The organism is Streptomyces sp. NPDC060184 (genome assembly GCF_042728795.1).
GTDB lineage: Bacteria > Actinomycetota > Actinomycetes > Streptomycetales > Streptomycetaceae > Streptomyces.
The window spans coordinates 1-113070 of record NZ_JBHWYX010000021.1 but is presented as its reverse complement, the minus strand read 5'-3'; the positions used below and the strand labels follow the sequence as shown (position 1 = coordinate 113070).

Here is a 113070-nt window from a genome sequence, read left to right as displayed (position 1 = left end):
CGGACCGGGGCGTTCCGGTCTCCTCCGGGGCGGCCGGTTGTTCACCGACCGGACGCCCGGAGGCCCGTTCCCGCGCCTTCTGCTGCGCTGGGTGCGGCGTCCGCTGCTGCCCGCCGTGCGGGTGTGGCGCCGCAATCTCCAGCTGCGCGTCGTCGCCGGCACCCTGCTGATGTCGCTCGGCGTCGTACTGCTGCTCGGCTTCGTCGTCATCGGGCAGGTGCGCAACGGTCTGCTCGACGCCAAGGGCAAGGCCGCCCAGACCCAGGCCGCCGGCGGGTTCGCCGCGGCCCAGGCGAAGGCGAACGAGCCCCTCACCCCCGGCCGGGAGGAGGGCACCGACGGCATGTCGGCCAACACCTCCTGGCGGACCGACCTCGTCGACCAGCTCGCCAGCGGCGGCGCCAACGCCTTCAACGTGGTGGCGCTCAGTCCGGACTCCGTGAGCCGGGGGACCGCCAGCCGGGCACCACGCGGTTCGGGGAGCGTGGAGGCGTCCAGCGTCCCGGACCGCCTGCGCGAGTCGGTCGACAAGGGCCCGGGCGCGTTCCAGACGTACTCGCTGATCCGGTACTCCTACGGAAAGTCGCAGCCCGGGCTCGTGGTGGGCAAGCGGCTCTACGACATCGACCACAACCCCTACGAGCTGTACTACCTCTTCCCGCTCACGCAGGAGGAGAAGTCCCTGGCGCTCGTCAAGACGACGCTCGCCACCGCCGGGCTCTTCGTCGTGGTCCTGCTCTGCGCCATCGCCTGGTTCGTGGTGCGCCAGGTCGTCACCCCCGTACGGATGGCGGCCGGGATCGCCGAGCGGCTTTCGGCGGGGCGGCTCCAGGAGCGGATGAAGGTCACCGGCGAGGACGACATCGCCCGGCTCGGCGAGGCCTTCAACAAGATGGCCCAGAACCTCCAGCTGAAGATCCAGCAGCTGGAGGAGTTGTCCCGGATGCAGCGCCGCTTCGTCTCCGACGTCTCGCACGAGCTGCGCACTCCGCTCACCACCGTGCGGATGGCGGCCGACGTCATCCACGAGGCGCGGGTGGACTTCGACCCCATAACCGGCCGCGCCGCCGAACTGCTCGGCGATCAGCTCGACCGGTTCGAGTCCCTCCTCTCCGACCTGCTGGAGATCAGCCGGTTCGACGCGGGGGCGGCGGCGCTGGACGCCGAGCCGATCGACCTGCGGTCCGTCGTCCGCCGGGTGATCGGCGGTGCCGAACCCCTCGCGGAGCGGAAGGGCACCCGCATCCGGGTGGTCGGGGACGAACTGCCGGTCGTGGCGGAGGCGGACCCCCGGCGGGTCGAGCGCGTCCTGCGCAACCTCGTCGTCAACGCCGTCGAGCACGGCGAGGGCCGGGACGTCGTGGTGCGGATGGGCGCGGCCCAGGGCGCCGTCGCCGTCGCGGTGCGCGACTACGGCGTCGGACTGAAGCCCGGTGAGGCGACGCGCGTCTTCAACCGCTTCTGGCGTGCCGACCCGGCCCGCGCCCGTACGACCGGGGGCACCGGGCTCGGACTGTCCATCGCCGTGGAGGACGCCCGGCTGCACGGCGGCTGGCTCCAGGCGTGGGGCGAGCCCGGCGGCGGCTCGCAGTTCCGGCTCACCCTCCCCCGCACGGCGGACGAGCCGCTGCGCGGGTCCCCGATACCCCTGGAGCCCGAGGACTCGCGGCGCAACGTCGCGGACCGCGAGCGCTCCGGTGCGGGAGACACCGGTACCGCCGCCGACGGCCGGAACCGGGTGATGGCCGTACCCCACCAGCCCAGCTCCTCCGACCGGGGCGCGCTGCCCGCCTCCGCCCGGCCCGGTGCCGCCCGGCAGGCCCCCGCCTCGGTCCACCCCGCGGCGCTGCCCGGCAGCGGGGCGCGCGTGGTCGCCCGACCGGGTTCCGCTCCCGCGGCCCCCGCACCGCAGATCCCGGAGCAGCCCCGGGAGCACATCCCCGGGCAGCCCCGGGAGCAGATCCCCGAGCAGGCCGGGGAGCAGATCCCGGACAGGTTCCCGGACCAGGAGGACACCCGACGTGGGTTCTGACCGTCGTAGGGACGGCCGCCGCCGCAGAGCCGGGCGGGCGACCGCGGTGCTCGGCCTCGGCGTCCTGCTGCTGGCCGGCTGCGGGTCGATGCCCGTCGTCGGGGACGTCAAGCCCGTCGACGCCTCCCAGGCCGGTGACGCCCAGGTGCAGGTCTACGCCGTTCCGCCCCGTGACGGCGCTGAGCCGGGCGAGGTGGTCGACGGTTTCCTGGAGTCGATGACGAGTGACGACCCCTCGTTCCGGACGACCCGCACCTATCTGACGCAGGACGCGGCCCGCGCCTGGCGCCCCGCCGCCGGCACCACCGTGCTCGCCAAGGCCCCGAACCGCAACGCCCCCGCCCCGCTGGGCCCGGAGCCCGAGGCGACGGACACCACCTACACCCTCAGTGGCCAGAAGGTGGCGGAGGTCGACGCGCAGAGCTCGTACCAGCCGATCGCGCCCGCCGACTACGTGCAGAGCCTGCACCTGGTGCGGGAGAAGAGCGCCGACGGCAAAAAGGAGTGGCGGATCAGTTCCGTGCCGGACGGGCTCGTGCTCGGCCAGTCCGACTTCAAGCGGCTCTACCGTTCCGTCAACACCTACTACTTCGCGTCCGGTTCGGCGGACGGTCCCGCCGCGCTGGTCGCCGACCCCGTCTACGTACGCAACCGGACCGACCCGGTGACACGGATGGACGCCACCACGCAGACCATCCGGACCCTCCTCGACGGGCCGACCGACTGGCTGCGGCCCGTCGTCGATTCCAGCTTCCCCACCGGTACGACGCTGCAGAAGGGCGTCACGTCGCTGGCGCCGGACGACCAGAACGTCCTCAAGGTGCCGCTCAACAAGGAGGCGGCCCGCGCCACCCGGAGCGCCTGCCGGAGGATGGCGGCCCAGGTGCTCTTCACCCTGCGGGACCTGACGTCCGCCCGGGTCGAGCAGGTGGAGCTGGAGAACGGGCGGAAGGTGCTCTGCTCGCTGGGGGCCGAGGAGACGAGCGGGTTCGCCCCCGACCGCGGCTCCGGGGCACCCGTCGGCCAGTACTTCGTCGACGAGGGGAAGGTGCTGCGGATTCCCGGTTCGACCAAGGGCAGCGGCGAGCCCGTTCCGGTGACCGGCCCGCTCGGCGAGGGCACCCGGCCGATGAGCGCGGTCGGCGTCTCCCGCGACGAGGAGAAGGCGGCCGGGGTGACGGCCGACCGGACGCGGCTGTACGTGGCGTCCATCGTCGAGGAGGGCGAACTGCCCGCCGAAGCTCCGGTCGTCAGCCACGCGGCGTTGGCCGACGACCGTCTGTCGGCTCCGAGCTGGGACGGCCGGGGCGACCTCTGGGTCGCCGACCGCGACCCGCGCGAACCCCGGCTGCTCAGGCTGGCCGGCGGTGAGGGCACCCCGCAGGAGGTCGCCGTACCGGGTCTCGGCGGGGAGCGGATCGAGGCGCTCCGGATGTCCGCCGACGGGGTGCGGATCGCGCTGCTCGTGGGGGAGAAGGGCCACCGGACGCTGAAGATCGGCCGGGTCGAGAGGGTCGGCTCCGGTGCCACGCAGCAGGTGTCCGTCCAGGACCTGCGCCAGGCCGCGCCGCAGCTCACCGACGTCACCGCGGTCTCCTGGTCCGGACGCGGCCGGCTGGTCGTGGTCGGCAAGGAGGAGGGCGGGGTCCAGCAGGTGCGCTACGTGCAGGCGGACGGGTCCACCTCGTCCTTGGAGGTGCTGCCCGGCGTCAACCAGGTCGAGTCGATCGCCGCGGCCGACGACGAGCTCCTGCCGCTGATGGCGGACACCATGAGCGACGGCATCGTGAAACTGTCGCCCGGCGACAACTGGCAGACCGTGCTGAAGAAGGGCACCTCGCTGGTCTACCCGGGCTGAGGCCCCGGACCCGCGGGTCTCCCAGGGCTGAGGCCCCGGCCTCGCGGGTCTCCTGAAACCGGGCCCGGCCCGTGTCCGGCGGTGTTGTCCACAGGGGTGGCGTTGCCGTGGGGCGGCGGGCAGTGTGGTGGTGTGCGGGAATGGTGGCGGGAGTTCGCCGGACTGGTCCTGCCGGTGTCCTGCGGGGGCTGCGGCAGGCCGCGTACGGAGCTGTGCGCCGCGTGCGGCTCGGCGCTCGGCGGCCGGTCACCGCGCCGGGTGCGGCCCTCGCCCGAGCCGCCCGGCCTTCCGGTGGTGCATGCCGCCGCCCCGTACGAGAACGCCGTGCGCGCCCTTCTGCTGAGCCACAAGGAGCGCGGCGCCCTGGCGCTCGCGGGGCCGCTCGGTGACGCCCTCGCGGCGGCCGTACGGGCCGGGCCCGCGTGGTCCGGACGGGGCGGGCCCCTGCTGCTCGTGCCCGTACCCTCCGCCCGTCGTTCCACAGCCGCGCGGGGGCATGATCCGGTACGGCGCCTCGCCCGCGCGTCGGCCGCCGCGCTGCGGCGCTCGGGCACCCCTGCGCGGGTCCTCCCCGTACTGCGGCAGCGGCGCCGGGTCGCCGACCAGGCGGGGCTCCGGGCGGCCGAGCGGCGGGCCAATCTCGCGGGCGCGCTCGAGGCCGTCCCCGGTGCGGAACGGCTCCTCGCGTCCGGCCCGGTGGTGCTGGTGGACGACCTGCTGACGACCGGGTCGACGCTGGCGGAGGCGGCCCGCGCGGTCGGTCCGGCACTGCCCCGGACGGGCGGGTTCCCGCCGCCCCGAGCAGTTGTGGTCGCAGCTTCTCCGTCTGCCTTCGGAATAAACCGGAACTGACAGAAATGTTTCATCTCTGCAGGTGGTGGAAGGGCAAAGGGGCCTGAACGGAGGTACGCGTGAGTAGCGGGTGCCGAGAAGGCGGTCGGCACGCTATGTTCGGTGGTGAGGAATGGTGAACCCCAGGCCTCGACGAATGCACCACCAGGTTTCGGGCAGGCCGACAACCGGAGTTCAGCTGTCGGAAGATCGGTGGGATGGTGAACCCGCCGGTGGGCAGGAGGAGGTGGAAGGTCACCGAGTCCGAGGCTCCGGAACGCCACTGGAGCCTGGTGCAAAAGGGAGGCGCTCCGCCACCGTTGCGGAGCGATCCGGGAACGGAGTTCTGCGTGGACATCGTCGTCAAGGGCCGCAAGACCGAGGTGCCCGAGCGGTTCCGCAAGCACGTGGCCGAGAAGCTGAAGCTGGACAAGATCCAGAAGTTCGACGGCAAGGTGATCAGCCTCGACGTCGAGGTGTCCAAGGAGCCGAACCCCCGTCAGGCCGACCGTTCCGACCGGGTGGAGATCACGCTCCGCTCGCGCGGTCCGGTGATCCGGGCGGAAGCGGCTGCGGGCGACGCGTACGCGGCGCTGGACCTGGCCACGGGCAAGCTGGAGGCGCGGCTGCGCAAGCAGCACGACAAGCGCTACAGCCGCCGCGGCAACGGCCGTCTGTCGGCCGCCGAGGTCGGTGACGTGGTGCCGGGCACGGCAGCGTTCGACGAGGACGGCGAACTGGTCAACGACCAGGCGGCCCAGGAGGTACCCACCACGAAGTTCGGTTCGCTGGAGGTACAGGGCGAAGGCCCGCTGGTGATGCGCGAGAAGACGCACGTGGCGGCCCCGATGCTGCTCGACCAGGCGCTCTACGAGATGGAACTGGTCGGCCACGACTTCTACTTGTTCGTCGACGCGGAGACCAAGGAGCCCAGCGTCGTCTACCGGCGGCACGCGTACGACTACGGTGTCATCCACCTGAGGACCGATCCGCTCGCCGCCGACGAGGCCGGTGGCGCGGGCGGTGCGCTCGGCGGCTGACGGACCGTTGCGCGGTGCCCCTGGAGAGCGTGCGCGCCCCCGGGGGCACCGGCGTGCGACCACGGGACCTCCGTTCCGGCGGCCGGGCATGAAAGCATGGCCCCCCGAGCCAATCGGTATGCGGTGCAGTGCCGTTGGCGACCGTGTGTGATTGCAGGCCGTGGCCTTCAGGGGGAGGAACGATGGCGGACACCTTCGGGCCCGTGCGCGACACGAATGTTTCCGGAGACGCTGCCCGTACCCGAGCCGGCGCGGACGAGGACACCTCGCCACGCAATGAGCCCATCCGGGTCCTGGTGGTGGACGACCACGCTCTCTTCCGCAGAGGACTGGAGATCGTTCTCCAGCAGGAGGAGGACATCCAGGTCGTCGGTGAGGCGGGCGACGGCGCGGAGGCCGTGGACAAGGCGGCGGACCTGCTGCCCGACATCGTGCTGATGGACGTACGGATGCCCAAGCGCGGGGGCATCGAGGCGTGCACCGCCATCAAGGAAGTGGCCCCCAGCGCGAAGATCATCATGCTGACGATCAGCGACGAGGAGGCCGACCTCTACGACGCGATCAAAGCCGGTGCCACCGGATACCTGCTCAAGGAGATCTCCACCGACGAGGTCTCCACGGCGATCAGGGCCGTCGCCGACGGGCAGTCCCAGATCAGCCCGTCCATGGCGTCGAAACTCCTCACCGAGTTCAAATCGATGATCCAGCGCACCGACGACCGGCGCCTTCTTCCCGCTCCCCGGCTCACCGACCGTGAACTCGAAGTCCTGAAACTCGTGGCCACCGGCAAGAACAACCGCGACATCGCCAAGCAGTTGTTCATTTCCGAGAACACCGTCAAGAATCACGTCCGCAATATCCTGGAGAAACTCCAGCTCCACTCCCGGATGGAAGCCGTGGTCTATGCCATGCGGGAGAAGATCCTGGAGATCAGGTGAACAGCCCTTCCGCGTGAGCGCCGGCTCACCGGCGCGCGGCGAAGAACGCCGCCCCGAGCGCCCCGGTCAGTGGCTCCCGCAGCTCCGGGGTGTCCACCCGCTCCAGCCGTACCTCCGTGCAGCCGACCCAGGAGGCCGCCTCCACGAGCGCCGCGGCCATCGGCGCCACCGCCTTGGGGCTCGCCAGGGACACCTGACGGGCGACCAGTGTGGTGCCCTCGCGCGCCGGGTCGACGCGGCCCTGGAGCCGTCCGCCGGCCAGCAGGGGCATGGCGAAATACCCGTGCACCCGCTTGGGCTTCGGGGTGTACGCCTCCAGGCGGTGGGTGAACCCGAAGATCCGCTCGGTGCGCGCGCGTTCCCAGATCAGGGAGTCGAACGGTGACAGCAGCGTCGTGCGGTGGCGCCCGCGCGGCTCGGCGGCCAGCGCCTCCGGATCGGCCCAGGCGGGCTTCCCCCAGCCCTCCACCGACACGGGGACGAGCCCGGAATTGGCCACCACGGCGTCGAAGTCCTCGGCCTTCAGACGGTGGTAGTCCGCGAGATCGGAGCGGGTGCCGACCCCCAGCGAGCGGCCGGCGAGCGCGACGAGCCGTCGGCGGCACTCCTCGTCGCTCAGGTCGTCGTGGAGGAAGCGGTCGGGGATCGCCCGCTCGGCGAGGTCGTAGACCCGCTTCCACCCCCGGCGCTCGGTGCAGACCACCTCGCCGTACATCAGGGCGCGCTCGACGGCGACCTTCGTCGCGGACCAGTCCCACCACTCGCCGCCGTTCTTCGCTCCGCCGAGCTGGGTCGCGGTGAGCGGCCCCTCGGCGCGCAGCTGCGCGATCACGGTGTCGTACGTGCCGGTGGGCAGCTCGTGGTGCCACTGCGGGCGGTCGCGGTAGGCGCGGCGGCGGAACGCGAAGTGCGGCCACTCCTCGACGGGCAGCACGCACGCCGCGTGCGACCAGTACTCGAAGGCGCGGCCCCCCGACCAGTACGCCTCCTCCACCGCCTGGCGGCCGATCCCGCCGAGCCGGGCGTACGGAACCAGCTCGTGGGACCGGGCCAGCACCGAGATGGTGTCGAGCTGCACCGCCCCGAGATGTCGCAGCACCCCCGGCACCCCGGCACGCCGGTCCGGTGCCCCCAGGAACCCCTGGGCGCGCAGCGCGATCCGGCGGGCCTGATCGGCGGAGAGTTCGACCACGGGGGGCTGCACGGGCGGCTCGGACGTCATGGAGGCACCTTAGAGGGCGCCACCGACAGCGGTCGGGGGGACGGACGAGGGCCCCCGACCGGTCACGGCCGTTTCCGAACCGCCCCGGCCGGTCTCGACCGGATCCGACTGCTCTCGACTGAATCCGCGCACTCCGGATCGGTCCCGACCGGTGCTGGCGGATCCCAGATAGTTCTGACTGTTCTTGACCGGTCTGGACTGGGTCCGACTGGTTCTGGCCTGTCCCGACCGGGACACGGATCAGCCCGGCGGGGGCAGGTACGCGGCGGACCCCGGCGGACGCGCCCCCGCCTCCGGCAGCCCGGAGCCGGTGAGCCGGAGGCCGAGGCGGGAGGGGATCCGCCCGGGGCCGGACGCCGGAAGTCCCAGGTCCACCGGGAAGAGCGAGGCGCTCCAGAGGTTCCGGCGCACACCCCCGGCCGTCGCCCCTCCGGTCCCGTCGGCCGCCTCCCCGGCCGCCTCGGGCCGCTGCCCGTCGTCCAGCCGGAAACCGGCGCGCAGGGCGACCGCGCGGGACGCCACGTTGCCCGCCTCGGCCCACCACTCCAGCCGGACCGCCCCCAGCACGGAGAACGCCCAGCGCGCCGAGCGGACCACCGCCTCCGTCCCGTACCCCTGTCCGCGGTGCTCCCGGGCGAGCCAGTAGCCGACCTCGTACGTGCGGGGCCCCGGCCGCCGGACGAGGCCGAGGGCGCCCGCCAGCGCGCCGTACCGCTCGACCAGCGCGAAGTGGTAGCCGGAGTCGTCCCGCCAGCCCGCCGGGGCGAGGGTGCTCGTGAAGAGTTCCGCGTCGGAGCGCAGGTAGGGCGACGGGATCTCCGTCCAGCGGAGGATCTCCGGGTCCTGGCAGGCGAGGTGCACCGCGTCCGTGTCCCCGGGGGTGAAGGGGCGGAGCAACAGGCGTCGGGAGGTGAGGGTGATCGGCTCCATGGGCGCATTCTGGTGACCGCGGGGACCGGGCGTGAGCACTTTCCGGGCTTCCCGGCACCTTCCAGGCTCTTCGGCCGTTGTCCTGGAAGGCGCGGTGAGGTCCACCCAGGGGCAGCCCTCCCGGCGCGGCGGTCTCCTCGCTTACGATGGCCGTTGCGGTGGGGCCCACCTGCCGTGCCCGCGCCAGAGTCCGTCAAACGACCCGGTGCCAGGCCCGACCGGCAAGGAGACCAGCCTCAGTGTCCGTCTTCAACAAGCTCATGCGTGCAGGCGAAGGCAAGATCCTGCGCAAACTGCACCGCATCGCGGACCAGGTCAGCTCCATCGAAGAGGACTTCGTCAACCTCTCCGACGCCGAGCTGCGGGCGCTCACCGACGAGTACAAGGAACGGTACGCGGCCGGCGAGAGCCTGGACGACCTGCTTCCCGAGGCGTTCGCCACCGTCCGTGAGGCCGCGAAGCGCGTCCTCGGCCAGCGCCACTACGACGTCCAGATGATGGGCGGCGCCGCCCTGCACCTGGGGTACGTCGCCGAGATGAAGACCGGTGAGGGCAAGACCCTCGTCGGCACCCTGCCCGCGTACCTCAACGCGATCTCCGGCAAGGGCGTCCACCTGATCACGGTCAACGACTACCTCGCCGAGCGCGACTCCGAGCTCACGGGCCGGGTCCACAAGTTCCTCGGCCTGACCGTCGGCTGCATCGTCGCCAACATGACCCCGGCGCAGCGTCGCGAGCAGTACGCCTGCGACATCACGTACGGCACGAACAACGAGTTCGGATTCGACTACCTCCGCGACAACATGGCGTGGTCCAGGGACGAACTCGTCCAGCGCGGCCACAACTTCGCCGTGGTCGACGAGGTCGACTCGATCCTCGTCGACGAGGCGCGTACCCCGCTGATCATCTCCGGCCCGGCCGACCAGGCCACCAAGTGGTACGGCGACTTCGCCAAGCTGGTCACCCGGCTGGTCAAGGGCGAGGCCGGCAACCAGCTCAAGGGCATCGAGGAGACCGGCGACTACGAGGTCGACGAGAAGAAGCGGACCGTGGCCATCCACGAGTCCGGCGTCGCCAAGGTCGAGGACTGGCTCGGGATCGACAACCTCTACGAGTCGGTCAACACGCCTCTCGTCGGGTACCTCAACAACGCCATCAAGGCGAAGGAACTCTTCAAGAAGGACAAGGACTACGTCGTCATCGACGGCGAAGTCATGATCGTCGACGAGCACACCGGCCGTATCCTCGCCGGCCGCCGCTACAACGAGGGCATGCACCAGGCGATCGAGGCGAAGGAAGGGGTGGACATCAAGGACGAGAACCAGACCCTCGCCACGATCACCCTGCAGAACTTCTTCCGCCTGTACGACAAGCTCTCCGGCATGACCGGTACGGCGATGACCGAGGCCGCCGAGTTCCACCAGATCTACAAGCTGGGCGTCGTGCCGATCCCGACGAACCGGCCGATGGTCCGCCTGGACCAGTCCGACCTGATCTACCGCACCGAGGTCGCCAAGTTCGCCGCCGTCGTCGACGACATCGCGGAGAAGCACGAGAAGGGGCAGCCGATCCTGGTCGGCACCACCTCGGTCGAGAAGTCCGAGTACCTCTCGCAGCAGCTCTCCAAGCGCGGCGTCCAGCACGAGGTGCTCAACGCCAAGCAGCACGACCGTGAGGCGACCATCGTCGCCCAGGCCGGCCGCAAGGGCGCCGTCACCGTCGCGACGAACATGGCCGGCCGCGGCACCGACATCAAGCTCGGCGGCAACCCCGACGACCTCGCCGAGGCGGAGCTGCGCCAGCGCGGCCTCGACCCGGTCGAGCACGTCGAGGAGTGGGCGGCAGCGCTGCCCGCCGCGCTGGAGAAGGCCGAGCTGGCCGTGAAGGCGGAGTTCGAGGAGGTCAAGGACCTCGGCGGGCTGTACGTCCTGGGCACCGAGCGCCACGAGTCGCGTCGTATCGACAACCAGCTGCGCGGTCGTTCCGGCCGTCAGGGCGACCCGGGCGAGTCCCGCTTCTACCTCTCGCTGGGCGACGACCTGATGCGCCTGTTCAAGGCGCAGATGGTGGAGCGCGTGATGTCGATGGCGAACGTCCCCGACGACGTGCCGATCGAGAACAAGATGGTCACCCGCGCCATCGCCTCCGCCCAGTCCCAGGTCGAGCAGCAGAACTTCGAGACGCGCAAGAACGTCCTGAAGTACGACGAGGTGCTCAACCGCCAGCGCGAGGTCATCTACGGCGAGCGTCGTCGCGTCCTGGAGGGCGAGGACCTCCAGGACCAGATCCGTCACTTCATGGACGACACGATCGACGACTACATCCGCCAGGAGACCGCCGAGGGCTTCGCGGAGGAGTGGGACCTCGACCGGCTGTGGGGCGCCTTCCGGCAGCTCTACCCGGTGAAGGTCACCGTGGAGGAGCTGGAGGAGGCCGCCGGCGACCTCGCCGGTGTCACCGCGGACTTCATCGCCGAGTCCGTCAAGGACGACATCCACGAGCAGTACGAGGAGCGCGAGAAGTCCCTCGGCTCCGAGATCATGCGTGAGCTGGAGCGCCGCGTGGTCCTCTCGGTCCTCGACCGCAAGTGGCGCGAGCACCTCTACGAGATGGACTACCTCCAGGAGGGCATCGGCCTCCGTGCCATGGCGCAGAAGGACCCGCTGGTCGAGTACCAGCGCGAAGGGTTCGACATGTTCAACGCCATGATGGAGGGCATCAAGGAGGAGTCGGTCGGCTACCTCTTCAACCTTGAGGTCCAGGTCGAGCAGCAGGTCGAGGAAGTCCCCGTCAAGGAGGACGCCGAGCAGCCCTCGCTCGCCAAGGAGGGCGCCGGTGTCGCGGCGGCCCCCCGGCCGGAGATCCGCGCCAAGGGTCTCGAAGCCCCGCAGCGCCCGGACCGCCTGCACTTCTCCGCCCCGACGGTGGACGGCGAAGGCGGCGTCGTGGAGGGCGAGTTCGCCGACAGCACCCCCGAGGGCGACGGCCTGACCCGTGCCGAGCGCCGCAAGGCGCAGAAGAGCGCGGGCGGCGGCGGGCGTCGCCGCAAGAAGTAGTCCGCGGCGGTCGACGACCGCAGGACGGTACGCACCGGCGGGGCCGGGATCTCCACGGAGGTCCCGGCCCCGCCGGTTTTTCCGTACCCGAACGTACTCGAACGTACCCGGACACAGCCGGACGCGACCGAACGTACCCGGACGTAACCGGACGCAGCCGGGCGGACCGGGTGCCGGGCTCACACCGGGAGGCGTTCGCCGCCCAGCTCCACCGCGGCGCACCGCCAGCGCAGATCGGAGCCCTGCTCCAGCCGGAACGCCATGGCGTGCACCCGGCCGCCGCCCGAGATGGACGCGAACGCCTCCACCACGCCGGTGGCGGGCTGCGCGCCGTAGCACCCGCGCAGTACGGGGCTGCTGCCCCAGGCGGCGCGCAGCGGGGCGCCCGGGGCGAGTTCGGCGAGCTGGTCGTAGGCCTCGCCCACGGTGTGGCCGAGCATCCAGTGGACCGGGCGGCGCCCGCTGAGCACGGCGAGCAGCCGTTCGGCGAACCAGTGGTGCGGGCGCACCGGGCCCCGCGCGGCGAGCGGACTCCGGCGCTCCGTGGCGGTGCCGGGACGGCGGGGATCGCGGCGGCCCGCGGGCCTGCCGCCTCCTGGACGGGTGGTCCCGCGCTGTTCCGCGCGGGTGCGCCGATCCGCGCCCGAGGTCCTGGTCCGGTCCGTGCTCATGTTGTCGCCCCCGTGTCGGACCGCCCGGTCGTGCCGCGCGGCAGCGTTGCGTTGCGCCTCTTCTACGGGGAGTCGCGAAGGGGCCGCAAGGGCCGCCGGGGCCCTGCCGGGCCAACGGGGCGGATCACCTATCCGGGTGAGGCGGCGGGCATCCGGCCGAGGCGCCGGGCGGACGGCCGCGCCCCCGGGGCCGTACGCCCGTGGGTGCCCGCCCCACCCCGATGGGGGACCGCCGACGTATCCTGAGGGCGTCTGTCGACTACGAAAGCGGCCAAGCCATGCGCGTGTACGTCCCCCTGACCCTCTCCGGTCTCGCCGCGGCGCACGGGGCGGGCGAACTGGGCCCCGGACCGCTGACCGCCTACGCCGTCACCCCGGGGCTGCGCGAATGGTACGTCTCCGACGACATCGAGGAGCTGGAGTACGCGGCGCTCAACCGGGCCGCCGCCGCCTCGCTCCGCCTGATCGCCGCCCTGCCCGGGGAGCCGCGCCGCCGGGTCGTCGTCGCGTTCGACGTACCGGACGGTGACGCCCTCGGCGACCCCGGCCAGGGGCCGGACGCCGCCTCCGTCGGCGAGGTCCGGATCGGCTCGGCCGTGCCGCTCGCCAAGGCGGCGGCCGTGCACGTGGACGCCGACGACGCCGAGAAGGACGTGACGGCCGCCGCCGCGGCCCTGGGCGCCGCCGACCTCGGCGACGACGACGCGCAGTTCACCGTGGACGGGGCCGAGGACCACGAGCTGCTCTGGTTCGGCGTGCAGGAGATCCCGCAGCTGCTCGGCTGAGGGGCGCTCGGCCGAGGGGCGCGCGCAGGGCCCGGAAGGGCTGGTCGGGGGCGGCCCCGGCCGGTTGTCGGACCCGCCGGGTACGGTCTTTCCCATGGCGAAGCACGGCGAGAAGCGCACCCATCTGGTCTGGGACTGGAACGGCACCCTGCTGGACGACATCCACGCGGTCCTCGGGGCCACCAACACGGCCTTCGCCGAGGTGGGGCTCGCGCCGATCACGCTGGAGCAGTACCGCGCGACGTACTGCGTCCCCGTCCCGCTCTTCTACGAGCGGCTGCTCGGCCGGATACCGAACGACGCCGAATGGCAGCGGATGGACGTCCTCTTCCACGACGCCTACACCGAGCTCCGCGCGGCCTGCCGCCTCACCGACGGGGCCGCCGAGCTGCTCGCGGGCTGGCGGCGGGACGGCCGCAGCCAGTCCCTGCTGAGCATGCACGGCCACGAGCAGCTGATACCCACCGTGCGGGCGTACGGCATCGAGCCGCACTTCGTACGCGTCGACGGGCGCACCGGGCCTTCCGGCGGCAGCAAGAAGCTCCACATGGAGCGTCACTTCGCCGCGCTCGGCACGGTCGCCCCGGAGCACGCGGTGATCATCGGGGACGCGGTCGACGACGCGGTGGCCGCCGCGCACGTCGGCGCCCGGGCGGTGCTGTACACCGGGGGCTCGCACGACCGGGCCAGCCTGGAGGAGGCGGGGGTGCCGGTGGTGGACAGCCTCGCCGAAGCGGTCGCGCTGGCGGAGTCCATGGAGGTCTGAGACGAGCGCGACCCCGGGGCGGTCCCGCCCCGGGGTGAGCCCGCACCTCAGGCCACCGGGGCCTTGGCGCGCAGCACCTTGAGGAACTCGCGCATCCACGCCGAGTGGTCGGGCCAGGCGCGCGAGGAGACCAGGGTGCCGTCGACCACCGCCTCACTGTCCTGGAAGGCGGCGCCCGCCGTCCGCATGTCCGGCTCCAGCGCCGGATAGGCGGTCACCTCGCGTCCCCCGAGGCTCCCCGTCGCGGCGGTGATCAGCGGGCCGTGGCAGATCTGCGCGACCGGCCGGGCGTCCTCGAAGAAGGCGGCGACGATCCTCTTCAGGTCGGCGTTGTTGCGGAGGTACTCCGGTGCCCGGCCGCCGGGGATCACCAGGGCGGCGTAATCGCCGGGCACGACGTCGGAGAACGCCAGGTCGGCCGGCCAGGTGTAGCCGGGCTTCTCGGTGTACGTGTCGAAGCCGGGCTCGAAGTCGTGCACCACGAAGCGCAGCGTCTTGCGCTCGGGGGCGGCCACGAAGACCTCGTACCCCTCCTCGCGCAGCCGCTGGTACGGGTAGAGGACTTCCAGCGACTCGGCCGCGTCGCCGGTGACGAGCAGGATCTTCGGTGCCATGGCGGGCCCCCAGGGTGGGTGGGTCGGCCGGGTGCGGGCGTGCGGCCCGGCCTCGTACGGCGGGGACCAGCCTGCCCCGGACGGACGGGTTCGCCAAGAGGGCGCGCCTTCGCCCGGGGAGGGCGCGTGCTCGTCGGCTCGGGGTGCGGTGAGCAGGACGAAGTGTCCAAAACGAGGGCCTTCGTTTGTACACATACGGTTCATGACGGCCACCCGTTCCGGCGAGATAGCCTTGTGCCCGTGATCAGCGCGATACGCCGCGGGGGCACGGACGCCCCCGCCCCGGTCCCGGAGTGCACCCGCACCCGGGCGATCAGTGATCGCCATCACCCCGACCCACGGCTGAATATCGCCGATTTGGTCCCGGGTATCTCTCATCGCGGCATAGCGTCGACTACGACCGGATACCCCGCGTCGTGGCGTTGTGCCGCTTTTCTCACCTACGTCACGCAATGGCGCGCGACAGGAGCCAGAGGACATGCAGACCAAGCTGGACGAAGCCAAGGCCGAGCTGCTCGCACGGGCCGCCGAGGTAGCTGACAACAGCCCGGGCGGTGGTGCCGGCGGCCCGGGGGGTACCCCCCGGGTGCGCGTCGCCGCGGCCGGCACGGACGGGGACGAGCGGTCCGGCCGGGACATGCTCCTCTCCTACCTCCAGCGCTACTACTTGCACACCGCCCCGGAGGACCTGAGCGGCCGGGACCCGGTGGACGTCTTCGGTGCCGCGTCCTCGCACTACCGGCTGGCCGAGAACCGCCCCCAGGGCACGGCCAACGTCCGGGTGCACACCCCGACCGTGGAGGAGAACGGCTGGACCTCCAGCCACTCCGTCGTCGAGGTCGTCACCGACGACATGCCGTTCCTCGTCGACTCCGTCACCAACGAGCTGTCCCGCCAGAACCGCAGCATCCACCTGGTCATCCACCCCCAGGTCCTGGTGCGCCGCGACCTCACCGGCAAGCTGCTGGAAGTCCTGACCGACGGCCCCGGCGTCCCCCGGGCCCCGCAGGGCAAGGGCCGCGAGGACTCCGGCACCGCCGGGGCGGCACTCCCGCACGACGTGCTCGTCGAGTCCTGGATCCACGTGGAGATCGACCGCGAGACGGACCGCGAGGACCTCAAGGAGATCACCGCCGACCTGCTGCGCGTCCTGTCCGACGTGCGGGAGACCGTCGAGGACTGGGACAAGATGCGCGCCGCCGCGCTGCGCATCGCGGACGGCCTCACGAGCGAGCCGACCGACGACCTCCCGGCCGAGGAGATCGAGGAGGCCGGCGAGCTGCTGCGCTGGCTCGCCGCCGACCACTTCACCTTCCTCGGCTACCGCGAGTACGAGCTGAAGAACGGCGACTCGCTCGCCGCCGTGCCCGGCACCGGCCTCGGCATCCTGCGCTCCGACCCGAAGCACCACGAGGACGAGGCGCACCCCGTCAGCCCGTCCTTCGACCGGCTCCCCGCCGACGCCCGCGCCAAGGCCCGTGAGCACAAGCTGCTCATCCTGACCAAGGCGAACAGCCGCTCCACGGTCCACCGCCCGAGCTACCTCGACTACGTCGGCGTGAAGAAGTTCGACGCCGACGGCAACGTCGTCGGCGAGCGCCGCTTCCTCGGCCTGTTCTCGTCCGCCGCCTACACCGAATCGGTGCGCCGGGTCCCGGTCGTCCGCCGCAAGGTCGCCGAGGTGCTGGAGGGCGCCGGCTTCTCGGACAACAGCCACGACGGCCGCGACCTGCTCCAGATCCTGGAGACCTACCCGCGCGACGACATGTTCCAGACGCCGACCGATCAGCTGCGCTCGATCGTCACCTCGGTGCTCTACCTCCAGGAACGCCGCCGGCTCCGCCTCTACCTGCGCCAGGACGAGTACGGCCGCTACTACTCCGCCCTCGTCTACCTGCCGCGCGACCGCTACACCACCGGCGTGCGCCTGCGGCTGATCGACATCCTGAAGGAAGAACTCGGCGGCACCAGCGTCGACTTCACCGCCTGGAACACCGAGTCGATCCTGTCCCGGCTGCACTTCGTCGTCCGGGTCGCCCCCGGCACCGAACTGCCGCACCTCACGGACGCCGACACCGAGCACATCGAGGCCCGGCTCGTCGAGGCCGCCCGCTCCTGGGCGGACGGCTTCCAGGAGGCCCTGAACGCCGAGTGCGGCGAGGAGCGCGCCGCCGAACTGCTGCGCCGCTACGCCCGCTCCTTCCCCGAGGGCTACAAGGCCGACCACTCGCCGCGCGCCGCCGTGGCCGACCTGGTCCACCTCGAACGCCTCAAGGCGGGCGAGAAGGACTTCGCGCTCAGCCTCTACGAGCCGGTCGGCGCGCTGCCCGGCGAGCGCCGCTTCAAGATCTACCGGACCGGCGAGCCCGTCTCGCTCTCCGCCGTCCTCCCGGTGCTCCAGCGCCTGGGCGTGGAGGTCGTCGACGAGCGCCCGTACGAACTGCGCTGCGCGGACCGGACGACCGGCTGGATCTACGACTTCGGGCTGCGGCTGCCCGCGGGCAACGGCGACCACCTCGCCGACGACGCCCGCGACCGCTTCCAGAACGCCTTCGCCGCCGTCTGGACCGGGGCGGCCGAGAACGACGGCTTCAACTCCCTCGTGCTCCGTGCCGGACTCGACTGGCGGCAGGCGATGGTGCTCCGCGCCTACGCGAAGTACCTGCGCCAGGCGGGCTCCACCTTCAGCCAGGACTACATGGAGGACACCCTCCGCGACAACGTCCACACCACCCGGCTGCTGGTCTCCCTCTTCGAGGCCCGGATGTCGCCCGCCCGCCAGAGCGCCGGCCGGGAACTGACCGACGGACTGCTCGAGGAGCTCGACGGCGCGCTGGACCAGGTGGCCTCGCTCGACGAGGACCGCATCCTGCGCTCCTTCCTCACCGTCATCAAGGCGACCCTGCGGACCAACTTCTTCCAGCGCGCCGAGGACGGCGAGCCGCACGCCTACGTCTCGATGAAGTTCGACCCGCAGGCCATCCCCGACCTGCCCGCCCCGCGCCCCGCCTTCGAGATCTGGGTGTACTCGCCCCGCGTCGAAGGCGTCCACCTGCGCTTCGGCAAGGTCGCCCGCGGCGGGCTGCGCTGGTCGGACCGGCGCGAGGACTTCCGCACCGAGGTCCTCGGCCTGGTCAAGGCGCAGATGGTGAAGAACACGGTCATCGTGCCGGTGGGCGCCAAGGGCGGCTTCGTCGCCAAGCAGCTCCCGGACCCGGCGCTCGACCGCGACGCCTGGCTCGCCGAGGGCATCGCCGCCTACCGCGTCTTCGTCTCGGCGCTGCTCGACATCACCGACAACCTGGTGGCCGGCGAGACCGTGCCCCCCGTCGGCGTGGTCCGCCACGACGAGGACGACACCTACCTCGTCGTCGCCGCCGACAAGGGCACCGCGAGCTTCTCCGACATCGCCAACGAGGTCGCCGTCGCGTACAACTTCTGGCTCGGCGACGCGTTCGCCTCCGGCGGCTCCGCCGGGTACGACCACAAGGGCATGGGCATCACCGCCCGCGGCGCCTGGGAGTCCGTCAAGCGGCACTTCCGCGCGCTGGGCCACGACACGCAGACCGAGGACTTCACCGTCGTCGGCGTCGGCGACATGTCCGGCGACGTGTTCGGCAACGGCATGCTGCTCTCCGAGCACATCCGCCTGGTCGCCGCCTTCGACCACCGGCACATCTTCCTCGACCCGACCCCGGACGCCGCCGTCTCCTTCGCCGAGCGGCGCCGGATCTTCGAACTGCCCCGCAGCTCCTGGGCCGACTACGACACCAAGCTGCTCTCGGCGGGCGGTGGCGTCCACCCCCGCACCGCGAAGTCGATCCCGGTCAACGCGCACGTCCGCGAGGCCCTCGGCATCGAGGCGGGCGTCACCAAGATGACCCCCGCCGACCTGATGAAGGCCATCCTGCGGGCGCCGGTCGACCTCCTGTGGAACGGCGGCATCGGCACCTACATCAAGTCCTCCGCCGAGACCGACGCCGACGTCGGCGACAAGGCCAACGACGCGATCCGGGTCAACGGCCAGGACCTGCGGGCCAAGGTCGTCGGCGAGGGCGGCAACCTCGGCGCCACCCAGCTCGGCCGCATCGAGTTCGCCCGGGCCGGCGGCGAGATCAACACCGACGCGATCGACAACAGCGCCGGTGTGGACACCTCCGACCACGAGGTGAACATCAAGATCCTGCTCAACGGGCTGGTCCGGGACGGCGACATGACCGTCAAGCAGCGCAACCAGCTGCTCGCGGAGATGACCGACGAGGTCGGCGCGCTCGTGCTGCGCAACAACTACGCGCAGAACGTCGCGCTCACCAACGCCACCGCCCAGGCCGCCGACCTGCTCCACGCCCACCAGCGCTCGATGCGCCGGCTGGAGTCCTCGGGCGGGCTCGACCGCGGGCTGGAGTTCCTCCCCGCCGACCGGCAGATCCGCGAACTCCTCGCCGCGGGCAAGGGCCTGAGCCAGCCGGAACTCGCCGTGCTGCTCGCCTACACCAAGATCACCGCCGCCGACGAGCTGATCCGCACCAGCCTCCCCGACGACCCGCACCTCCAGCGCCTGGCGCACGCCTACTTCCCGAAGCAGCTGCGCGAACGCTTCCCCGAGGCGATCGACGGCCACGCGCTGCGCCGCGAGATCATCACCACGGTGCTGGTCAACGACACGGTCAACACCGGCGGTTCGACGTTCCTGCACCGGTTCCGCGAGGAGACCGGGGCCTCGGTGGAGGAGATCGTGCGGGCGCAGGCCGCGGCCCGCGAGATCTTCGGCCTGAACCAGGTCTGGGACGCCGTGGAGGCGCTCGACAACCAGGTCGGTGCCGGGGTGCAGACGCGCATCCGGTTGCACTCCCGCCGCCTGGTGGAGCGCGGCACCCGCTGGCTGCTGGGCAACCGCCCGCAGCCGGTGGACATCGAGGCCACCGTCGCCTTCTTCAAGGAGCGGGTCGCCGAGGTCTGGGCCGCGATGCCCGAGCTGCTGCGGGGCACCGACCAGGAGTGGTACCGGCAGATCCTGGACGAGCTGACCTCGGCGGACGTGCCCGAGCAGCTGGCGCAGCGCGTCGCCGGGTTCTCCTCGGCGTTCCCCGCGCTCGACATCGTGGCCATCGCGGACCGTACGGGCAAGGACCCGCTGGCCGTCGCCGAGGTCTACTACGACCTCGCGGACCGGCTGCGGATCACCGCGCTGATGGACCGGATCATCGAGCTGCCGCGTGCCGACCGCTGGCAGTCCATGGCCCGCGCCTCCATCCGTGAGGACCTGTACGCGGCCCACGCGGCGCTCACCGCCGACGTGCTGGCCGTGGGGGCACAGGGCGCGTCGCCGGAGGAGCGGTTCAAGGCGTGGGAGGAGAAGAACGCGGCGATCCTCTCCCGGTCGCGTTCCACCCTGGAGGAGATCCAGAGCTCCGACGCCTTCGACCTGGCGAACCTGTCGGTCGCGATGCGGACCATGCGGACGCTGCTGCGGACGCACGGCTGACCGCGGTGACGCGGTGACGCGGTGACATGAGAGAAGGGGGCTCCGGGCCGTCAAGCCCGGAGCCCCCTTCCTTCCGTCCGCCAGCCCGCGGGACGGCTCTACTTCTTCGTGAACCGCTCGTACGCGGCGACGACGTCCTTCGCCGGGCCGTCCATCCGCAGGACGCCCGCTTCCAGCCAGATCGCCCGGTCGCAGGTCTCCAGGATCGACCTGTTGCTGTGGCTGACCAGGAAGACCGTGCCGGCCTCCTGGCGGAGCTCCTTGATCCGGTCCTTGCTCCGGTTCTGGAACTTGGCGTCGCCGGTGGAGAGCGCCTCGTCGATCAGGAGCACGTCGTGGCTCTTGGCCGCCGCGATGGAGAACCGCAGCCGGGCGCCCATGCCGGAGGAGTACGTCCGCATCGGCAGCGTGATGAAGTCGCCCTTCTCGTTGATGCCGGAGAAGGAGACGATGTCGTCGTACCGCTCGCGGATCTCCTGGCGGGACATGCCCATCGCCAGCCCGCCCAGCACGACGTTCCGCTCACCGGTCAGGTCGCTCATCAGCGCCGCGTTCACCCCGAGCAGCGAGGGCTGGCCCTGGGTGTGGACCTTGCCCTTCGTCGCCGGGAGCAGTCCGGCGATGGCCTTGAGCAGGGTGGACTTGCCGGAGCCGTTCGAGCCGATGAGGCCGATCGCCTCGCCCTTGTAGGCGGCGAAGCTGACGCCCTTCACGGCGTGCACCTCGCGCACGCCCGGGCTCTCGCGGCGGGTGACGATCCGGCTGAGCGCGGAGGTCGCGCTGCCCCGGCCGCCCTTGGTGCCGTTGACCTTGTAGGTGATGTGCACGTCGTCGACGACGACGGTGGGCTCCCGCTCCTCGGTCGTGTCAGCCACGTCCGTACCTCTCTTCGGCCTTCCAGAAGAACACGAAGCCGCCGAGGCCGCAGACGAGTGCCCACGCGGCGGCCACCGCCCACACGTGCGGGGGCAGTTGGTCGGCGGTGAAGCTCTCGATCAGGGCGAACCGCATCAGGTCGATGTAGACGGCGGCCGGGTTGCAGTCGAGCGCGACGATGACCCAGTGCGGGACGCGGTCCTCGGTGAGCAGGGAGTCCAGGCTCCACATCACGCCGGACGCGTACATCCAGGTGCGCAGCAGGAACGGCATCAGCTGGGCGATGTCCGGGGTCTTCGCGGTGAGCCGCGCCACGAACATCGAGACGCCGGTGTTGAAGAGCGCCTGGAGGACGAGCGCGGGGATCGCGAGCAGCCAGCTGGGGCTGGGGAACTCCCCGAAGACCAGCAGGATCAGGACGAGCGCACCGAGCGAGAACAGCAGTTGCTGGAGCTGCTGGAGGGCGAGCGCGATCGGCAGTGAGGCGCGCGGGAAGTGCAGGGCCCGCACCAGCCCGATGTTGCCGCTGATCGCGCGGGTGCCGGCGGTGATCGAGCTGGAGGTGAACGTCCAGATGAAGACACCCGTGACGAGGAACGGCACGAAGTCGGCGACCCCGCGCTTGGTGTTCATCAGGATGCCGAAGATGAAGTAGTACACCGTCGCGTTGAGCAGCGGCGTCATGATCTGCCAGATCTGCCCGAGCTTCGCCTGGCTGTACTGCGCGGTCAGCTTGGCGGTGGCGAACGCCACGATGAAGTGCCTGCGCCCCCAGAGCTGGGCGACGTACGACGCGAGGGAGGGGCGGGCGCCGCTGACGGTGAGGCCGTGGCGGGCGGCGAGCGCCGCCAGCTCGCCCGGGGCGTAGACCGGGGCGAGTGCGGCGGGATCGGTTTCGGCCGGCCCTGGGGTCGGCGGAGCTGCTGTCTGGCTCACCACGATCGCTTTCGACGGAGGCTGGGAACAGCGCGGAAGGCTGGAGTAGAGCAGGCGCTGAGGCGGGGGAAACAGGCGTTGAACTGCGGGGGAATCGCGAGCGAACGACGGGACGGGACCGTTTCGTCGCCACGCTGAGCGTAAATCGTATGGGCGTCGGGACGCAACCGTTTCGTCGTTACGGATATCCTTTGGAGCATGAGCACCGAACCCGGACCCCGGCGCCGCACCCCGGCGGGCGCCGCCGTGCTGCGCGAGGACGTGACCGACGCGATCCGCGGGGCCGTCTTCGAGGAGCTGGCCGCGGTGGGCTTCGCCCGGATGTCGATGGAGGGCATCGCGCGCCGCGCGGGCGTCGGCAAGACCGCCGTCTACCGGCGCTGGAAGTCCAAACTGCAGCTGGTGCTCGACCTGGTGTCGGCCGTCGCCGAACAAGGCATGCCGATCCCCGACACCGGCTCGCTCCACGGGGACGTACGGGCGGTCCTCCAGCTCGCCTCGTACGCGCTCCGCCACCCCGTCGCCTCCCAGGTGATCCCGGACCTGCTCGTCGAGGCGGCCCGGAACCCGGAGATCGCCGACACGATCAAGGCGGCCCTCCTCGACCCGCAGCAGGGCGTCGCGGCCGTCGTCGTCCGGGCGGCGGTGGCCCGGGGCGAGCTGCCGGAGGGCAGCGACCCCGACCGCGCGCTGGACCTGATCGTCGGGCCCCTGTACTGGCGGCTCGTGGTGGTCCGGGGCGGCCTGCCCAAGGGGTACCTGGACGACCTCGCCGCCTCCACGGTCGCCGCCCTCAAGCACCCGGGGGCGTAGGTACGAGGACCCGGGCGCGCGGAGGTGCGCCCGGGTCCTCGTCCAGTCGTGTCAGAGGGGGAACCACTCCGACAGGCGTTCGGCGACGACCGGTACGTCGAGGTGGTCCCGCGCGGGACGGGCCACCGCGCAGGGGAGGCCGCTCACTTCACCGCCCCCGCCATCACCCCCGAGACGAACTGCCGCTGGAAGGCGAAGAACACCGCCAGCGGGATCACCATCGAGACGAACGCCCCCGGTGCCAGTACGTCGATGTTGTTGCCGAACTGGCGTACCTGCTGCTGGAGCGCCACGGTGATCGGCGGGGAGCCGGAGTCCGCGAAGATCAACGCGACCAGCATGTCGTTCCAGACCCAGAGGAACTGGAAGATGCCGAGCGAGGCGATGGCGGGTCCGCCGAGCGGCATCACGACCCGGGTGAAGAGCCGGATCTCACCCGCCCCGTCGAGCCGGGCGGCCTCCAGGAGCTCGCGGGGGATCTCCGCGAAGAAGTTCCGCAGCAGGAAGATCGCGAACGGCAGGCCGAAGGCCGTGTGGAAGAGGACCACGCCGAGGGTGGTCTCGAAGATCCCGAGGGTGCCGAAGAGCTTGGAGACCGGGATCAGGGCGACCTGGACCGGCACCACCAGCAGCCCCACGACCAGCAGGAACCACCAGTCGCGGCCGGGGAAGTCCATCCAGGCGAAGGCGTAGCCGGCGAACGAGCCGATCACCACCACCAGGACCGTGGACGGCACGGTGATCATCACGGTGGAGAGCAGCGAGCCGGTGATCGCCGAGTCGGAGAGCAGGTGCTGGTAGTTGTCGAGGGTCAGTTGGGAGGGGGCGGTGAAGACCTGCCACCAGCCGCTCGCCGCGATGTCCTTGCCGTCCCGCAGCGAGGAGAGCAGCAGCCCGATCGTCGGCATCAGCCAGAACAGGGCGACCAGGACGAGGAAGACCCGCATCACCCCGCCGCCGGCCCGTGCGGCGATCCGCGCCCCGAGCGACGGGGCGGCCTTCGCCGGTCCGGCCGGCGTCCGCGCCGCGCTGGTCGGTGCCGTGGTCGTCATCGGCGCCCCTCCTTGCGTATCCGCCGGATGTTGAAGGCCATCACCGGGATCACCAGCAGCAGCAGGAGGACGGCGATGGCGCTGCCGACGCCCAGGTCCGCGTCCGTCCCGAAGGAGGAGCGGTACAGCTGGAGGGCGAGGACGTTCGCGTCGTCCTGGGAGGAGCCCGGCGCGATGATGAAGATCAGGTCGAAGACCTTCAGTACGTTGATCATGAGCGTGACCAGCACCACCGCGAGGACCGGTGCCAGCATCGGCACGGTGATCCGGCGGAAGACCTGCCACTCGTTCGCCCCGTCGACCCGCGCCGCCTCCAGGAGCTCGCGGGGGAGTCCGGCGAGGCCCGCCGCGATCAGCACCATCGCGAAGCCCGCCCACATCCAGACGTAACTGCCGATGATCCCGGGGGTGACCAGGTCCGGGCCGAGCCAGGAGACCCCGTTGTACGGCTCGCGGAAGTTGTCGGCCGGCAGCCGGAGCACCGCGCCGTCGGCGGCGGCGGGCAGCGAGAAGGTCCCGTCGGCCCCGGCCGTGGCGGTGGCCACGACCTTGCCGTCCTTCACCGCCTCCACCTCGATGCCCTTGAGGCCGAGTTCCTTCGCGTCGACCGTGTTGGGCTTCCCGCCGCCGCCCTTGGTGAAGTCCAGCCAGGCGGTGCCGGTGATCCGGTCGCCGTCCGGCGCCGGGGTGCGCGCGGGCTGCGCGTCGCGCGGCATCTTCTCCGGTACGACCCCGACCAGCGGCAGCAGCACCGGGACGCCCGCGCGTACCGTCGCCTTCGTGACGAACGACCCGCCGCCGCCCGCCTTCAGCGGGTGCACCGGCAGCGGATGGGCCTTCGGGAACCCGGCGGACTTCGCGAAGGTGTCGTGCACGCCCACCCAGACGGCGTTGGCGACCCCGCGCTCCGGCGCCTCGTCGTAGACCAGCCGGAAGATGATCCCGGCGGCCAGCATGGAGATCGCCATCGGCATGAAGACGACCAGCTTGAACGCCGTGCCCCAGCGGACGCGTTCGGTCAGCACCGCGAAGATCAGGCCGAGCGCGGTGGAGACGGTGGGTGCGAGGACCACCCAGATCAGGTTGTTCTTGACCGCCGTACGGATCGAGTCGTCCGTGAACAGCGTCCGGTAGTTGTCGAACCCGGCGAAGCCGGTGCCCGGCTGGTCGAGGAACGAGCGGTACACGGAGTAGGCGATGGGATAGACCACCAGCGCACCCAGCAGCACCAGCGCGGGCAGCAGGAACGCCACCGCGACGGCGCCGCGGGTGCCGGTGACGCCTCGGCCGGACCGCCGGGAGGGGCGGCCGGTACGGGTGGGGACGGGGGGACCCGGGTGGGCGGGGGGCACCGCACCGGCGCCCCCCGTCGTCGCTGTCGTCACCGCGTCAGCTCGTGTACGCCTCGGCGGCGGCGGACTCCAGCGCCCGCTGGGTCCCCGCGATGTCCTTCGGGTTCTTCAGGAAGTCCTGGAGGATCTTCCACTCGCCCTTGCCGGGCGTACCGCCGAAGGACTGCGGCGCCTGGTCCGACATGTCGAACCGGACGTCGTCCCCGGCCGCGATCAGCGCCTTCGCCATGGTGCGCTGCACCTCGTTCGGGTACACGGCCGGGTCCAGGGACTTGTTGGGCGAGAGGAACCCGCCCGCCCCGGCCGAGATCCTCGCCGCGTCCGTGGACGCCAGGAAGGTCAGCAGCGCCTGGGCCCCCTTGGAGTCCTTCAGCGCCACCGCCGCGTCCCCGCCGGTCACCACCGGGGAGTTCGCGCCGACCGCCGGGAACGGGAAGACCTTGGCGTCCGTACCGATCTTCGCGTCGGTCTCCGCGATGTTCACGGCGACGAAGTCGCCCTCGTAGACCATCGCGGCCTTCGGCTGGTCCCCGCCGGTGAAGGTCTGCGTCACCGACGCCGGGAACTCGGTCTGCAGCGCCCCGGACGCGCCGCCCGCGATCAGCTCCGGCTTGCCGAAGAGCTGGGCGAGGGTGGTGAGCGCGTCCTTCACGGACGGGTCCGTCCACTTGATCCCGTGCTTCGCCAGCTGGTCGTACTTCTCCGGGCCCGCCTGGGAGAGGTAGACGTTCTCGAACCAGTCGGTGAGGGTCCACCCGTCGGCGCCTCCCACCGACACCGGGGTGATCCCGGAGGCCGACACCGTCTCGGCGGTGGTGAGGAAGTCCTTCCAGGTCTTCGGCTCGGCCGCGCCCGCGTTCTCGAACGCCTTGGCGTTGTACCAGACCAGCGACTTGTTGGCGGCCTTGTAGTAGACGCCGTACTGGGTGCCGTCCACGGCGCCGAGGTCCTGCCAGACCTGCGCGTAGTTCTGGCCGAGCTGGGCCCGTGCCTCGTTGCCGACGGGCTTGGCCCACTTCTTCGCCACGGCCTGCCGGATCGCACCCACCTGCGGGATCATCGCCACGTCCGGCGGCTGACCGCCCGCGATCTTCGTACCGAGGAAGTTGACGATCGGGTCCTGCGCGGGGACGAAGGTGACCTTCGCTCCCGTCCGCTTCTCGAACTCTTCGAGGACCTTGAGGAAGTTCTGCTGCTCCGGGCCCGTCCACACGGCGGCCACGGAGAGCTGCTCACCGTCCAGACGGGGTAACGAGACGGTCGTCGTGGGCGATTCGCTCGCGCCCGCCGTGGCGCCCCCGGTGTCCTTGCCGTCCTTGCCGTCGTCCGAACCGCCCGAGCAGCCGGTCAGCGCCAGCGCGCCCACCGCGGCGAACACCGCTGCCGCCCGGCCCACTTGTCGGGTTCTGTGCATGACCTCCCCGTTTCCCGGCGACGCGCGTCCGCTCGCCGCTGTGCGAGCACCGCGCCGTCCGTGGGCACAGTCCTACGCCGGGGCGCGGAGGGCCCGCAATACCGCCGTGGGGGCCGGGCGGACGATCGTGACCCGCTCGTGACGTCGTTTCAGGAGGAAACGCGCACCCGGCGGACAGAGGTCAGGAGGACAGCTCCGTCCGCCGGAGGACACCCGAAAAGGAGAGCGCCGGGGATCACGAGGAGACGGGCGGCAGCGGAGGCAGCCGCTCGGCGTTCACCGAGCGCGCCGCGCGCTCCAGCGCGCTGGCGAGGAGCGCCAGGTCGGTCGGCCCGTTGCCCAGCTCGCGGACCGGACGCCGGGTCGGCGGATCGCCCATCCGCTCCCACTCCAGCGGCACCACCGTCGGACGCAGGGTCGCCGTGCGCGGGATGCGCCCCGTCACCCGGCCGCCCTGGAACGGGGTGACCCGCCCGTCCGGATGCCCCAGCCGCCCGCGCCCCGGCGCCGGTTCGTCCGGCGACGGCGGCAGCACCGGCGGGTCCAGCACGATCCGCAGCCGGGCACCCCGCGCCAGCTCGGTGTCCTCGGTGCGGTCCGGGCGCCCCGAGGACGCCACCAGGTGCACCCCGAGCCGCTCGCCGTCCCGGGCCACCGCCTCCAGGGCCCGCACCACCGACCCCGCGGCCGGCCGCCCCGGGCTGCCGAGCGCCGGGGCGACCAGGGCGTCGAAGTCGTCGGCGAGCACCACGAGCCGGGGCAGCGGCGACGGACCGGGGTCGACCGCCCGCGCGGTCGCCCGCAGCCGCAGCGTGCCCGTGGTCGAGGAGGCGGCGTCGGGGTCTCCGCGCTGCTCCGAGGGGCTCGGCGGGCGCTGGCCGACGAGCCGCTGCGCGACCTCGTGCCGGGTGTGCCACTCGGCGAAGTCCAGCCCGCCGAGGAGTTCGGCGCGGCGCTTCAGCTCACCGCCGAGCGCCCGCGCGAACTCCCGCATCCGGACCGGGTCGGAGGCCGACAGGTACGAGAAGACGTGCGGCAGCTCGGTGCAGGGGCGCAAGCCCTCGCCGGGCTCGCCGTTCTCCCCGCCCGCCCCGGCGCCGTCCACCAGCAGGATGCCGAGCCGGTCGGGACGGGCGGCCGAGGCGAGCGAGGCGGCGATCGCCCGCAGCAGTTCGGTACGCCCGCTGCCCGCCGGGCCCTCGACGAGCAGGTGCGGCCCCTCGTCGGCGAGATCCACGCTCACCGGCCCCCGGGGCCCGGCCCCCAGCACCACCACCGGCCGCCCGGCCATCCCGCCGGCTCCTTCGCCGCCCGCGGCCGGTGCGGCGGACGCCGGATACGGGGTGCGCTCTGAGCCGGTACGCGGCGCGGGCGCCGGGTACGGCGTGTCGCCCGTACCCCGCGCCGTGGCGCCGGGGTAGGGGGTACGGCCGGAGTCGGTCCGGGCGTCGGGGGTGCCGGGGGTGCCGGGGTAGGGCGTGCGGCCGGAGTCCGTGCGGGAGGGGTAGGGCGTGCGGTCCGAGTCGGTACGGGCGTCCGCGGCACCCGGGTACGGCGTGCGCCCGGAGTCCGTGCGGGACGGGTACGGGGTGCGGGCCGAGTCGGGTGATTCGGTGCGCTGGCCGCCGACCAGCGGGCCGGTGCGGAGCGGGCCGGTGCTGAGGGTGCGGCCGGGGCCCGGGGTGTCCTGGGGGTCGCCGAGCCGCCCCGACGACGGGGTGGGGGTCGGCCGGGCCGAGGCGCCGGGCTGGCGTTCGGCGGTCGACGCCCAGCGGGCCATCAGCGAGGCCGGGGTGGCCCGGGCCAGGCCCAGCTCGTCGAGGAGCCGGGAGGTGGGCGGCAGCGCGGCGGTCTTCGCGAGCTCAGCCGCCCCTGCCGGGCCCTCGTCCCGCAGCGGGGCCAGCGCCCGGCCGAAGCGTTCCGCCCAGGCGGGCGACACCGCGTCCACGGTCGCCACCGTGCCGTGCCCCGCGACCTGGCCGCCCGCCGTGCGCAGCAGCCGGAGCGCGGTCGCGACGTCCCCGCTCAGCAGGGCGACCGCCCCGCACTCGCGGAAGGCGAGGGAGGCGTGGCAGGCGGCCTCGTAGGTCGCGGCGACCGGGGAGGTCGGCGAGGCCGGCGGGGTCTCCGCCAGGCAGACCAGATGGATTCCGGCCGCCGCCCCGGCGCCCGCCAGCCGCGCTGTGGTCTCCCGCAGCGCGGCCGTCCCGGGGTCGCCGTCGACGACCACCACGGTGTACGGGCCGGTCCACGCCGCCGCGGCCTCGGCCACCGCCTCGCGCCCGGCGTGCGGCCAGCCGGGGCCGAGCGGGCCCTCGTCCAGGCGGCGGACCAGCTCGTCCGTACGGGCCGCCGCCTGCTCCCGGTCGTACGCGAGGAGCAGCCGGCAGTCCTGGCCGCGCATCGGCCGCAGATGCGGCAGCCACCCCAGCCAGGACCAGGCGCCGCGCCGCTCGTCCGCGGTGCGGTTGCGGTCCGTGCTGATGAGCACGATCTCCAGGTCGGTGGGGGAGTGCAGGGCGGCGAGCTGGGCGACCACCGAGCGGGCCAGCCCGGTGAGGCGGTCCCACGGCCCGGCCAGCCCGAGCGAACCGGCCTCGCGCAGCCCGACCGTCACCGGCACCGAGGGCAGCTCGGCCCGGTCGGTCGTGCCGAGCCGGACGGCCAGCGCCTCCGGATGGCCGGGGTCCCGCTCCCAGAGCCGGGGTCCCGGGCCGAGCGCGGTCAGCAGGACCGCCGCCGGGTCCGGCCACGTGCCGGCCGGGGCGGAGGGGGCGAGGAACCCGGTGTGCCCCGGGGCGGACCGGGGGGCGTCCGAGGCGTCCGCGGCCTCGTGGTCGGCGCGCCCGCCGGCCAGCCTGCGGGCCCAGGCCCCTATGCCGCCGCGGCGGGGCTGCTCGGCGCCGGGCCGGGAGGACGCGTCCGGCCGGGGGGCGGGGCCGGGGGTCTCCTGGCGGTAGGGCGAGTCGTGGCCGGAGGGCCGGGTCTCCTCCGCGTACGCACCGTGCCCGTGGGCCGGGTCCGGGCCGCCGTTCCCGGGCGTACCGGGCTCCGGCCGGGCCACCCGCAGATGGCCCTCGCCGTCGGGGGCGGTGACCAGCGCCGGAGGGCGAGGACCGGTGGCGAGGCGGAGGGTGGACTCGCCGAGCCGCAGCAGGGCGCCCGCCGACAGCGGGACCGGCCGGGTGCCGATCTCGGCGCCGTCCAGCGAGGTGCCGTTGGTGGAGCCGAGGTCGGCCACGGTGACCCGGCCGTCGCCGGAGACGGTGACCGCGCAGTGCAGCCGGGAGACGTCGGGGTCGTCGAGCGGCACGTCCGCGTCGGCGGAGCGGCCGACGCGGATCTGCCCGCCGTGCAGCAGGTGGACACCGCCCGCGTCGGGGCCGGCGACCACGTGCAGCCGGGCCGGGACGGAGTCGTCGGTGGACGGTTCGTCCTCACCGGGGCAGTGGAGGGAGAGCACCGCGCCGTCGACCAGCGGCGGCTCGCCCAGGGAGAGGCGCTGGGCGTCCAGCCGCTCCCGCCCGGCGAAGAGGATCACCGCGCCACCGCCCAGGGACCCCTCGGGGCCCTGGACCGCCGAGGCGAGGGCCGAGGCGACGGCGGCGAGCGCGGTGCCCGCCGGGGCCGTGAGCAGGACGTCGCACGCGCGCGCCGGTGCGTGGCCGGTGCGCGGCGCGAGGACAGTCAGCCGGATCTGCATCGCCGTCAGCGGTCCCTTCTGCGGGTTGCCCGGCAGGGGACCTCCCTGTGATGCCCCCCACCCGGCGCGGACGCGTCGTCCGGTACGGGTCGTCACGTACCGCAGGGCTCCCGCTCCCGCAGTTCCGTGCTGGAGGCATCCTCGCACCTGCCACTGGCAACACGCCCACGGGTCAGCCATAAGTGATCTTGATTGGTCGGGTGTGGGCGCAAAAGCGCCTGCTTGGGCCGGGTTCTGACACTCCGCTTACCGGAGGGAGGAAAACCGAACTCACCGGAGGGCGGGAGCGGGGCTCGCCCGGGGATAAGCGGTGCTCGCCCGAGAGGGGAGGACGGGCTTACCGGGGTGGGGGAGCGGGCAGGGGTACGCGCACACGGAGGGCAACCGGTCCTCTCCCGCGGGCGTCCTCCCCGGTACAGGAGGTGCGACGGTTCCGGCAGCCGCCGGAGCCCATCGGGAAATGGCCGGAAACCGACAGGTCACGGCGCGAACACAGCCCGTTCGCGACCCGTCGGCGGCCGGTTCGGCACCATTACAGTGGGCCGGAACATCCGGGGCGGCCCGGCGGTCCCGGTAGCGCGGGCCCTCACCTTCCACCATCACCACGACCAGCAGGGAGCGCATGACGTGCGGCCCGTAGGCAGCAATTATCACGCTGCTAGCGCTGTACTACAGAGCGTTTGACCTGCTCGGCTCTGAGCCTGTTTTGCGAAGTTATCTGCCCCATGATGTGACGCGATTCCGCCTTGGGCGTGGGAGTTGCGCAGGTGGATAGTTGTCGAGTCGTAACAAGCAGAACGGCCCCGGATTCCTCCCGGGGCCGTTCTGTGCGTGCGGCTCCATCATCTGGATGGACGGACCTCGTGCGAGCGACCGCCGCAGCGCAACCCGATCGAGCGATCGGGGGGCGAGGGTGTGGGTGGGATACCCACGCAATTCAAGATCAACCATTTTAGGGTTGACCATAAAGACATTCGATCTTGATGCGGCGACCGTGGGCAGGTGCACCACCAGCCGCTGCCCGACGACCGCGTCCTCGCGCGCCGTCGAGCCGTCGGCGACCGGATACGAGCTGCGCGGCTGCACGCTGGCCTCACACAGGAAGCGGTGAGCCTCCGCGCGGGCATCGGGCTCGACTCGTATAACCGCATCGAGAAGGGGCACGCGTCCCCGCGGCTCGACAGCCTGATTCGCATTGCCGACGCCATCGGCGTGCCGCTCGCCGAGGTGGTCCGCGACGTCGCGTGATGACCCGACTCAGCGTCGTCCCGGTGGCGGCATTTCGTCGAGCTGCCGGTGGAGGATGCTCGGGGCGGCCCGCCGGCCGGTGCACTCGGGGTCGGTGACCTGGTGGGCGTACGAGTCCGGCCGGGCGCCGGAGGCGGAGTGCCCCTCGGCGACGACGATGGCCTCGCCGAGGATGGCCCGGTCGCAGTAGACGCAGATCATCGTGCTGCCCTCCATGCCCGGCCGAGCCGCACCGACGTGGGGCAGGCGGCCGAGGCCCGGCAGGTGGCGCACGTCGCGGTGTGCGACAGCCACCGGCGGTACGCAACCTCCCCGGCGGTGAGCGGCGTCTCCGTGGTCGTCACCCGGTTACCTCCGAGGTCTCGGGCAGAACCCGGTACAGCACACGCACGCCTCGCTGCTCGGCGCACTCAGCGTGCGCGAACACGCTGAGGCCCGCCCCGGACGACGCGACGTGCATGCGCACGCACACGTCAGCCCCGGGCTCCGGGCAGTACGTACATTCTCGATGACTCATCCGCGCACCCCTGTGTGATCGTGCGGTCAGGTCACACAAGGGTGAGGGGCACTGCGCGGAACCAGGGGCGCACATTGCGCCCCCTCGTGGTGGCTGTTACGCGGCGAGGAGACCGAGCTGCACCGCCAGGGCGGACGCACGGCGCCGGCGGGCCGGGCTCTTCGCCTGGGTCTCTTCGAGGACGATCCGGCGCGCGTACCCGTTGTACCGGATGGTTTCCGGGGCGGCCTCGTGCGCCTGCGCCAGCGTGGCAAGCGCAACGTCGGGCTGCCCGTCGAGCTGGTAGCCGCGCGCCTGCTCGATCCGATGCCGGGCCCGTCGCGGCCTCGACGGAATCGTGGTCGCGTCGGCTGCTGCGGCCTGCCTCACCGACTCACCACCCGCGTGCAGCTCGACCGCTACGGTTACCGCGTGCGCGCCCATGATGGCCTGGCCGAAGCTGGTCACCGGGTGGAAGTAGTCGCCGGGCAGCCTGCGGGCTGTCTGCCGCGCTTCGTCCCAGTGCCGCCACGCCGTGCCCGTCTCGCCCCGGCGAGCCGCCGTGTACGCCGCTTCGAACTGGAGCGCCCCGGTGATCGCCTGGACCGGCTCGGCGCCATCGAGGAGGAGCGGCTTCAGGTAGCGGAGCGCCTCGCCGACGACGTGCTCGGCCGCATCGTAGTGGGCACGGTCGCGGTGCGCCTGCGCGGCCAGCCAGGCGGCGACGCCGATGGCGTGCCCGTCCTCGGACTGCTGGGCGGCGATCATCCCGCGCTCGGAAACCCGCCACACCAGAGCCGGATCCGGCTGGTACGAGAGGAAGAACTGCGCGAGCGCGTACACCTCGGCGAGCACCGCCTGCGCCGCACGCCAGGCCGCGCCGGTGTCCGCCTGCCGCACAGCCGCCTGCGCGTCCCGGATCAACTCAGGGAGGAGCGCACCGACGGTGTCACGGTGGAGAGGCGACGTGTGCCGGGCTGCCCACGCACGGGCGAGACGGGCGGAGAGGTGCGCGGCCGTCTGTGCCGCCTCGGTCCCGCCCACGGGGAAGGCGTCGATCGCGGCGCGCACCGCGGGAAGCCGGGGGTGTCCCGGCCCAGTGAAGAGCGGCATCGGTGTGGTCTCTCCGGTCAGGTCGGACAGGGCCTGGACCCGGAGAACCTCCGCCAGCCGGAGGATGACCTCCAGGCGCGGCACGCCGCGGCGCCCGGTCTCGATCCCCTTCACCCAGGAAGCGGACCGGCCCATCAGCCCGCCCAGCTGCTCGCGGGTCACGCCCCGACGGGTGCGAAGGATTTGGAGCCGCTGACCGAAAGCGATCGGGTCTGTGTGCGGGTCCGGGGTAGCATCGAATGACATGGCCTTGCCCCTCTCTGAACAGCTCGTCACTGCCAGGGTATGGGGCAAGGTCCTTTCCGTGTGCCCGACTTGCGACGTCTGCCAGCCGGATCGGGTCCTGGTTCTGGTGAGGCGTGACGCCGGGCTCCGCCGGTCGTTGGTGAGGCGTGACCGCACCCCACGACGACCGGATCGCCGAGCTGGAAGCCGCTCTCCGAGACGCTGTGCGCTGGCTGGCCTTCGCCGCTGGCCACGCTGCCGCCGCCGATCCGGCGCAAGCGGCGGAGCTGATGGCCGTCACCGAGACGCTGAAAGCAACCCTCGCCCGCACATGACGAAACGCCCCCGCCCGGCGCGAGGCCAGGACGGGGGCGGTGTGGTGGTCAGTGCCAGGGTGTGAGGTCGAGGTCGACGGGGGGGTCGGGTGCCGGGCCGGCCGGGGTGTCCGGGCCGACGCGGCGTGCCCAGCCCCAGAGGTCGAGGTAGGCCCGGGTCAGCAGGCGTCGCTGCACCCGCTCCTCCTGGACCTCCTTGTCGAGTCGGTCGGTGATCGCGGCGAAGTCGGAGCGCCGGTTCGTCGCCCGGCTCTGCGTCCAGCCGAGGAGCCCGACGATCAGCGCCACCCCGGCGGCGGCGAGCCCGCTGAAGTCCATGTCAGCGCCACCTCTTTCGTATCGCTCTCGGCAGCGGGTCGTCCATGCCCGACACCACGACCACCGCGAGCGCGATGGCCACCCAGATTGATGCTGAGCCGGACGCGGTTGGCGCCCGTGGGACGGCGAGGACGAAGCCCGCCGCCCAGAGCCCGGCGACGGCTGCGAGCGCCGCGTACCCGGCGGCTTGGACGCGCGGGCAGTTCGTCACCAGCCCGGCTCCGATGGCGACTGTCCCGGCCGTGACCCACAGCCACCCGAGAACGGGCATGGGCACCCACCGGGTGATCTCTGCGAGCAGGTCGCTCGTGCCCGCGCGCGGGCTGGCCAGGATGCCCAGTGCCCCGTACCCGGCCCACCCGGCGCCAAGGACAACCAGGACGGCGCGGCGCCGGGACACCGTGCCGCGCGGCGCCGCGCCGAGCATCAGACGCCTCGGGCGAGGGAGGCCGAGTTCCGCACGTCGCGGAGTCGGGCGGCCAGGCCCTTGAGGACCGCAAACCCGGCGGCGGCCCCGGCGGTCGCGGCGTTCTGCCACATGGACAGGTCGAACGGCGCGGTGACGACCAGGGCGCCGACGAACGCCTCCAGCCCGGTGGACACGACGCGCTCGCCGAGGTCGCGGGCGTAGGTCCCGGCGGTCTTCAGGACGGTCTCGGTGCTGGGCAGCGGGAACGGGGTCTCGGCCATGGTCAGGCCTCCAGCTTCTTGGTGAGCGCGGTCAGGGTCTTGTCGATGCGGCGGACTCGGGTGACGAGGTCGCTGAAGACGCTCCGCCCGGACCAGTAGTGCTTGTCCGACTTCTTGTCCGCGCTGTAGTCGGCGGCGTCCGCCGGGGCGTCGAAGGTGTCCTTCGCGAGCAGCCGGTCGACCACGAGGTCGGCCAGCTGCGCCATGTCGGCAGGGGTCATCTCGTCCTCCTCGGACGTGGTGTTGGTGGGTGCAGGGGCGCCAGTGGCGCGGGCGACGATGCCCGGGAACACGGCCGTCTTGAACTGGGCGATGCGGGCCTTGCCGGGGCACGCGGTGCCCGAGGTCGACCACTGCGGGAACATCGAGTGGTAGCCGAACCCCGGGTCGTCGTGGGTGCGGCAGATCCGCAGAGGGATGCCGTGCGTCGCGTGCAGCCACACACCGAGGTCGATCAGCTCCTCGATCTGGGCGGCGGTCCACGGGTCGGTGCCCTCGGTGTTCGACGCGGTCTCCGCCGACACGGCCCCGGTCCCGTCGGCCCGCCGGTTCGCGCCAGCGTTCGCGTCGGCCCGGGTCTGCGTGCCGATGAACTGGCCGACGTCCCCCTCCTCGTAGCCGATGCCGAAGTGGGACTCCAGGTTGGTGCTGTCACGCCAGTACTCGAAGACGCGCTTCGCGGTCCACGGGGCGATGATCGAGTGGACGATGAACTGCGTCGGCCGGATCGCGGGCTGGGCGTCCGACTCGGGTTGCAGCTCGTACTTCGTGGCTCCCGGATACCAGGCCACGGGGTCCTCCAGACGTAGAGACGCCCCGGCCGGACGGCGCGGGGCGGGCGGGGGTTCGTGGTGTCAGGAGGCCTTCACGGTCTCGACCTCGTGGAGGACCGGCGTCCGTGCGTCCCGGGTCCAGAAGATGTTGGTCTGGAGGTCGACGCCGGCCGGGAGCAGGGCGCGCACGGCGTCCTTCAAGACGGCGACCTTGGAGTGCAGCTCGTCGTCGGTCCACGCCTCGATCTGGTCGGGGCGGACGGTGTAGGCGACCTGTATGTCCGCGTCGAGGCTGGAGACCTGGAGGCGCAGGACGTCGTTGGCCGACGGGTACTCGGGCGGGGGTATCGGCATGAGCCCTCCTGGGCATGAAGGAGCCCCGGGCCGGGCGGCGCGGGGCGAGAGGGGTGTGGGTCAGGTCAGGGCGACGGATCCGGAGAAGTCGGCGGCCGGGCCCATGTCCTCGAAGTGCAGGTACGCGGGCGAGGTCACGGTCGCCGCGATGAGGACGTTCCCCGCGCCGGACGCGCGCTGGATCGTCCCGACGACGGCCGTGGTGATGTTGGCCGCGGTCGAGTTGGCGAAGATGCCGGACAGTTCCATGCCATAGTTGCTCTGCCCCGGGGACGCGATCCGCCACGAGTCGTAGAGGATCGACCCGCCAAGGGCGCCCTTGCGCACCCGGACCTGCGCTTCGGTCGTCGCCGCGCTGAGCTGGATCAACCCCTTCACGGTGACCCGGTAGGCGCGGCCGGCCTTGAAGACCAGGGACGGCGTGGTCACCCAGACGGTCTCCGTGGTGTTGATGCCACCGGACGGGGTGTCGTTGTTGATCGCGGTGAAGTTCAACGTGAACGGGGCGCGCGCGTTCTCGACGCTGGCGATGATCCGCTCTCCGGCGAACCTGGTGTCCGGCATCGGGCGGCCTCCTCAGAGTGCGTAGTAGCTGGGGTCGGCGAGGCGGACGTCGGTGCCGACCGTCTGCGCCTTGACGATGCCGTTGACGGAGCGGACGACGGTCCAGCTCTGGGGGCTGGCGGTGCCGGTGATCCCGGTGACCGTGACCCGCTCGCCGCCGACGACCGCGTCGAACGGGAAGCTGCCCGGGTGGCTGGCCGTGGTGACCCACCGGGTGCCGTCCGTGTACGCCACGGACAGGGCCGTCGCGGTCGCGGTGGCCGCCGTGGCGAGCTGCGACCCGCCGGTGTCGTACCGGCCGCGTACCGCGTCGTCGTACACGCCGACGGTCCACACCCGCCCCGGGCCGCCGTTGTAGGTGACGTCCCACGTGGTCTGGTCGAGGACTTCAGTCGACCCGCGGACCATCAGGAGCGCGGGCTCCGGCGGCAACCAGGCGGGGAGGTTGTCGATGCGCAGGAGGTCGCCGAGCTCCAGGTCGAGCACGGCCGGGATGAGCGCGATGGCGGTGTGCAGCTGCACGTGGATGGACGGGTAGCGTGCCTCGTCGGCGGTGCCGAGGTGGGCGAGCCACCCGGCGATCTGCGGGGCCTGGTCGTCGCTGCCCAGCGACAGGGTGACCGCGTCGTCGTACACGCCCACCCCGCCCTGTTCCGGGGGCAGGGTCGACAGAGGCCCGGACGTGATCTCGACCCGGCCGGAGGAGCCGCCGTCGCGGGTCACGGTGACGTCGTTGCGCAGCTTCTGGTCGTCCTCGTCCGGCTCCAGCGGCGGGGCGACCTCCCCGGCGCCGGCGTAGTTGAGGACCAGGCCGGGCGTCTGGTTGTAGAGCGAGGTCCGGTCCCGGTAGTGGAGGCCGAGCCGATCGCGCCGCTCCAGCAGCAGACCGCCGTCCGTGGCCGCGCAGTCCTCCAGGAGGACGAGGAGTTCGGCCGGCCGCTGCGGGCCCATGGCCTCGGAGTTGACGGTGGTGTCACCGTCCGTCCACGTCAGGGGCAGCAGCGGCTCCTCCTGGGCGAGGCGCCCCATCCGGTTGATGGCGGACTCCCCGTCGTAGGCGGTGAGCGCCCCGTTGAACGCGGTGGTCGTCGAGGCGGAGAACACCGAGATGTGCCCGATGGCCATGCCGTCGAGCGCCGCTGCGTACCCGCCGGCGGGGCTGCCCACGGTGCGGACGCGGCCGATGGTCCCGGCGTAGCTGTTGCCGTAGTGGCCGGGCGCCCCGCCGAGGTCGGTCCAGTAGATGTCGATGTCGACGTTGCTGCCGTTCTGCTGGAGCTGGACGGAGACGGTGTTCCACCGGTTGTACAGGTCGGTCCCGGTGCTGACGTTGTAGGTCAGGACGTCAGTGCCGCTGGCGTCCCGGCCGAGGATGCGGGACCCGGTGGCCGACTGCTGGACGTACCACTCGGCGATCGTGCCGCCGGAGCACGCGATCCGCATGAACGTGTACATGGGCGTGTTGGGGGTGTCGAGGCGGTACAGCCACTGCACCCGCCACCCGGTCGGCGATCCGGTCGGTGCGGGCACGGCCCCGGTCATCTGCGCCAGGTCCCCGCTGCCCGCAGCCAGGACGGGCAGCGCGTCCGAAGAGGCGAGCGTGGAGTTGCTGGCCCATGTCGCCCGGGTGAGCTGGAGTGGCGTCACGCCGACGACCGGGCTGGACGCGGCCGTGGCGAACTCGCCTTCCTCCATGGGCCAGTACGCCAGCAGCGACGCGGCCCGGGGGATACTGCGGCGCAGCGTCGAGGCGAGCGGCTTCCGCCCCTGGCCGAGGCGTCGCAGGATGCCGGCCGCCTCGACCGACACCCAGACGTCCTTGCCGCTGACGTCCCACCGGACCGGCCACGCGCTGATCTCTCCGAAGAACCGGTAGTTCCGGTTGGAGACTGCGGTCCCCGTGAGGGTCCAGGCCCGGGTGGCGGGGTCCGAGAACGATGTCGTCCCCGGGGCCAGGGCCCGGAAATCCGGGCTGGCGACGACGGTGCCGCCGATCCCGGCCCGGAGCTCGGCGCGGTACACCTGCCCCTCCAGCGGGAGCATGCTGGTGGCGGGGTCGGGCATGATCGTGCGGAGCGGCGCCGAGCTGTTGAAGAGGGTCAGAGGCGATCCGCCGGAGAACGACGCAATGGACGTCCAGGGGCCCGCCAGGGACGGCGCCCAGTAGAACGCGGCGGTGAGCCCGCCCACCCCGTTGTTGACGTCCAGGGTGGCGCGCAGGGCGGCCCTTCGCGGCAGCGGAGGCAGCGCGGCCTGCGCGCCGAGGGTCGTGATCCCGTCGGCGGAGAAGCTCAGCCGGATCAAGCCGTTCGTGATGAGGAACGCCCACGACCGCTGGTTGCCGGTGGCGTCCCACTTGCTGAGGATGACCTGCGGGCGGATCGCGGTCCAGTCGGCGGTGAGCTCCGCGCGGACGTCGAGGTCGCCGGTCAGGTCGAGGGCGGTGGCGTCCGGGGTCGAGGCGTAGACGGAGTTTGTCCCGTCGAGCGGGAGGTACGACTCGGTCTGCGGGACGGATACCCGGACCGGGGTGTTGCGGCCGATGAGCCCGTAGTACGGCGACAGCGGGTTCTTCGGGCTGTACTTCCCGCCCCGGTTGTTCAGCACGAGGCTGCACTTCGACGGGTCCACGGTGGTGCCCTCGTCGGGCACACCGCGGGTGATGGTGATCGGGGCCCGGGTGTAGGTGTCGGCGGAGACGTCCGTCCAGGTGGTGCCGATCCGGAACTCCGTCCGCACGTCCAGCGGTGTCTGGGGAAAGGCCATGACGTCGTCTCCCTACTGCCCGAAGGCGATCTGCACGTTGCCGCGTCCGTCCTTGCGGACGATGGAGCGGATCAGCTTCTTGACCTCTTCGGGCCCGGACAGTTCGAGGCGCACGACGGTGGTTCCGCCGCCGGTCATGATCGGGGCGGTGCCGCCCATGGCCCGGCCGGCGCCCATCACGGCGGCCTGCGACGGCGGTTGAACGAGCGTCGACATCTTGGCGCTGAGCACCCCCTCGGAGTCCTCGATGCCGTCGACGATGCCCGGCGGGATCCACCGGCCTACGACGTCAGCCATGACGCGCGACGGTGAGTGGATGCCGAGGGCCTTGGCGATCGGCCCGGGGATGATGCTCTTCGCAAAGCCGGTGAGTTGTCCGGCGAGCCAGCCGCCCATGGACTGGATGCCGTGCCAGAGGCCGGTGACGACGGCCTGGCCCTTGGAGTAGAGCAGCGTCCCGAGGCCCATGATCGCCCGGTTGATCCGGCCAGGCAGGCCCGCCATGAAGGACACGAGCCCGAGGGCGATCGCCGTCGCCCCGGACTTGATGCGGGTCCAGTGCCGCAGGAAGATCCCGACGAGGGACCACTTGATGAAGAAGTTCAGGATGGCCGTGCCGACGGACACGAGCTTGGACCACACCCAGTTCCAGGCGGCCATCGTCCACGCCTTGATGCGGTCCCAGTTCGCGTAGATCAGAAGCGCGAGGCCGATGACCGCGGCGATGATCCAGCCGATGGGGCCCATGGCGATCAGCCACTGTGCGGCCATGACCGCCGCCCAGACGACAGCGCGGCCGGCCATCATCAGGAACTGGGCGGCTGCGGTGACACCGGCCCGGACCACTGCGGCGATCCACGTGCCGATGGACACGAGCGCGGAGCCGACCCAGGCGCCCGCGGTGGTGGTCGCCGAGATGACGGCGGCGCCCGCGATCCTCGCGTAGGTCATCAGGCCGAGCGCCATCATCCGGGTCCAGTTCCCGATGACGCCCCAGCACGACGCGGTGATGATGGCGTGCGCCCCGGACACCACGGTGGAGACCGCCGAGTAGGCGATCATCCCCGCCTTCACGGTGACGACGAGCGCGGCCAGCGCGGCGAAGCCGAGCATCAACGGCTTCAGCGTGGCCTTGTGCTCCGAGGCGAAGTTCAGCACCACGACCGCCGCCTGGCCGAGCTCCACCATGATGCTGCGCTTGAACGCCTCCAGCTGCTTCTTCGCGGTGCCGCCCATGGTCTCGGTGAGCCGGTCCGCGGCGCCCTCGGCCTTGCCCATCCCGGCCGCTGCTGCGGCGGTCGCCGGGTCCATGGCGTACAGGGCGTCGCCCATGATGTTCGCCGGATCGCCGAACAGGGCGGCGGCAGCGTTGAGGCGGACCTGCTGGTCGGCCGTCCCCCGCAGGGCGTCGAGCGTCATGCTCAGCGCCTTCTCGGCCTGGTCCCCGCCGGCGCCCATCATCTTCGCGACGTTCTTCGAGGACAGGCCGATGGACTTGTACGCGGCGTCGACGGCCGCGCCGCCGGCGGTGGCCCGCTCGCCGAACTGGCCGATGGCGTCGGACACCTGGTCGGCGTCGCGGGCGCCCTTGCTGACGGCCTGGTTGATCAGGCCGATGGACGTCTCGCCGTCGAGGCCGACGCGCTTCCACTGGACGCTGTACTCGTTGAGGGATTCGAGGAGGTCGCCGCTCTTGTCGGCTGCCGTACCGAGGCCGACCGCGATGATGTCGAGGGCTTCGTCGGCGTTGTCCGCCAGGCCGGTCCGCACCATCTGGCCGGCCGCAGCGGTGGCGATCGTGAGGTCCTGGTCGAACGCCTCGGCCAGCGCCATGACCTTGGTGGTGACGCCCTCCAACCCGCCCTCGGCCTGGCTCGTGTCGCCGATGTTCTGGTAGACGCCCTTCACCGCGAGGTTGACCTCGTCGATGGACTCGCCCCAGGCGTGCGCGTACACGGACGCTGCGGCGTCACCGGCCGCCTGCGCCTCGGCGGGCCCGAGGCCGAGCTGGGCGGTGAGCTTCGCCTCGGCGGACTGGAGGTCGAGGGCTTCGACGAGGGACGCGCCGAGGGTCGCGGCGAACCCGGCGCCGATGGTGGCCGCCGCGGTGTTGAACCGCTCGCCCATCTTGCCGACCGTCTCGGACGCCCGGTCCCTGGCGACCAGGTTGAACACCAGCGACGTGTCAGCCACGGGACCACCTCACCTGTTCAGTTGTTGGCCGCCTCGTCGACGGCCTGCTTGTACGAGTCGAGCCAGGCCAGGAGCGCGTCCGTCTCCTCGACGGTGAGCTCGTCCCAGTCGCGGGGGTGGATGCCCAGCAGGTGGGCAGCGTTGCCGAGCTGACTCAGTCGGCGATCGGCAGCTGGGCTTTTCCCTCGGTCTCCGTGTCGTCGAACGCCGTCTCGATCGCAGCGTCGATCGTGACCAGGGCCGCGGCGAGCTGGTCGCCGTGCTGGGTGGAGACGACGTCCTCGCGGATGCGCTCCCACTCCTGCCGGGAGTACTCCAGCTTCAGCTCGTCCCACGCGAAGTCGACGTCCTCGAACCGCACCTTGGCGTGGTCGCGGCGGAGGAACGTGAACAGCAGCGCGCGGCGGCACAGGCTGTTGCCCTGGAGGACGGCCGCGGTGAAGTCGGAGAAGTTCCGCCCGGTCCGCCGCTCGATGTCCTCGCGCTCCACGGACATGAGCTTCTTCGGGTTGTACCGCCAGCGGGTCGGCTCCACCTCGCCCTCGCGGTGCAGGATCAGGAACACGGGTCCTCCTATCCGGCCCGTGCCGCGAGGCGGCGGGCCATGTCCTCCATCGCCTCGTGCACCGCGGCCCGGTAGGCGGCGGCGTCGTTGGTGAAGGAGTCGTCGAACCAGCCCGGCTTTCCAGGCTGGGTACGCCACGGTTCGTGGCCGTAGGTGAGCGTGCGCCACCCGCCGTTGCGGCGGTTGATCCTTTTCGGGGCGTTCGGGAAGCGGCGGACGCCGGGCGTCTTGAACGCCTTCACGCGGGCGCCGGACCACCGGCCTCCGAGCTTGACCTCGGGGCGGATCTTCTTCGCGATCTGCGAGCGGAGCGACGGGCCAGTGCCGAGACCTGCCGAGGCCATGCCCATGATCTGCGACTTCGCGGCGGCGGCGCCCGGCTTCAGGGCCTCGCGCATGTTCTTCGCCAGCTCCTTGCGGAGCTCCTTGCCGTCCGCCTGCCGCCGGATCTCGCGCACCAGCGCGTCCAGGCCCTCGTGCGTGCAGCGCAGCTCGAACGGCGGGCCGCTGCTGGGCATCAGGCGGTCGCGCGGGTCACGGCCCCCGAGGTCGGGTAGCTGACCGAGACGGACGCCTCGTCGCCGACGCTGCCCTCGATCGGGTTCCACCCCTTGATGAGGCAGTTGCCGGACCACTGCGGGTTGTTCGTGCTCACCGCGGCGGAGTCGAGCCGGACCGCGAACGGCACCACGGTGCCCAGCAGCGGCCACATGATCGAGTCCAGCTTGGTGGCGGCCACGTCCTGGAGCAGCTCCAGCGCGAGCTCACCGGACTTGAGCCCGCCGAGGACTTCCTTCCACCCGAGCGACGCGTAGGTGGTGACGTCCTTGTCCTCGACCTCCACTGTCACCTCCGCCTTGCGGGCGTAGGCGGAGAGGTCGTTACCGCCGACGCTGACGTAGGCCGCCAGCAGAACCATCTTGGCCATGGGGGATCACCTGATTCCGAGAGAGGCGCAGAGCATGAAGGAAGGCGTCGTCCCGGTGATGGTCCAGGCGAGCCGGTAGTACGTGTCGGTGACGGCGGTGCCGTCACCCCGGAGGATCTGCCCGCCGGGCGCAGTGGCCGCGGCGAACGTAAGGCGGGTAGTCGGGCTGGTGAACCCGGCGTCGGCAGCCGACTCGACCCGGGCCGTGATGGACGGGGTGGTGCCAGCCGCCGAGAGAACGTGGAGCGCGGCGTACAGGCGGCGTCCAGCGGTGATCGCGCCAAGCTGCACCCCGGTGCCCACGCCGGTCGCGGTGCGGGCCAGGCCGGGCGGGTGGGCGATCTGCCCGCGCACCAGCGGCCAGCTGCTCTTGACCGTGCCGGACCACGGGGCGATCTCGCCGACCGCGTCGCCGACCTTGTAGTCCGCGCGCATCCCGGCGGTGACGTAGGCCAGGGCGCCCACCACGGAGTCGGTCGGGCAGACCGTGTACGGGCCGACGCCGCCGAGCGTGGACCAGGACGCGTTGTCGACGAGGGACGGATCTCCCGCCTCCCACAGTCCCTCGGCCGCGATCTCCGCCGAGCCGAGCCCGGCCATCACCTCCTTCCAGCCGCCGGAGCGGTAGTTGGTGGCGTCCTTCTCTTCCAGCTCCGAGGACAACTCGATCTTGTTGGAGGCGCCGGACAGGTCCGCGCCCGGCGCGAACAACCTGGTGTCGAGCAGGATGAACTTCCCCACGGCGGCTACCCCTCTCCGATGATCTTGATGATGAACTCGGCGCCCACGTACTGGGTGCCCGCGTGCTCGTACCAGCGGTAGCCCTGGATGCGGGTCACGTGCAGGTCGTGGGCGAGGCCCCCGAGGGCGTACCCGCCGGGCGCCCCACGCGCCGCCTCGATCGCGGCCTTGAGGGACGTGGGCCCGGACCCGGCGAGCAGCCTGTCCAGGACGTCCTGTGCGGACCGGTCATCGGCGCGGCCGACCAGCACACGGCACGTCAGTTCCACTTCGTCGAGGCCCCGGTTCATCGCCCGGTCGAAGTCGACGGAGTACTCGCCGCAGAAGAAGTGCGGGGCGACAACCGCGTCCGGCACGTAACCGGTTGCGGTGAGTTTGCCGACTCCCTCCGGCAGAACCACGGCCCGCGCGGCGTCAGCGATGGCGCTACGAATCGCTGACGGCTGCACGCCGGCCTCCCTTCCGGGTTGGAGCCGGAGAGGGCTCGGTGATCTGCTCGGCTACGCCGGCCGCGACGAGGTGCGCGGCAGCTGCGGTAGGGAGATCGGCCTCTTCGCCCTTCGCGGGCCAGGGTTCGCCGTCGCGGGTGCCGACCATGTCGATGGTCATGCGGATTCGCATGGTGTCCCTCTCATCCGATTCCGGGGAGGACGTACTGCTCGATGAGGTTCCAGACGTCGGGGTCCCGGCGGGACAGGCGTACGACGCCCCACTCCGCAGACCCGGTCACGCCCTCTGGGCTGTCCTTGCGCTTGTACAGGCGAGCGGCCAGGAGGTGCGCGGCCATGTCGATGTCCGCGGGGACCTCGGGCCACCCGAAACGGGTCGTGACCTGGACGCGCCCACTCTCCAGCCCCCAGCCCCCGGTGAGGAGCAGCGAGGTGATGGGGCGCCCGTCGGCGATCGCGTTGTCCGGGAGGGCGTCGTACGTGGTGACGGTCGACCAGCTGCCCGTGGTGCCGGTGGCGACGACGATGTCGGCGCCACCGATGTCGTCGACCAGGAGCGCGTCGCCGTCCTGCTCGCGCACGATCCGCCCAGCGAGCCGGTACGTCCGGGTGACGGGGACCGGGTCGAGCCAGAAGCGGCGCCCGGTGCTCTTGTCGATGGAGCGGGACGCCGTGGTCAGGGCCAGGGAGAGGAGCCCGTCACGCGATGTGTCGGACTCCTGGATCCCGAGCATCTCCCGCAGCGTGGCCAGCTCTCCGTAGTCGGCGGCGGCCACGCCCGGTCACTTCCCCTTCGCGGTCGTCTGCCGGGTTGCCGGCGCCGTACGGCCCTGCGGCGGGGCGTCCTGCGCGTGCTTCTCCTTGGACGGCTCGTGCCCGTAGTGCGCCAGCTGCTCGTCGACCTGGGCGACCCGGTCGTCCATGCCGCGCGCCTCGTAGGAGGCTCGTTCCCGCTTGAGTGCAGCGACCATCCGGTCGTCTCGTGTGGCCATGCCTGGTGTCCTCTCAGAAGATCGTCACGTCTGCGGTGTTGGTGACCGCCGTGTTCGCGCTGTACGTCAGGCGCAGGTAGCGCCACGGGTGGCCCGGACGCAACAGCCGGTGGACGGTGCCCGCGGCGGTCACGTCGAACGTGGCGACCGACACCGTTTCCGGGGTTGCCGGGTCGGAGTACGCGGCGGGGAACCACTGCGTGCCGTTCGCGCTGCCCTCGATCAGGTACGTGCACGTCGGGGAGGCGCCCACGGTGGTGGTGAGGGTGAGCAGGGCCGGCCGCTCCGTGGCCGCGCCTCGGTCGACGATGTTGGTGGAGGCGCCGTTGCCGGACTGCGCAGCGGACAGGCGGGCGGAGTTCGGGTACCGGTCTCCGCCAAGTGCGCCGATGGTGGCCATGATCGCGTCCTTCCTAGGCTGGCCGTACCGGCGCGGGCACGGCATCCGGGGGGATGGTGCCGTGCCCGCGCCGGTACGGGGATCAGAAGGCCGGGGTGGACAGGCCGGTGCCGCTGATCTTCTGGATCGCGTTGGTGTACCGGCCGAAGGTGTAGGCGTAGTACGAGTACGCGACGAGGAGCACACCAAGGTTGGCGGCCTTGGCCTGTTCGGCGCGGATGAACATCGGCGCGTTGGTGTCCTCCCAGAGGTGGCACTCGGTGGACGGGACGACGAACAGTTCGTCCTCGTTGGTGCCGGTCCCAAGGTTCGTGGCGATGTTGTTGTCGACGACGACCTCCAGGCCGCACGGCAGAACGCCGCGCGGGCCGGACGCGTACGAGGACTGCGGGTTCGCCGTACCGGCCGCCTGCACCGGAAGGTTCGTCCAGTTGATCATCGGCCAGGTGGACGACATCTGCGAGGACAGCCAGTACCAGCGGCGCGAGGACATCACCGCGTGCGAGGGTCGGCCCATCGCGAGGAGCGCGGCCTCGACCCCGGACGCGGCACCAAGGATCTTCGGGTAGAGCTCGGCGCCGGTCGGGGTGGCGTCGGTGTACGCGGTCGCCTGCGCGACGGCGGACAGACCGGTCGTCGCCTCGTTGATGAGGGTGTAGTCGAGCACGGTGGCGACCCGGTTGAAGAGGTCCTGCATCGTGACGTCCTCGATGCCGGTGCCGCGGTCGATGGCCTGCCGGGAGACGGTCTGCTGGCCGGCCGCCGTCTTCACGGGGACGGTCAGCAGCGTGTCGTCCATGTTCGTCTCGGAGACCGCGTCGTTCTCGTTGGCCTGGTTCGCGGCGCTGGACGCGGTGGTAATCCGGGAGATGTTCACCGACATGCCGGAGTCCGGCAGCGGGTGGCGGTTGCAGACGTCCGCGAAGGGGCGGAGGTTCGCGGTCGCCGGGGCGTACATGTCGGTGAGGAACTGCGGCACCGTCAGCCCGGAGAACGCGGACGTGCCGACCGCGCGCTGGAGGTACTCGGCGCGCTCCACCCGCTCCTCGGCCATGTGCCGGGAGAGGCGGGACGACGCCTCGACGTCCTGGTACAGGAACTGCCGGGACACGTCCATGAGGAAGGACTTGCCGTGCGGGTCCTGGTCCTTGCGGTAGGTCCGTTCCTCCTGGCCGACGCGGGCGACCTGGTCGTAGGAGGGGCGCCGGGCCTGCGTCGGGGTCTGCTCCTTCGCCTTGGCCTGCCGTTCCATTTCCTCGGTCTTGATCTTGTTCGCGTTGGCGAGCTTGTTCTCGATGCCGGTCACGTCGTTGCGGGACTGGTCGCGGGCGGCGAACAGCTCGGCGACCCGCTCGTCTTCCTCCGTGGTGAGCGAGGAGCGGCCGTCCTGCTGGGCCTTGTCCAGGATGAGCTGGATCTCCGCCCCGCACTTCTTGCCGCGCTTGTGCGCGGCCTCCAGCTCGACCTCGATGGAGGCGATCAGGTCGTCGATGGTTCCAGGCATGGTGATGCCCCTTCGGTAGATCGGTGGTGGGTGATGGTCGGCGCGACCGGCGGCCCGGGCGATCTGCCGGGCGGCGGCCGGTCCCGCCTCCGGGCGATCTGCCGGAGAGCGTGCCGGGGTGAGGTAAGGGAGGGTCAGCGGTCGTCGTCTGCGGAGACGAGAAGCTGGGTGCGCAGCATGGCGATGGAGCGGCCCTGCGCGGGTGAGGCCGGTGCGGTGCGCGCCGTCGCGGGCGCCACCGGCGGGGGGGTGTGGAGCGGGGGCGGCACGGCCAGGTCGGTGCGTTGCGCGAGGCGCTGGTAGGCCTCGCGCGCCATCAGCGGCGGCAGGTTGGGGATCGAGGCGAGGAAGTCTCCGGCGCGGGCGGACACGCTGGTGTGCGGGTTCGCGCCGTACGTCACGGGCCCGACGTCGCCGCGGTCCAGGTCGAAGGAGTTGATCCGGTACTCGGTGTAGTCCGGGGACCACTGGCCGGACGTGATGCGGAACATGAACGACTGCTCGCGGACGTCGTCGTCCTCCAGTGCCTGGATGAGCAGCTGCACGTCCGCGCGCTTCGGGTTCAGCCACGCCCGCTGGCCGAGGCCCGCGTCGTCCGCCCAGAGCTGGAGCCGCTGGTTGCGGGTGCCGGCCATCGGGGTCCCGCCGTGGTTGAAGCGGAACACCACCTCGGGGTCGGCGGCCAGCGTCGCGTCCGCCGCACCGTGGGACACGATCTCGGTGTACGGCCCGTAGAAGTCGTACATCTCGTAGCCCTGCTCGAACGCCGAGGCGTAGCCGGTCACCTCGTACCACTCCTGTTCGTCGCGCAGCACCTTCTTCGCGCGGAGCTGGGAGCGGAAGCGGACCTCGGGGGATTCGGGGCGGTCGCGCGGCAGGACGGTTCCGGGGCTGGTCGTGCTGGCGGAGCCTGCGGCGGCGGACCGCGCGGCGGCGGCCTGCGCGCGCAGGGCGGTCATCGTGCTCATGGGGTCGCTCCTGGGGTCGCGGGGGCAGGGGTGGCGGGCAGGGGCGTAGGGCTGGTGCCCTTGCCGAACAGCCGGTCGAACTCGGCGAGCTGGTCCTCGGTGAACGGCTGCCGGTTCTCAATCGCCCGGGCCTCGGACGGGGCGAGCTGCCGGGAGGTGATCTGCCCGGCGAGCATCTGCGCCCGGGCGAGCGGGTCCATGCGGAGCAGCGCGTCGGTGTTGAGCTTCACGAAGCGGGGCCGGGACGTGAGCCGGGACAGCGCGTTCTCCCGGCGGATGATCGCCGGGCCGAGGGACATGATGAGGAACTGGAGGTTGCGCTGCGTCATGTTGGCGTAGGTGACGGAGCTGCCCGAGACTGCTGCGTCGATGAGGTCGCCGGGGCAGTCGAAGAACCGGGCGATGTCCCCGATCCCGAACCGCTTCGCCTCGATCCAGTCGGAGCCGGCCGCCTCGGCCTGGATCATGTTGTAGTCCCAGTCCTGGCCCGTGACGAACAGGTCCTGGTTCGCGACCGCGGCCTTGAAGCGCCGCTTCGTCTCCTCGGCCGCGTCGGGGTTGATGATCTTCGCGTTGTTCTTCAGGTGGGCGGAGGGGACTGCCCCGTTGGAGAACCAGTCGAGAGCGAACTGCTGGATGGACAGGTACTCGCCGATGGCCCACGCGGCGAACGCCACTGGGGACAAGCCCACGTGCAAGCCCGACATCGTGTACTGCTTCTCGTGCCACACGTTGACCGGGTCGAACGACTCCCCGCCGATCAGGTAGGAGTCGAGCTGACCCTTGCGCACGCGGACCGTGACGTCGGCGACGGGCACCAGCTCGATGCGCGCGGGGAACCCGAGCCCGTCCAGGGCGGTGATGATCCCGAAGGAGTTGCCCGACCGGTCCAGGTCCCACTGGGTGGAGAACAGCCACTGCGTCATGTCGACCTGGTCACCGCCCGGGTTGAGCAGCACCGGCGGCTTCGGCACCTCAACCTGAATCCCGCCGACCTTGCGGTACAGGTCCACCGGCATGGTCGACACGAGGTTGGCGCGGAGCCGGAGGCACGCCCACACAGCGCTGTTGCGCAGCGCCGTATCCGGGGTGACGGTCACCCCACCGGCGCGCTGCACCGGGCGGGACGGAATCACCTGATCGGCGGACTGCGCAGCCCCTCGGCGGTGGAACAGGCTCACCCGTCATCGCCCCGCTTCGCCGCGGTCTGCCGCGAGGCGTACGTCGACCCGGTCAGCACGACAGCCCCAGCTGCCGCCACCGACACCCAGCCGATCAGCGGGTAGAGGCCAGCGGCCGTACCGGCGGCGATAAGCACCAGTCCGAGGAAGTCCAGCCAGGTCGTCATCTGCTCGCGCACAGCGCCCCCTCTCAGTAGATCGAATCCATGACGTCGTAGTCGTCGAGCACGGAAGGCCCCCGGGTCAGCAGCGCCCACCTGGCGATCGTCACCGCGAAGAACGGCGAGACGTCCGTCAGGGATTTGGTGCGGTCGAGGGTCCAGGCGTCACCGACCCGGCGGGTCCTCGCCCCATTCACCGCAGCGGTCAGCGGCGCCTGGTCGCGGTGGCGTACCGCGTCCTGCGTCATCGCGTCGGCCATCTGCCCGCACGCTTCGACGATGTCGTTCGTCCGCAGCACGGCCAGGTGCCCACGGTGCGGAGCGTCCTTGTCGGTCGGGGCGGTGATGCCCGCCTTCACCAGGTCGTCGATCAGCGACCCGGCCGGGGCGCCGCTGCTCGCGATGGCCACCAGCAGCGGGTCGCGCGCCGCCTTCAGCCGGACCAGCGCGGGCACCACCCACGCCGTCCCGGCCCGGCGGTCCACCAGCTCGATATGAACCTGGCCGTCCGGCCGCCGCGACGCAACACCGATCGAGGCGTGCGACCGGTCCGCCGACACATCGACCGCCAGCGCCACATCACCACTCGGCGTGGAGTCCGGATCGGCGAGGCCCGGCCACGCCGCCTTCGGCACGTTCGGGTCGGACGGGGGCGTGGGCTTCCTGGTCCGGTTCAGGTAGGCCCGGTCGAACTCCGCCGGGTCGAGCTTCTCCAGCTCGGCCGCGATGATGGCCTCGGTCACCGTGTACCCCAGCGCGGGCAGCGTCGCCCGCCACGTCGCCGGGTCCGCCCGGTCCATGTCCTCCGGGGCGAACCACTCGAAGTACGCGGCGCGCGGACGGGCCGCCGCCGGGTCCTCGGCAAGCGCGGCCCACATCTCTTCGATGAGCGCCCGCCCGTTCGCGCGCTTCTTGTTCAGCCACACCGACTTGGTCGTGCCGCCGGCCGACGCCCACCACAGCTGGGCCATGGCCCGGGTCAGCATGGCCGGGCTGAACGCCTGCTCCAGCCGGTCGTCCTCATGGGCGAACGCCTCGTCGATGAACCCGGTGTCGAGCGGCGGACCGTGCCCCGCCTTCTCCGTGTTCGCCGTGATGCCCATGCGCGACCGAGTCGCCGGCCACAGGATCGCCTCGTTGCCGTTGCTCTTCCGGATCCGGGCCCGCTTCGCCAGCGGGGACCCGGCGATCTTCTCCCAGAACTCGTCCTCCCAGCGCTGCCGGGCCATGCCCCGGGTCTGCGCCGCGTAGATGATGTTCTGCCTCGGCCAGGCCAGCGCCCGGTGAACCTGCACACCGAGGCACAGCTCGGTCTTGCCCTGCTGCCGGGACACCGACAGCCCGACCTCACGGTGAGCGAACAGCCCGGTCGCCGGGTCCAGCTCCAGAGCCACGTCCGTCACGTACTTCTGCCACGGCATCGGCGGGGCGCCGAGCAGCTCCATCACCCGCCACAGCTTCGGGCCGAGCGACGGCCGGTCCGGGTGACGCGGCGTCCCCCAGCGCGGCGGGCACGTCAGCCCGTACCGCTCCTCCAGGTCGGCGGCGAACTCAGTCGGGGGAGCCCAGGTCTCCGAGGTCGTCGTCGTCATCCGTCGCCCGCCCCTCCAACAGCTGCGCGAGCGTCTGCCGCAGCTCGCGGTTCAGCTGCGGCAGGAGCTTGCCGTCCTCCCCACCGCCGGCGTCGATCTCGCGGGCCAGGGTGTACGCCATCTCAGACAGGGACGGCTCGATGCGGACCAGGTCGCCGAGCTGCTCCACGTCGGAGCGCACGGCCCGTTCGACCGGCCCGGCCGGCGGTGTCGCCATCACGCCTCCAGGGGCATCGGTGCAGGTCAGCAGCCCGCGACCATGATCACCTCGTGGCCATCGGCCCGGGGAGAGAAAAATAAAAGCTGGGCGCGGGGCTGGGGAGCCTGGCTCCCTAAAGATCAAGCTCGGATCTGAGCCGGACCAATCAAGATCCGTACCAATCTCGGGACGTATTCAGGCCCTTGACCTGCACGTTTGCGCCCTTGCTGCCGTTGCAGTTCCGCCCGCAGGTGGGGCAGCGGTGCACGCCGTGCGCGGGCGCCCAGTTGTCCTGGTCCCCCGGGTCGGCGCCGCGAGCGACCGGGTGGACGTGGTCGACGACGTCGGCTCCGGCGTGGCCGCAGAGGTGGCACACGTCGTTCGCGGCGAGGAAGAGCGCGCGGGCCTTGCGGTAGTCGTAGCTGGTGAGGTCGGCGCGGCCGGCCACGGCCACCACCTCCAGAGCGCGCAAAGGCCCGGCCGCAACGGGGGGTGCGGCCGGGCCGGTTGGTGGGCGCGGGTGCTACTGGTTGCGCCGACGGAACATGCAGATGAGGGCGACGCGCTCGCCGGTGAGTGCCTTCCCCTCGGCGGCGGCCATGTGCTGAAGGACCCACCCGGCAGACTCGACGGCCTGGATCTGGTCGGCGATGCCGGTCATGGGTGCGGTGGCCTTGCTGTTGGTGTTCGCCTCGATGAACTTGTAGACGAGGATGTAGTCGCCGTTGGCGTATGCCTTGCGCGCGTGGTCGCCCGCGACCTGCGCCTTGGCGTCGTTGATGAAGCCCATGGTTCCCCCCACGGTTAGTCCTGTCCGGGGATCGTGCCACGGGGCGCCCCGGTCGCGCGGGGGAACGCGAAAGGCCCACCAGCGAGGGCGGGCCGTGGGGTTCTTGCGTCCGGACATGCCGGTCGTGCCCCGAGTGTTACACCCGGTGTGACTGCTGGTCAAGCCGCCATCGGCGCGGGCACGGTGGCCTTCTGCTCGACGAGGGCCACGACCTCGTCCAGGTCGACAACGACGCGTCCCTTGTCGTCGTACCCGTGGTGGGTGAGGCGGCCTCGGTGGACCCAGATGCGGAGGGTTCCCGGGCGGGCGCCGGTACGGACGGCTGCGGCGTACAGGTCGACGAGGAGGGGCTGCATGCTGCCCAGTCTCGCGCATACCACCGCCCCACCGCCGGGGGATTGTGGCGGTGGAACGGTGGGCTTCAGCGCTCGGTCGTCGTCGAAGAGCTGGGCGGTCCAGGGCACTCGGCTGCCCAGTGCAGGTACTGGGTCTGGGCGTCGTCGCCGTGCTCGGGGCAGTCGCCGTGTTCGCTGCCGATCACGATGCCGCCGCACGGCGCCTTGGGGCACGTTGTGCACGAGGACCGGGACAGGCCGCGCGAGGTGATGCCGCCGTGCCGCACGTACCCGCTGGCCTCCATGACGGCCTGGATGTCCCGCTCGGTGGTGTCCATGTCGTCCATTCTGCGGCTTACCGCTCCTCGCCGTCGGCGAGCCCGTCGAACGGTTCGTCGTCCTCGTCGTCGTCCTCGGCGGCGGCCTCCTCGGCGGCCCACCGCTCTTCGTCCTGCGCGTCGAGCATCGCCTCGCCCGCCTCCTCGTACTCGCGCATCTCCTCGGCGCTCATCACGTCCTCGTTGGTCATCTCGTCGTAGGGGTCCATGTGGTCCTCCTGGTGGTGCGGGCCGGGCTGTCCGGCTCCCCTCACCGCCCGTGCGGGACGGGCGGATCGGGCAGCCGTCAGGCGACGTGCCGGACGTGGTGCCGGACGGGGTTGGCCGGGTCCTGCTCGACCCAGAACCCCCGCTCGGCGCGCACGCCCTCGTTGTTGTTGTCGTTGTTGTTGGCGGGCTGACCTGCGGCAACAACGTCCGTCAGGGTCCCCTTCTGGGCGGGGAGGGGGGTGGGGATGCTGCCGCCGCGGACGCCGGTGGACGACCCGCGCCCGCGCATCCGCACCGCCTCGACCGCGACGCCCGCCTTCCCGAGGGCGTCGCGGACGAGCTCGGGGGTGGTGCCGAGCGCCTCGGCGAGGGCGGTGATGTGGGCGTGCGGGGTGCCGATGCGGGCGAGGGCGTCGTGGAGGTCGCGGAGTGTCGGTCCGGCGGGCACCGGGGGCGCAGCGGGAACGGTCGGCTCGTCCGGCTCGACGGTGGCGTCCTCGACCGGGTCGCCCGCCGGTTCGTCCGTGGTGGAGGTCTGGTCCGCCGTCTCCTTCGGCGCCCACTCGGGGTGGCCGATCCGGTACGCGGCGACGATCCACACTGCGGCGGCCGGCCAGAGGAGCCAGCGGGCGGACGGCGACTGGACGGTGTGCCCGAGGGCGACGACGAGTCCGCCGCCGACCTTCCGGAGGATCAGGGCGCCGCCGATGAGGATGGCGATCCGGAATGCCTTGTTGAGCCCTTCGGCCTCGCCGACCCAGCCGGTGACGACCTCCTTCCATGCCCGGCCCTTGCCGATGAGCCGCTGGGCGAGCTGGCGGGCGCAGACGAGGCAGATCCTGCTGGAGCCGGTGGCGACTCGCTCGACGGCGGCTCGGAGCCACTGGGCGGTGGTCTGGTCCTCGCTCACAGCATGCTCCCGAGGTTCCCGTGGATCAGGCCGTCGAGAGCCCACGCGCCGATCTCGTTCGCCCCGGGGACGACGAGGTTGCCGACCATGGCGAAAATCCCGGTTCCGATGGCGATCAGGACGCCGACGAACACCCCCTTCTTCCACTTGCCCTTGGTGGCCTTGCCGAACTTCGCACGGAGCAGCCACAGGACGATGACGAGCGCGGTGACGACGAGGGCGCCGTACCCGTCAAGGCTGGGGGCGCTGCCGGTGGCGACGGTGGGAGCACTCTGGCCGGTCATCCAGGACATGACGGTGCCGCCGATTCCGTTGCCGCCCCACCGCAGGACACCGGCGCCGGCGCCGAGGAGACCAGCGGGACAGGCGACCGCAAGCGTTCCGAACGCCACGCCGAACCAGAACGGAATGAGCGCCTGGGGGTCGCGGGCCTTGGCGCCGCCCTCGGCCGGGGCACCCTTCTTGCCCCCTCCCCCGGAGGCGGTGGCGCCGCGCCACCAGGTGACGTGCTCGGCTGCGAGGAGGGCCAGGCCGACGGCAAGGCCGGCGGAGGTGATGGTGGCCGAGGACATGCCGCCGAGTCCGGCGGCGAGGGTGGCGCTCATGGGCGTACTCCGGTGATGAGGTAGGTGATCGTGGTGACGGGGAGCGCGATGGCGGGGCCGAGGATCGTGGTCCAGAGAGCGGTCCGGGCGAGGAAGGCCCGGATCTTCGGGTGCCAGAGGTCTGGGTCCGCTCCGGCGGCGGCGATGCGGTAGATGTTGTCGGCGAAGGCGGCGACTCCGAACGGAACGGCGGCGATCGTCCAACTGCCCGCGAGGGACTCGCTGTCGCGGACGAGTCGGAGAATGTCGCTCCAGACGCCGACGGCGGGGAGTGAGCAGATGATGCAGGCGAGGTTGTAGCCGGGGCGGAAGCGAATCCACCACCCGGGGCCGACCCCCGGCTCTGGCTCCGCGGGGAGCCAGGCGGCCGGGTCGATGTGGATGGTGATGTCGATCGGCGGTGGCACGGCCACGGGCGCCGGCGGCGGGGGCCGACGCCACCACTCGCCTCCGGGGGTCGGAATCGGCGGGAAGAGCGGCGGCGCCGGGGGCAGGGGCGGCGGCGGGATGCTGCCTCCGGGGAGCGGGGCCCCGGCCGGGATGATCCGGCTCGGGGTGATGGGCTCGGGCATGTGGGTCCTCAGTGGATGAGGGCGGCGCCGAGGGCCGCGAGGGTGAGCACGAGGGCGAGGGTGGTGAGGATGCGGGGCATCTCGTGGGCGACGAGCGCGGCGAGGATGCCCCCGGAGCCGATGGCGGCCCCCGCGAAGAAGAGGAGGGCAGTCATGCCGGGCGCCGGGCTTCGCGGAGGTACCGCTTCGCGGTGGCGGGGCTGACGCCGAGCCGTTCGGTGATCTGCTTGCTGGTGAGTCCGGGGTGCTGAGCCAGGAGCTCAGCGACCCGCTCAACGGCCTGAGCCCGCTGAGCCGACTGGGCCGTGGGGGCGGTCAGCGGCGCGGTGAAGCCGAAGGGCTGGGCCGTGGGCTGAGCCGGACGGTGAGCCGTGGGCTCAGGGGTGTTGATCTGCGTGAACGAGTGCAGCAGGTGTTCCCGCTCGCCCTCGGGCTCAGCGGGCTCGGCCAGGACGTGAGCCCTGGGCTCAGCCGGGCTCAGCGCGGCGAGCTCCAGCGGGCGGCGGCGGGCGAGTTCGCGGCGCTTGTCGAGGCGGCTGAGCTCGATGCCGAAATCTTGATCGACCTCGGCGAGCTGCCTCTCGGCGAGCATCTCGCGGCGGCGGAGCTCCACACGGTGCCGGGCCTCCTCGAACAGGAGGCTGCGCTCCATCTTCGCGAGGAGCGCGTTCTCGTCGTCGGTGAGGGCGGCCGGGTCGCGCAGGTCGGTGAGCGCGAGCATCCACACGACCTTCGCCCCGAGAGGGAGGAGCGGCCCGGCGACGGCCATGGCGAGCGAGTGCGCGTCGAGTCCGTGCCAGACGAGGAGCCCGGCGACCGCGGCAAGCGCGGCCCAGCCGATCGCGGGGACGGACCAGCCACGCCCGGCGACGCGGAGCCCGCGGGCCTCGGCGGCGATGACGGACGCCCAGACGATGTCGGCGCCAGCGGCGACGGTGAGGCCGATGGCCCCGGTGCCGAGGAGGTCGACGAGCGACCACGTGGTCCAGGCGAGCGATGCGGCGGAGAGGACGACCGCCGGGATGACGAGAGGCGACTTCATCGACCGGCCTCCCGTCCGGTGGACGGGGCGACGAACCGCTTGGCGTTCTCGTCGAACCGGGCGCGGAAGGTGGCGGCGGCGGCGTAGTCGGCGCGGCAGGCGTCGACGGTCGCGGGCTCGGAGAGGGGAACCCGGGTCAGGGGGGCGCGCACGGGGGCGGGCATGAAATGATCGGCCATGGCCGATGCCTCCTGCTCTGATCAGGATGGTGGTCGGTCTGGGCCGGGCGACGCGCGCGCCCTCAGGTGTTCCACCACCTGGGGAGCTGTCGTCCGGCCCGCTTCTATGTGGTTGTCGGGCCAGGCCCGTTCTTCTTGATCGCCTTGTCGATGGCGTTCCAGCTCTTCCCCAGGTCCCTGGCCACGTCGGCCACGGTCCCGAGTTCGGCTACGCCGTCGAGCAGGGCGAGCGCTCTTCGTTTGGCGGAGTCGGAGACGAGGCGTTGCAGCTGTTCCACCAGCTGGTCCTCCCCGCGGACCCGTTCCCGCCATGGGATCGCGTTCACAGGAGACATTGTATCCAACCCAGGGTTAGATGGTCAAGGCTTACGCCACCTTCGCGTCCTCGTCGATGAGCACCTTCAGCCCGACCCACGTGGCTGGCGGGTAGGTGCAGCCGCACCACGAGCACGTCACCACCCGCTCGCCGTGGCCGAGCCGGAGGGCCGCACCGCAGACCGTCCCGTCCTCGTGGACCGCCGGGCAGGCACCGATCCGCGTCCCGCGCTCGCTGGCCGAGCTCGGGCTGATGACCGACCTGACGTCGCGGGCCAGATCACGGATCTCCCCAGCGAACACCCCAGCCTGCGGCCAGGACACCGCGATCCACGGCATGTGCCCGATCAGCTCGGCGGTGGCCCGCTGCACCCGCCCGGTGGCGGACCCGTCACGGCCCCGGGGCGGCCGGGCACGCTCCTCGCGGACCGCGTCGACCCAGGACTCCAGCGGGGCGAGCATCCCGTCGGCGAGACGGAGGTCGAGAACGTCCTCGCGGACCGGCAGCGGCGGCCAGGTCGGCTTCGGCCCGCGGACACCGAGCGCGCTCCCCCCGGACGGGGCGAGGACGTCCTCCAGCGCCGTGTACAGCTCGGGCAGGCACTGGAGCCGCACCAGGGTCGCGCGGGCGCACACGGGGCAGAGCTGGCCGCCCTGGGCGTCGCGGTCGGTGCAGTGGAGGCAGAGGGTGACGGTCACAGCGGGCTCCAGGATCGTGCGGTGGGACGGGGTGGTGGTGCCGGCCGGGACGAAGGCGGTGGTCGTCCCGGCTGGCGGGTGGGTCAGGCGCGGGGCGGGGTCAGGGCGGCCCGGAGGAGGTAGTCGCAGCAGGTGCCGATCGGCCCGCGGTCGAGGAGTCGGCGCACCCGGGTGACCGTGACCTCGGCGTCGGACAGCAGGTTCGGCAGCCCCTCGGTGAGGTCGCGGAGCCTTGCGTACTTCTCGTCCGTGGTGTGCCCGTCCCACACGGGGTCGGTGTCGGCCGTGGCCCGGACGTGCGCGAAGAGGTCCATGTCCCTCTCGGCGATGTGCCACGTCATCTGCCCTGCGGGCGTCTCGACGGTGAGCACCGCGTACTCGGGCGCCGCCGGGTCGGTGTGGCCGATGTGCGATGGGTGGAGTGCGGCGAGGTGTGCGACGAGGTGCGCGCGCTCGCGGTAGACGGCGTCTGTCGCAGCCTCCACCTCGTTGGCGTGTTCGAGGGCGCCGACGTAGGCGCGCTTGTTGCTCTGGCAGACCGCGGTGAGGGTGTCGATCCGGTCGTACAGCGCGTCGAGTTGGTCGCTGGTGAGGTCGTCGAGCTTGATTCGCTCGGGCGTGGTGGTCATCGGGAATCCCTTCGGTCTGGCACGGTCTGTCCGCCGTGCCCGCCGCTCCTCCCCGGCCAGCAGGGTTACGAGGACCGTCAGGCCGGCGAGGAGGGCGAGCACCGGGGCGAGGCGGAGCAGGGTCACGCGGGGTCGTGGGACTCGTCGGTCATGCAGGCGATGCACGGGGCCGGGGAGCGGTCGGGGGCCAGGGGCGGCTCCTCGGCGGTGGCGTCCGGCACGGTGGGCTCAACGGTGGTCGTGACGACCTGGCGCACGACTCGGATCGCCGCCGCAGGCCGGGTCTTTCGGAACTTGGCCGCCAGCTTGTGCGCGGCTTCGCTCGTGTTGTGGTGGCCCCACTCGACCCAGCCGGTATCGCCGTCGCACTGCGCCTCAACGGTCCAGATCAGTGAGGTCGGGTACGGCACGGCCACGGGCTGCGCGGCCACCACCGCCTCGTCCTCGCCGAGGACCCGCTGGGCCACCGCGAGTGCGCGCACCACGTGCGTCGGGTGCGTGGGCCCTGGCGTGCAGTAATCGGCACTGGTCTCCAGCCAGTCGGCGAGGGCGAGACCGACCGTCGGGTCCATGGTCGCGGCGTACTCGGCGTGCTGGGTGCGCATGCGGACGGGGCGTCGCATGTCGCCGCCGTGCAGCAGGCGCGGCGAGGCGACGACCCGCCCGTCGTCCAGGGTCTGGACGTCCCCGTGCAGCGAGCTGTACCCGCTGTGCAGGGGCGTGGTGCTCCACCGGGTGGTCGGCGTGCCGTCGGTGTCGGTGGACGCGGCGGTGGCGAGGCCGCGCAGCTTCGTGGCGGCGGCGCGCAGGGTGTCAGAGGGTGTGCTGGTCATGTGGTCCTCCGGGTGGTGTGGTGGGATGTGGGTGGGCGGCCGGCCCGCGCGTCGTAAGCGCGCGGGGCGGCCGTGCTTCGTGTCACGGGGTGGTGGTCAGTGCGGCCGTGGGCATGGGCACCCCCCGGTCGCGGCGGACAGGATGCGCGCGGCGAGCAACGGCGGGACGGCGTTGCCGATCTGCTCGAACTGCTTGGTCTTCGTGCCCTGCCACGGGTAGTCCGCGGGGAAGGACTGGAGCACGGCGGCTTCGGCCTGGGTGATGCGGACGGTCTCCGGGCTGCCGTACTGCGCCTCGACGCCCGGGACCCAAGCGCACAGGTCGGCGCGGCTGGTCATCGTGACCGCAGGTTCGTCAGCCCGACGTTCGGCCCGACCCTCGCCACCAACGGACTGGCCGGAGCGCAACACCCACTCGACGCGGGCCGAGTTGTTCCCGAACGCCATGGTGGGCGCGGGCTCGCTGCTGCTGCGGACGGCGGCGTTCGGCTGGTTCCCGTTGCGGAGCACCCACGACCGGGTGGACTTGACGAGGGTCTGCGACGGCCCGTCAGCCGAGAACTCGTTGCCGCCGGGCGTCTGCCTGTCGCCGCGGGTGTTGACCGTCTGGCCGGCCGTCCACCCGAGCGCCTCGGCCATGGACACCCAGCCGGGCAGGCTGTCTCCGAAGAGGTCTTCGCCGCCCGGGTGCTGGGTGTGCGTCGGCGCCGGTGCGGTGACCTCCCGGATCCGGGACGCGATGAGGATGGCCCGGCGCCGGGTCTGCGGCACCCCGTAGTCGGCGGCGTTGAGGATGCCGACCCACACGCTGTAGCCCCAGGCGCGGAGGATCTGCGCGTACTGCCGCCACAGCGGCAGGACGTCGGGCACTTCCTCCATGCAGATGGTCTCGGGCCGCAGGTCGTGGTGCCAGCGCATCGGCTCGGCGGCGAGCAGCGACCGCGGGTCCCGGCACGCGGTGAGGAGCGCGGCCCGGGTGTCCCGTCCGCGGGCGAGGTCTTCGACGGCCTGGTGGACGAGCGGCTGGTCGACGAGACCCAGCCCCTTGCCGGCGCGCGACCACGCCTGGCACGGCGGGCTGTCGACCTTCACCTTGACGCGGCCGACGAGCGGGGCGGTGGGCATCGTGGCGACGTCGCACCGGACCACGGTGTGCCCGGCCGCCTTCGCGGTGGCGCAGGCGGCGGCGTCCCACTCCATGCCGACCGCCCGGGTGGTGAGGCCGAGCAGTCTCCGGCCTTCGGCCCAGCCGCCGGGGCCGTGGAAGCCCTCGACGACCAGGTCGGCGGTCACGGGCGCGGTGAGCTGCCCGGGGATCGTGGGCACCGGCGGTCGGTCGAGGAGCTGCCGGGCCCGGTCGAGTGCAGTCGTCACGCGGCCGTCCTCCAGCCACGCGCGATCCGGGCCCGCTCGCGGGGCGTGCACCCGCCGACGACGCCGTGGCGGTTGTCGGCGCAGGCGTTGCCCTCGGTGGCGAGTGCCTCGGCGAGGCAGGCCCGGCGCACCGGGCAGCCGAGGCAGATCTGCTTCGCGGCACGGACCTTGTCGCCCTCGCCCCGCTCGGGGAAGAAGATCTCCGGGTCGGTCTGGGCGCAGATCGCCTGCGCGTCGATGTCGGGGCTCATGACGCGATCACCCGGTCCGCCCACTGGAACGCGGCGTGACGCTCGGGCGTCAACTCCTCGATGTGAAGGACAATCTGCCCCCCGCGCACTACCGGGCCGAGGCGCATGTCCGGGCCGACGAGGTGAAGGTGGTCGTCGTCCTCCAGCACCCCAGCGTCAACGAGCCCGTCGACCGCGGCCTTGAACGACGGGTACCAGTTCGCCGGGTCGGCGCGCCGGCGGGTCGCCGGGTGGATGATCCCGAGGATGTACGCGTGGTCCAGTACGGGCCCCGGGTTGGCTGCGGCGAGCGCGGCTCGCATCGCGGGGTTCTCGCTGCACTGGAGCATGGCGGCGCCCCGCAGCGCCTTGACGTACTCGGCCTTGGGCCGGTGGTGGAGCTTCTCGTTGACGTTGAGGAGCCGCATCCCCGTGGGGAGGGCGATGGTGAAGCGGCGAGGAATCACAGGAGCCTCTCTTGCACTGGTTGTGGTGGGCACGTGTGGTCGGCGAGGACGGGGCACTTTGGTGGTCCGGCGCGGATCGCGGTGGCTCCGCGCCAGGTGATGCGCTGGGCGCCCAGGCCCGTGGTGATCAGGTGCCAGGTGAGCCCGCCGGCGGCCCGGACGGCCTGCTCGGTGGCTGCGGTGACCGGGTTCGGATCCGCCACCACGTCGAGCGCGGCAACCCGGCCGGCCCGCGCGGTGAGCACGTTGGCGCCGCAGACGCGGCAGGTGCCCGGTTTCGCGTGGTCGGCGGACGCGGCGAGGCGCGCGGCGACGGCCGGGTGGAGGTGGCGGTCGGTCATCGCGCACCGCCATGGGGCAGTTCCGTTGCAGTGCCGTTGATGGAACTGCCGTTTCCGCAGGTCACCTTGGGTGGCAGTTCCATCAGTGCCGTTAGGGCCGGTTTCTCGGCATTGTGCTTCTTGCGTGCGCACGGAGCTGGATAGCCCGTTTCAACGGCACTGATGGAACTGACCGCCTGTGAGCTGCGGTGATGCTGGTTTTCAACGGCACTTTCAACGGCACTGCAACGGAACTCCAACGGAACTTTGATCATGCTCATTCGTCGTCCCACCGATCGTCAGCCGCCGGGATGAGGGCGACGTTGGCGTACGAGTAGGTGCCGTTGGAGCCCTTGCGAACAATGCCGAAGCGGTCCTTCAGCTCGCGGCCAAGCTGCCGTGCCACGAGAGGTTCCTCGCCCTCGTTGCGGCACCACTTCTCGTACGCACCGCGGAACACCTCGGTGACGGTGCGGACCTGGAGGCCGCCGCCAACGTGGCACGCCTCCTCCAGGAAGCGGGCCAGCGCGTCTTCCTCGGCCGCGTACTGGGCGGTTGCGGCCTTCACGGACTCCGGGTCGTTGAGGCCGTCGCGGAACACGGCGACCGCCCCGGCGACGACCCAGGCGAGGATGCCGGGCCCCTCTTCGGAGATGAGAAGGAGGTCGAGGTCCTCGATGACCTTCTCCGGGGTGCGGACGAACGGCATGAGGCGAAGGCGCCGCCAGAAGCTCTTCCCGCCGGCGGAGACGCGCGGCTGGTGGTTGCCCATCAGCCAGAGCTTGTGCGTCGGTTCGAACGTGAAGTGGTCCTGGCGCATGAACCGTGCGGTGAGCCCGTCGCCGCCGGTGAGCTCCTTCACCTTCGCCTCGTCGAACTTCGCCTCCTGGTTGACCTCGGACGCGATGACGAGGCGGAGCCCGTGGAGTCGGGCGATCTCGGTCTCGTGGCGCTGTGCCCCGGCCATGAGGAACGCGTTCGGTGCGGTGGCCGCGTAGTCGCCGAGGAGCGACCGGAGGACGTTGAGGAAGACGCCCTTGCCGTTGCCGCCGCCGCCGTGGAGGAAGGGGAGGACGTGCCACTTCACGCTGCCCGAGGCGGAGTATCCGGCCATGCGCTGGACGTACTTCAGCAGCTCGGTGTCGCCGCCGAAGGTCTGGGCGAGGAAGGCGTCCCACTTCGGGGTGGGCAGTTCCTTGTCCGGGGCGACGGCGGTGGAGCGGGTGTGCATCTGCGTCGGGTCGGGCGCGACCATGTCCCCAGTGGCCAGGTCGACGGCGCCGCTCGGGGTGTTAAGGAGCATGCGGTGCGCGTCGAGGTCGGCCGCGTGCGCGACGATCCGCGGGTCGGTCTGGGCCATGGACACCATGGCGGAGATCCCGGCGGTGGACAGCGACCGTGCCCGGTGCTTCGCTTCGCCTTCCCCGTTGGGCAGGGCGCGGGCGATGGCCCGGGACATCTCGCGTACGGTCCCCGCGTCGTCCCATGCCCAGCGGTGCCCGTCCCAGCGGAGCCACTTCCCGCGCTGCGGGACGTAGCGGATCTCGTGCTCGTGGGTATCAACGAGGCGGAGAGCGTTCCCGTCATCGGTCCGGGTGTACGTGTCGGGGCCGGGCTGCCCGGTCGCGGTCGGGTGCTCCAGCACGGCGAGTGCCGCGGTGCCGTCGGTGGCCGGCGGGCGCGGGGCAGGCACTGCGGCGAGGTGGCGCACAGGTTCCGGGGCGCGTTCGCCGTAGCCGCGGTGGCGGAGTTCGCGCGCGGCGGCCGAGTGGTCGCCACTGTGGTTGAGGAGGGTGTAGGCGCCGAACTTGGTGTAGGGCTTCTCGGCGACGAACTCGGTGCTCGTGGTGAAGACGTACAGCCGGTCGCGGTCCATGGCCCGGCCCGTGGTGGCGGAGGGTTCCCGGCCGTCCTTCCCGGGGCGCTGCCAGTAGGACGTTTGCCCGGAGACGAACATGCGCTTCCATCCGTGCGGGGTGAGGATGTCGGCCCAGCTGGTGCGCTGCTCGAAGTCGTCCCCCGGGGTGAGCCCGCCTGCGGGGCGGTCGCCACTGGAGAAGAGGAACGCGGTCGCCGCGTCGGTGTCCGGGTGCTGCGGCGCGGGCGGCGCCATCGGCTCGTCCACGGGGATCTGGTCGAGCATGCGGCACACCGTGTGGAGTGCCCGGTGCTCGTCCAGGGTGATCGTGGGGATGGTTGCGGGTCCCCCGGTGAGGAGTTCGTACGGGCGCCCGGTCGGGTGGACCGGCCCGTGCGACGGCGAGGTGACGACGAAGCCGCCTTCGCCTCGGGTCTCGATCAACGGGAGCGGGAACTTCTTGTCCGGGTGCTGGGCGATGACGGTGCGCTGGTCGTCCCGCAGCTCGTCCTCGCGGGTCAGCCGCGAGGCCAGCTTCGTGTTCCCCGGGACGACGCCACTCTCGACGCGGTAGTGCAGGTGGAGGCCGCCGCTCGGGGACCGGTCCATCCACCCGGTGGAGATGCGCTGCCACAGGTTGCCGAGCCCGGACCCGGTGAGGATCTCGACCAGCTCGTCGAGGACGCCCTCGTCGACGGCGCGGCCTTCGAGCTCCAGCATTTCGAGTCCGCCGGAGATGGCACCGCAGATGATCCCCACCCCGGGGGGCTGGTGAGCGAAGGTCGCGCGGAGCTGGGCCTCGGTGGCGCGCTGGGCCTGGAACTGCTTCCAGTCGCCCACCGGGCGCTTGCTGCCGTCCGCCCGCACGCCGACGACGGAGCAGCCAGCAGCGCCAAGGGCGAGGGCCGTGTCCAGCGTGTTCAATGTCGCTCCTTGCAGAGGGCTTGGGAGGTTGGTTCTGAGTGCCCGCCAGCGGGGTTGCACCGCTGGCCCCGGCGTGGTCACCGGTCGGGCAGGGTGGGTCAGCGCTTGGCAAGGCCAGCTCTGACGGCGGCCTGGATTTGCTCGCTGACGATGGTGCCGATCTGGCCACTGACGAGGTCGCGAGCGGTCTTGACGGCGTCGACGATCTGCGTGTCGAAGGCGTTCTTCACTTCGGCCCGGACGGTCTGCTGGAGAACGGTGCCCTGCTCGCTCCGGTACCTGTCGGCGGGCTGGGTCATGATCTTGCGTGCCTCTTCGACGATCACCTCGGAGAGCGTTGTCTCCTGGCCGGTGGCCTCGCCGTAGTGGTTCGTCTTCTTGATGGGCCGGTTGATTGCCTCGTCGATGGCGGGGCGGACCGCAGCCCGGATTTCCTCGTCTCGAATCTGCGTGATGCGGTCACGGAGGCTGGGCCACCGCTCGTCTTGAACCAGCTTGGTGACGATGCGTTCGGCAACCAGGTCTGCCACGGTCTTTCCGCCGCCGTCGGAGTACGGTTCGCCGTCCTCGTCGAAGCTGACGATCTCGCCAACGATGGTCGAGAGGGTGATCTCGTCGACCTGGACCTCGATGTTCACTGAAGCTCCTGAGTGGGTGTGGCTTGGGCCGCCTGCCGCCGCGGGCGAGGGGTGTCTCGCGGCGGCAGGCGGGGATGGTGGGGAGGCGGGGCGACGGTCAGAACGGCGGGGCCTCGACCGGGGCGGCGGTGGCGCTCGCGGCGCTTGCCGCGGCCTGCTGCTGGAGGAGCGCCTGCTGCGCCGGGGTGGGCTGCGGGGTCGGTGCGGCGGTGGGCGCCGCCTGCGTGGCCCACGGGTCGGGCACCGAGGGGGCGCTGCCCGCCGGGCTGCCGAGAAAGGCGTTCGCCGGGCTGGCCGCGGTGTACCGCGCGCTGTACTGCTTGGGCGCGTTGAATCCGCGCTGGGTGACCTGCCCGTCGTGGGTGTAGGCGACTTCGAGGACGCCGCCGACCTGGAGTCCCGGGGCGCCGGCGGCGCGGACCGCGTCGGCGATGGCGTTCTTCATCTGCCCCTTGACGAAGAGGCGCCGCTTCCCGTCGTCGTCCGGGTTGCCCGGGTCGCGCTGCTCGGTCTGGACGGTGACGACCATCTGCATCATCGGGTTGCCGTCGGACCAGAACTTGGGCGACCCGTCCTTGAGGTCGCGCTGCTGCTGGACCACCGGGGTCTCGGTGATGGTGCCGCCGACGATGGTCCCGGGCGTGGGGAACGCGGCGGACGGGGCGCCGCCTCCGCCCATGAGGAAGTCGTTGGCGCTGGGCGGGGTGGGGCTGGTCATGGTGTCTCCTGGTTCAGGCGATGAGGGAGTGGAGTGAGGCGCCCGCGTTGGGCGAGACCGCCCCGGGGCAGCCGATGGACAGGTCGGTGGAGCCGGGTGCCAGCCACGGGCAGAAGCGGCAGTTCGGCCGGTCGGGAATCGGGATCTCGTCCCAGGTCTCGGGGTGCATCTCCGGGTCGAGGTCGAGCACGCGGTCGCGGATGCGGTCGAGCCGGGTGAGCGCGGTCTCGGCGATGGTCCGGTCGTACGGCTCGGACCAGACGTGGACGCGGAGTTCGTGGTGTCGGGCGATGAAGACGACGACGACGCGGTGGACTTCCTCGCCTGCGTTTTCCTGGCCCATGCCGTACAGGTGGGCCTGGACGCGGTACTTCTCGCCGGGGCCCTGCGTGCGGTACTTGTCGTGGGAGGAGATCCCGACGAGCTTCCAGTCGAGGTTGTCGTGACGCAGCCGGTCGAACAGGTCGGAACTCCCGGCCAGGCGCGCCGCGTCGTACGGGCTGTCGCGCACGGTGACGCGTTCCTCGATGCGGTAGCGCGGGGTGCCGTCCGGTGTCGGCGCCTGCCGCGCTTCGAACTTCTCGGCCATCCACAGGTGGAAACCCGTGCCGATGATCGCCGCGATCGGGTCGCGGTTGGTGTTCGTCTCGGGCCAGTCGAGGATCTTGTAGCTGAGCTGCCGTTCGCACGGCTCGCCAACCTCGCTGGGCCCGATCGCCTTCTGCTGCGACCGCCCGGCGTTCTTGTCCGCGTCGATGATGAACTGGCCGAGCTGCTCGGCCATCCGCTGGGAGTACTCGTCGTTCCCGGTGGCGATCACGCGACGTACTCCTTGCGCGTGTCGGCGCGCCGGGACTGCCAGTTCGCGCCCTCGTCGAGCGCGGGGACGTCGAGCCCGACCGCGTTGTCGTACGCCGCCTGAAGCGTGGCGAGCTGGGCCCGGAGCCCCGCGTTCTCGGCGCGCTCCCGGGCGCAGGCCCGGATCATGCGGTGGAGGCGGACGGAGACCCGGCCCAGGGCGAGGACGGTGTGCGCGTGGGCGCCGGTCGTCATCAGGGCGCGCTGTCCGAGCCGGTCGGCCAACTCCGCGTGGTGGCGGCTGCTGTACCGCAGGCCCCGGGCGTCGTCCTCCAGCTCGGTGATCCGCTCGGCGCGCTTCGCGGCGAGCGCCTCCAGTTCGGTGATGCGCTGGCTCTTCTGTCCGAACATCAGATGGCTCCGATCGTGTGCGCGGCGGCGGTGAGGATCCCCGCCCACATGGCGAGGCTGATGGGGAGGGCGATGAGGCATCCGACTCCGGCCGGCGGCGCCTGGTCGAAGGACGACCGGTCCTGGAGTTCGCGCTGGCTGTGGCCGATCCCGTCGGCCCGCGGGCGGCGGTGCTCGCCGCCGAAGACGCTGCGGTCAGCCACGGTGGGCACCGCCGATCAGCTGGGCGAGCTGGATGATCCGGGCCACCGGGTGGTGGTCGTCGAGGACGGCGACGACCAGCGCGGCGCAGCAGCCGTACGCGGTGAGCGAGGCACCCGTGATGAAGAGGACCGTGTTCACGAGGTCACCTCGGTGTCCATCTCGCCGGAGCACGAACCCTGGTGGGCGATGCGCCGGTTGCAGGTGAACGGGGACTCGTCGCGGCCGAGGTCGGCGCCGCAGAACCGGTACTCGGGCTGCGCGCTGGGCGCACTGCCCTGCGTCGGGTTGGCGGCGACGGTGCGGAGGGCGGTACACACCTGGTCGACCGGGAGGTACGCGCCGCCCAGCGACCTGGCCTTCGCGGTCAGCCGCTCGGCGAAGTCGACGAGTGCGGCCGACGCGGCGCCGGCCTGCGCCGCCTCCAGCTTGTCGACCTTGGCGCGCAGCGCCTGCACCTCGGCGACGAGTGCCGGCACATCGCTCCGGGCCGCGGCGACGAACTCGGCGTCGGCCCGGTCCTGGTCCATCTCCCCGGCGGAGCACGTCTCGCCGATCCAGACGGAGATCCCCGGCTCGTATTCGGCCCCCTGGTAGATCTCCCACGAGTCGGTGCACCACGGGCCCGGGGTCGCCGCGTTGGCGCGGTCGAGGATCTCGTCGAGGCGCTGGTCGTCCATCGGGTGGGTGGTGGGCGCGGTGAGTTCGGCGAGCAGATGCTCGGTCTCGCCCGGGGTGCGGCCCGTGGCGAGGAGCGCGCGGCGCACGGTGTCGGTGGCGCTCATGCGGCACCGCCCTCGGCGACCTGAAGCGCCTCCAGCGTGAAGGACCCGGCGTTCCGGAACCCGGCGTAGATGGAGCCGGTCATGGTCTCCAGGTCGATGACGACCTCGACATCGTCGGACAGCAGGTACGAGCGGATGTCCTTCGCGATGTACGTGAGGAGACTGTCGGCGGTGACCGTCCACAGCGTGAGCGGGGCCGGGGCCGGGCTGCCGTCTCGTCCGCCGTGGTGGCCGACGCGGATGTAGGTGACGCGGTACTTCGTCTGCGTGGCTCCGGGCGCGGCGGCCATCTCGTCGAGAGTCGGCGTGATGATCTCCGCCTCCGCGTCGCGGGGCTCGTGGCGGCCGGCCTGCCAGTCCGGGCCGAGTGCGCGCTGGATGCTGCGCCTGGATTCGGCGAACACCTCGTCGTGGGTGGTGGGGGTAGGGTCGTTGGACACGGTGGTCCTCATTTCGTTCGTGTTGGGGTACTGCCGGCAGGGGCTGCATCGGACCTGGCCGTCCGGGCGGCCCCGTTTTTCGTGGAGTCGGTCAGGCGAGGGCGACGCGACCGGCGGTCCGGGCCTTCGCGGCGCGGGACTTGGCCGAGGCGAGCGCCATCCGCGAGAAGTGGGCCGACTTCAGGTGCTTCGCGACCCGGGCGATCTGCTCGTCCGTGGCGCCCGGGTGCAGCTCGCGGGCCTGCTGCTCAAACCGGGTGTCCGCCGCGGCTCGCGCCTTCGCCGTCCGCGACGCCGGGTCGAGCGTGTTCGCCCAGCTCGTCTGGACCGCGAGGCGTGCGCGGAGCGACCGCTGCTCCGGGGTGAGGGGGTCCATCGGTGCCGTCCTTTCGTGTGAGGGGATCGGAGTCCATGTCCATGGACATGGACGCAGGGTGTACGAGTGCGCGGGGCGCAAGCCCGTACGCCCTGGCGAGGGTTCGTGCTTCGTCTGCGGTGACGGTTGGCCGGTCCTCGTCTACGAGGGCCTGGATCTTGCTTTTGCTGAGCCCGGTTCGGTCGGCCAGCTCCCGTACGCTCCTCGGTTCCCCGTCGCGTGGGCTGTCGAGCAGCCGTCTGAGCAGGGCTCCGTTGTGCACTCGGTAGCGTCTGGCCACGATCCTCCGTCCGGTGTCCACGTTTCTGGACGGGTTCAGCATGGCACTTAGAACAGCGCTTGTCCACTTTCCTGGACGAGCATCCAGGGGAAAGTTGCGCCAAAGAGTTCGCGCCCGGTAGCGAGGCGTGTCCATGGTCGTGGACAATGCTGTCCACGGGGGAGGGTTGCCTTACCCGTGCCTGACTTGGCTTTTCCATCAGGCAGAGCGGGCGCAACGTGGACACGTGGATGCGAAAGGGCTCAAAAATGCCGGATCAGACTGAAGCGCTCACGCGCCTCGTGCAGGAGCACGTGGGCGAGGGGCGCGACCTCACGATCCGCGCCTTCGCCCAGCAAGCCGTGGACCCCGAGACCGGGACGACGGTGTCGAAGAGCACCGCAGGGAACCTGGTGACGGGGCACCGCATCAAGATCACGCCAGAGGTTCTGCGCGCCATCGCCGCCGGCCTCGGCGTGCCCGTCGCCGACGTGCAGGCGGCGGCGATGGCTCAGTACGTCGGAGTCGTCGTTGACGACCCGTTCGGCGTGCCGCCAGGTGACGACGACGCGGTGGTCCGGGTCGCGCACAGCAGTAGACGCCAGGGCGAGGACATGCCTACAGTCCGGGCGTTCGTTGAGCGTTCTCATACCTCTCAGTAACATTCGCACGCGTTTTCGCCACCGTGGCGGGTTTCGGATGCACTCGTTTAGGTGACGCCAATAGAGCAGGTATGAGCGTAGAGTGACACGACCTCGTGCGATTCGAACGTGCGTGCGGCATATGCATGCATGGGAATGGGGGTCGGATGACAAGGGGACCGCGCGTGCACGTGAGCGCCATGGACCTACGCGGCGAGGCACCCGTCGCCCTTCGAGACAGCCTCACCTCCTACGACCTGGCCATCGACTTCTCGTGGCCACCTGAGCGCATCGCCGAGGCGCTGACCGAGCTCTTCCAAGAGGGCGTCGACTCGAACCGGTGGAGCCGCGCGCGTCCGGGCGAGCACATGCGGCCCGACGACGAACCGCCCTCTGCTGCCGCCGCACCTCACCCGGACGGCGAGCACCGCCTTACAGGCGGTCTCCCGGGCTGAGTTTCCGGTGCTGTTCCCGGGCCCGCTCCGCACCGGCGGAGCGGGCGTACCGGTCGACCATGGACCGCGACTTCCACCCGGTGATCCGCATCAGGTCGGTCTCCGTCCCGCCGGCCGCGAGCCACATGTGCGCGAACGTGTGCCGGAACTGGTGCGGGTGGATGCGCCCCAGCCCGCAGGCTTCCGAGCGGCGGGCGAGTAGCTTCCCTGCGCCGGACACGGTGAGCGGCTTCTTCGTTTTCTGCCCGATCCACAGGTGGTCCACGGTCTTGCCGTACGGGTGCCGGGCGCGGGTCCGGAGGTACCGGTCGACGGCCTGCGCGGTCTTCGTGCCGAAGGGCACTGCGCGCCCGCGACGCCCCTTGCCCATGACGTGCATCACCTGCATGTCCAGGTCGACGTCGTCGAGGACGCGCTCGACAACCTCGGAGAGCCGGACGCCTGAGTCGAGCCACAGCATGATCATCGCCCGGTCGCGCACCTCAGCGAACTCCCGGCCGGTCACGCTCTTCAGCAATAGCTGGAGCTGGTCCGTGGTGAGAATCGGCACCTCGGGCACCTCGACCTGGGGCGCCTTGACGCCCTCGGCGGGGGACCGCTCCAGCTCCCCCTCGGCGATCAGCCACTTCAGCCACGCCTGGATCCCGAGGAACCGGGAGCGTGCGGAGGAGGCTGAGGTCCGGGCGATCTCGTGAACGATGAACGCTTGGACGTGCGCGCGCGTGATGTCGAGGACATCGTCGACCGCAACCGGGGGCGGTGCGTCGGAGTCTTTCGCGGGGGGCGGGGGATCAGTGAGATAGTCGGCGAACAGATTCGCGGAGAAGAGGTAGGCGCGGATGGTCTCGGGCGATTTGTTGTCGGAGCGGAGTGATAGCTCCCACGACCGGAGGAGGAGGGTGAATGGCCCCCGTGCGGTGTCCATGCCTCCAAGAATTTATCCGCCCTATGAGCGCTGTACAACCGCTTTGAAGAAGTCTGTAGGGTCGAAACACCAGGTCACCGACTTGATTGAGGTGCAGCCGTGCGGCCGGTAGGCAGCAAGTACCTGCTCGAAGAGCCCCTCGGACGCGGCGCCACGGGCACCGTCTGGCGAGCCCGCCAGCGGGAGACCGCGGGGGCCGAGGCGGCCGTCGCGGGGCAGCCCGGGGAGACCGTGGCGATCAAGGTCCTCAAGGAGGAGCTCGCCAACGACGCCGATGTGGTGATGCGGTTCCTGCGGGAGCGCTCCGTGCTGCTCCGGCTCACCCACGAGAACATCGTGCGCACCCGCGACCTGGTGGTCGAAGGGGATCTCCTCGCCCTGGTCATGGACCTCATCGACGGCCCCGACCTGCACCGCTACCTCCGGGAGAACGGCCCGCTGACCCCGGTCGCCGCCGCCCTGCTCACCGCGCAGATCGCCGACGCGCTCGCCGCCAGCCACGCCGACGGGGTCGTCCACCGCGACCTGAAGCCCGCCAACGTCCTGCTCGACGAACGCGACGGCACCATGCGCCCGATGCTCACCGACTTCGGCATCGCCCGGCTCGCCGACTCCCCGGGGCTGACCCGCACCCACGAGTTCGTCGGCACACCCGCGTACGTGGCCCCCGAGTCCGCCGAGGGCCGCCCGCAGACCTCCGCCGTCGACATCTACGGCGCCGGAATCCTGCTGTACGAGCTGGTCACCGGCCGCCCGCCGTTCGCCGGAGGCACCGCGCTCGAAGTGCTCCACCGCCACCTCAGCGAGGAGCCCCGCCGCCCCTCCACCGTCCCCGAACCCCTGTGGACGGTCATCGAGCGCTGCCTGAGCAAGGACCCCGACCGGCGGCCCAGCGCCGAGAACCTGGCCCGGGCGCTCCGTACCGTCGCCGCCGGTATCGGCGTGCACGCCAACTCCGCCCAGATCGCGGCAGCCGACGGTGTCGGCGCGCTGCTCGCCCCGGACCCGGCGCCCGCGCCCGTACCGGAGACGCCCGGCGCGGCCGACCCGACGCAGGTGCTGCCGAACTCCTCCGGCGGCCCCTTCGGCGCCGACGGGTACGACCCGAACGCCGCCACCAGCGTCCTGCAGCACGGGCAGTTCCCCGGCGGCCCGGGTGGCGCGGCCGACCCCACCGCCGTGCTGCCGCCCGTTCCGCAGCGCCCGGACGGGCCCCCGCAGCCGGACCCCGCGCACCCCTGGCAGTCCCAGCTCCAGGCCGCGCGCGACCGCAACGAACAGACCCAGGTCCAGTACCTCGACCCGGCCGATGACCCGCTCCGCCGCCGCCCCCAGCGCCAGCAGCCGCCGCAGCAGCCCCCGCAGCGGCAGCAGCCCCAGCAGCGCCCCCAGCACCAGCAGTACCCGCCGCAGCAGCAACAGCCGCAGCGCTACCAGCAGCAGCCCCAGCGGCAGGACTACCCGCAGCAGCAGGGATACCCGCCCCAGCAGTACGCCCCGCAGCAGCAGCCCCAGCGCCAGGCGTACGCGCCCCCGCAGCAGCCGCAGGCCCCCGCCCCGCGCGAACCGCGTCCGCCCCGGCAGCGCAGCGCCAACCCGATGAAGATCCCCGGGCTCGGCTGCCTCAAGGGCTGCCTGTTCACCGTGGTGCTGCTCATCGTCGCGGGCTGGCTCATCTGGGAGTTGACGCCGCTTCAGGACTGGGTCGACCAAGGCAAGGGGTACTGGGAGGCGATCGGCGACGCGATCGGCTCGGTGACCGACTGGGTCTCCGGCCTCGGCGGCGGCAGCGCCTGATCCGGCGCGCCCGAAACCGCCGGACCGGCGGGTCCGCGACGCCCGCGCGAGGCGTCCCCGACCCGCCGGACCGGGGCCGGTACCTTCTCCGTACCGTCCCCGCAGGTCCCCGTACCCTTCCCGCAGGTCTCCGCGTCGTCTCGGCCGCGTCTCCGCACCGCATCAACTCTGTACCTTTGTCGACTCCTTCGGGGCCCTAACCGCCGCATTTCGCCCCCGGAGGGGAGGGTTGGCGCCGTCCGGGGCACGCAACCCCCCGGTCGCCGCGTAACTTTGTCGACCGGGGTTCACCGCCAGCCGCTGAGGGAGCAGTCTTGGCACGGAATATCGGCAGCCGGTACACCGCCCACCAGATCCTGGGGCGCGGCAGCGCCGGAACGGTGTGGCTCGGCGAAGGGCCCGAGGGGCCCGTCGCCATCAAACTCCTCCGCGAGGACCTCGCGTCCGACCAGGAGCTCGTGGGCCGCTTCGTGCGGGAACGCACCGCGCTGCTCGGACTCGACCATCCGCACGTGGTGGCCGTCCACGACCTGGTCGTCGACGGCAACGACCTCGCCCTGGTCATGCGCCTGGTGCGCGGCACCGACCTGCGCACCCGGCTGGACCGCGAGCGCCGCCTCGCCCCCGAGGCCGCCGTCGCGATCGTCGCGGACGTCGCCGACGGCCTCGCCGCCGCGCACGCCGCCGGAGTGGTCCACCGGGACGTCAAGCCGGAGAACATCCTGCTCGACATGGAGGGCCCGCTCGGCCCCGGCGGCTCGCACCCCGCACTCCTCACCGACTTCGGTGTCGCCAAGCTCATCGACACCCCGCTGCGCACCCGCACCACCCGGATCATCGGCACGCCGGACTACCTGGCCCCCGAGATCGTCGAAGGGCTACCGCCGCGCGCCGCCGTCGACATCTACGCCCTCGCGACCGTCCTGTACGAGCTGCTCGCCGGGTTCACACCGTTCGGCGGCGGCCACCCGGGCGCGGTGCTGCGCCGGCACGTGACGGAGACCGTCGTCCCGCTCCCCGGCATCCCCGAGGAGCTGTGGCAGCTGCTCGTCCAGTGCCTGGCCAAGGCCCCCGCCTCCCGGCTGCGGGCGGGCGAGCTGGGCGGCCGGCTGCGGGAGCTGCTGCCGATGCTGGCGGGCATCGGCCCGCTGGAGGTGGACGAGCCCGGCGAAGAAGAAACGGAACTTCGTCCGGCCTACGACGAGCAGCAGTACACCCCCGCCGACGAGGAGCCGCGCCGCCGGGGCGCCGTACCGCTGGTCCCCGGCGCGACGCCCGACTCCAACCGGGACACCCACACCAGCATGCGGGTGCCCGCCCCGGACGAACTGGCCGGCGGCCCCCTCGGCACCGCCCGCGCCCCCAGGGCCCCCGGCCCGCGCCCCGGCTCGGCCCGGAACAAGTCCGCCGCCGTCCGCAAGCGCCGCCTCACCCTGGGCGCGGCCACCGTGGTGCTCGTCGCGGCGGTCGCGGTGGGCGGCTGGCTGGCCACCGGCGGCGACGACGCGGGCGCCACCCCGCAGGACAGCGGCAGCTCCGCCCCCGACACGCCCTGAGGCCGGCCGCCGGTCGGAGGGCCCCCGCACCGCCGGGCGGCCCTCCGACCGGCCGGACCGGGCTCCCCTGGGCAGGGTCCGGACCAGGGGATACGGCCCCGGAAGCCGGGGGAGGGCGAGCTTCACCCGTCCAGCCGTTACGCTGGACCCGTGGCAGTCGTCGATATTTCCGAAGAGCTGAAGTCCCTCTCGTCCACCATGGGGTCGATCGAGGCCGTCCTGGACCTGGACTCCCTGAGGGCGGACATCGCCGTGCTCGAGGAGCAGGCGGCGGCGCCGTCCCTCTGGGACGACCCGGAGGCGGCCCAGAAGATCACCAGCAAGCTTTCCCACCTCCAGGCCGAGGTCCGCAAGACCGAGACGCTGCGCGGTCGCATCGACGACCTCGCGGTGCTCTTCGAGCTCGCCCAGGACGAGGGCGACGCGGACACCCTCGCCGAGGCCGAGACCGAGCTGGAATCGGTCCGCAAGGCGCTCGACGAGATGGAGGTCCGCACCCTCCTGTCCGGCGAGTACGACGCCCGTGAGGCCCTGGTCACCATCCGCGCCGAGGCCGGTGGCGTCGACGCCGCCGACTTCGCCGAGAAGCTGCAGCGCATGTACCTGCGCTGGGCCGAGCGGCACAACTACAAGACCGAGGTCTACGAGACGGCGTACGCCGAAGAGGCCGGCATCAAGTCGACCACCTTCGCGATCGAGGTCCCGTACGCCTACGGCACGCTCTCCGTCGAGCAGGGCACCCACCGGCTCGTCCGGATCTCGCCCTTCGACAACCAGGGCCGCCGCCAGACGTCCTTCGCGGGCGTCGAGGTGCTGCCCGTGGTCGAGCAGACCGACCACATCGAGATCGACGAGTCCGAGCTGCGCGTGGACGTGTACCGCTCCTCCGGCCCCGGCGGCCAGGGCGTCAACACCACCGACTCCGCGGTGCGGCTGACCCACCTGCCGACCGGCATCGTCGTCTCCTGCCAGAACGAGCGCTCGCAGATCCAGAACAAGGCGTCCGCGATGAACGTCCTCCAGGCGAAGCTCCTCGAGCGCCGCCGCCAGGAGGAGCAGGCGCGGATGAACGCGCTCAAGGGCGACGGCGGCAACTCCTGGGGCAACCAGATGCGTTCGTACGTCCTGCACCCGTACCAGATGGTCAAGGACCTGCGTACGGAGTTCGAGATGGGCAACCCCGAAGCGGTCTTCAACGGTGAGATCGACGGCTTCATCGAGGCGGGCATCCGCTGGCGGAAGCAGGGCGAGAAGTAACCGTACGCGTACGGCAGTTGGGCCCGGGCAGGGATACTCCGCCCGGGCCCTTCGCGTACCCGGGAGCGGGCGCGGGCGGGCGGTCGGCGAGGCGCGTGGCGGTTGGTGCGGGGCGGCGGCGTACTGATTGCGTCACAGTCGTGGGAGTGAATAACCGTCAGAAGCCCCACGGGGTCATCAATCGCCCGGAACGCTCTTGACGTAATCCTTAACTCTGGTCAGGGTGCTGGAGCAGCATGCGTTGACTGGGACAGGTGGGAGTGGGGGCGGACCGGACGACCGCGCAGTACGCGGCCCGGTTCGGAGCGAACCTCGCAGAGCCGGGTCCCGCACCGTGCTGCTCCATCGACGAGATCGGCTACTGGGGGTAGCAGCAGATGACGAAGAAGACGCGCGTACGTATCGCGCGCATAGCGGCCGGCGCCATCATCGCCGCCGGCGCTTCCCTGACCGCCGCGGGTGCGGCGCAGGCCATCGCGCCCGAGCAGGTGCCCTCCATCGGCGTTGAGGGTCAGGAGGAGGGCGACGACGCGGGTGCCGTGGACCAGGGCGCGGACGGTGCCACGGACCAGGGCGCGGACGGCGCGACGGACCAGGGTGCGGACGGTGCCACGGACCAGGGTGCCGATGGCGCGACGGACCAGGGCGCGGACGGTGCCACGGACCAGGGCGCGGACGGCGCGACGGACCAGGGCGCGGACGGCGCGACGGACCAGGGTGCCGACGGCGCGACGGACCAGGGCGCGGACGGTGCCACGGACCAGGGCGCGGACGGTGCCACGGACCAGGGCGCGGACGGTGCCACGGACCAGGGTGCCGACGGTGCCACGGACCAGGGCGCGGACGGCGCGACGGACCAGGGCGCGGACGGTGCCACGGACCAGGGCGGCAACGGTTCGGCGGGTACCACCGGCACGACCGGCACCGGCACGACCGGCACCACGGGCTCGTCCACCGACGGCGGCTCGTCGGCCTCGGGCGGCTCCGGCTCCACCGGCGGCTCGTCCACCGGCGGCGACGAGACCTGCACCGTCACCCTCGACGGTGCCGAGTGCGTCGAGTCGAACAACACCGACACTGACAGCGTCGGCAACCAGCCGGTCGAGCAGGGCAAGGGCAAGGACGAGCTCGCCGAGACCGGTGCGGCCGAGACCACCTTCCTGCTGCTCGGCGCCGCGACGATGATCGCCGGCGGCATCGGCTTCCGCTTCCTGCCGCGTCTGGCGGCCGGTCGCACCGCCGTCTGAGCCACCGGCTCATAGGCAGCGCCAGGAAACACCGCTGAGGGCCCGGGGAGAGCTTCACCGCTCCCCGGGCCCTCACGCGTGGCCTGGAGGAGTGCGACGCCCCTCGGAGTCGTACAGGAGCCCGCACGAGCGCCCCGTGGGCGCTTCCCGGCCGGGGGTGCCGGGCGGCATGGCCAAGGGCGGCACGCCGGGGTGACGGTCCGGGGCGACGGGCGGGGCTGCTGGAGCTACGCCATCTGCTGGGCCAGCAGCGCGACCGCGCACACCAGCACCACGAGCAGGGCGATCAGCACCATCGGGTTCATCCCGCCGAACGGGCCCTGGTCCTGTTGGCGCAGGCGCTCGCGGCTCGCGCGGCAGACGGGGCAGCGGCCCTCGTTCACGGGCGCCGCACAGTTCGCGCACACCAGTCTGTCGTAGGTCATGCGCACTCCTCCTCCCGCGCGCGGCGGAATCGTCCTGGGCCGTCCCGGCCGGCCGTGCTGCGCACACTGTTCTGCGCACACTGTTCTGCGCACGGGCGGCCGATCCGGCGCAACGGGGCGGCTTTTCGTCCGGGTGTCCGTCCGCACAACGCTCCGGGGAGCGTGACCGTTCCCCCTACCACTGTGCCAGCTCCGGCGTCTTTCGGCGCGGCCCGTCGGGGAGTGCCGTACGGGACACCGGAAGGGACCACCGCGCGGTCGGTCACGCACGGTCGTGACGGGGGTGCGGAGGGCGTCCACGCGTTCCGGTGCGCGGGCCCGGGGCGACGTGTCCCCGCTCATGTTCCGGCATAAATCACCCATCCGTAGACGCCGCCTGCGCGGCCGGGATCCATTCGCGTAGGGTCACGCACACATACTCCCGGCCGACCATGGTGCCTCCGTGATCCGATTCGACAACGTCTCGAAGACCTACCCGAAGCAGAGTCGCCCCGCGCTGCGCGATATCTCCCTGGAGATCGAGAAGGGCGAGTTCGTCTTCCTGGTGGGCTCCTCGGGCTCCGGCAAGTCCACCTTCATGCGCCTGATCCTCCGTGAGGAGCGCGCGAGTCAGGGCACGGTCCATGTGCTCGGCAAGGACCTGTCGCGCCTGTCCAACTGGAAGGTGCCCCAGATGCGCCGCCAACTGGGCAACGTCTTCCAGGACTTCCGCCTCCTCCCCAACAAGACCGTCGCCGAGAACGTGGCCTTCGCGCAGGAGGTCATCGGCAAGCCGCGCGGTGAGATCCGCAAGGCCGTGCCGCAGGTGCTCGATCTCGTGGGCCTCGGCGGCAAGGAGGACCGCATGCCCGGCGAGCTCTCCGGCGGTGAGCAGCAGCGCGTCGCCATCGCGCGGGCGTTCGTCAACCGGCCGATGCTGCTGATCGCGGACGAGCCGACCGGCAACCTCGACCCGCAGACCTCCGTGGGCATCATGAAGCTGCTGGACCGGATCAACCGGACCGGCACCACCGTGATCATGGCGACCCACGACCAGAACATCGTCGACCAGATGCGCAAGCGCGTCATCGAGCTGGAGCAGGGACGCCTCGTGCGTGACCAGACGCGCGGCGTCTACGGCTACCAGCACTGAGCGGCCCCCGCACCGAGCATCTGAGCATCGAGTACTGAAAGGACGCCATGCGCGCCCAGTTCGTCCTGTCGGAGATCGGCGTCGGTCTTCGGCGCAACCTCACGATGACCTTCGCCGTGGTGGTCTCCGTCGCCCTCTCGCTCGCCCTGTTCGGCGGCGCGCTGCTGCTCCGCGAGCAGGTCAGCACGATGAAGGACTACTGGTACGACAAGGTCAACGTCTCCATCTTCCTGTGCAACAAGGACGAGGCCCTGGACACGCCGAAGTGTTCCAGCGGCGCCGTGACCGACGCGCAGAAGAAGGAGATCGAGCAGGACCTCAAGAAGATGGCGGCCGTCGACACCGTCACCTTCGAGACGGTCGACCAGGCGTACAAGCACTACCAGGACCAGTTCGGCGACACGCAGATGGCGGGCAACATCACGCCCGACCAGATGCAGGAGTCCTTCCGCGTCAAGCTCAAGGACCCGAAGAAGTACAAGGTCGTCGCCACCGCCTTCGCCGGCCGTGACGGGGTGCAGTCCGTCCAGGACCAGAGATCGATCCTGGACAACCTCTTCGAGTTGATGAACGGCATGAACGTCGCCGCCCTGTTCGTCATGGCGTTGATGCTGATCATCGCGTTGATGCTGATCGTCAACACCGTGCGGGTGTCGGCGTTCAGCCGCAGACGCGAGACCGGCATCATGCGGCTCGTCGGCGCCTCGGGGTTCTACATCCAGATGCCGTTCATCATGGAGGCGGCCTTCGCCGGGCTGATCGGCGGTCTGCTGGCCTGTGTTCTGCTGATAGCGGCCCGCTACTTCCTCATCGACGCCGGCCTCTCCCTGCAGAGCAAGCTGAACCTGATCGACTTCATCGGCTGGGACGCGGTCATCACCAAGCTGCCGCTGGTCCTCGCGATCGGGCTTCTGATGCCCGCTGTTGCCGCGCTGTTCGCGCTCCGCAAGTACCTCAAGGTGTGACATGCGCCCCCTGGGCCGCGCGGGGAAGGACCCGTGCGGCCCAGGGGGTTTGTCCTAGACTCGCTGCCATGCAGGGGCCCTTGTACCGGTACGGGCCCCGCGGCCTGCGCCGCGGGGCGGCCCTGACGTTGGTGTTCGCCGGAGTGCTCGCCACCGGCGCGGCCACCGGATCGCTGCCGCGCGACGAGCCCGCGCGCGCCGGCGCGCGGCCCCGCCCGGCCGCTTCGTCCTCCGCCCCCGTGGACCGCCAGGAACTGGCGGCGGCTGCCGCCGGAGCCGCCGCGGACGGGAAGTCCGCCACCCAGGCCGCCGAGGAACTCGTCAGCCGCAGCGGCGACCGCTGGGGCGCGGTCTACGACGAGCGGGAGTACGAGGAGTTCGAGCAGGCCCTCGACGGTTCGTACACCGGCGTCGGCCTCTCCGCCCGCCGCACCGCCGACGGCCGGGTGCGGGTGGCCCGGGTCGAACCCGGCGGCCCCGCCGACCGCGCGGGCATCCGCGCCGACGACGTACTCACCTCCGTGGACGGCACCCGTACCCGGGGGCGCCCCGTCGCCGAGATCGTGGCGCGGCTGCGCGGGGACGGTACGGACGAGAAGCCCGGGTCCTCCGTCGTCCTCGGCGTGGAACGCGACGGCCGCGCCCGCACCGAGTTCCTGCGCCGCGCCCGGCTCACCACCGAGCCCGTCACCGTGCGCCGGCTCGGCACCGCCCCCACCTCCACCGTGCTGATCAAGGCGACGGCCTTCACCCGGGGCGCGGGCGACGAGATCCGCGACGCGGTACGGTCCGCCCCCGGCGACGCCGGAATCCTGCTGGACCTGCGCGCCAACAGCGGCGGCCTGGTCGGCGAGGCGGTCGTCGCCGCCTCCGCCTTCCTCGACGGCGGCCTGGTCGCCACGTACGACGTGCACGGGGAGCAGCGCGCCCTGTACGCGGACGCGGGCGGGGACACGACCCGGCCTCTCGTGGTGCTCGTCGACGGCGGCACGATGAGCGCCGCCGAGCTGCTGACCGGCGCGCTCCAGGACCGGGGCCGCGCGGTCACGGTCGGTTCGCCCACCTTCGGCAAGGGCGCGGTGCAGATGCCGAGCGAACTGTCGGACGGTGTGGTGGCCGAGCTGACCGTCGGGCAGTACCGCACGCCGGGCGGCCGGGGGGTCGAGGGCCGGGGGATCACCCCGGACCTGGTGGTGGGCACGGGGGCCCTGGAACGGGCCGAGACGGTATTGAGTGGCCTCGGGGGTGGGTCGTAGTGCGAAAATGACCGCACTATGGCCAAGGAAAAAGACACCGGGCGCAAGATGATCGCGCAGAACAAGAAGGCGCGGCACGACTACCACCTCATCGACACCTACGAGTGCGGGCTCGTGCTCATGGGGACCGAGGTGAAGTCCCTGCGGATGGGCAGGGCCTCGCTGGTGGACGGCTTCGTCCAGATCGACCAGCACGAGGCGTGGCTGCACAACATCCACGTACCGGAGTACGTGCAGGGCACGTGGACCAACCACGCGGCGAAGCGCAAGCGGAAGCTGCTGATGCACCGGGCCGAGATCGACAAGCTGGAGTCGAAGTCGAAGGAGACCGGGCACACCATCGTCCCGCTCGCCCTGTACTTCAAGGACGGCCGGGTCAAGGTCGAGATCGCGCTCGCGAAGGGCAAGAAGGAGTACGACAAGCGCCAGACGCTCCGCGAGAAGCAGGACACCCGCGAGACCAACCGCGCCATCGCGGCGGCACGCCGGCGGCAGCGCAGCGCGTGACCGGACGGTCCCGGGGCGCGTTCGCGTGCGGACCGGGGCCCGGAGCGGGCGCACGGCGGGGGTGACCGGAGGGAATACGCTGGCATCGTGCGCCGTTGGTCACGTACGATGGACCGTGCACCCCGACGAGGGTGCGCGTATTGAAAAATCAACATGGGGATGATCGGTTTCGACAGCGGATGTCGAAGCAGGGGAAGCGAGTCGAGGAAGCGACAATGATCTCGTAAACCATATGTCGCAAACAATAATCGCCAATTCCAAGCGCGATTCCTCCGCCTTCGCCCTCGCTGCCTAATTAGCAGCTAGCGAAGACTCTGCGGAGTGTCAGCCCGGGGGTGGTCCCGACCCGGATCCTGGCATCAACTAGGGATCTAAACTTCTAAGCCCGGTCACGGGGTTTAGGAGGAAATCAAACAGTGGCTGAGCCTGTCGGAGGCTTGTTCGCGTGACCTCCGGGGCCGAGAAAAGCGTAGCGAACTGCACTCGGAGAAGCCCTGGTTCCGCACCGTTGGACGCGGGTTCGATTCCCGCCATCTCCACCACCCCATGTAAGCCTCTGCCCCGCGAGTCCGCTCGCGGGGCAGAGGCTTTTTCGCGCTCCGGACCTTCTCGCTTCCGGCTTTGCTTCTCGCCCTCCCGCGTTCTTTCGCGCTCGCCAAGGGCTGTCCCGCCGGGAATCGCAGGACAGCCCTTTCGCGGGAACGGGAGAGTGATGTCGCTGCGTTCGGTCGGCCGGGTGAGGTTGCCCCCGATGGCCGGCCCGGGTGGCCCGGGGCGCTGCGGACCGACCGGGCCGACCGGACCGACCGGACCGGCCGTGCGGAATCCGACCGGCTCAGTTCGGGTTGTCCCCGTGGGTCAGGGTTTCCCAGGCCACGAAGAGGTTGTTGCTGCCCGCCGGGCGGTTCTGCTCGGTCAGGGCCTGGGTGTTGGTCATGGCGATGCCGAGGCGGTTGTGCAGGGCGTTGTAGCCGACCTCCGTGACGGGGCCGAGGCCGAGGTTCAGGGACCCGCCGCAGAGCCAGCTCGGGACGGCTTCGCCGCGCTGGTACTTGGACTGGAAGCCGAGGGCCTGGCGCAGCCGTTCGCCGACGTCCGTGCCGTAGAGGTCCTGGCCCTGGATACGGCTGGTCTCCGCGATGTGCGAGATGGCCGAGATGCCGTAGCCGGTGTGGGTGAAGTCGCGGCAGGTCTCCTGGGTGAGCCCGGTGACGAAGGTGGACTGGCCCTGCCAGTAGCTGACGATCTTCGCGGTGGTGTCGAGGTTCTGGCTCGGTACGGTCTTGGGCACCGCGCCGTCCGAGGCGAGGTAGACGTACGCCGCCGTGCGGGTGCGGAACTTCGCCATGGCCTTGTCGTAGGAGGTCTTGTCCTCCAGGAAGACGGAGATGCCGACGGCGGCCTCCATCATCGACAGCTCCCAGTTGCCGTTGGAGTTGGAGCCGTTGATGAGCTGCGGCAGATAGACGTTCCGCAACATGGTCGAGAAACGCGCCGAGTTGGCCCAGGTCCCGGTGTACGTGTACTTGATGATCTCGGCGGCCTTGGGCCACGAGGAGCCCGCCCAGCCGGTCTGGAGCGGGGCGTTGCTGTTGGTGTGGCCGGTGATCGTCGCCGACCAGGCGTCCATCAGCTCGATGGACTTCTTCGCGTACCGCTCGTCGCGGGTGATGTACCAGGCGAGGGCGTCGGTGTACGCGGCGATCGCGTCCTCGCGCTCGTCCGTGCAGCCGTTGTTGGGGTTGGAGTAGGAGCCGCACTCGACGGTCGCGCGGGGCTTGGCGGTGCGGCTCAGACTCGCGTAACCGCTCGCGATCATCTGGTCGTACGCGCCCTTCCAGGGCTGCGCGCCGGCGTTGACCTGGGTGCGGGCGAAGTCCAACTGGCCACGGGAGACGGTGACTCCGGGGTGGGTGAAGGTGGTGGGCGCGGCCTCGGCGTGCGGGGCGGCGGGGCCCGAGAGGAAGCCGACCACGAGCGCCGCCGTCGCGGCGGTCGCGGTGAGGAGCAGTCCGGGGCGCCGGGGGCGGCGGCGGAACGCGGAGGTGGGGGAGGGTGCGGGGGTGACTGGCATGTGGGGGTCATCCGTTCTCGTATGTGAACGAAGCACTGGGGGTTGAACACGCCTGCTGGGCGGTGACCATAGGTACAGACCAGGAAGCCGTCAAGACCGTACGCGAGAGCCCCAGCTCATCCCCTGTTCATCCACGTGAACGGAGTGTCTGCGGGTCAGCCGGTGGCCCTGGCGCGCCCCGCCCGTCCCGTGCCCACGGCCGAGACGACGCACGCGAGTCCGGCGGCGCAGGCCGGGGCGGCGTACCCCGGGACCGTGCCCGCGTGTTCCACCAGCCAGCCGCCGGTGGCCGAGCCGGCCGCGACACCGCCGAGCAGGGCGGTCACCGCGAGGGTCATGCCCTCGTTCAACTGGGCCGCGGGGGTCAGGCGTTGTACGAGCGTCATACCGGTCACCATGGTCGGCGCGGTCGCCGCGCCCGCCGCCAGCAGGCAGAGCGCGAGGACGAGCAGCGAGCCGGTGGTGGCCACCGCGAGCAGCGGCAGGCACATCAGCGCGGTCATCGCGGCCAGGCAGAGAGCCAGCCTGCGACCGAGGTCACGGGCCGGGCGCAGCGCTCCGTAGAGCAGTCCTGCCACGCAGGAGCCGGTGGCCTGGAGCGCGAGGACGGCGCCCCCGGCGTGCGCGATCGAGGTGACCTCCATCGTGCCGAAGACCGCGCCCGTCGCCAGGAACACGGCGAGCAGCGCGGGCATGCCGGGGGAGCGGAACGGGGAGCGCGCCCGGACGGTACGGGGTGCCACCGGCGGCTCCGTGGCGCGCTGGGCGGCGAAGACCAGGATGCCGGTCATCATCAGCACCGCCCCGGTGACCGTGCCCGCCTCCGGGAAGAGGGTGCCGCAGAGGGCGGCGGCGAGGACCGGGCCGAGCATGAAGCAGAGCTCGTCGGCGGCCTGCTCGAAGGAGTTGGCGGTGTGCAGGGCGGCCGGGTCGTCCCGGAGCAGATGGGACCAGCGGGCCCGGGACATCCCCCCGGTGTTGGGGGCGGTGGCCGTGGCCGCGTACGCGACGAAGAGCGTCCAGGTGGGGGCACCGAGACGGACGCAGAGCGCCAGCGCGAGCGAGCCGGAGGCGGCGAAGGCGGTCGCGGGCACCGCGATCCGGGCCTGGCCGTACCGGTCGACCAGCCGGGCCGTCAGCGGAGCCACCACGGCCGTCGCCACCAGGCCGGTGGCGGTCACCGCTCCCGCCAGGGCGTACGAACCGCGCGACCCGGCGATCATCAGCACCGCGCTGACGCTGAACATCCCGATCGGCAGCCGGGCGAGCAGGTTCCCCGCCGTGAAGCCGCGGGCGCCCGGGGTGCGCAGCAGCCGCAGGTACGCGTTGCGGGGCGCGGGCCCTGCGGGGGAGGGGGCGGGTCCCGCGGATATCGCGGATACCGGGGAGGGCGCGGGGGAGGCGTCGGGCCCCGCGGGCATCGGGGAGGGTGCGGGCGAGGCGGTGGAGGCGGTGGTGGGAGCGGGGTTCGGCACTCCGACAGCCTCGGCCGCGCACGGGCGTCCGGTCCAACACCGGTCCGTGCCCGATTCACGCATCTGTGTTGTAGATTCCCCCGGTGACCGTCCCCGACCTCGACCCCCGGCTGCTGCGCGCTTTCCTCGCCGTCGCCGAGGACCTGCACTTCACCCGGGCCGCCGCCCGCCTCTTCGTGGCCCAGCAGGCGCTGAGCCGGGACATCCGCAGGCTGGAGCGGCTGCTCGGTACCGCGCTGTTCGTCCGCACCACCCGGCAGGTCGTTCTCACTCCGGACGGCGAGCGGCTCGTCCCGCACGCCCGCCGGGTGCTCGACGCGCACGCCGCCCTGGGCGCCGCCTTCGCCGACGCGGCGACCCGGCCGCTCCTCGTGGACCTGAACACGGACGGGATGACCGCCGCCCGGGTCCTCGACCGGGCGCGCGAACTCGCCCCGGAGTGCGAGCTGATGGCGCGGTTCGAGTCCGGTCTCACCTGGGCGGCCGGGGAGATCCTCGCCGGGCGGCTGGACGCCTCCTTCGGCCGGGCCGGCGGCCTCGACCCGGCCGTCCGTGCCGGGCTGGCCACGCTGCCGGTGCGCTACGAGCCGATGGCCGTCCTGCTGCCGTCCGCTCATCCTCTCGCTCCACGCGAGGTCGTCGCCCTCGCCGATTTGGCCGGGGAAACCGTCTACGCAGGGGCGGGCAATGCGCGCACCCTGGAGTGGACCGGCCTTGCCGCACTTCTTTTCGAGGAGTGGGGCATCCATCTGGCACCGCCCACTCCGCTTGCCGTAGGAGTGGCCGAATTTCAACGGATCATGGCGAAGACAGGGCACCCGGTGCTCGCAGTTGTCGGATTTCCTCCGCTTCCGGGCACCGTGCTCCGCCCCCTCGTGCGCCCCGTCCCGCTCTCCCCGCTCCTGCTGGTCCACCGGAAGGGGATGCGCCACCCCGGTCTGGACGCGCTCCGTACCGCCGTTGTTCAACTTCAGTCGTCAGAAGGGTGGATGGTACGTCCACCTGGTTCCTGGCTGCCCGAAGCGGACGCTGCGGCGATGGCGTCCCAGGGGTGAAGAACAACCCGATCCGGGGACATTGGCGTCAGCATCGTGCGCTACATTCATCAGTCCGGGCACATGGGGAACGCGGTGCGCGGACGGGGTGGGGACCCAGTCCGACGGCATGAAACCAGTCATTCGTGTGTGCCGGAATCATTGAGTGGGGGATGTGCGTACACCTGTGGAAAATTGGCGAGAAGGCACCCGGACCGGGCACAGCCATGAGCCTCATGACGTGACGATTCAGCTGGACGGGCTGGGGCGTCAGCTCTCCGAGCTCACGACCGAACCCGGCACGCCGGAGGCTTCGGACGGCCCCGTCTTCGTGGACGAGAGCGGCCGTCGGAGCAAGAACTTCCGACGGGTCGGCTGGCTGGTGGCCCTGGGCTGTGCCGCGTTCGCCACCATCCTCGTCCTCTCGCTCCTCGGCGGAAGCTCGGCGGCCCCGTGGCTGCCGCTCACCAGCCAGGAGCAGCAGAAGAGCGAGGAGAAGGACGCGGACGCGCCCTCCGCCGACCCCTCCGGCTCGGCCGGCCTCTCTGGCGCCACCGACCCGGGCGCCACCACCGGCCCGACGCCCGACGCCGGAGCCACGGGCGACGCCGATCCGGCCGGTACCGACCCGTCGACCAGCACCTCCGTCGCGCCGTCGTCCGCCGTGAACCCCGCCGCGAGCCCCACCGCCGGCCAGCCGGCCGGATCGGCCGCGACGACGGGCGGAACGAGCACCAAGCCTTCCGCGTCGGCCTCGGTCTCCGCGCCGCCCACCGGCGCCGCGACCCCGGATCCCGTCGACCCGCCCGTCACGTCCGAGGATCCGGCGGCCCCCGCCACCACCGACCCGACTGCATCACCAGAAAGCAGCACCCCGTAAATGACTCAGCCCGCACCGCTGGTCAGGAGTCGCCGCAAGGCGAAGGCCAAGCGTCGATTGCCGCTGCGCTATCTCCTGCCGTTCCTGCTGCTGGTGGCTCTGCTCGCGATGCTCGTGCTGCGCGGTTACGTGAACAGCGAGATCGCCGCCGACCACCGCGTCCGCAACCCCGTCGGCACCGACCAGGTCCCCGAGCACATCCTCGACGGCGGCCCTGTCATCGACGCCCGGTCGAAGACCGAGCCCGCCACCTCGGTCCGTATCCCCGACCACCACATCGTGCTGACCTTCGACGACGGCCCGGACCCCGAGTGGACGCCCCGGGTCCTGGACAAGCTGAAGGAGTACCACGCCCACGGCGTGTTCTTCGTCACGGGCACCATGGCCTCCCGCTATCCGGAGCTCGTCAAGCGGATGGTCGACGAGGGCCACGAGGTCGGACTGCACACCTTCAACCACCCCGACCTCTCCTACCAGACCACCAGTCGGATCGACTGGGAGCTCTCCGAGAACCAGCTCGCCCTCGCGGGCGCCGCCGGTGTGCACAGTTCCCTGTTCCGGCCGCCGTACTCCTCGTTCGCCGACGCGATGGACGACAAGTCCTGGCCCGTCGCCGAGTACATCGGCAGCCGCGGCTACCTCACCGTCGTCAACGACACCGACAGCGAGGACTGGAAGCGCCCCGGCGTCCGGACGATCATCAAGAACGCCACGCCCAAGCACGGCAAGGGCGCCATCGTCCTGATGCACGACTCCGGCGGCAACCGCTCCCAGACGCTCGCGGCGCTCGACCGCTTCCTCCCCTCCATGCAGGAGAAGGGGTACGAGTTCACCAACCTGACCACCGCCCTCGGCGCCCCCAGCGCGCTCACCCCGGTCAGCGGCCCCGCGCTCTGGAAGGGCAAGACCTTCGTCACCGCCGTGGGCTTCTCCGAGGACGTCACCGGCGTCCTGGTGGCCGGCCTCTCGGTGGTCGGTGTCCTCGTCATCGGCCGCTTCGGCCTGATGCTGCTGCTCTCCTTCGTGCACGCCCGCCGGGTCCGCCGCCGGAACTTCCGCTGGGGCGACCAGCCCGTCACCCAGCCCGTGTCGGTGCTGGTGCCCGCGTACAACGAGCGCAAGTGCATCGAGGCGACCGTCCGCTCCCTGATGGCCAGCGACCACCCGATCGAGGTCATCGTCATCGACGACGGCTCGACCGACGGCACCGCCGACATCGTCGAGGACATGCGGCTGCCGAACGTCCGCGTGGTGCGCCAGCAGAACGCGGGCAAGCCCGCCGCGCTCAACAACGGCATCGCGCACGCCCGTTACGGCATCGTCGTGATGATGGACGGCGACACCGTCTTCGAGCCGTCCACCGTCCGCGAGCTCGTGCAGCCCTTCGCCGACCCCAAGGTCGGCGCGGTGGCGGGCAACGCCAAGGTCGGCAACCGCGACTCGCTGATCGGTGCCTGGCAGCACATCGAGTACGTGATGGGCTTCAACCTGGACCGCCGGATGTACGACGTCCTGCGCTGCATGCCCACCATCCCCGGCGCGGTCGGAGCCTTCCGCCGCGACGCGCTGGACCGGGTCGGCGGCATGAGCGAGGACACCCTCGCCGAGGACACCGACATCACGATGGCCCTCCACCGCGACGGCTGGGACGTCGTCTACTCGGAGAACGCCCGCGCCTGGACCGAGGCACCCGAGTCCGTGCAGCAGCTGTGGTCCCAGCGCTACCGCTGGTCCTACGGCACCATGCAGGCCATCTGGAAGCACCGGGGCGCCGTCTTCGACCGGGGCCACTCCGGTCGCTTCGGCCGCGTCGGCCTGCCGTTCGTCTCCCTCTTCATGGTGGTCGCCCCGCTGCTCGCCCCGCTCATCGACGTCTTCCTGGTGTACGGGCTGATCTTCGGCCCCACCGGCAAGACCGTCGCCGCGTGGTTCGGCGTGCTGCTGGTCCAGCTCATCTGCGCCGCCTACGCGTTCCGGCTCGACAAGGAACGCATGACCCACCTGATCTCCCTGCCGCTCCAGCAGATCCTCTACCGGCAGCTCATGTACGTCGTGCTGCTCCAGTCCTGGATCACCGCCCTCACCGGCGGCCGGCTGCGCTGGCAGAAACTGCGCCGCACCGGCGTCCTGGACGCCCCCGGCGCGGCGCCGGGAGCGCGTGCCGCCGTCGGTGCCGACCACCGGAGGCCCGTCGGATGAGCTGGAACGAACCCACCCCGAGCGGCGAGGACACCGCGCCGCTGCGCGTCCCCGCCCCCGCCCCCGCGGCGCACCGTCGCGCCCCGCAGGCCCACCGGGCGCCCGGAGCGCCCGCGCCGTCACTGCCGTACGCCACCGGCCCCGGCAGCTACCTCGGCGACGGCTCCGGCGCCGCGTACCCCGGCAACGCGTACCCGTCCGGCGGGAACGGCGCCGCGTACCCGTCCGGCGGGAACGGCGCCGGGTACCCCGCCCCGCACCACGGGCGGCACGCCGGGGCCCCGGCCGTGCCGGAGGCACCCCTCGGAGCCGACGCCGCGCCGGCCGCCCCGAAGCGGCCCGCACGCGACCGCTACCTGGACGTGCTGCGCTCCGTCGCCCTGGTCCGCGTGGTGGTGTACCACCTCTTCGGCTGGGCCTGGCTGACCGTCCTCTTCCCGTCCATGGGCGTGATGTTCACCCTGGCCGGGTCGCTGATGGCCCGTTCGCTGGCGCGCCCCGCCTGGAGCGTCATCCGCAGCCGGGTGCGGCGCCTGCTGCCCCCCATGTGGCTGTTCTCCGCCTTCGCCCTGCCCGCGATGCTCTGGCTCGGCTGGAAGCCCGTGAAGGAGGAGGGGCTCTGGTGGTTCATCCGCCTGGGCAGCTACCTCCTGCCGGTGGGCGCCCCGCCGTACCCCGAGGTGAGCGGCTCCGAGGGCGGCTGGTTCGAGACCAGCTGGGCGGACCAGGCGGCCGGACCGCTCTGGTACATCCGCGCCTACCTGTGGTTCGTGATCGCGTCCCCGCTGCTGCTCAAGGCGTTCCGCAAGCTGCCCTGGGTGACGATGCTCGCGCCGATCGGCCTCACCGCGGTCTTCGGCACCGGACTGGTCACCATCCCGGGCGCCACCGGCGAAGGCGTCGTGGACTTCACGGTGTTCGCGTCCTGCTGGATCCTCGGCTTCGCGCACCACGACGGCTTGCTCAAGCAGGTCCCGCGCTACCTCGCCGTCTCCTCGGCCGCGATCGTCATGGGCTTCGGCCTCTGGTGGGCCTCCGGGCACCTCACCGACGAGGGCTGGAACCTCGACGAGATCCCGCTCGCCCAGGCCACCTGGTCCTTCGGGTTCTGCCTGATCCTGCTCCAGTACGCCCCGTCCTGGGAGAAGCTGCCCGGCCGCCTCGCCCCGTACGACGGTCTCGTCACGCTCGCCAACAACCGGGCCGTGACGATCTACATTTGGCACAACCTGCTGCTCATGGCGACCGTGCCGCTGATAGACCAGATGTGGAGGATCGGCTGGGTCGACGAGCACCTCGGCCCGTACGCGGACGGCCTCTACACCGGGCTGAGCCTGATCCTGATATGGCCGCTGATAGGGCTCGCGATCCTGGCCTTCGGCTGGATCGAGGACGTCGCGGCGAAGCGCAGGCCGCGGCTCTGGCCCTCCGGCAAGCCCGCCAGGCCCACGCCCGTACCGGCCGCGGCCGGCGGCGCGGGCGGCCACCGGCACTGACCACGCGCACAACACTCGCTCCCACCGGGCCCCGCGCACGGCACCACGTTCTCACCGGGCCCCGCGCACGGCACCACGTTCTCACCGGGCCCCGCGCGGCCCGGTGAGAGCAAGGTTGCGCACCGGTCACCTCACGGCACCGCGCGGAAACGCGCACTCCCCTAGCCTCGGAAGCAACACCCCGACCCCTTGTGGAGGCGCGTGATGGCTGGCCGTTGGATCGAGCAATGGGACCCGGAGGACGAGACCTTCTGGCGGGAGACGGGCCGCCGGGTCGCCCGCCGGAACCTCTGGTTCTCCGTCCTCTCCGAGCACATCGGCTTCTCCGTCTGGTCGCTGTGGTCGGTGATGGTCCTCTTCATGGGACCGGAGTACGGCATCGACCCCGCGGGCAAGTTCTTCCTGATCTCCACCGCCACCCTGGTCGGGGCGATCGTCCGGGTCCCGTACACCTTCGCCGTCGCCAAGTTCGGCGGACGCAACTGGACGGTGTTCAGCGCCCTTTCGCTGCTGGTGCCGACCGCCGTCGCCTTCGTGGTGATGGAGCCCGGCACCTCGTACACCACCTTCGTGGCCGTCGCCGCGCTCGCCGGGATCGGCGGCGGCAACTTCGCCTCCTCGATGACCAACATCAACGCCTTCTTCCCGCTGCGCGAGAAGGGCTGGGCGCTCGGCCTCAACGCGGGCGGCGGCAACATCGGCGTCCCCGTCGTGCAGCTCATCGGCCTGCTGGTCATCGGCACCGCCGGAGCCACCCACCCCCGGATCGTCCTCGGTGTGTACGTCCCGCTCATCGTCCTCGCCGCGCTCTGCGCCGCCCGGTACATGGACAACCTCACGCCCGTGCGGAACGACACCGGGGCCGCGAAGCAGGCGGTCCGCGAGGCGCACACCTGGATCATGGCCGTCCTCTACATCGGCACCTTCGGCTCCTTCATCGGCTTCAGCTTCGCCTTCGGCCTGGTCCTCCAGACCCAGTTCGGCCGCACCCCGCTCCAGGCCGCCTCGCTCACCTTCATCGGCCCGCTGCTCGGCTCGCTGATCCGCCCCCTCGGCGGCCGGCTCGCCGACCGGCACGGCGGCGCCCGCATCACCCTGGGGAACTTCGCGGCCATGGCGGCGGCCACCGGGGTCGTCGTGTACGCCTCCGACACCGAGTCGCTGCCGCTCTTCCTCGTCGGATTCATCGCCCTGTTCGTCCTCTCCGGACTCGGCAACGGCTCGACGTTCAAGATGATCCCGGGCATCTTCCACGCCAAGGCGGTCGCCCGGGGCCTGCGCGGCGAGGCGGCGGCGGCCGAGGGACGGCGGCTCTCGGGGGCGGCCATGGGCCTCATCGGCGCCGTGGGCGCCGTCGGCGGCCTCGCCATCAACCTGGCGTTCCGTCAGTCCTTCCAGACCTCCGGCGCCGGTACGGCCGCCTTCTGGTCCTTCCTCGCCTTCTACGCGGTCTGCTCCGTCCTCACCTGGGCGGTATACCTTCGCCGCCCGGTGACCGCCCCCGCCCAGGCCCAGCTCGGCCTGGCGGAGGTCTGAGAACCTGTCAGTCGTCCTCCGAGGACGACTGACAGGAGTCGTACGACGTAACGGGCGGGAAATACGGGGGAACCGAGCCTGTCACGCGGGGTTGGCAGGCTCGGTCCACCGCACAGCGGCAGCGACCGCGGGAACGAGAGCCGGGTAGATCACGCCATGCAGGAAGACGAAGCGACGCACGGGCCCCTCGCGGGCTTCACGGTCGGAGTGACCGCCGCCCGCCGCGCCGAGGAGCTCGGTACGCTCCTCCAGCGCCGGGGCGCCCAGGTCGTGCACGCCCCCGCCCTGCGGATCGTGCCGCTCGCCGACGACAGCGAACTGCTCACCGCCACCGAGGCCCTCATCGACCATGCCCCCGACGTCGTGGTCGCCACCACCGCCATCGGCTTCCGCGGCTGGGTGGAGGCGGCGGACGGCTGGGGCATCGGCGACCGGCTGCTGGACCGGCTGCGCGGCGTCGAACTCCTCGCGCGCGGACCCAAGGTGAAGGGCGCCATCCGGGCGGCCGGACTCACCGAAGCCTGGTCACCCGCCTCCGAGTCCATGGCCGAGGTGCTCGAACGCCTCCTCGGCGAGGGCGTCGACGGGCGCCGCGTCGCCCTCCAGCTGCACGGCGAACCGCTCCCCGGCTTCGCCGACACCCTCCGGGCCGCGGGCGCCGAGGTCGTCGACGTCCCCGTCTACCGCTGGATGCCGCCGCAGGACATCGCCCCGCTCGACCGGATGCTCGACCTCACCGCCGCCCGCGGCCTCGACGCGATCACCTTCACCAGCGCCCCCGCCGCCGCCTCCTTCCTCGACCGCGCCCAGACCCGGGGCATGGCCCCCGAAGTGCTCGGCGCCCTCCACGACGACCTGCTGGTCGCCTGCGTCGGCCCCGTCACCGCGCTGCCGCTCCAGGCACGCGGCATCGAGACCGTCCAGCCCGAACGCTTCCGGCTCGGCCCGCTCGTCCAGCTCCTCTGCGCCCAGCTCCCCGCCCGCTCCCGCACCCTGCCGATCGCCGGTCACCAGGTCACCGTCCGCGGCCACGCCGCCCTCGTCGACGGATCGCTGCGCCCCGTACCGCCCGCCGGAATGGCCCTCCTGCACGCCCTGACCCGGCGCCCCGGCTGGGTGGTCTCCCGCGCCGACCTGCTGCGGGCGCTGCCCGGCAGCGGCACCGACGAGCACGCGGTGGAGACCGCGATGGCCCGGCTGCGCTCGGCCCTCGGTTCGCCCCGCCTGATCCAGACGGTCGTCAAGCGCGGCTACCGTCTGGCCCTGGACCCGGTGGCCGACAGCAAGTACGGCGACTGAGCCCCGGGGCCGACTGAACCCCGGGCCGCCCCCCGGGCCCCGGGCCGGCCGAACCCCGGGCCGCCCCCGGGCCCCGGGCCGCCCCGCCCCGTACGGAAGGACCCGCCGCCCGCGGCCCGTACGGCGGCGGGAGGTAGCGTGCCCGGATGACCGACGCACCGTATCCGCTCACCGCCGACCGGTTCCTGCGCCCGGCCGTCGCCTCCGACGCCCCCGCGCTCGCCGGAGCGCTGCTGCGCAGCCGTACGACCATGGCCCCCTTCGAACCCGTGCGCCCCGAGGCCTTCTACACCGCCGAGGGCCAGGCCCAGCGCCTCGCCGGCCACCTCGCCGCCGGGGGCCGCGCCTGGGTCGCCGTCGACGGGGCGGACCGCGCGGTCGGCTCCTTCACCCTCTCCGGGATCGTGCACGGCGCCTTCTGCAGCGCGGTCTTCGGCTACTGGGTCGACGTGGAGCAGACCGGCAAGGGCATCGCGACCGCCGCGGTCGGCCGGATCTGCGAGATCGCCCGGGACGACCTCGGGCTGCACCGGGTCGAGGCCGGGACCCTGCTGTACAACCACGCCTCCCAGCGGGTGCTCACCAAGAACGGCTTCGAGGAGTTCGGCGTGGCCCCCAAGTTCCTCCACATCGACGGGGAATGGCGCGACCACCGGCTCTTCCAGCGCCTCCTGCACGACGACCCGCCGACACTCTGACCCGAGGCCGGTCCGCGATCCACCGACGCTCCGGCCCGAGGCCGGTCCGCGCCGCCGCCGGACGCCCGGAGCCCCGGCGGCGGTACGTTCCCGGGCGCCGACCTCGTCCGACCGGGTCCCGGTACGCGATCGGGGCGCCCCGCCTGATGCGCACCGGCCCCCCGTCGCGTACGGTTGACGGCTGCCCAACGCACGTCAGAAAGGGGCCTCGGTGGCCGCGCAGGATGCCGCTGTCGATTCTCTGCGGGACCGGGAAATCGGTGTCGAACAGGATCATCTGGACCGGGTCTACGACCGCCTCGAAGAGAAGATCGACGAGGCTCAATTCCTCATGCACGACGCCGTCAAGCGAGGCCAGGTCGGTACCCCCGGCGCCCTCGCCGAACGGGACGCCCAGGTCTTCCGGGCGGGCATTCACCTCAACCGGCTGCACAGCGAGTTCGAGGACTTCCTCTTCGGCCGCGTCGACCTGCTCCTCGGCAAGGACGGCGAGCGCGGACCGGACGGCGCCTTCACCTCGGTCGAGCCCGCCGACGAGGCCGTACGCCCGGACGACACGGCGGACATCGCCGAGACGCTGCACATCGGGCGGATCGGGGTGCTCGCCGCCGACTACGCGCCGCTGGTGATCGACTGGCGGGCCCCGGCCGCCGCGCCGTTCTACCGCTCCACGCCCAAGGATCCCGGGCGCGTCGTGCGCCGCCGCGTCATCCGCTCCCGGGGCCGCCGGGTCCTCGGCGTCGAGGACGACCTGATGCGCCCCGAGCTGACGGCGTACCTGGACGGCGAGAAGCTGCCCGTCATCGGCGACGGCGCCCTGATGGCCGCGCTGGGCCAGGCACGCAGCCACACCATGCGGGACATCGTCTCGTCCATCCAGGCCGAGCAGGACCTCGTCATCCGCGCCCCCGCCGCCTCCGTCACCGAGGTCACCGGCGGCCCCGGCACCGGCAAGACCGCCGTGGCCCTGCACCGCGCCGCGTACCTCCTCTACCAGGACCGGCGGCGGTACGCGGGCGGCATCCTGATCGTCTCGCCGACCCCGCTGCTCGTCGCCTACACCGAGGGCGTGCTGCCCTCCCTCGGCGAGGAGGGGCAGGTCGCCATCCGCGCGGTCGGCTCCCTCTCCGACGAGGCGGCCGGCGTCGCGGGCGCCACCACCTACGACGAGCCCGCGGTGGCCCGCATCAAGGGCTCCTCCCGGATGCTCCAGGTGCTCCGCAAGGCCTCGCGCGGCGCCCTCGACCAGCCCGCGCCCCGCACCGCGCCCCGCGAGGACGGCCAGCTCTCCTTCGGCGACGGCGACGGCGGCGCGGGCGAGGCCGCGCCCGCCGCGCCGGCCGGCGCGCGGGCCGCGACCCCCACCCGACTGCGGGTCGTCGCCTTCGGCGCCCGCGTCGAGCTGGAGGCCGACGAACTCCAGCGCATCCGCCACAACGCGCTGGGCGGCTCCGCCCCCGTCAACCTGCTGCGCCCGCGCGCCCGCAAGCTGCTGCTCGACGCGCTCTGGAACAAGTCCTCCGGCCGGGGCCGCTACACCGACCCCGAACTCGCCGCCGAGCTCCGCTCCTCCTTCGACGACGACGTCTCCACCGAGACGCCGTTCCTCGAATTCCTGGACGCCTGGTGGCCCGAGCTCACCCCGCGCGGGGTGCTCGCCGCGATGGCCGACGAGAAGCGGCTCGCCCGCTGGTCGCGCCGCGTCCTCAACCAGGGCGAGGTGCGCCGCCTCTCGCGCTCCCTCAAGCGCCTGGGCGCCGACGGCCAGGGCCCCCTCTCCGTGCACGACGTGGCGCTCCTGGACGAGCTCCAGGCCCTGCTCGGCGCCCCGGCCCGGCCCCGCAAGAAGCGCGACCTGGACCCGCTCGACCAGCTCTCCGGCCTGGAGGAGCTGATGCCGCAGCGCGAGGAGACCCGCCGCGAGCGGGCCGAACGCCTGGCGGAGGAGCGCACCGAGTACGCGCACGTCATCGTCGACGAGGCGCAGGACCTGACGCCCATGCAGTGGCGGATGGTCGGGCGCCGGGGCCGGCACGCCACGTGGACCATCGTCGGGGACCCGGCGCAGTCCTCCTGGTCCGACCCGGACGAGGCCGCCGCCGCGCGGGACGAGGCGCTCGGCAACCGCCCCCGCCGCCGCTTCACGCTCACGGTGAACTACCGCAACCCGGCGGAGATCGCCGAGCTGGCGTCGAAGGTGCTGGCCCTCGCCATGCCGGGCATGGAGTCGCCGTCCGCCGTCCGTTCCACGGGGATCGAGCCGCGCTTCGCGACCGTGGGCGACCAGGAGCTCGCCGACCGCGTCCGCGAGGAGGCGCGCCGTCTGCTGGACCAGGTCGACGGGACCGTCGGTGTGGTCGTGGCGATGAACCGCCGCGTCGAGGCCCGCGCGTGGCTGGCCGAGCTGGGGGAGCGCGTGGTGGCGCTCGGCAGCCTGGAGGCCAAGGGCCTGGAGTACGACGCCACGGTGGTGGTCTCCCCGGCGGAGATCGCCGACGAGTCCCCCGCCGGACTGCGCGTGCTGTACGTGGCCCTCACCCGGGCGACGCAGCAGTTGACGGTGATCTCGGCCGCCGCGGACCTGCCCGACGAGGACGGGGTGCCGGACCTGCTGCGGGACTGACGGGCCGGGCGCCGCAGGGGTTCCGGGGCTTTCGCGGGGAGCCCCGGCGGCCCTCGTGCGGCGCTCCGGACACCCCTGGCAGGACGAACCGCGAGAGTCAACCCGCTGCGGGGGAATCACTTCTCACGGGTGTTTGTTAGCCTGGTGTCGGCACCGGCTCGATCCAAGCCCCCGGGCCCAACCTTCGTCGCTACGAGCGACCTCTTGCCGCGAGGCGAGCATGGCGGGTCGGTGCCGCTCACGCAGAAGACAGGTCCGCGTCACCTCACGGTGGCGCGGGCCTGTTCTGCTTGTGGGGCCCGCTCCGCGCCTTCGGGCCCGTCGCCTCTCGCATCTCGGAAGTGATCTTTCGTACTGCGGCAGTGGTTACCGGCTACCCGCCAGTAGGTGCGACGATCGTGGGCGCGTGCGGGGCTCGTCCCCGCCGCGGAAGCAATGAAGCTCAGGAAAGCGAAGGACACGGCCATGGCAACGGCGCCCAGCGTCTCGTACTCGATGACGGTCCGGCTGGAGGTGCCCGCGAGCGGCACCGCGGTCTCTCAGCTCACCACGGCCGTGGAGTCCTCCGGCGGCTCGGTGACCGGCCTCGACGTGACCGCGTCCGGCCACGAGAAGCTGCGGATCGACGTCACGATCGCGGCCTCCTCCACCGCGCACGCCGAGGAGATCGTGGAGGGCCTGCGCGCCATCGACGGCGTCCTGCTCGGCAAGGTCTCCGACCGTACGTTCCTGATGCACCTCGGCGGCAAGATCGAGATGGCGTCCAAGCACCCCATCCGCAACCGCGACGACCTCTCGATGATCTACACCCCGGGCGTGGCCCGCGTCTGCATGGCGATCGCCGAGAACCCCGAGGACGCCCGCCGCCTGACCATCAAGCGCAACTCCGTCGCCGTCGTCACCGACGGTTCCGCCGTCCTCGGCCTCGGCAACATCGGCCCGAAGGCCGCGCTCCCGGTCATGGAGGGCAAGGCCGCCCTCTTCAAGCGCTTCGCCGGCATCGACGCCTGGCCGATCTGCCTGGACACCCAGGACTCCGACGCCATCGTCGAGATCGTCAAGGCCATCGCCCCCGGCTTCGCGGGCATCAACCTGGAGGACATCTCCGCGCCGCGCTGCTTCGAGATCGAGGCCCGGCTGCGCGAGGCACTCGACATCCCCGTCTTCCACGACGACCAGCACGGCACCGCCATCGTCGTGCTCGCCTCCCTCACCAACGCGCTCCGCGTGGTCGGCAAGGGGATCGGTGACGTACGGGTCGTCATGTCCGGCGCCGGAGCGGCCGGTACGGCCATCCTGAAGCTCCTGATCGCCGCGGGCGTCAAGCACGCGGTCGTCGCCGACATCCACGGCGTGGTGCACGCGGGCCGCGAGGACCTGGTCGCCGCGCAGCCCGACTCGCCGCTGCGCTGGATCGCCGACAACACCAACCCGGAGGGCGTCACCGGCACCCTCAAGGAGGCCGTCGTCGGCGCGGACGTCTTCATCGGCGTCTCGGCCCCCAACGTCCTCGACGGCGACGACGTGGCCGCCATGGCGGACGGCGCGATCGTCTTCGCGCTCGCCAACCCGGACCCCGAGGTGGACCCGACGGTCGCCCGCGAGACCGCGGCGGTCGTGGCCACCGGCCGCTCCGACTTCCCGAACCAGATCAACAACGTGCTGGTCTTCCCGGGCGTCTTCCGCGGCCTGCTCGACGCCCAGTCGCGCACCGTCAACACCGAGATGATGCTCGCCGCCGCCGGGGCCCTCGCCGACGTCGTCGCCGAGGACGAGCTGAACGCGAACTACATCATCCCGTCCGTCTTCAACGACAAGGTCGCCGGGGCCGTCGCCGGAGCCGTGCGCGCCGCCGCCAAGGCCGCCGGAGCCGCCGAGGCCGCCCCCGCCGCGCAGCTCTGAGCTTCCCGCGCGCGGCGCCCCGGCCCGGGCTCCGCGCGCGGTGCCGGGCTTCTCCCGGTACGCGCCGTACGGCGCGTCGCGGGTCGCGGTGCCCCAAACGCGCCTTTAGGGTTGCGGGCAGCGGGTACACGGTCGATCATCGCCCGGGCCCGGCATCCGCTGCGCACCGCTCCAGGAAGTCGACGGAACGTGACCATCGACGGACCGTGACGCTTTCCGTGTGACACCGGAGGGTTCCGGATTGGCTTTCCCGCCGCAGGTGGGGGCAGGATGCGTAATCGGGCGCGAGGGTCTGACATCAGACCCGGGTCCGGGGACTGTCAGAGGGCCCTGGCAGCATCGGCTTCGATCTCACGCCTCACAGGCAAGAAGAACACGGGAGTAACAACATGAACCGCAGTGAGCTGGTGGCCGCCCTGGCCGACCGTGCCGAGGTGACCCGCAAGGACGCCGACGCCGTGCTGGCCGCGCTCGCCGAGACCGTCGGTGAGATCGTCGCCAAGGGCGACGAGAAGGTCACCATCCCCGGCTTCCTGACCTTCGAGCGCACCCACCGTGCCGCTCGCACCGCTCGTAACCCGCAGACCGGCGACCCGATCAACATCCCGGCCGGCTACAGCGTGAAGGTCTCCGCGGGCTCCAAGCTCAAGGAAGCCGCCAAGGGCAAGTAAGTCCCCAGGCGCGTCGGAGGGCGGTCACCCGGACCAGGGTGGCCGCCCTTCGGCATATGCCCCCAGCCTGCTCACGTGAGCAGGCCGGAGCAGCCGCCCACGCCCGCCCGTACGGGCCTGCGGGCCCTTTCCGGGACCCGGAAGGCAGTCAAGGGCTCCCGCGGCGCCACAGCGGCTGCCTGGGGCGTTCCTGGCGGCCCGTGCGTGTGTATGAGCCACGTATGCGGGAAAGCCCGCCGCCCCGGTCCCGTCGGAACGGGGGCCGGGGCGGCGGGCTCGTGCGTGTACGACGGACGTACGGCGGGTCAGACCAGCGAACCGCCGGGCAGTTCGACCTTGGCGCCGAGCTTTTCGAGCTTCTCCATGAAGTTCTCGTAACCCCGGTTGATCAGGTCGATGCCGTGGACCCGCGAGGTGCCCTCGGCCGCCAGTGCCGCGATCAGGTACGAGAAGCCGCCGCGCAGGTCGGGGATGACCAGATCCGCGCCCTGGAGCTTCGTCGGGCCGGAGACGACGGCGGAGTGCAGGAAGTTGCGCTGGCCGAAGCGGCAGTCGGAACCGCCCAGGCACTCGCGGTAGAGCTGGATGTGCGCACCCATCTGGTTGAGCGCCGAGGTGAAGCCGAGCCGGGACTCGTACACCGTCTCGTGGACGATGGAGAGGCCGGTCGCCTGCGTCAGCGCCACCACCAGCGGCTGCTGCCAGTCGGTCTGGAAGCCCGGGTGGACGTCCGTCTCCAGCGCGATGGCCTTCAGCGGGCCGCCCGGGTGCCAGAAGCGGATGCCCTCGTCGTCGATCTCGAAGGCCCCGCCGACCCGGCGGAAGGTGTTGAGGAAGGTCATCATCGAACGCTGCTGGGCGCCGCGCACGTAGATGTTGCCCCCGGTCGCGAGCGCCGCCGACGCCCAGGAAGCCGCCTCCAGACGGTCCGGGATCGCCCGGTGCGTGTACCCGTCGAGCTTGTCGACACCGGTGATCCGGATGGTCCGGTCGGTGTCCATGGAGATGATCGCGCCCATCTTCTGCAGCACGCAGATGAGGTCCTCGATCTCCGGTTCCACGGCCGCGTTGGACAGCTCGGTGACGCCCTCGGCGAGCACCGCCGTCAGCAGCACCTGCTCGGTGGAGCCCACCGACGGGTACGGCAGCCGGATCTTCGTACCGCGCAGCCGCTGCGGGGCCTCCAGGTACTGCCCGTCCGCCCGCTTCTCGATCGTCGCGCCGAAGCGGCGCAGCACGTCGAAGTGGAAGTCGATGGGCCGGCCGCCGATGTCGCAGCCGCCGAGCCCGGGGATGAAGGCGTGGCCGAGGCGGTGGAGCAGCGGACCGCAGAAGAGGATCGGGATGCGGGACGAACCCGCGTGGGCGTCGATGTCGGCGACGTTGGCGCTCTCGACGTGCGTCGGGTCCAGGACCAGCTCGCCCGGTTCGTCACCCGGGCGCACCGTCACGCCGTGCAGCTGCAGCAGACCCCGGACGACCCGCACGTCACGGATGTCGGGGACGTTGCGCAGCCTGCTGGGACCGCTGCCGAGCAGAGCGGCGACCATTGCCTTGGGCACCAGGTTCTTGGCGCCTCGGACGCGGATCTCGCCCTCCAGCGGGGTGCCGCCGTGGACAAGCAGGACATCGTCTGTGCCGGTCATGAATCTCGCGTTCCGGAGTGGTCGGGCAGGGGGCCGAAGAAAAGGGTAATGGCCTCCTACCCCCCGCCCGGCAGGCGATGCGGCGTGTACGGGCGCAAGGAATTCGTCGTGCCACGCTCCGCAGGCCGGACCTCGCGCAGCGTCACCGCTCCGGAGCCTTCCGGACGTGCGCGCTCCCCCGTGCCTCCGCGCGCCCGGCCGTGCCGCCCGGCCCTGGCGCGGCCCCGGCCACTTGGCCCCCGCGCGGGCCCGGGATGCGGGATCATCTCCCCATGACCGAGGTGTCCTCCCTCACAGGCCGGCTGCTGGTGGCCACGCCCGCCCTCACGGACCCGAACTTCGACCGTGCGGTGGTGCTCCTCCTCGACCACGACGAGGAGGGCTCGCTCGGCGTGATCCTCAACCGCCCCACCCCCGTGGAGGTCGGCGACATCCTCGAACCCTGGGCCGGACTCTCGGGCGCGCCCGACGTCGTCTTCCAGGGCGGACCGGTCTCGCTGGACTCCGCGCTCGGGGTGGCCGTGATCCCCGGCGACGAGGGCCCGCTCGGCTGGCGCCGGGTGCACGGCGCGATCGGCCTGGTCGACCTGGAAACCCCGCCGCAACTCCTCGCGGCGGCCCTCGGCTCGCTGCGGATCTTCGCCGGATACGCGGGCTGGGGTCCGGGCCAGCTGGAGGCCGAGCTCGATGACGGTGCCTGGTACGTGGTCGATTCGGAGCCCGGCGACGTGGCCTCCCCGCAGCCGGAGAAGCTCTGGCGCGCCGTCCTGCGGCGCCAGCGCAGCGAACTCGCCATGATCGCCACCTATCCCGACGACCCTTCGCTGAACTGACGGCCGCGCTCTTCAGTACCCTTGGCGCTCATGAGCACTCTTGAGCCCGAGCGCGGGGCAGGTACGGGGACCCTCGTAGAGCCGACACCGCAGGTGTCGAACGGCGACGGCGACCACGAGCGCTACGCCCATTACGTCCAGAAGGATAAGATCATGGCGAGCGCCCTGGAGGGCACGCCCGTGGTCGCGCTGTGCGGGAAGGTCTGGGTGCCGGGGCGCGACCCCAAGAAGTACCCGGTCTGCCCGATGTGCAAGGAGATCTACGAGTCCATGGGCGCAGGCGGCGACAAGGACAAGGGCGGCAAGGACAAGAAGTAGTCCGGCGGCCTCCGGAGCCTGTTGCGCCGGAGGCTCCGTACGCCACCGGATCCCCGTGGTGCGCGCGGCGCGCACCACGGGGATCCGCTGTGCCCGGCGGCCGTCTCCGCGCCCGTGCCGCACCCTTCGGGCCCCTCTCTCCTGGTCCGGACCAATGGTTCCGTTTCCGGCCGGTGTGCTGGAGGATGCGCCCCATGCACACGGACACGGACACGTTCTCCCCGGCGGGCGCGGACGCGCCCGCCGACACGGTCACGGCCCTCGGCCTCGTACCGGCGCCCCGCCGCGCCCGGACAACCGGTGACGCCCCCTTCGTCCTGGACGCGGCCACCACCCTCACCGCCGGGCCCGGCACCGGGTCGGCCGGACGCTGGCTGCGGTCCACCCTCGGCGCGGCCTTCGGCGTCCCGCTCGCCCCTGGCACGGGCGGCGGCCCCGGCACGATAGGGCTGGTCACCGACCCGGCGCTGGAGCCCGAGGCGTACCGGCTGACCGCCGGGGCGGCGACCGGCGTGACGATCACGGGCGGCAGCCCCGCCGGGCTCCTCCACGGCGCCCAGACGCTCCGCCAGCTCCTCGGACCCGGGGCGTTCCGCCGCGCCCCCGTCGCCCCCGGCGCGCGGCCCGCCGTCCCGGCCGTCGAGATCGAGGACGCCCCGCGCTTCGCCTGGCGCGGCTTCATGCTCGACGTGGCCCGCCACTTCACGCCCAAGGACGACGTGCTGCGCCACCTCGACCTGCTGGCCGCGCACAAGCTCAACGTCTTCCACTTCCACCTCACCGACGACCAGGGCTGGCGCGTCGAGATCAAGCGCTACCCGCGTCTCACCGAGCGCGGCGCCTGGCGCTCCCGTACGAAGTACGGCCACCGCTCCTCCGAGCTCTGGGACGAGACCCCGCACGGCGGCTTCTACACCCAGGACGACATCCGCGAGATCGTCGCCTACGCCGCCGAGCGGCACATCCGGGTCGTCCCCGAGATCGAGATGCCCGGCCACTCGCAGGCCGCCATCGCCGCCTACCCGGAGCTCGGCAACACCGACGTCACCGACACCGCCGCCCTCACGCCCTGGGACCGCTGGGGCGTCAGCACCCACGTGCTGGCCCCCACCGAGGCCGTCCTGCGGTTCTACGAGGGCGTGTTCGAGGAGATCCTGGAGCTCTTCCCCGCCGAGGTCTCGCCCTTCGTGCACGTCGGCGGCGACGAGTGCCCCAAGGACGAGTGGAAGGCGTCCCCCGCCGCGCAGGCCCGGATCGCGGAGCTCGGCGTCGGCGACGAGGACGGCCTCCAGTCCTGGTTCATCCGCCACTTCGACCGCTGGCTCACCGCCCGGGGCCGCCGGCTCATCGGATGGGACGAGATCCTGGAGGGCGGCCTCGCCGAGGGCGCGGCCGTCTCCTCCTGGCGCGGGTACGCGGGCGGCGTCGCCGCCGCCGAGGCCGGGCACGACGTGGTGATGTGCCCGGTGCAGCAGGTCTACCTCGACTACCGCCAGGACGGCGGCCCCGACGAACCGATCCCCATCGGCTGGGTCCGCAGCCTGGAAGACGTCTACCGCTTCGAGCCGGTGCCGCCGGGCCTCTCCGAGGAGGCCGCCCGGCACGTCCTCGGCACCCAGGGCAACGCCTGGACCGAGGTCATGCACAACCGTGCCCGCGTCGACTACCAGGTCTACCCGCGCCTCGCCGCCCTCGCCGAGGTCGCCTGGGCCGAGCTGCCCGCCCCCGCCGCCCGCGACTTCGCCGGATTCACCGCCCGTATGGACACGCACTACGCCCGTCTGGACGCCCTGGGCGTCGGCTACCGCCCGCCGGGCGGCCCACTGCCGTGGCAGCGCCGCCCCGGAATCGGCGGCCACCCGCTCGAAGGCGCACCCCCGGTCGTGTGATTCCGCCCGCCCCCGATTCCGCCCCCGGTCCGGCGGAATCCGGGGGCGGGCCGGCCGCCCGGGAGCGCCCGGGGGCCGATTCCGGGCCGGTGCGGGCCGGGCGCGAGTTGGCCGAAACTTTGCGTTCGGCCCGGAGCCGGCGGACCGGCCCCGACCGCCCCGCACCGCGTGCCGTCAGGGACGAACCGCTCTCCGCGGCCCCCGGCCCGGCCGTCCGCGACGCGCCGAGGAGTGGCCATTCACACCCCGTACCGAAGTAGTACGAACCAGGATTTTCGGTCCGTTCGGTGACGGATACAACCTTCGTGGACCCTCGCGCCGGACCTGCCGGAAGATGTGCCAGAGTTGCCACGTCCGGGCTGTGAGCACGTACCGTACGGCGGAACGGGCCGGAGGGCCTGGACACCGGGAAGGGGCAGCTGGGTTGACCACGCACGCACCGCAGGCGACGCAGTCGGTGACAATGCCTGCATCGATCGACGAGGCTGTGGCGGCTCTCGGCGCCATGCCCGCCGCGGTTCCGGTGGCCGGCGGCACGGACCTCATGGCGGCCGTCAACCAGGGGCTGCTGCGCCCCTCCGGACTCGTCGGACTCGGCCGGATCAGCGAGCTGCGTGGCTGGAACTACCAGGACGGCCACGCCCTGCTCGGCGCCGGCCTCACCCACGCCCGCATGGGCCGTCCCGACTTCGCCGCGCTGATCCCCGCCCTCGCCGCCTCCGCGCGCGCCGCGGGCCCGCCCCAGATCCGCAACGCCGGAACCCTCGGCGGCAACATCGCGAGCGCCGCGCCGAGCGGCGACACCCTGCCCGTGCTGGCCGCGCTGGAGGCCGAGCTGGTCATCGCGGGCCCCGGCGGACGCCGCCGCGAGATGCCGGTCTCCTATCTGCTCGCCGGGCGCGAACTGCTCGAACCCGCCGAACTGATCGCCTTCGTCCGGGTGCCGCTGCTGCACGCCCCGCAGGTGTTCCTCAAGGCCACCGGCCGCACCGGACCCGGCCGCGCCATGGCGTCCGTCGCGATCGTGCTCGACCCGGCCCGCCGCGGGGTGCGGTGCGCGGTCGGCGCCATCGCGCCGATGCCGCTGCGCCCGCTGGAGGCCGAGCAGTGGATCGCCTCGCTGATCGACTGGGACGGGGCGCGCGGCCTGGCCCCCGACGCCCTCGCCGCCTTCGGCGAGTACGTCGCCGCGGCCTGCATCCCGGACCAGGTACCGTCGGCCGAAGGGGAGGCGCCACCACCGCTGCCACCCGCCGTTCTGCACCTGCGGCGCACCGTCGCCGCGCTGGCCCGACGCGCGCTGGGGAGGGCACTGTCGTGAGCAACGAGGAAAACCCCCAACAGCACGGACAGCAGGGGGAGTGCGACCCCGAGCCGCGCTACGGGTCCTGGCAGCCGACGCGTCAGAGCGGCGAGTACGACGCCGACGCGACGGCCTTCGTCCACCTGCCGCCGGAGGACCTGGCCGACGCCCCGCTGGCCGCCCCCGGCCACGGTTACGTACCGCCGATGATCCTGCCGCTGACGCCCGCCGCCGGACACGACCCGGCCGCCGGGGGCGGCTGGAACGCACGGCCGCAGCCGGCCCACCCGGACGGGCAGCACCCGCAGGAGGACGGCTCGGGCACGCCCGGCGCGGTGCACTGGCCGGACCCGAACCAGCAGAGCCCGTACGCCCCGTACGAGCAGACGCACGCCACCGGGCACCACACCGCGCAGTGGAACTTCACCGACGGCGCGGACGGCACGGACGGGACCGGCGCCTCGGCCTACGGGGTGCCCTACGGCGGCGCGTCCTCCGGCGCGGTGTCCTCCGGGTACGACACGGCCCCGGTCCACGAGGGGTACCCGCCGTACACCGCGCCCGGGGGCTACGAGCAGTCCTACGAGGGCGAGCACGGCGGCCAGGACCCGTACGGCACCGCCGGCCACACCGGCCACGCAGACCACACCGGGCACACGGACCACACCGGGCACACGGATCTCTCCGGCCACGCGGACCACACCGGGCACACGGATCTCTCCGGGCACGGCGACCCCGTCGGGCACACCGGGCAGTGGACGATCCCGGTCGCGGACGGCGAACTACCCGACGAGTCGGGGGAGTTCGCCGCCTCCCCGGCGCTGACGCAGTGGTACACCGGTGCCACCCCGCCCGCCACGCTCCCGGGCGGTGCGCCCGCGCCCTGGGCGACCCAGGAGTTCGCCGTACCCGGACAGGAGCCGGAGCCCGCACCGGAACCGGTGCCGGAGCGGCGTCAGGAGCCGCAGCCGAAGCCGGAGTTCGAGCCGGAGTTCGAGCCGGAACCCGTCCAGGCGGACGCGGACGCGGAACCGGCCGTCGGCACGGAGCCCGGCCCCGTCGCCGAACTGCCCGACGCGCAGCCGGTGGACGCGGCGGAGGACTCCGTACCGGACGCCGTCGAGGACCCCGTACCGGACGCCGCCGAGGCGCCCGCGACGACGGCCGGGGACGTGTCCGCCCCCGCGCCGGAGGCGGCAGCCGCAGCCGGAGAGCCCGAGGCGCCGGAGGCCCTGGACGCGCCGGGAACCCAGGACGCACCGGAGGTCCCGGACGAGCCGGAGGCCGACCCGCTCCCGGCCCCGGCCGATGGTGAAGTCCTGTCCCCGGCAGCGGAGTTCGCACCCGAGGGGTTCGCGCCCGACGAGTTCGCCGCCGAGGGTGCCCTGCCCGCGCCGGAGGCCGCACCGCAGGCCAGCGAGCACCCGAGCACCTCGTACGTCCTGCACGTCAACGGCGTCGACCGCCCGGTCGCCGATGCCTGGATCGGCGAGTCGCTGCTCTACGTGCTCCGCGAGCGGCTCGGCCTGGCCGGCGCCAAGGACGGCTGCTCGCAGGGCGAGTGCGGTGCCTGCAACGTCCAGGTCGACGGCCGTCTCGTCGCCTCCTGCCTCGTCCCGGCTGCCACCACCGCCGGCAGCGAGGTCCGGACGGTCGAAGGGCTCGCCGTCGACGGGGAACCCTCCGACGTGCAGCGCGCGCTCGCGCGGTGCGGAGCCGTCCAGTGCGGTTTCTGCATCCCCGGCATGGCCATGACCGTCCACGATCTGCTGGAGGGCAACCACGCCCCCAGCGAGCTCCAGACGCGCCAGGCGCTCTGCGGCAACCTCTGCCGCTGTTCCGGCTACCGGGGCGTGCTCGACGCCGTACGCGAGGTCGTGGCGTCCCGCGCCGCGAGCGCCGAGGCGGCCACCGGTGCCCCGGAAACCGCCGAGGCGCGCATCCCGCACCAGGCGGCACCCGGCGCCGGCGGCGTCCAGGCCCCGCCGCACCAGGGAGACGCGCGGTGAGCCCCGCCGCCCCCGCCCCGTCCTTCCGTACCGGCCTCCGCGCGGCGCACCGGCGTCACCGCGACGCCGGCCCTCAGGTCACCGTCACCGGCACCCCCAGCCGCCGCCGCGGCGGAGCGAACGACAAGGAGGCGGCGTGACCAGCGACGCGGCCACCGCGGCCCACGCGACCAGCACCACCCTGCCCCGGACCGACGGCGCGTCCGGCGCCCCCGGCCCCGAGGCACCCGCGCACGGCATCGGCGCCTCGCTGCCGCACGCCGACGTCCGGGCGAAGACCGAGGGCACCTTCCCGTACGCCGCCGACCTCTGGGCGGAGGGCCTGCTCTGGGCGGCCGTGCTCAGATCGCCGCACCCGCACGCGCGGATCGTGTCCGTGGACACCACGGCCGCCGCCGAGATGCCCGGCGTACGCGCGGTCGTCACCCACCAGGACATCCCCGGCGAGGCCCTTTACGGCCGTCGTGTCGTGGACCGCCCGGTCTTCGCCTCCGACCTGGTGCGCCACCACGGCGAGGCGATCGCCGCCGTCGCCGCCGACCACCCGGACACCGCGCGGCTGGCCGCCGCCGCCATCGCCGTCGAGTACGAGGTCCTGGAGCCGGTCACCGACCCGGAGAAGGCGTTCGAGGCCGAACCGCTCCACCCCGACGGCAACCTCGTCCGCCACATCCCGCTCCGCTACGGAGACCCGGAGGCCACCGGCGAGGTCGTCGTGGACGGCCTCTACCGCATCGGTCGCCAGGACCCGGCGCCCGTCGGCGCCGAGGCCGGGCTCGCCGTGCCCCGGCCGGACGGCGGCGTCGAGCTGTACACCGCTTCCACCGACCCGCACACCGACCGCGACCTCGCCGCCGCCTGCTTCGGCCTGGAACCGGACCGGGTACGGGTCGTGGTGACCGGCGTCCCCGGGGCGACCGGCGACCGCGAGGACCCCGGCTTCCAGATCCCGCTCGGCCTGCTCGCCCTGCGCACCGGCTGCCCGGTGAAGCTCGCCGCCACCCGCGAGGAGTCCTTCCTCGGCCACCCCCACCGCCACCCGACCCTGCTGCGCTACCGCCACCACGCGGACGCCGAAGGCCGGCTGGTGAAGGTGGAGGCCCAGATCCTGCTGGACGCGGGGGCGTACGCCGACGCGTCCTCCGAATCCCTCGCGGCGGCCGTCGCGTTCGCCTGCGGACCGTACGTCGTCCCGCACGCCTTCATCGAGGGCTGGGCCGTCCGCACCAACAACCCGCCCTCCGGACACGTCCGGGGCGAGGGCGCGATGCAGGTGTGCGCCGCCTACGAGGGCCAGATGGACAAGCTGGCCGCCAAGCTGGGCATCGAACCCGCCGAGATCCGGGCCCGCAACGCCCTGTCCACCGGCGACATCCTGCCGACCGGCCAGACCGTCACCTGCCCGGCCCCGGTGGCCGAACTCCTCGAAGCCGTACGGAACTTCCCGCTGCCCGCGCTGCCCAAGGACACGCCCGAGGAGGAGTGGCTGCTGCCCGGCGGCCCGGAGGGCGCCGGCGAGCCCGGAGCCGTACGCCGGGGCGTCGGATACGCGCTGGGCATGGTCCACATGCTGGGGGCGGAGGGCACCGACGAGGTCTCGACCGCCACCGTCCGCGTCCACGACGGCGTCGCCACCGTGCTCTGCGCGGCGGTCGAGACCGGCCAGGGGTTCACCACCCTCGCCCGCCAGATCGTGCAGGAGACCCTCGGCGTCGAAGAGGTCCACGTCGCCTCCGTCGACACCGACCAGCCCCCGGCCGGACCGGCCACCCACGGCCGCCACACCTGGGTCTCCGGCGGGGCCGTGGAGCGTGCCGCGAAGATGGTCCGCACCCAGCTGCTCCAGCCGCTGGCCCACAAGTTCGGCATGTCCGTGGAGCTCCTCCAGATCGCCGACGGCAAGATCACCTCGTACGACGGGGTGCTCTCCACCACGGTCACCGAGGCGATGGACGGCAAGGAGCTCTGGGCGACCGCCCAGTGCCGCCCGCACCCCACCGAGCCGCTGGACGAATCCGGCCAGGGCGACGCCTTCGTCGGGCTCGCGTTCTGCGCGGTCCGCGCGGTCGTCGACGTCGACATCGAGCTCGGCGCGGTCCGGGTGGTCGAGATGGCCGTCGCCCAGGACGTCGGCCGGGTCCTCAACCCGGCCCAGCTCGCCGCGCGCATCGAGGCGGGCGTCACCCAGGGCATCGGCGCCGCGCTCACCGAGAACCTCCGTACCGCCAAGGGCCTGGTCCGCCACCCCGACCTCACCGGCTACGCGCTGCCGACGGCCCTGGACGCCCCGGACATCCGGATCGTGAAGCTGGTCGAGGAACGCGACGTGGTCGCCCCCTTCGGCGCCAAGCCCGTCTCGGCGGTGCCGGTGGTCACCTCCCCGGCGGCGGTGGCCGCCGCAGTACGCGCCGCGACCGGCCGCCCGATCAACCGGCTCCCGGTCCGGCCGCAGGCAGCGGTGGCGGCGGCGCCGAAGGGCTGAGCCCCGGGCCGGGCCGGTCCCGCGCTCCGGTCCGGGACCGGTCCTCCTCGACCGCCGCGGTCGCGCCCGGACCCGGCACCGGCGCCCCCCCCCGAACACGCGGAAGCGGCCGTCCCCGCACCATGGGGACGGCCGCCGCCGTTCGTTCCTACGACGCGAGCCCCGCGTTCTTCTTGAGGCCGTGACCGGATTCGAACCGGTGTAACTCGAGTTGCAGTCGAGCCCCTCAACCTCTCGGGCACACGGCCGAGGTGTGTGCCTCGGTGTCGTCATGACCGTACGGGCCCGGGGCGGCTCGGCTCAAGGGGTTCGACGGGCCCGCAACGCGACTGCCATACGCCGTTCACAGTGGCCCACCCGGCACCATCGGGCCCTCTCCGTGCCGGGGGTCCCGCCCGAGGGGGCGCGCCACCGTTCCGGCGGGCGCGCGGAAGCGGGAGTCCTACGACCAGCGGACCACCGCACCCCCTCCCCGCGACAGGGATCAACCGAGCGTTTGCCCCTTACCCTGGTGCGATGACCGCCCTGGACCCGCGCGACGCCGATGTCGCACCCGCCGCCCCGCCCGCCGACGACATATCCGCCGACGCCTTGGCCACCGGCGCGCGGACCAAGGGGGCCGGGGACGCCGGAGCGGCCGGGGACCGTGCCGAGGGCGTGCTCGGGCGGACCTACCGCGCCCTGAGCATCGGGATCGTCTCCGTCGTGCTGCTGATCGCCTTCGAGGCGACCGCCGTGGGCACCGCGATGCCGGTGGCCGCGCGCGAGCTGCACGGGGTCCCGCTGTACGCGTTCGCCTTCTCCGCGTACTTCACCACCAGCCTCTTCGCCATGGTGTTCTCCGGGCAGTGGGCCGACCGCAGCGGGCCGCTCGGCCCTCTCGCCGCCGGGATCAGCGCCTTCGCCGCCGGACTGCTGCTCTCCGGCGGCGCGACCGGGATGTGGATGTTCATCGCCGGGCGGGCCGTCCAGGGGCTCGGCGGGGGACTGGTGATCGTCGCCCTGTACGTCGTCGTCGGCCGCGCCTACCCGGAGCGCCTGCGCCCCGCGATCATGGCCGCCTTCGCCGCGAGCTGGGTGATCCCCTCCGTGGTCGGGCCGCTCGCCTCCGGCACCGTCACCGAGCACCTCGGCTGGCGCTGGGTCTTCACCGGCATCCCGGTCCTCATCGTCTTCCCGCTGGCGCTCGCGCTGCCCGCGATCCGGCGCAGGGCCTCCGGACCGGCGGACGAGGCCGAGGGCGCGCGCCCCTTCGACCGCCGGCGCATCCGGCTCGCCCTCGGCGTCTCGGTGGGCGCCGGGCTGCTCCAGTACGCCGGGCAGGAACTGGACTGGTTCGCAGCTCTGCCCGCCGTCGCCGGGGTCGCGCTGCTGGTCCCCGCCGTCCGGGGGCTGCTGCCCACCGGCACCGCGCGCGCCGCACGCGGGCTGCCCTCCGTGGTCCTGCTGCGCGGGGTCTCGGCCGGGTCGTTCATCGCCGCCGAGTCCTTCGTCCCGCTGATGCTGGTGACCCAGCGCGGGCTGAGCCCGACGATGGCCGGGCTGTCGCTCGCGGCGGGCGGCGGCACCTGGGCGCTCGGCTCGTTCATCCAGTCCCGGCCCCGGCTGGAGCCGCACCGGGAGCGGCTGATGTTCGTCGGCATGCTCATGGTGACCGTGGCGATCCTGGCCGCGCCCTCCGTGCTGATCCACTCCGTGCCCGCCTGGACCGTGGCGGTCGCCTGGGCGGTCGGCTGTTTCGGCATGGGCATGGTGATCGCCTCGACCAGCGTGATGATGCTCAAGCTCTCCACCCCGCAGGAGGCGGGCGCCAACTCCGCCGCCCTCCAGATCTCCGACGGCCTCTCCAACGTCCTGCTCCTCGCGATCGGCGGCGCGGCCTTCGCGGCGCTCGGCGGCGGCGCGGTGGGCGCCGTCCACGACACCGTGGAGGCGGGCGCCTCGTCGGCCCACCCGGGGGCGTTCGCGGCGGTCTTCCTGCCCATGGCGGCGGTCGCCCTGGTGGGCGCCTGGGTGGCCACCCGGGTGCGGGCTCCGCGCGCCGTCTGAGGTCCGCGGGAAACCCACCTCCGCCCCGCCGTCCGAGGCCTGTGGGCGCATGCCTCCGCGCGCCGTCCGAGGTCCGGGAGGAACCCGCCGGGCCGGTTGTGAAGAGAGTCTCAACCGGCCCGAACCACCCCTCGTTCGTACGGGGTTCCGCCCGGCCCCCCGGTAAGGTGGCCCGGTTGTCGTATCGCGTACCGGGTGTCCCGGGCGGTACCGGCAGCGCCCCACGTACCCGAGAGACCCGAACCGGAGACCGTGACTACTACCGCCTCCCACCACCTCTCACCCGCCTTTCCCGGCCGCGCCCCCTGGGGCACCGCGGGCAAGCTGCGAGCCTGGCAGCAGGGCGCCATGGAGAGGTACGTCCAGGAGCAGCCGCGCGACTTCCTCGCGGTCGCCACCCCCGGCGCCGGAAAGACCACCTTCGCGCTGACCCTCGCCTCGTGGCTGCTCCACCACCACGTCGTGCAGCAGGTCACCGTCGTCGCGCCGACCGAGCACCTCAAGAAGCAGTGGGCGGAGGCCGCCGCACGGATAGGGATCAAGCTCGACCCGGAGTACAGCGCCGGGCCGCTGAGCCGCGAGTACGACGGCGTCGCCGTGACGTACGCCGGTGTCGGCGTACGCCCGATGCTGCACCGCAACCGGTGCGAGCAGCGCAAGACCCTCGTCATCCTCGACGAGATCCACCACGCCGGTGACTCGAAGTCCTGGGGCGAGGCCTGCCAGGAGGCGTTCGACCCCGCCACCCGGCGGCTCGCGCTCACCGGCACCCCGTTCCGCTCCGACACCAACCCGATCCCCTTCGTGACGTACGAAGAGGGCAACGACGGCATCCGGCGCTCCTCCGCCGACTACACCTACGGCTACGGCAACGCCCTCGCCGACGGCGTCGTCCGGCCCGTGATCTTCCTCAGCTACAGCGGCAACATGCGCTGGCGCACCAAGGCCGGCGACGAGATCGCCGCCCGTCTCGGCGAGCCGATGACCAAGGACGCCATCGGGCAGGCCTGGCGCACCGCCCTGTCGCCCACCGGCGACTGGATCCCCAACGTGCTCACCGCCGCCGACAAGCGGCTCACCGAGGTCCGCAAGGGCATCCCGGACGCCGGGGGCCTGGTCATCGCCACCGACCAGGAGTCGGCCCGCGCCTACGCCAAGATCCTCAAGTCCGTCACCGGCGAGAAGCCGACCGTGGTCCTCTCCGACGAGAAGGCCGCATCGAAGAACATCGACAAGTTCAGCGCGGACGACTCGCGCTGGATGGTCGCCGTCCGCATGGTGTCCGAGGGCGTCGACGTCCCCCGCCTGGCGGTCGGCGTCTACGCGACGACGATCTCGACCCCGCTCTTCTTCGCCCAGGCCGTCGGCCGTTTCGTACGGTCCCGCAGGCGCGGGGAGACCGCCTCCGTCTTCGTCCCCACCATCCCGATGCTGCTCGACTTCGCCAACGAGATGGAGGTCGAACGCGACCACGTCCTCGACAAGCCGAAGAAGGGCGGCGACGAGGAGAACCCCTTCGCGGAGGAGGACAAGCTCCTCGCCGACGCCGAACGGCTGGAGGACGAGGAGACCGAGGAGCAGCTGCCCTTCGAGGCGCTGGAGTCCGACGCCGTCTTCGACCGGGTGCTCTACGACGGTGCCGAGTTCGGCATGCAGGCCCACCCGGGCAGCGAGGAGGAGCAGGACTACCTCGGCATCCCCGGCCTCCTGGAACCCGACCAGGTGCAGCTGCTGCTCCAGCGGCGGCAGACCCGGCAGATCGCGCACAGCCGGGCGAAGCCCGCCGCCGAGGCCGACCTGCTGGAGAAGCCCGCCGAGGCCCGCCCGGTCGTCACCCACAAGCAGCTGCTCTCCCTGCGCAAGCAGCTCAACACGATGGTCTCCGCCTACACCCACCAGAGCGGCAAACCGCACGGTGTGATCCACACCGAGCTGCGCCGGGTCTGCGGCGGGCCGCCGAGCGCGGAGGCGACGGCGGGCCAGATCCAGGACCGGATCAAGAAGGTCCAGGAGTGGGCGACCCGGATGACGTGACCGTCCGGGAGCATCCCGTGTGACGGAGGCGTGCGGCCCGGTGCCCGGCGGAGGATGCCGCCGGGCACCGGG

General features: G+C 72.1%; 111 protein-coding genes, 1 tRNA gene and 1 other RNA gene (1 of these 113 only partly in view). 42 read left to right on the top strand and 71 right to left on the bottom strand.

The window, feature by feature from the left end:
- From mtrB to ACFWEE_RS16545, 5 genes are all read left to right on the top strand, one after another.
- On the top strand, nt 1-2032 hold the 3' portion of the coding sequence (gene mtrB, locus ACFWEE_RS16565; protein ID WP_386889739.1) for an MtrAB system histidine kinase MtrB. It extends 62 nt beyond the left edge of the window; 2032 of the gene's 2094 nt are visible here — the last part of the coding sequence; the start codon falls outside the window, past its left edge; its stop codon occupies nt 2030-2032.
- Nucleotides 2022-3890: an LpqB family beta-propeller domain-containing protein gene (locus ACFWEE_RS16560; protein ID WP_386889737.1), complete on the top strand. Its 1869-nt coding sequence runs from the start codon at nt 2022-2024 to the stop codon at nt 3888-3890. The genes mtrB and ACFWEE_RS16560 overlap by 11 nt, the downstream gene beginning before the upstream one ends.
- Before the next feature lie 132 nt (nt 3891-4022).
- Complete coding sequence (locus ACFWEE_RS16555; RefSeq protein ID WP_386889735.1) at nt 4023-4742, top strand: ComF family protein; 720 nt, start codon at nt 4023-4025, stop codon at nt 4740-4742.
- Between the two features lie 329 nt (nt 4743-5071).
- Nucleotides 5072-5761, top strand: a complete 690-nt coding sequence (gene hpf, locus ACFWEE_RS16550) for a ribosome hibernation-promoting factor, HPF/YfiA family (protein WP_386889733.1) — start codon at nt 5072-5074, stop codon at nt 5759-5761.
- A 182-nt stretch (nt 5762-5943) separates the two neighbouring features.
- Nucleotides 5944-6699, top strand: coding sequence for a response regulator (locus ACFWEE_RS16545; protein ID WP_386889731.1), 756 nt, complete (start codon nt 5944-5946; stop codon nt 6697-6699).
- 25 nt (nt 6700-6724) lie between these two features.
- Here the strand turns inward: ACFWEE_RS16545 and ACFWEE_RS16540 are convergent, their stop codons facing one another.
- Both ACFWEE_RS16540 and ACFWEE_RS16535 read right to left on the bottom strand, forming a co-directional pair.
- On the bottom strand, nt 6725-7921 hold the full coding sequence (locus ACFWEE_RS16540) for a winged helix-turn-helix domain-containing protein (RefSeq protein WP_386889729.1): 1197 nt from the start codon (nt 7919-7921) through the stop codon (nt 6725-6727).
- A gap of 240 nt (nt 7922-8161) precedes the next feature.
- Complete coding sequence (locus ACFWEE_RS16535) at nt 8162-8851, bottom strand: GNAT family N-acetyltransferase (protein ID WP_386889727.1); 690 nt, start codon at nt 8849-8851, stop codon at nt 8162-8164.
- Between the two features lie 239 nt (nt 8852-9090).
- Between ACFWEE_RS16535 and secA the strand changes: the two genes are divergently transcribed.
- Nucleotides 9091-11907, top strand: a complete 2817-nt coding sequence (gene secA / locus ACFWEE_RS16530) for a preprotein translocase subunit SecA (protein WP_386889726.1) — start codon at nt 9091-9093, stop codon at nt 11905-11907.
- Nucleotides 11908-12086: 179 nt separating this feature from the next.
- Here the strand turns inward: secA and ACFWEE_RS16525 are convergent, their stop codons facing one another.
- Entirely contained in the window at nt 12087-12578 is a 492-nt protein-coding gene (locus ACFWEE_RS16525; protein WP_386889724.1) for an Rv3235 family protein, read from the bottom strand.
- 278 nt (nt 12579-12856) lie between these two features.
- On the opposite strand from ACFWEE_RS16525, the gene ACFWEE_RS16520 reads away from it, so the two are divergent.
- Entirely contained in the window at nt 12857-13363 is a 507-nt protein-coding gene (locus tag ACFWEE_RS16520; protein WP_386889722.1) for a DUF6912 family protein, read from the top strand.
- A 94-nt stretch (nt 13364-13457) separates the two neighbouring features.
- On the top strand, nt 13458-14129 hold the full coding sequence (locus ACFWEE_RS16515) for an HAD family hydrolase (RefSeq protein WP_386889720.1): 672 nt from the start codon (nt 13458-13460) through the stop codon (nt 14127-14129).
- Between the two features lie 47 nt (nt 14130-14176).
- Here ACFWEE_RS16515 and ACFWEE_RS16510 read toward each other — a convergent pair whose 3' ends face one another.
- On the bottom strand, nt 14177-14743 hold the full coding sequence (locus ACFWEE_RS16510) for a DJ-1/PfpI family protein (RefSeq protein ID WP_386889718.1): 567 nt from the start codon (nt 14741-14743) through the stop codon (nt 14177-14179).
- 478 nt (nt 14744-15221) lie between these two features.
- On the opposite strand from ACFWEE_RS16510, the gene ACFWEE_RS16505 reads away from it, so the two are divergent.
- On the top strand, nt 15222-20228 hold the full coding sequence (locus ACFWEE_RS16505) for an NAD-glutamate dehydrogenase (protein ID WP_386889716.1): 5007 nt from the start codon (nt 15222-15224) through the stop codon (nt 20226-20228).
- 98 nt (nt 20229-20326) lie between these two features.
- Here ACFWEE_RS16505 and ACFWEE_RS16500 read toward each other — a convergent pair whose 3' ends face one another.
- A complete protein-coding gene (locus ACFWEE_RS16500; RefSeq protein ID WP_386889714.1) occupies nt 20327-21103 on the bottom strand; it encodes an ABC transporter ATP-binding protein in 777 nt (258 codons plus the stop codon).
- Entirely contained in the window at nt 21096-22043 is a 948-nt protein-coding gene (locus ACFWEE_RS16495; protein WP_386889713.1) for an ABC transporter permease, read from the bottom strand. The genes ACFWEE_RS16500 and ACFWEE_RS16495 overlap by 8 nt, the downstream gene beginning before the upstream one ends.
- A gap of 195 nt (nt 22044-22238) precedes the next feature.
- On the opposite strand from ACFWEE_RS16495, the gene ACFWEE_RS16490 reads away from it, so the two are divergent.
- Nucleotides 22239-22853, top strand: coding sequence for a TetR/AcrR family transcriptional regulator (locus tag ACFWEE_RS16490; RefSeq protein WP_386889712.1), 615 nt, complete (start codon nt 22239-22241; stop codon nt 22851-22853).
- A gap of 143 nt (nt 22854-22996) precedes the next feature.
- On the opposite strand, the gene ACFWEE_RS16485 is transcribed toward ACFWEE_RS16490, so the two are convergent.
- From ACFWEE_RS16485 to ACFWEE_RS16470, 4 genes are all read right to left on the bottom strand, one after another.
- Nucleotides 22997-23905: a carbohydrate ABC transporter permease gene (locus tag ACFWEE_RS16485; RefSeq protein ID WP_386889710.1), complete on the bottom strand. Its 909-nt coding sequence runs from the start codon at nt 23903-23905 to the stop codon at nt 22997-22999.
- Nucleotides 23902-25290: a carbohydrate ABC transporter permease gene (locus ACFWEE_RS16480; RefSeq protein WP_386889708.1), complete on the bottom strand. Its 1389-nt coding sequence runs from the start codon at nt 25288-25290 to the stop codon at nt 23902-23904. Before ACFWEE_RS16480 ends, ACFWEE_RS16485 begins: the two co-directional genes overlap by 4 nt.
- A gap of 4 nt (nt 25291-25294) precedes the next feature.
- Complete coding sequence (locus ACFWEE_RS16475) at nt 25295-26671, bottom strand: ABC transporter substrate-binding protein (protein WP_386889706.1); 1377 nt, start codon at nt 26669-26671, stop codon at nt 25295-25297.
- Nucleotides 26672-26906: 235 nt separating this feature from the next.
- Nucleotides 26907-30374 (bottom strand): FHA domain-containing protein, encoded by a 3468-nt coding sequence (locus tag ACFWEE_RS16470; protein WP_386889704.1) that lies wholly within the window; start codon nt 30372-30374, stop codon nt 26907-26909.
- Nucleotides 30375-31376: 1002 nt separating this feature from the next.
- On the opposite strand from ACFWEE_RS16470, the gene ACFWEE_RS16465 reads away from it, so the two are divergent.
- The gene (locus tag ACFWEE_RS16465) at nt 31377-31622 is read left to right on the top strand and encodes a helix-turn-helix domain-containing protein (protein ID WP_386889702.1); all 246 of its coding nucleotides are present in this window, start codon (nt 31377-31379) and stop codon (nt 31620-31622) included.
- A 9-nt stretch (nt 31623-31631) separates the two neighbouring features.
- Here ACFWEE_RS16465 and ACFWEE_RS16460 read toward each other — a convergent pair whose 3' ends face one another.
- Nucleotides 31632-31916 carry a hypothetical protein gene (locus tag ACFWEE_RS16460; protein ID WP_386889700.1) on the bottom strand — a complete coding sequence of 95 codons (285 nt, stop codon included), beginning with the start codon at nt 31914-31916 and terminating at the stop codon, nt 31632-31634.
- Between the two features lie 319 nt (nt 31917-32235).
- On the bottom strand, nt 32236-33477 hold the full coding sequence (locus ACFWEE_RS16455) for a helix-turn-helix domain-containing protein (protein WP_386889699.1): 1242 nt from the start codon (nt 33475-33477) through the stop codon (nt 32236-32238).
- Nucleotides 33478-33623: 146 nt separating this feature from the next.
- On the opposite strand from ACFWEE_RS16455, the gene ACFWEE_RS16450 reads away from it, so the two are divergent.
- The gene (locus ACFWEE_RS16450; protein ID WP_386889697.1) at nt 33624-33791 is read left to right on the top strand and encodes a hypothetical protein; all 168 of its coding nucleotides are present in this window, start codon (nt 33624-33626) and stop codon (nt 33789-33791) included.
- A 48-nt stretch (nt 33792-33839) separates the two neighbouring features.
- On the opposite strand, the gene ACFWEE_RS16445 is transcribed toward ACFWEE_RS16450, so the two are convergent.
- The 53 genes from ACFWEE_RS16445 to ACFWEE_RS16185 all read right to left on the bottom strand — a co-directional run bounded on the left by ACFWEE_RS16445 (nt 33840) and on the right by ACFWEE_RS16185 (nt 68126).
- Complete coding sequence (locus ACFWEE_RS16445) at nt 33840-34109, bottom strand: hypothetical protein (protein WP_386889695.1); 270 nt, start codon at nt 34107-34109, stop codon at nt 33840-33842.
- Between the two features lies 1 nt (nt 34110).
- Nucleotides 34111-34536, bottom strand: a complete 426-nt coding sequence (locus tag ACFWEE_RS16440; protein ID WP_386889693.1) for a hypothetical protein — start codon at nt 34534-34536, stop codon at nt 34111-34113.
- A complete protein-coding gene (locus ACFWEE_RS16435) occupies nt 34536-34799 on the bottom strand; it encodes a hypothetical protein (RefSeq protein WP_386889692.1) in 264 nt (87 codons plus the stop codon). The genes ACFWEE_RS16440 and ACFWEE_RS16435 overlap by 1 nt, the downstream gene beginning before the upstream one ends.
- Nucleotides 34800-34801: 2 nt before the next feature.
- Nucleotides 34802-35590, bottom strand: coding sequence for an N-acetylmuramoyl-L-alanine amidase (locus ACFWEE_RS16430; RefSeq protein WP_386889690.1), 789 nt, complete (start codon nt 35588-35590; stop codon nt 34802-34804).
- Between the two features lie 63 nt (nt 35591-35653).
- Nucleotides 35654-35926 carry a hypothetical protein gene (locus ACFWEE_RS16425; protein WP_386889689.1) on the bottom strand — a complete coding sequence of 91 codons (273 nt, stop codon included), beginning with the start codon at nt 35924-35926 and terminating at the stop codon, nt 35654-35656.
- A gap of 60 nt (nt 35927-35986) precedes the next feature.
- Nucleotides 35987-36490, bottom strand: coding sequence for a hypothetical protein (locus ACFWEE_RS16420; protein ID WP_386889687.1), 504 nt, complete (start codon nt 36488-36490; stop codon nt 35987-35989).
- A 12-nt stretch (nt 36491-36502) separates the two neighbouring features.
- Nucleotides 36503-39256, bottom strand: a complete 2754-nt coding sequence (locus ACFWEE_RS16415; RefSeq protein WP_386889685.1) for a hypothetical protein — start codon at nt 39254-39256, stop codon at nt 36503-36505.
- A gap of 12 nt (nt 39257-39268) precedes the next feature.
- Complete coding sequence (locus tag ACFWEE_RS16410; RefSeq protein ID WP_386889684.1) at nt 39269-41449, bottom strand: phage tail tape measure protein; 2181 nt, start codon at nt 41447-41449, stop codon at nt 39269-39271.
- A gap of 154 nt (nt 41450-41603) precedes the next feature.
- Nucleotides 41604-42014 carry a hypothetical protein gene (locus tag ACFWEE_RS16405; RefSeq protein WP_386889683.1) on the bottom strand — a complete coding sequence of 137 codons (411 nt, stop codon included), beginning with the start codon at nt 42012-42014 and terminating at the stop codon, nt 41604-41606.
- Between the two features lie 8 nt (nt 42015-42022).
- Nucleotides 42023-42532, bottom strand: coding sequence for a hypothetical protein (locus ACFWEE_RS16400; protein WP_386889682.1), 510 nt, complete (start codon nt 42530-42532; stop codon nt 42023-42025).
- Nucleotides 42532-42942: a hypothetical protein gene (locus ACFWEE_RS16395; protein WP_386889680.1), complete on the bottom strand. Its 411-nt coding sequence runs from the start codon at nt 42940-42942 to the stop codon at nt 42532-42534. Before ACFWEE_RS16395 ends, ACFWEE_RS16400 begins: the two co-directional genes overlap by 1 nt.
- A gap of 6 nt (nt 42943-42948) precedes the next feature.
- Nucleotides 42949-43683, bottom strand: a complete 735-nt coding sequence (locus ACFWEE_RS16390) for a hypothetical protein (protein ID WP_386889678.1) — start codon at nt 43681-43683, stop codon at nt 42949-42951.
- Nucleotides 43684-43688: 5 nt separating this feature from the next.
- The gene (locus ACFWEE_RS16385) at nt 43689-44132 is read right to left on the bottom strand and encodes a hypothetical protein (RefSeq protein WP_386889676.1); all 444 of its coding nucleotides are present in this window, start codon (nt 44130-44132) and stop codon (nt 43689-43691) included.
- Complete coding sequence (locus ACFWEE_RS16380; RefSeq protein ID WP_386889675.1) at nt 44110-44292, bottom strand: hypothetical protein; 183 nt, start codon at nt 44290-44292, stop codon at nt 44110-44112. Before ACFWEE_RS16380 ends, ACFWEE_RS16385 begins: the two co-directional genes overlap by 23 nt.
- A 22-nt stretch (nt 44293-44314) precedes the next feature.
- Entirely contained in the window at nt 44315-44908 is a 594-nt protein-coding gene (locus tag ACFWEE_RS16375) for a phage gp6-like head-tail connector protein (protein WP_386889674.1), read from the bottom strand.
- A 6-nt stretch (nt 44909-44914) separates the two neighbouring features.
- A complete protein-coding gene (locus ACFWEE_RS16370) occupies nt 44915-45124 on the bottom strand; it encodes a hypothetical protein (RefSeq protein ID WP_386889672.1) in 210 nt (69 codons plus the stop codon).
- Between the two features lie 13 nt (nt 45125-45137).
- Nucleotides 45138-45524 (bottom strand): hypothetical protein, encoded by a 387-nt coding sequence (locus tag ACFWEE_RS16365; RefSeq protein ID WP_386889670.1) that lies wholly within the window; start codon nt 45522-45524, stop codon nt 45138-45140.
- Between the two features lie 82 nt (nt 45525-45606).
- Nucleotides 45607-47028: a phage major capsid protein gene (locus ACFWEE_RS16360; RefSeq protein WP_386889668.1), complete on the bottom strand. Its 1422-nt coding sequence runs from the start codon at nt 47026-47028 to the stop codon at nt 45607-45609.
- A gap of 134 nt (nt 47029-47162) precedes the next feature.
- Nucleotides 47163-47996, bottom strand: coding sequence for an HK97 family phage prohead protease (locus ACFWEE_RS16355; protein WP_386889666.1), 834 nt, complete (start codon nt 47994-47996; stop codon nt 47163-47165).
- Entirely contained in the window at nt 47993-49114 is a 1122-nt protein-coding gene (locus ACFWEE_RS16350) for a phage portal protein (protein WP_386889665.1), read from the bottom strand. Before ACFWEE_RS16350 ends, ACFWEE_RS16355 begins: the two co-directional genes overlap by 4 nt.
- A 59-nt stretch (nt 49115-49173) precedes the next feature.
- Nucleotides 49174-49356: a hypothetical protein gene (locus ACFWEE_RS16345; RefSeq protein WP_386889663.1), complete on the bottom strand. Its 183-nt coding sequence runs from the start codon at nt 49354-49356 to the stop codon at nt 49174-49176.
- An 11-nt stretch (nt 49357-49367) separates the two neighbouring features.
- A complete protein-coding gene (locus tag ACFWEE_RS16340; RefSeq protein WP_386889661.1) occupies nt 49368-50930 on the bottom strand; it encodes a terminase large subunit domain-containing protein in 1563 nt (520 codons plus the stop codon).
- On the bottom strand, nt 50890-51147 hold the full coding sequence (locus ACFWEE_RS16335) for a hypothetical protein (RefSeq protein ID WP_386889660.1): 258 nt from the start codon (nt 51145-51147) through the stop codon (nt 50890-50892). Before ACFWEE_RS16335 ends, ACFWEE_RS16340 begins: the two co-directional genes overlap by 41 nt.
- 148 nt (nt 51148-51295) lie before the next feature.
- On the bottom strand, nt 51296-51577 hold the full coding sequence (locus ACFWEE_RS16330; protein ID WP_386889658.1) for an HNH endonuclease: 282 nt from the start codon (nt 51575-51577) through the stop codon (nt 51296-51298).
- A 75-nt stretch (nt 51578-51652) separates the two neighbouring features.
- On the bottom strand, nt 51653-51931 hold the full coding sequence (locus ACFWEE_RS16325) for a hypothetical protein (protein WP_386889656.1): 279 nt from the start codon (nt 51929-51931) through the stop codon (nt 51653-51655).
- A 146-nt stretch (nt 51932-52077) separates the two neighbouring features.
- Nucleotides 52078-52275: a hypothetical protein gene (locus ACFWEE_RS16320; protein ID WP_386889655.1), complete on the bottom strand. Its 198-nt coding sequence runs from the start codon at nt 52273-52275 to the stop codon at nt 52078-52080.
- Nucleotides 52276-52340: 65 nt separating this feature from the next.
- Nucleotides 52341-52592: a hypothetical protein gene (locus ACFWEE_RS16315; RefSeq protein ID WP_386889654.1), complete on the bottom strand. Its 252-nt coding sequence runs from the start codon at nt 52590-52592 to the stop codon at nt 52341-52343.
- A gap of 17 nt (nt 52593-52609) precedes the next feature.
- A complete protein-coding gene (locus ACFWEE_RS16310) occupies nt 52610-52801 on the bottom strand; it encodes a hypothetical protein (RefSeq protein ID WP_386889652.1) in 192 nt (63 codons plus the stop codon).
- A 77-nt stretch (nt 52802-52878) separates the two neighbouring features.
- Nucleotides 52879-53712 (bottom strand): hypothetical protein, encoded by an 834-nt coding sequence (locus ACFWEE_RS16305; protein ID WP_386889651.1) that lies wholly within the window; start codon nt 53710-53712, stop codon nt 52879-52881.
- On the bottom strand, nt 53709-54317 hold the full coding sequence (locus ACFWEE_RS16300; protein ID WP_386889649.1) for a hypothetical protein: 609 nt from the start codon (nt 54315-54317) through the stop codon (nt 53709-53711). Before ACFWEE_RS16300 ends, ACFWEE_RS16305 begins: the two co-directional genes overlap by 4 nt.
- On the bottom strand, nt 54314-54889 hold the full coding sequence (locus tag ACFWEE_RS16295) for a hypothetical protein (RefSeq protein WP_386889647.1): 576 nt from the start codon (nt 54887-54889) through the stop codon (nt 54314-54316). Before ACFWEE_RS16295 ends, ACFWEE_RS16300 begins: the two co-directional genes overlap by 4 nt.
- A gap of 8 nt (nt 54890-54897) precedes the next feature.
- Nucleotides 54898-55044, bottom strand: a complete 147-nt coding sequence (locus tag ACFWEE_RS16290; RefSeq protein ID WP_386889646.1) for a hypothetical protein — start codon at nt 55042-55044, stop codon at nt 54898-54900.
- Nucleotides 55041-55931 carry a winged helix-turn-helix transcriptional regulator gene (locus ACFWEE_RS16285; RefSeq protein WP_386889645.1) on the bottom strand — a complete coding sequence of 297 codons (891 nt, stop codon included), beginning with the start codon at nt 55929-55931 and terminating at the stop codon, nt 55041-55043. Before ACFWEE_RS16285 ends, ACFWEE_RS16290 begins: the two co-directional genes overlap by 4 nt.
- On the bottom strand, nt 55928-56110 hold the full coding sequence (locus ACFWEE_RS16280) for a hypothetical protein (protein ID WP_386889643.1): 183 nt from the start codon (nt 56108-56110) through the stop codon (nt 55928-55930). Before ACFWEE_RS16280 ends, ACFWEE_RS16285 begins: the two co-directional genes overlap by 4 nt.
- Nucleotides 56111-56214: 104 nt before the next feature.
- Nucleotides 56215-56445, bottom strand: coding sequence for a hypothetical protein (locus ACFWEE_RS16275; protein ID WP_386889641.1), 231 nt, complete (start codon nt 56443-56445; stop codon nt 56215-56217).
- A gap of 31 nt (nt 56446-56476) precedes the next feature.
- Nucleotides 56477-57124, bottom strand: coding sequence for a hypothetical protein (locus ACFWEE_RS16270; RefSeq protein WP_386889639.1), 648 nt, complete (start codon nt 57122-57124; stop codon nt 56477-56479).
- A gap of 83 nt (nt 57125-57207) precedes the next feature.
- Nucleotides 57208-57753: a hypothetical protein gene (locus ACFWEE_RS16265; protein WP_386889637.1), complete on the bottom strand. Its 546-nt coding sequence runs from the start codon at nt 57751-57753 to the stop codon at nt 57208-57210.
- 122 nt (nt 57754-57875) lie between these two features.
- Nucleotides 57876-58586: a hypothetical protein gene (locus ACFWEE_RS16260; protein WP_386889635.1), complete on the bottom strand. Its 711-nt coding sequence runs from the start codon at nt 58584-58586 to the stop codon at nt 57876-57878.
- A 96-nt stretch (nt 58587-58682) separates the two neighbouring features.
- The gene (locus ACFWEE_RS16255; protein WP_386889753.1) at nt 58683-59867 is read right to left on the bottom strand and encodes a DNA cytosine methyltransferase; all 1185 of its coding nucleotides are present in this window, start codon (nt 59865-59867) and stop codon (nt 58683-58685) included.
- A gap of 89 nt (nt 59868-59956) precedes the next feature.
- The gene (locus tag ACFWEE_RS16250; protein ID WP_386889633.1) at nt 59957-60211 is read right to left on the bottom strand and encodes a WhiB family transcriptional regulator; all 255 of its coding nucleotides are present in this window, start codon (nt 60209-60211) and stop codon (nt 59957-59959) included.
- A complete protein-coding gene (locus ACFWEE_RS16245) occupies nt 60208-60657 on the bottom strand; it encodes a hypothetical protein (RefSeq protein ID WP_386889631.1) in 450 nt (149 codons plus the stop codon). Before ACFWEE_RS16245 ends, ACFWEE_RS16250 begins: the two co-directional genes overlap by 4 nt.
- On the bottom strand, nt 60654-60998 hold the full coding sequence (locus ACFWEE_RS16240) for a hypothetical protein (protein ID WP_386889629.1): 345 nt from the start codon (nt 60996-60998) through the stop codon (nt 60654-60656). Before ACFWEE_RS16240 ends, ACFWEE_RS16245 begins: the two co-directional genes overlap by 4 nt.
- Nucleotides 60995-61258 (bottom strand): hypothetical protein, encoded by a 264-nt coding sequence (locus tag ACFWEE_RS16235; protein WP_386889628.1) that lies wholly within the window; start codon nt 61256-61258, stop codon nt 60995-60997. Before ACFWEE_RS16235 ends, ACFWEE_RS16240 begins: the two co-directional genes overlap by 4 nt.
- A complete protein-coding gene (locus ACFWEE_RS16230) occupies nt 61255-63759 on the bottom strand; it encodes a phage/plasmid primase, P4 family (RefSeq protein ID WP_386889626.1) in 2505 nt (834 codons plus the stop codon). Before ACFWEE_RS16230 ends, ACFWEE_RS16235 begins: the two co-directional genes overlap by 4 nt.
- Before the next feature lie 98 nt (nt 63760-63857).
- Entirely contained in the window at nt 63858-64397 is a 540-nt protein-coding gene (locus tag ACFWEE_RS16225) for a hypothetical protein (RefSeq protein ID WP_386889624.1), read from the bottom strand.
- Between the two features lie 97 nt (nt 64398-64494).
- The gene (locus ACFWEE_RS16220) at nt 64495-65115 is read right to left on the bottom strand and encodes a hypothetical protein (RefSeq protein WP_386889622.1); all 621 of its coding nucleotides are present in this window, start codon (nt 65113-65115) and stop codon (nt 64495-64497) included.
- 13 nt (nt 65116-65128) lie between these two features.
- A complete protein-coding gene (locus ACFWEE_RS16215; protein ID WP_386889620.1) occupies nt 65129-65935 on the bottom strand; it encodes a hypothetical protein in 807 nt (268 codons plus the stop codon).
- Nucleotides 65932-66324, bottom strand: a complete 393-nt coding sequence (locus ACFWEE_RS16210; RefSeq protein WP_386889618.1) for a hypothetical protein — start codon at nt 66322-66324, stop codon at nt 65932-65934. Before ACFWEE_RS16210 ends, ACFWEE_RS16215 begins: the two co-directional genes overlap by 4 nt.
- Nucleotides 66324-66527 (bottom strand): hypothetical protein, encoded by a 204-nt coding sequence (locus ACFWEE_RS16205; RefSeq protein WP_386889616.1) that lies wholly within the window; start codon nt 66525-66527, stop codon nt 66324-66326. Before ACFWEE_RS16205 ends, ACFWEE_RS16210 begins: the two co-directional genes overlap by 1 nt.
- Nucleotides 66520-66666, bottom strand: a complete 147-nt coding sequence (locus ACFWEE_RS16200) for a hypothetical protein (protein WP_386889614.1) — start codon at nt 66664-66666, stop codon at nt 66520-66522. The genes ACFWEE_RS16205 and ACFWEE_RS16200 overlap by 8 nt, the downstream gene beginning before the upstream one ends.
- Nucleotides 66663-67310 (bottom strand): hypothetical protein, encoded by a 648-nt coding sequence (locus tag ACFWEE_RS16195; RefSeq protein WP_386889612.1) that lies wholly within the window; start codon nt 67308-67310, stop codon nt 66663-66665. Before ACFWEE_RS16195 ends, ACFWEE_RS16200 begins: the two co-directional genes overlap by 4 nt.
- On the bottom strand, nt 67307-67750 hold the full coding sequence (locus tag ACFWEE_RS16190; protein ID WP_386889610.1) for a hypothetical protein: 444 nt from the start codon (nt 67748-67750) through the stop codon (nt 67307-67309). Before ACFWEE_RS16190 ends, ACFWEE_RS16195 begins: the two co-directional genes overlap by 4 nt.
- A 91-nt stretch (nt 67751-67841) precedes the next feature.
- Nucleotides 67842-68126 (bottom strand): hypothetical protein, encoded by a 285-nt coding sequence (locus ACFWEE_RS16185; RefSeq protein ID WP_386889609.1) that lies wholly within the window; start codon nt 68124-68126, stop codon nt 67842-67844.
- A gap of 528 nt (nt 68127-68654) precedes the next feature.
- Between ACFWEE_RS16185 and ACFWEE_RS16180 the strand changes: the two genes are divergently transcribed.
- Both ACFWEE_RS16180 and ACFWEE_RS16175 read left to right on the top strand, forming a co-directional pair.
- A complete protein-coding gene (locus ACFWEE_RS16180; RefSeq protein WP_386889607.1) occupies nt 68655-69047 on the top strand; it encodes a hypothetical protein in 393 nt (130 codons plus the stop codon).
- A gap of 164 nt (nt 69048-69211) precedes the next feature.
- A complete protein-coding gene (locus ACFWEE_RS16175) occupies nt 69212-69481 on the top strand; it encodes a hypothetical protein (RefSeq protein WP_386889605.1) in 270 nt (89 codons plus the stop codon).
- Here ACFWEE_RS16175 and ACFWEE_RS16170 read toward each other — a convergent pair.
- Nucleotides 69459-70406 carry a tyrosine-type recombinase/integrase gene (locus ACFWEE_RS16170; protein WP_386889603.1) on the bottom strand — a complete coding sequence of 316 codons (948 nt, stop codon included), beginning with the start codon at nt 70404-70406 and terminating at the stop codon, nt 69459-69461. The two genes, ACFWEE_RS16175 and ACFWEE_RS16170, sit on opposite strands and share 23 nt — an antisense overlap.
- A gap of 99 nt (nt 70407-70505) precedes the next feature.
- Here ACFWEE_RS16170 and ACFWEE_RS16165 point away from each other — a divergent pair, with 99 nt between their 5' ends.
- The 4 genes from ACFWEE_RS16165 (at nt 70506) to ACFWEE_RS16150 (ending at nt 76263) form a co-directional block, all read left to right on the top strand.
- Nucleotides 70506-72203: a serine/threonine-protein kinase gene (locus ACFWEE_RS16165; RefSeq protein ID WP_386889601.1), complete on the top strand. Its 1698-nt coding sequence runs from the start codon at nt 70506-70508 to the stop codon at nt 72201-72203.
- A gap of 314 nt (nt 72204-72517) precedes the next feature.
- On the top strand, nt 72518-73759 hold the full coding sequence (locus ACFWEE_RS16160; protein ID WP_386889599.1) for a serine/threonine-protein kinase: 1242 nt from the start codon (nt 72518-72520) through the stop codon (nt 73757-73759).
- A 150-nt stretch (nt 73760-73909) separates the two neighbouring features.
- The gene (prfB, locus tag ACFWEE_RS16155; protein ID WP_327176069.1) at nt 73910-75016 is read left to right on the top strand and encodes a peptide chain release factor 2; all 1107 of its coding nucleotides are present in this window, start codon (nt 73910-73912) and stop codon (nt 75014-75016) included.
- Nucleotides 75017-75393: 377 nt separating this feature from the next.
- On the top strand, nt 75394-76263 hold the full coding sequence (locus ACFWEE_RS16150; protein WP_386889597.1) for a hypothetical protein: 870 nt from the start codon (nt 75394-75396) through the stop codon (nt 76261-76263).
- Between the two features lie 227 nt (nt 76264-76490).
- Here the strand turns inward: ACFWEE_RS16150 and ACFWEE_RS16145 are convergent, their stop codons facing one another.
- The gene (locus tag ACFWEE_RS16145) at nt 76491-76688 is read right to left on the bottom strand and encodes a hypothetical protein (protein ID WP_386889595.1); all 198 of its coding nucleotides are present in this window, start codon (nt 76686-76688) and stop codon (nt 76491-76493) included.
- A 442-nt stretch (nt 76689-77130) separates the two neighbouring features.
- Here ACFWEE_RS16145 and ftsE point away from each other — a divergent pair, with 442 nt between their 5' ends.
- The 5 genes from ftsE (at nt 77131) to ssrA (ending at nt 81090) form a co-directional block, all read left to right on the top strand.
- Nucleotides 77131-77820 (top strand): cell division ATP-binding protein FtsE, encoded by a 690-nt coding sequence (gene ftsE, locus ACFWEE_RS16140; RefSeq protein ID WP_328721403.1) that lies wholly within the window; start codon nt 77131-77133, stop codon nt 77818-77820.
- 47 nt (nt 77821-77867) lie between these two features.
- The gene (gene ftsX, locus ACFWEE_RS16135) at nt 77868-78785 is read left to right on the top strand and encodes a permease-like cell division protein FtsX (RefSeq protein ID WP_386889593.1); all 918 of its coding nucleotides are present in this window, start codon (nt 77868-77870) and stop codon (nt 78783-78785) included.
- Nucleotides 78786-78853: 68 nt separating this feature from the next.
- Entirely contained in the window at nt 78854-80041 is a 1188-nt protein-coding gene (locus tag ACFWEE_RS16130) for a S41 family peptidase (protein ID WP_386889591.1), read from the top strand.
- An 18-nt stretch (nt 80042-80059) separates the two neighbouring features.
- The gene (gene smpB, locus ACFWEE_RS16125) at nt 80060-80548 is read left to right on the top strand and encodes an SsrA-binding protein SmpB (protein ID WP_386889589.1); all 489 of its coding nucleotides are present in this window, start codon (nt 80060-80062) and stop codon (nt 80546-80548) included.
- A gap of 155 nt (nt 80549-80703) precedes the next feature.
- Nucleotides 80704-81090, top strand: a transfer-messenger RNA (tmRNA) gene (gene ssrA / locus ACFWEE_RS16120).
- 293 nt (nt 81091-81383) lie between these two features.
- On the opposite strand, the gene ACFWEE_RS16115 is transcribed toward ssrA, so the two are convergent.
- On the bottom strand, nt 81384-82622 hold the full coding sequence (locus tag ACFWEE_RS16115) for an alginate lyase family protein (protein WP_386889587.1): 1239 nt from the start codon (nt 82620-82622) through the stop codon (nt 81384-81386).
- A 155-nt stretch (nt 82623-82777) separates the two neighbouring features.
- Entirely contained in the window at nt 82778-84043 is a 1266-nt protein-coding gene (locus tag ACFWEE_RS16110; RefSeq protein ID WP_386889751.1) for an MFS transporter, read from the bottom strand.
- A 137-nt stretch (nt 84044-84180) separates the two neighbouring features.
- Between ACFWEE_RS16110 and ACFWEE_RS16105 the strand changes: the two genes are divergently transcribed.
- From ACFWEE_RS16105 to ACFWEE_RS16060, 10 genes are all read left to right on the top strand, one after another.
- On the top strand, nt 84181-85152 hold the full coding sequence (locus tag ACFWEE_RS16105; protein WP_386889585.1) for a LysR family transcriptional regulator: 972 nt from the start codon (nt 84181-84183) through the stop codon (nt 85150-85152).
- Nucleotides 85153-85372: 220 nt separating this feature from the next.
- Nucleotides 85373-86011 (top strand): hypothetical protein, encoded by a 639-nt coding sequence (locus ACFWEE_RS16100; protein ID WP_386889583.1) that lies wholly within the window; start codon nt 85373-85375, stop codon nt 86009-86011.
- Between the two features lie 63 nt (nt 86012-86074).
- On the top strand, nt 86075-88210 hold the full coding sequence (locus ACFWEE_RS16095) for a glycosyltransferase (protein ID WP_386889749.1): 2136 nt from the start codon (nt 86075-86077) through the stop codon (nt 88208-88210).
- Nucleotides 88207-89706 (top strand): acyltransferase, encoded by a 1500-nt coding sequence (locus ACFWEE_RS16090; RefSeq protein ID WP_386889581.1) that lies wholly within the window; start codon nt 88207-88209, stop codon nt 89704-89706. The genes ACFWEE_RS16095 and ACFWEE_RS16090 overlap by 4 nt, the downstream gene beginning before the upstream one ends.
- 204 nt (nt 89707-89910) lie before the next feature.
- Nucleotides 89911-91242, top strand: coding sequence for a nitrate/nitrite transporter (locus ACFWEE_RS16085; protein ID WP_386889579.1), 1332 nt, complete (start codon nt 89911-89913; stop codon nt 91240-91242).
- 156 nt (nt 91243-91398) lie between these two features.
- Nucleotides 91399-92541: a uroporphyrinogen-III synthase gene (locus ACFWEE_RS16080; RefSeq protein WP_386889577.1), complete on the top strand. Its 1143-nt coding sequence runs from the start codon at nt 91399-91401 to the stop codon at nt 92539-92541.
- Nucleotides 92542-92687: 146 nt separating this feature from the next.
- Nucleotides 92688-93239 carry a GNAT family N-acetyltransferase gene (locus ACFWEE_RS16075; RefSeq protein WP_386889575.1) on the top strand — a complete coding sequence of 184 codons (552 nt, stop codon included), beginning with the start codon at nt 92688-92690 and terminating at the stop codon, nt 93237-93239.
- Nucleotides 93240-93450: 211 nt separating this feature from the next.
- Nucleotides 93451-95862: a HelD family protein gene (locus ACFWEE_RS16070; protein ID WP_386889573.1), complete on the top strand. Its 2412-nt coding sequence runs from the start codon at nt 93451-93453 to the stop codon at nt 95860-95862.
- 465 nt (nt 95863-96327) lie between these two features.
- Nucleotides 96328-97764, top strand: a complete 1437-nt coding sequence (locus ACFWEE_RS16065; protein WP_386889571.1) for an NAD-dependent malic enzyme — start codon at nt 96328-96330, stop codon at nt 97762-97764.
- Nucleotides 97765-98153: 389 nt separating this feature from the next.
- Nucleotides 98154-98435 carry an HU family DNA-binding protein gene (locus ACFWEE_RS16060; protein ID WP_003968811.1) on the top strand — a complete coding sequence of 94 codons (282 nt, stop codon included), beginning with the start codon at nt 98154-98156 and terminating at the stop codon, nt 98433-98435.
- Between the two features lie 305 nt (nt 98436-98740).
- On the opposite strand, the gene murA is transcribed toward ACFWEE_RS16060, so the two are convergent.
- Nucleotides 98741-100081, bottom strand: coding sequence for a UDP-N-acetylglucosamine 1-carboxyvinyltransferase (gene murA / locus ACFWEE_RS16055; RefSeq protein WP_327176051.1), 1341 nt, complete (start codon nt 100079-100081; stop codon nt 98741-98743).
- Between the two features lie 272 nt (nt 100082-100353).
- On the opposite strand from murA, the gene ACFWEE_RS16050 reads away from it, so the two are divergent.
- The 7 genes from ACFWEE_RS16050 to ACFWEE_RS16020 all read left to right on the top strand — a co-directional run bounded on the left by ACFWEE_RS16050 (nt 100354) and on the right by ACFWEE_RS16020 (nt 108915).
- Nucleotides 100354-100914, top strand: coding sequence for a YqgE/AlgH family protein (locus tag ACFWEE_RS16050; RefSeq protein WP_386889569.1), 561 nt, complete (start codon nt 100354-100356; stop codon nt 100912-100914).
- A 30-nt stretch (nt 100915-100944) separates the two neighbouring features.
- Nucleotides 100945-101232 (top strand): DUF3039 domain-containing protein, encoded by a 288-nt coding sequence (locus ACFWEE_RS16045; RefSeq protein ID WP_026250415.1) that lies wholly within the window; start codon nt 100945-100947, stop codon nt 101230-101232.
- A 194-nt stretch (nt 101233-101426) separates the two neighbouring features.
- A complete protein-coding gene (locus tag ACFWEE_RS16040) occupies nt 101427-103121 on the top strand; it encodes a beta-N-acetylhexosaminidase (protein ID WP_386889567.1) in 1695 nt (564 codons plus the stop codon).
- Nucleotides 103122-103545: 424 nt separating this feature from the next.
- On the top strand, nt 103546-104442 hold the full coding sequence (locus ACFWEE_RS16035; protein ID WP_386889566.1) for an FAD binding domain-containing protein: 897 nt from the start codon (nt 103546-103548) through the stop codon (nt 104440-104442).
- Nucleotides 104439-106433, top strand: coding sequence for a 2Fe-2S iron-sulfur cluster-binding protein (locus ACFWEE_RS16030; protein WP_386889565.1), 1995 nt, complete (start codon nt 104439-104441; stop codon nt 106431-106433). The genes ACFWEE_RS16035 and ACFWEE_RS16030 overlap by 4 nt, the downstream gene beginning before the upstream one ends.
- Nucleotides 106430-106573, top strand: a complete 144-nt coding sequence (locus tag ACFWEE_RS16025) for a hypothetical protein (RefSeq protein WP_386889563.1) — start codon at nt 106430-106432, stop codon at nt 106571-106573. Before ACFWEE_RS16030 ends, ACFWEE_RS16025 begins: the two co-directional genes overlap by 4 nt.
- Nucleotides 106570-108915: a xanthine dehydrogenase family protein molybdopterin-binding subunit gene (locus ACFWEE_RS16020; protein ID WP_386889561.1), complete on the top strand. Its 2346-nt coding sequence runs from the start codon at nt 106570-106572 to the stop codon at nt 108913-108915. Before ACFWEE_RS16025 ends, ACFWEE_RS16020 begins: the two co-directional genes overlap by 4 nt.
- A gap of 176 nt (nt 108916-109091) precedes the next feature.
- Here ACFWEE_RS16020 and ACFWEE_RS16015 read toward each other — a convergent pair.
- Nucleotides 109092-109163, bottom strand: a tRNA-Cys gene (locus ACFWEE_RS16015).
- A 268-nt stretch (nt 109164-109431) separates the two neighbouring features.
- Between ACFWEE_RS16015 and ACFWEE_RS16010 the strand changes: the two genes are divergently transcribed.
- Nucleotides 109432-110964 carry an MFS transporter gene (locus tag ACFWEE_RS16010; protein WP_386889559.1) on the top strand — a complete coding sequence of 511 codons (1533 nt, stop codon included), beginning with the start codon at nt 109432-109434 and terminating at the stop codon, nt 110962-110964.
- A 252-nt stretch (nt 110965-111216) separates the two neighbouring features.
- Nucleotides 111217-112998: a DEAD/DEAH box helicase gene (locus ACFWEE_RS16005; RefSeq protein ID WP_386889557.1), complete on the top strand. Its 1782-nt coding sequence runs from the start codon at nt 111217-111219 to the stop codon at nt 112996-112998.
- Nucleotides 112999-113070 lie beyond the last annotated feature (72 nt).

Excerpts from the sequence above, each read along its gene's own strand:
- ACFWEE_RS16470 (WP_386889704.1), bottom strand. The coding sequence starts at position 30,374 with ATGCAGATCCGGCTGACTGTCCTCGCGCCGCGCACCGGCCACGCACCG.
- smpB (WP_386889589.1), top strand. The coding sequence starts at position 80,060 with ATGGCCAAGGAAAAAGACACCGGGCGCAAGATGATCGCGCAGAACAAG.
- ftsX (WP_386889593.1), top strand. The coding sequence starts at position 77,868 with ATGCGCGCCCAGTTCGTCCTGTCGGAGATCGGCGTCGGTCTTCGGCGC.
- ACFWEE_RS16300 (WP_386889649.1), bottom strand. The coding sequence starts at position 54,317 with ATGAGCGCCACCCTCGCCGCCGGACTCGGCGGCATGTCCTCGGCCACC.
- ACFWEE_RS16110 (WP_386889751.1), bottom strand. The coding sequence starts at position 84,043 with ATGCCCGCGGGGCCCGACGCCTCCCCCGCGCCCTCCCCGGTATCCGCG.
- ACFWEE_RS16220 (WP_386889622.1), bottom strand. The coding sequence starts at position 65,115 with ATGACCAGCCCCACCCCGCCCAGCGCCAACGACTTCCTCATGGGCGGA.
- ACFWEE_RS16115 (WP_386889587.1), bottom strand. The coding sequence starts at position 82,622 with ATGCCAGTCACCCCCGCACCCTCCCCCACCTCCGCGTTCCGCCGCCGC.
- ACFWEE_RS16075 (WP_386889575.1), top strand. The coding sequence starts at position 92,688 with ATGACCGACGCACCGTATCCGCTCACCGCCGACCGGTTCCTGCGCCCG.
- ACFWEE_RS16510 (WP_386889718.1), bottom strand. The coding sequence starts at position 14,743 with ATGGCACCGAAGATCCTGCTCGTCACCGGCGACGCGGCCGAGTCGCTG.
- ACFWEE_RS16130 (WP_386889591.1), top strand. The coding sequence starts at position 78,854 with ATGCAGGGGCCCTTGTACCGGTACGGGCCCCGCGGCCTGCGCCGCGGG.
- ACFWEE_RS16520 (WP_386889722.1), top strand. The coding sequence starts at position 12,857 with ATGCGCGTGTACGTCCCCCTGACCCTCTCCGGTCTCGCCGCGGCGCAC.
- ACFWEE_RS16545 (WP_386889731.1), top strand. The coding sequence starts at position 5,944 with ATGGCGGACACCTTCGGGCCCGTGCGCGACACGAATGTTTCCGGAGAC.
- ACFWEE_RS16445 (WP_386889695.1), bottom strand. The coding sequence starts at position 34,109 with ATGGACTTCAGCGGGCTCGCCGCCGCCGGGGTGGCGCTGATCGTCGGG.
- ACFWEE_RS16085 (WP_386889579.1), top strand. The coding sequence starts at position 89,911 with ATGGCTGGCCGTTGGATCGAGCAATGGGACCCGGAGGACGAGACCTTC.
- ACFWEE_RS16400 (WP_386889682.1), bottom strand. The coding sequence starts at position 42,532 with ATGCCCAGCAGCGGCCCGCCGTTCGAGCTGCGCTGCACGCACGAGGGC.
- ACFWEE_RS16010 (WP_386889559.1), top strand. The coding sequence starts at position 109,432 with ATGACCGCCCTGGACCCGCGCGACGCCGATGTCGCACCCGCCGCCCCG.
- ACFWEE_RS16290 (WP_386889646.1), bottom strand. The coding sequence starts at position 55,044 with ATGACTGCCCTCCTCTTCTTCGCGGGGGCCGCCATCGGCTCCGGGGGC.
- ACFWEE_RS16320 (WP_386889655.1), bottom strand. The coding sequence starts at position 52,275 with ATGCAGCCCCTCCTCGTCGACCTGTACGCCGCAGCCGTCCGTACCGGC.
- ACFWEE_RS16040 (WP_386889567.1), top strand. The coding sequence starts at position 101,427 with ATGCACACGGACACGGACACGTTCTCCCCGGCGGGCGCGGACGCGCCC.
- ACFWEE_RS16370 (WP_386889672.1), bottom strand. The coding sequence starts at position 45,124 with ATGGCCACACGAGACGACCGGATGGTCGCTGCACTCAAGCGGGAACGA.
- ACFWEE_RS16425 (WP_386889689.1), bottom strand. The coding sequence starts at position 35,926 with ATGCCGATACCCCCGCCCGAGTACCCGTCGGCCAACGACGTCCTGCGC.
- ACFWEE_RS16195 (WP_386889612.1), bottom strand. The coding sequence starts at position 67,310 with ATGAGCGCCACCGACACCGTGCGCCGCGCGCTCCTCGCCACGGGCCGC.
- ACFWEE_RS16050 (WP_386889569.1), top strand. The coding sequence starts at position 100,354 with ATGACCGAGGTGTCCTCCCTCACAGGCCGGCTGCTGGTGGCCACGCCC.
- ACFWEE_RS16335 (WP_386889660.1), bottom strand. The coding sequence starts at position 51,147 with ATGGCGACACCGCCGGCCGGGCCGGTCGAACGGGCCGTGCGCTCCGAC.
- ACFWEE_RS16395 (WP_386889680.1), bottom strand. The coding sequence starts at position 42,942 with ATGGCCAAGATGGTTCTGCTGGCGGCCTACGTCAGCGTCGGCGGTAAC.
- ACFWEE_RS16260 (WP_386889635.1), bottom strand. The coding sequence starts at position 58,586 with ATGACCAGCACACCCTCTGACACCCTGCGCGCCGCCGCCACGAAGCTG.
- ACFWEE_RS16540 (WP_386889729.1), bottom strand. The coding sequence starts at position 7,921 with ATGACGTCCGAGCCGCCCGTGCAGCCCCCCGTGGTCGAACTCTCCGCC.
- ACFWEE_RS16355 (WP_386889666.1), bottom strand. The coding sequence starts at position 47,996 with ATGAGCACGATGACCGCCCTGCGCGCGCAGGCCGCCGCCGCGCGGTCC.
- ACFWEE_RS16265 (WP_386889637.1), bottom strand. The coding sequence starts at position 57,753 with ATGACCACCACGCCCGAGCGAATCAAGCTCGACGACCTCACCAGCGAC.
- ACFWEE_RS16340 (WP_386889661.1), bottom strand. The coding sequence starts at position 50,930 with ATGACGACGACGACCTCGGAGACCTGGGCTCCCCCGACTGAGTTCGCC.
- ACFWEE_RS16275 (WP_386889641.1), bottom strand. The coding sequence starts at position 56,445 with ATGTCTCCTGTGAACGCGATCCCATGGCGGGAACGGGTCCGCGGGGAG.
- ACFWEE_RS16515 (WP_386889720.1), top strand. The coding sequence starts at position 13,458 with ATGGCGAAGCACGGCGAGAAGCGCACCCATCTGGTCTGGGACTGGAAC.
- ACFWEE_RS16065 (WP_386889571.1), top strand. The coding sequence starts at position 96,328 with ATGGCAACGGCGCCCAGCGTCTCGTACTCGATGACGGTCCGGCTGGAG.
- ACFWEE_RS16170 (WP_386889603.1), bottom strand. The coding sequence starts at position 70,406 with ATGGACACCGCACGGGGGCCATTCACCCTCCTCCTCCGGTCGTGGGAG.
- ACFWEE_RS16525 (WP_386889724.1), bottom strand. The coding sequence starts at position 12,578 with ATGAGCACGGACCGGACCAGGACCTCGGGCGCGGATCGGCGCACCCGC.
- ACFWEE_RS16045 (WP_026250415.1), top strand. The coding sequence starts at position 100,945 with ATGAGCACTCTTGAGCCCGAGCGCGGGGCAGGTACGGGGACCCTCGTA.
- ACFWEE_RS16185 (WP_386889609.1), bottom strand. The coding sequence starts at position 68,126 with ATGGACCCCCTCACCCCGGAGCAGCGGTCGCTCCGCGCACGCCTCGCG.
- ACFWEE_RS16490 (WP_386889712.1), top strand. The coding sequence starts at position 22,239 with ATGAGCACCGAACCCGGACCCCGGCGCCGCACCCCGGCGGGCGCCGCC.
- ACFWEE_RS16145 (WP_386889595.1), bottom strand. The coding sequence starts at position 76,688 with ATGACCTACGACAGACTGGTGTGCGCGAACTGTGCGGCGCCCGTGAAC.
- ACFWEE_RS16365 (WP_386889670.1), bottom strand. The coding sequence starts at position 45,524 with ATGGCCACCATCGGCGCACTTGGCGGAGACCGGTACCCGAACTCCGCC.
- ACFWEE_RS16315 (WP_386889654.1), bottom strand. The coding sequence starts at position 52,592 with ATGGACACCACCGAGCGGGACATCCAGGCCGTCATGGAGGCCAGCGGG.
- ACFWEE_RS16440 (WP_386889693.1), bottom strand. The coding sequence starts at position 34,536 with ATGCTCGGCGCGGCGCCGCGCGGCACGGTGTCCCGGCGCCGCGCCGTC.
- ACFWEE_RS16435 (WP_386889692.1), bottom strand. The coding sequence starts at position 34,799 with ATGGCCGAGACCCCGTTCCCGCTGCCCAGCACCGAGACCGTCCTGAAG.
- ACFWEE_RS16420 (WP_386889687.1), bottom strand. The coding sequence starts at position 36,490 with ATGCCGGACACCAGGTTCGCCGGAGAGCGGATCATCGCCAGCGTCGAG.
- ACFWEE_RS16060 (WP_003968811.1), top strand. The coding sequence starts at position 98,154 with ATGAACCGCAGTGAGCTGGTGGCCGCCCTGGCCGACCGTGCCGAGGTG.
- ACFWEE_RS16180 (WP_386889607.1), top strand. The coding sequence starts at position 68,655 with ATGCCGGATCAGACTGAAGCGCTCACGCGCCTCGTGCAGGAGCACGTG.
- ACFWEE_RS16280 (WP_386889643.1), bottom strand. The coding sequence starts at position 56,110 with ATGGCCGATCATTTCATGCCCGCCCCCGTGCGCGCCCCCCTGACCCGG.
- murA (WP_327176051.1), bottom strand. The coding sequence starts at position 100,081 with ATGACCGGCACAGACGATGTCCTGCTTGTCCACGGCGGCACCCCGCTG.
- ACFWEE_RS16380 (WP_386889675.1), bottom strand. The coding sequence starts at position 44,292 with ATGACCATCGACATGGTCGGCACCCGCGACGGCGAACCCTGGCCCGCG.
- ACFWEE_RS16415 (WP_386889685.1), bottom strand. The coding sequence starts at position 39,256 with ATGGCCTTTCCCCAGACACCGCTGGACGTGCGGACGGAGTTCCGGATC.
- ACFWEE_RS16535 (WP_386889727.1), bottom strand. The coding sequence starts at position 8,851 with ATGGAGCCGATCACCCTCACCTCCCGACGCCTGTTGCTCCGCCCCTTC.
- ACFWEE_RS16090 (WP_386889581.1), top strand. The coding sequence starts at position 88,207 with ATGAGCTGGAACGAACCCACCCCGAGCGGCGAGGACACCGCGCCGCTG.
- ACFWEE_RS16150 (WP_386889597.1), top strand. The coding sequence starts at position 75,394 with ATGACGAAGAAGACGCGCGTACGTATCGCGCGCATAGCGGCCGGCGCC.
- ACFWEE_RS16285 (WP_386889645.1), bottom strand. The coding sequence starts at position 55,931 with ATGAAGTCGCCTCTCGTCATCCCGGCGGTCGTCCTCTCCGCCGCATCG.
- ACFWEE_RS16240 (WP_386889629.1), bottom strand. The coding sequence starts at position 60,998 with ATGACCGACCGCCACCTCCACCCGGCCGTCGCCGCGCGCCTCGCCGCG.
- ACFWEE_RS16360 (WP_386889668.1), bottom strand. The coding sequence starts at position 47,028 with ATGCCTGGAACCATCGACGACCTGATCGCCTCCATCGAGGTCGAGCTG.
- ACFWEE_RS16295 (WP_386889647.1), bottom strand. The coding sequence starts at position 54,889 with ATGCCCGAGCCCATCACCCCGAGCCGGATCATCCCGGCCGGGGCCCCG.
- ACFWEE_RS16485 (WP_386889710.1), bottom strand. The coding sequence starts at position 23,905 with ATGACGACCACGGCACCGACCAGCGCGGCGCGGACGCCGGCCGGACCG.
- ACFWEE_RS16475 (WP_386889706.1), bottom strand. The coding sequence starts at position 26,671 with ATGCACAGAACCCGACAAGTGGGCCGGGCGGCAGCGGTGTTCGCCGCG.
- ACFWEE_RS16250 (WP_386889633.1), bottom strand. The coding sequence starts at position 60,211 with ATGAGCCCCGACATCGACGCGCAGGCGATCTGCGCCCAGACCGACCCG.
- ACFWEE_RS16235 (WP_386889628.1), bottom strand. The coding sequence starts at position 61,258 with ATGAGCATGATCAAAGTTCCGTTGGAGTTCCGTTGCAGTGCCGTTGAA.
- ACFWEE_RS16210 (WP_386889618.1), bottom strand. The coding sequence starts at position 66,324 with ATGTTCGGACAGAAGAGCCAGCGCATCACCGAACTGGAGGCGCTCGCC.
- ACFWEE_RS16080 (WP_386889577.1), top strand. The coding sequence starts at position 91,399 with ATGCAGGAAGACGAAGCGACGCACGGGCCCCTCGCGGGCTTCACGGTC.
- ACFWEE_RS16455 (WP_386889699.1), bottom strand. The coding sequence starts at position 33,477 with ATGTCATTCGATGCTACCCCGGACCCGCACACAGACCCGATCGCTTTC.
- ACFWEE_RS16505 (WP_386889716.1), top strand. The coding sequence starts at position 15,222 with ATGCAGACCAAGCTGGACGAAGCCAAGGCCGAGCTGCTCGCACGGGCC.
- ACFWEE_RS16310 (WP_386889652.1), bottom strand. The coding sequence starts at position 52,801 with ATGGACCCCTACGACGAGATGACCAACGAGGACGTGATGAGCGCCGAG.